General features: G+C 45.8%; 88 protein-coding genes and 7 tRNA genes (1 of these 95 running past the window's edge). 47 read left to right on the forward strand and 48 right to left on the reverse strand.

The features are described 5' to 3' along the window. Positions 1 to 299: 299 nt before the first annotated feature. Positions 300 to 797: an HU family DNA-binding protein gene (locus tag NG821_RS01700; RefSeq protein WP_252759935.1), complete on the reverse strand. Its 498-nt coding sequence runs from the start codon at positions 795 to 797 to the stop codon at positions 300 to 302. A 434-nt stretch (positions 798 to 1231) separates the two neighbouring features. On the opposite strand from NG821_RS01700, the gene NG821_RS01705 reads away from it, so the two are divergent. Both NG821_RS01705 and NG821_RS01710 read left to right on the forward strand, forming a co-directional pair. Further along, positions 1232 to 1672 (forward strand): hypothetical protein, encoded by a 441-nt coding sequence (locus tag NG821_RS01705; protein ID WP_252759936.1) that lies wholly within the window; start codon positions 1232 to 1234, stop codon positions 1670 to 1672. 12 nt (positions 1673 to 1684) lie between these two features. After that, a complete protein-coding gene (locus NG821_RS01710; RefSeq protein WP_252759937.1) occupies positions 1685 to 6730 on the forward strand; it encodes an ATP-binding protein in 5046 nt (1681 codons plus the stop codon). Between the two features lie 1236 nt (positions 6731 to 7966). Here NG821_RS01710 and NG821_RS01715 read toward each other — a convergent pair. Beyond that, positions 7967 to 8317, reverse strand: a complete 351-nt coding sequence (locus NG821_RS01715; protein ID WP_252759938.1) for a winged helix-turn-helix transcriptional regulator — start codon at positions 8315 to 8317, stop codon at positions 7967 to 7969. Between the two features lie 130 nt (positions 8318 to 8447). Here NG821_RS01715 and NG821_RS01720 point away from each other — a divergent pair, with 130 nt between their 5' ends. Both NG821_RS01720 and NG821_RS01725 read left to right on the forward strand, forming a co-directional pair. Then, the gene (locus NG821_RS01720) at positions 8448 to 8978 is read left to right on the forward strand and encodes an NAD(P)H-dependent oxidoreductase (RefSeq protein WP_252759939.1); all 531 of its coding nucleotides are present in this window, start codon (positions 8448 to 8450) and stop codon (positions 8976 to 8978) included. Between the two features lie 301 nt (positions 8979 to 9279). Then, positions 9280 to 9810: an NAD(P)H-dependent oxidoreductase gene (locus tag NG821_RS01725; RefSeq protein WP_252759940.1), complete on the forward strand. Its 531-nt coding sequence runs from the start codon at positions 9280 to 9282 to the stop codon at positions 9808 to 9810. 861 nt (positions 9811 to 10671) lie between these two features. Here NG821_RS01725 and NG821_RS01730 read toward each other — a convergent pair. Continuing rightward, complete coding sequence (locus tag NG821_RS01730) at positions 10672 to 10884, reverse strand: hypothetical protein (protein ID WP_252759941.1); 213 nt, start codon at positions 10882 to 10884, stop codon at positions 10672 to 10674. Between the two features lie 281 nt (positions 10885 to 11165). On the opposite strand from NG821_RS01730, the gene NG821_RS01735 reads away from it, so the two are divergent. Then, positions 11166 to 11879 (forward strand): hypothetical protein, encoded by a 714-nt coding sequence (locus tag NG821_RS01735; protein ID WP_252759942.1) that lies wholly within the window; start codon positions 11166 to 11168, stop codon positions 11877 to 11879. A 95-nt stretch (positions 11880 to 11974) separates the two neighbouring features. On the opposite strand, the gene NG821_RS01740 is transcribed toward NG821_RS01735, so the two are convergent. The 3 genes from NG821_RS01740 to NG821_RS01750 all read right to left on the reverse strand — a co-directional run bounded on the left by NG821_RS01740 (position 11975) and on the right by NG821_RS01750 (position 13923). Then, positions 11975 to 12047, reverse strand: a tRNA-Lys gene (locus NG821_RS01740). Between the two features lie 24 nt (positions 12048 to 12071). Next, positions 12072 to 12144: transfer RNA gene (locus NG821_RS01745), tRNA-Lys, on the reverse strand. Between the two features lie 156 nt (positions 12145 to 12300). Beyond that, positions 12301 to 13923, reverse strand: coding sequence for a glycoside hydrolase family 10 protein (locus NG821_RS01750; RefSeq protein WP_252759943.1), 1623 nt, complete (start codon positions 13921 to 13923; stop codon positions 12301 to 12303). Between the two features lie 297 nt (positions 13924 to 14220). Between NG821_RS01750 and recR the strand changes: the two genes are divergently transcribed. Next, a complete protein-coding gene (gene recR / locus NG821_RS01755; RefSeq protein ID WP_252759944.1) occupies positions 14221 to 14832 on the forward strand; it encodes a recombination mediator RecR in 612 nt (203 codons plus the stop codon). A 1-nt stretch (position 14833) separates the two neighbouring features. Beyond that, a complete protein-coding gene (locus NG821_RS01760) occupies positions 14834 to 15265 on the forward strand; it encodes a hypothetical protein (RefSeq protein ID WP_252759945.1) in 432 nt (143 codons plus the stop codon). Between the two features lie 97 nt (positions 15266 to 15362). Here the strand turns inward: NG821_RS01760 and NG821_RS01765 are convergent. From NG821_RS01765 to lon, 7 genes are all read right to left on the reverse strand, one after another. Continuing rightward, positions 15363 to 15436: transfer RNA gene (locus NG821_RS01765), tRNA-Asp, on the reverse strand. Between the two features lie 23 nt (positions 15437 to 15459). Further along, positions 15460 to 15536 (reverse strand) — tRNA-Asp (locus NG821_RS01770). 182 nt (positions 15537 to 15718) lie between these two features. Continuing rightward, complete coding sequence (locus NG821_RS01775; RefSeq protein ID WP_252760019.1) at positions 15719 to 17050, reverse strand: NADP-specific glutamate dehydrogenase; 1332 nt, start codon at positions 17048 to 17050, stop codon at positions 15719 to 15721. A gap of 380 nt (positions 17051 to 17430) precedes the next feature. Beyond that, the gene (locus tag NG821_RS01780; protein WP_252759946.1) at positions 17431 to 19104 is read right to left on the reverse strand and encodes a DEAD/DEAH box helicase; all 1674 of its coding nucleotides are present in this window, start codon (positions 19102 to 19104) and stop codon (positions 17431 to 17433) included. A gap of 72 nt (positions 19105 to 19176) precedes the next feature. Further along, positions 19177 to 20400, reverse strand: a complete 1224-nt coding sequence (locus tag NG821_RS01785) for an LptF/LptG family permease (RefSeq protein WP_252759947.1) — start codon at positions 20398 to 20400, stop codon at positions 19177 to 19179. A 59-nt stretch (positions 20401 to 20459) separates the two neighbouring features. Beyond that, entirely contained in the window at positions 20460 to 21587 is a 1128-nt protein-coding gene (gene tgt / locus NG821_RS01790) for a tRNA guanosine(34) transglycosylase Tgt (protein ID WP_252759948.1), read from the reverse strand. Continuing rightward, positions 21577 to 24102, reverse strand: coding sequence for an endopeptidase La (gene lon / locus NG821_RS01795; RefSeq protein ID WP_252759949.1), 2526 nt, complete (start codon positions 24100 to 24102; stop codon positions 21577 to 21579). The genes tgt and lon overlap by 11 nt, the downstream gene beginning before the upstream one ends. Before the next feature lie 150 nt (positions 24103 to 24252). On the opposite strand from lon, the gene NG821_RS01800 reads away from it, so the two are divergent. Then, entirely contained in the window at positions 24253 to 25005 is a 753-nt protein-coding gene (locus tag NG821_RS01800) for a tRNA1(Val) (adenine(37)-N6)-methyltransferase (RefSeq protein WP_252759950.1), read from the forward strand. Between the two features lie 81 nt (positions 25006 to 25086). On the opposite strand, the gene NG821_RS01805 is transcribed toward NG821_RS01800, so the two are convergent. Further along, positions 25087 to 25986: a diacylglycerol/lipid kinase family protein gene (locus NG821_RS01805; protein ID WP_252759951.1), complete on the reverse strand. Its 900-nt coding sequence runs from the start codon at positions 25984 to 25986 to the stop codon at positions 25087 to 25089. Between the two features lie 287 nt (positions 25987 to 26273). Between NG821_RS01805 and spt the strand changes: the two genes are divergently transcribed. Then, positions 26274 to 27461 (forward strand): serine palmitoyltransferase, encoded by a 1188-nt coding sequence (gene spt / locus NG821_RS01810; protein ID WP_252759952.1) that lies wholly within the window; start codon positions 26274 to 26276, stop codon positions 27459 to 27461. Between the two features lie 158 nt (positions 27462 to 27619). Here spt and cdd read toward each other — a convergent pair whose 3' ends face one another. The 4 genes from cdd to NG821_RS01830 all read right to left on the reverse strand — a co-directional run bounded on the left by cdd (position 27620) and on the right by NG821_RS01830 (position 30773). Continuing rightward, on the reverse strand, positions 27620 to 28099 hold the full coding sequence (gene cdd, locus NG821_RS01815; RefSeq protein ID WP_252759953.1) for a cytidine deaminase: 480 nt from the start codon (positions 28097 to 28099) through the stop codon (positions 27620 to 27622). 215 nt (positions 28100 to 28314) lie between these two features. Next, positions 28315 to 28388, reverse strand: a tRNA-Pro gene (locus NG821_RS01820). 183 nt (positions 28389 to 28571) lie between these two features. Continuing rightward, positions 28572 to 29813, reverse strand: a complete 1242-nt coding sequence (locus tag NG821_RS01825; RefSeq protein ID WP_252759954.1) for a M64 family metallopeptidase — start codon at positions 29811 to 29813, stop codon at positions 28572 to 28574. A gap of 42 nt (positions 29814 to 29855) precedes the next feature. Next, complete coding sequence (locus tag NG821_RS01830) at positions 29856 to 30773, reverse strand: glucosaminidase domain-containing protein (RefSeq protein WP_252759955.1); 918 nt, start codon at positions 30771 to 30773, stop codon at positions 29856 to 29858. Between the two features lie 112 nt (positions 30774 to 30885). On the opposite strand from NG821_RS01830, the gene NG821_RS01835 reads away from it, so the two are divergent. Beyond that, entirely contained in the window at positions 30886 to 31272 is a 387-nt protein-coding gene (locus NG821_RS01835; RefSeq protein WP_252759956.1) for a 2-amino-4-hydroxy-6-hydroxymethyldihydropteridine diphosphokinase, read from the forward strand. A gap of 42 nt (positions 31273 to 31314) precedes the next feature. On the opposite strand, the gene radA is transcribed toward NG821_RS01835, so the two are convergent. Further along, positions 31315 to 32745 carry a DNA repair protein RadA gene (gene radA / locus NG821_RS01840; RefSeq protein ID WP_252759957.1) on the reverse strand — a complete coding sequence of 477 codons (1431 nt, stop codon included), beginning with the start codon at positions 32743 to 32745 and terminating at the stop codon, positions 31315 to 31317. Positions 32746 to 33056: 311 nt separating this feature from the next. Between radA and NG821_RS01845 the strand changes: the two genes are divergently transcribed. Together NG821_RS01845 and NG821_RS01850 are read left to right on the forward strand one after the other, a co-directional pair. Next, a complete protein-coding gene (locus NG821_RS01845) occupies positions 33057 to 33953 on the forward strand; it encodes an ABC transporter substrate-binding protein (protein WP_252759958.1) in 897 nt (298 codons plus the stop codon). Continuing rightward, on the forward strand, positions 33953 to 36160 hold the full coding sequence (locus NG821_RS01850) for a tetratricopeptide repeat protein (RefSeq protein ID WP_252759959.1): 2208 nt from the start codon (positions 33953 to 33955) through the stop codon (positions 36158 to 36160). Before NG821_RS01845 ends, NG821_RS01850 begins: the two co-directional genes overlap by 1 nt. 66 nt (positions 36161 to 36226) lie before the next feature. On the opposite strand, the gene rho is transcribed toward NG821_RS01850, so the two are convergent. Next, entirely contained in the window at positions 36227 to 38284 is a 2058-nt protein-coding gene (rho, locus tag NG821_RS01855; RefSeq protein WP_252759960.1) for a transcription termination factor Rho, read from the reverse strand. A gap of 173 nt (positions 38285 to 38457) precedes the next feature. Here rho and NG821_RS01860 point away from each other — a divergent pair, with 173 nt between their 5' ends. Continuing rightward, positions 38458 to 40239 carry an ABC-F family ATP-binding cassette domain-containing protein gene (locus NG821_RS01860; protein WP_252759961.1) on the forward strand — a complete coding sequence of 594 codons (1782 nt, stop codon included), beginning with the start codon at positions 38458 to 38460 and terminating at the stop codon, positions 40237 to 40239. Between the two features lie 4 nt (positions 40240 to 40243). Here the strand turns inward: NG821_RS01860 and NG821_RS01865 are convergent, their stop codons facing one another. From NG821_RS01865 to NG821_RS01880, 4 genes are all read right to left on the reverse strand, one after another. Continuing rightward, complete coding sequence (locus tag NG821_RS01865; protein WP_252759962.1) at positions 40244 to 44473, reverse strand: translocation/assembly module TamB domain-containing protein; 4230 nt, start codon at positions 44471 to 44473, stop codon at positions 40244 to 40246. Between the two features lie 264 nt (positions 44474 to 44737). Next, the gene (uvrA, locus tag NG821_RS01870) at positions 44738 to 47611 is read right to left on the reverse strand and encodes an excinuclease ABC subunit UvrA (RefSeq protein ID WP_252759963.1); all 2874 of its coding nucleotides are present in this window, start codon (positions 47609 to 47611) and stop codon (positions 44738 to 44740) included. 67 nt (positions 47612 to 47678) lie between these two features. Continuing rightward, positions 47679 to 48149: a 23S rRNA (pseudouridine(1915)-N(3))-methyltransferase RlmH gene (gene rlmH, locus NG821_RS01875; RefSeq protein WP_252759964.1), complete on the reverse strand. Its 471-nt coding sequence runs from the start codon at positions 48147 to 48149 to the stop codon at positions 47679 to 47681. A 16-nt stretch (positions 48150 to 48165) separates the two neighbouring features. Beyond that, complete coding sequence (locus tag NG821_RS01880) at positions 48166 to 48501, reverse strand: DUF4491 family protein (RefSeq protein ID WP_252759965.1); 336 nt, start codon at positions 48499 to 48501, stop codon at positions 48166 to 48168. Between the two features lie 68 nt (positions 48502 to 48569). Between NG821_RS01880 and NG821_RS01885 the strand changes: the two genes are divergently transcribed. From NG821_RS01885 to NG821_RS01910, 6 genes are all read left to right on the forward strand, one after another. Beyond that, on the forward strand, positions 48570 to 48809 hold the full coding sequence (locus NG821_RS01885; protein ID WP_252759966.1) for a hypothetical protein: 240 nt from the start codon (positions 48570 to 48572) through the stop codon (positions 48807 to 48809). A gap of 181 nt (positions 48810 to 48990) precedes the next feature. Beyond that, the gene (locus NG821_RS01890) at positions 48991 to 50739 is read left to right on the forward strand and encodes a phospho-sugar mutase (RefSeq protein ID WP_252759967.1); all 1749 of its coding nucleotides are present in this window, start codon (positions 48991 to 48993) and stop codon (positions 50737 to 50739) included. A gap of 297 nt (positions 50740 to 51036) precedes the next feature. Then, positions 51037 to 51124: transfer RNA gene (locus NG821_RS01895), tRNA-Ser, on the forward strand. A 35-nt stretch (positions 51125 to 51159) separates the two neighbouring features. Then, positions 51160 to 51231: transfer RNA gene (locus NG821_RS01900), tRNA-Glu, on the forward strand. A gap of 141 nt (positions 51232 to 51372) precedes the next feature. After that, positions 51373 to 52011, forward strand: a complete 639-nt coding sequence (locus NG821_RS01905; RefSeq protein WP_252759968.1) for a lactate utilization protein — start codon at positions 51373 to 51375, stop codon at positions 52009 to 52011. Positions 52012 to 52052: 41 nt separating this feature from the next. Beyond that, a complete protein-coding gene (locus tag NG821_RS01910) occupies positions 52053 to 52463 on the forward strand; it encodes a secondary thiamine-phosphate synthase enzyme YjbQ (protein WP_252759969.1) in 411 nt (136 codons plus the stop codon). Positions 52464 to 53730: 1267 nt separating this feature from the next. Here NG821_RS01910 and NG821_RS01915 read toward each other — a convergent pair. After that, positions 53731 to 56019 carry an NADP-dependent malic enzyme gene (locus NG821_RS01915; RefSeq protein WP_252759970.1) on the reverse strand — a complete coding sequence of 763 codons (2289 nt, stop codon included), beginning with the start codon at positions 56017 to 56019 and terminating at the stop codon, positions 53731 to 53733. 171 nt (positions 56020 to 56190) lie between these two features. Here NG821_RS01915 and NG821_RS01920 point away from each other — a divergent pair, with 171 nt between their 5' ends. Continuing rightward, positions 56191 to 56826, forward strand: coding sequence for a TetR/AcrR family transcriptional regulator (locus NG821_RS01920; RefSeq protein ID WP_252759971.1), 636 nt, complete (start codon positions 56191 to 56193; stop codon positions 56824 to 56826). Beyond that, on the forward strand, positions 56804 to 57877 hold the full coding sequence (locus tag NG821_RS01925; RefSeq protein WP_252759972.1) for a glycerate kinase family protein: 1074 nt from the start codon (positions 56804 to 56806) through the stop codon (positions 57875 to 57877). Before NG821_RS01920 ends, NG821_RS01925 begins: the two co-directional genes overlap by 23 nt. A gap of 205 nt (positions 57878 to 58082) precedes the next feature. Here the strand turns inward: NG821_RS01925 and NG821_RS01930 are convergent, their stop codons facing one another. Then, positions 58083 to 59063, reverse strand: a complete 981-nt coding sequence (locus NG821_RS01930; protein WP_252759973.1) for a GNAT family N-acetyltransferase — start codon at positions 59061 to 59063, stop codon at positions 58083 to 58085. A gap of 196 nt (positions 59064 to 59259) precedes the next feature. Here NG821_RS01930 and NG821_RS01935 point away from each other — a divergent pair, with 196 nt between their 5' ends. From NG821_RS01935 to NG821_RS01945, 3 genes are read left to right on the forward strand one after another with little or no spacing between them, the layout of a single operon-like run. Further along, the gene (locus NG821_RS01935) at positions 59260 to 60042 is read left to right on the forward strand and encodes a Rossmann-like and DUF2520 domain-containing protein (RefSeq protein ID WP_252759974.1); all 783 of its coding nucleotides are present in this window, start codon (positions 59260 to 59262) and stop codon (positions 60040 to 60042) included. Continuing rightward, the gene (locus NG821_RS01940; RefSeq protein ID WP_252759975.1) at positions 60042 to 60560 is read left to right on the forward strand and encodes a KdsC family phosphatase; all 519 of its coding nucleotides are present in this window, start codon (positions 60042 to 60044) and stop codon (positions 60558 to 60560) included. The genes NG821_RS01935 and NG821_RS01940 overlap by 1 nt, the downstream gene beginning before the upstream one ends. Before the next feature lie 28 nt (positions 60561 to 60588). Further along, positions 60589 to 61173 carry a Maf-like protein gene (locus tag NG821_RS01945; protein ID WP_252759976.1) on the forward strand — a complete coding sequence of 195 codons (585 nt, stop codon included), beginning with the start codon at positions 60589 to 60591 and terminating at the stop codon, positions 61171 to 61173. Positions 61174 to 61199: 26 nt separating this feature from the next. On the opposite strand, the gene NG821_RS01950 is transcribed toward NG821_RS01945, so the two are convergent. The 3 genes from NG821_RS01950 to NG821_RS01960 form a co-directional block, all read right to left on the reverse strand. Beyond that, positions 61200 to 62747, reverse strand: coding sequence for a DUF5687 family protein (locus NG821_RS01950; RefSeq protein WP_252759977.1), 1548 nt, complete (start codon positions 62745 to 62747; stop codon positions 61200 to 61202). A 65-nt stretch (positions 62748 to 62812) separates the two neighbouring features. Continuing rightward, positions 62813 to 63412: a LolA-like putative outer membrane lipoprotein chaperone gene (locus tag NG821_RS01955; protein ID WP_252759978.1), complete on the reverse strand. Its 600-nt coding sequence runs from the start codon at positions 63410 to 63412 to the stop codon at positions 62813 to 62815. Positions 63413 to 63459: 47 nt separating this feature from the next. Continuing rightward, positions 63460 to 66003: an FtsK/SpoIIIE family DNA translocase gene (locus NG821_RS01960; protein WP_252759979.1), complete on the reverse strand. Its 2544-nt coding sequence runs from the start codon at positions 66001 to 66003 to the stop codon at positions 63460 to 63462. Positions 66004 to 66106: 103 nt separating this feature from the next. On the opposite strand from NG821_RS01960, the gene NG821_RS01965 reads away from it, so the two are divergent. The 7 genes from NG821_RS01965 (at position 66107) to NG821_RS01995 (ending at position 74850) form a co-directional block, all read left to right on the forward strand. Then, complete coding sequence (locus NG821_RS01965; RefSeq protein ID WP_252759980.1) at positions 66107 to 66808, forward strand: 3'-5' exonuclease; 702 nt, start codon at positions 66107 to 66109, stop codon at positions 66806 to 66808. A 1-nt stretch (position 66809) separates the two neighbouring features. Further along, complete coding sequence (locus NG821_RS01970) at positions 66810 to 67997, forward strand: class I SAM-dependent rRNA methyltransferase (protein WP_252759981.1); 1188 nt, start codon at positions 66810 to 66812, stop codon at positions 67995 to 67997. Positions 67998 to 68091: 94 nt separating this feature from the next. Beyond that, complete coding sequence (kdsB, locus tag NG821_RS01975; protein ID WP_252760020.1) at positions 68092 to 68841, forward strand: 3-deoxy-manno-octulosonate cytidylyltransferase; 750 nt, start codon at positions 68092 to 68094, stop codon at positions 68839 to 68841. Position 68842: 1 nt separating this feature from the next. Next, on the forward strand, positions 68843 to 70234 hold the full coding sequence (tilS, locus tag NG821_RS01980; protein ID WP_252759982.1) for a tRNA lysidine(34) synthetase TilS: 1392 nt from the start codon (positions 68843 to 68845) through the stop codon (positions 70232 to 70234). 156 nt (positions 70235 to 70390) lie between these two features. Then, positions 70391 to 71506, forward strand: coding sequence for an MORN repeat-containing protein (locus tag NG821_RS01985; protein WP_252759983.1), 1116 nt, complete (start codon positions 70391 to 70393; stop codon positions 71504 to 71506). Positions 71507 to 71660: 154 nt separating this feature from the next. Continuing rightward, complete coding sequence (locus tag NG821_RS01990) at positions 71661 to 73685, forward strand: alpha amylase C-terminal domain-containing protein (protein ID WP_252759984.1); 2025 nt, start codon at positions 71661 to 71663, stop codon at positions 73683 to 73685. Between the two features lie 19 nt (positions 73686 to 73704). Then, positions 73705 to 74850, forward strand: a complete 1146-nt coding sequence (locus tag NG821_RS01995) for a DUF6057 family protein (RefSeq protein WP_252759985.1) — start codon at positions 73705 to 73707, stop codon at positions 74848 to 74850. Between the two features lie 553 nt (positions 74851 to 75403). On the opposite strand, the gene hisC is transcribed toward NG821_RS01995, so the two are convergent. The 3 genes from hisC to hisG are packed head-to-tail and all read right to left on the reverse strand — an operon-like array spanning position 75404 to position 78618. Then, positions 75404 to 76465 carry a histidinol-phosphate transaminase gene (gene hisC, locus NG821_RS02000; RefSeq protein ID WP_252759986.1) on the reverse strand — a complete coding sequence of 354 codons (1062 nt, stop codon included), beginning with the start codon at positions 76463 to 76465 and terminating at the stop codon, positions 75404 to 75406. 6 nt (positions 76466 to 76471) lie between these two features. After that, positions 76472 to 77761, reverse strand: a complete 1290-nt coding sequence (gene hisD / locus NG821_RS02005) for a histidinol dehydrogenase (RefSeq protein ID WP_252759987.1) — start codon at positions 77759 to 77761, stop codon at positions 76472 to 76474. Positions 77762 to 77766: 5 nt separating this feature from the next. Next, positions 77767 to 78618 carry an ATP phosphoribosyltransferase gene (gene hisG, locus NG821_RS02010; RefSeq protein ID WP_252759988.1) on the reverse strand — a complete coding sequence of 284 codons (852 nt, stop codon included), beginning with the start codon at positions 78616 to 78618 and terminating at the stop codon, positions 77767 to 77769. Positions 78619 to 78706: 88 nt separating this feature from the next. Here hisG and NG821_RS02015 point away from each other — a divergent pair, with 88 nt between their 5' ends. Then, positions 78707 to 79906: an MltF family protein gene (locus NG821_RS02015; protein ID WP_252759989.1), complete on the forward strand. Its 1200-nt coding sequence runs from the start codon at positions 78707 to 78709 to the stop codon at positions 79904 to 79906. A gap of 156 nt (positions 79907 to 80062) precedes the next feature. Here NG821_RS02015 and NG821_RS02020 read toward each other — a convergent pair whose 3' ends face one another. The 6 genes from NG821_RS02020 to NG821_RS02045 are packed head-to-tail and all read right to left on the reverse strand — an operon-like array spanning position 80063 to position 86877. Continuing rightward, entirely contained in the window at positions 80063 to 80845 is a 783-nt protein-coding gene (locus tag NG821_RS02020; RefSeq protein WP_252759990.1) for a hypothetical protein, read from the reverse strand. Then, positions 80751 to 82943 carry a YgiQ family radical SAM protein gene (locus NG821_RS02025; RefSeq protein ID WP_252759991.1) on the reverse strand — a complete coding sequence of 731 codons (2193 nt, stop codon included), beginning with the start codon at positions 82941 to 82943 and terminating at the stop codon, positions 80751 to 80753. Before NG821_RS02025 ends, NG821_RS02020 begins: the two co-directional genes overlap by 95 nt. Positions 82944 to 82960: 17 nt before the next feature. Further along, entirely contained in the window at positions 82961 to 83293 is a 333-nt protein-coding gene (locus tag NG821_RS02030; RefSeq protein WP_252759992.1) for a hypothetical protein, read from the reverse strand. Between the two features lie 23 nt (positions 83294 to 83316). Beyond that, positions 83317 to 85974 carry a golvesin C-terminal-like domain-containing protein gene (locus NG821_RS02035; protein WP_252759993.1) on the reverse strand — a complete coding sequence of 886 codons (2658 nt, stop codon included), beginning with the start codon at positions 85972 to 85974 and terminating at the stop codon, positions 83317 to 83319. A 59-nt stretch (positions 85975 to 86033) separates the two neighbouring features. After that, the gene (locus NG821_RS02040) at positions 86034 to 86588 is read right to left on the reverse strand and encodes a 1-acyl-sn-glycerol-3-phosphate acyltransferase (RefSeq protein WP_252759994.1); all 555 of its coding nucleotides are present in this window, start codon (positions 86586 to 86588) and stop codon (positions 86034 to 86036) included. Between the two features lie 10 nt (positions 86589 to 86598). After that, positions 86599 to 86877 (reverse strand): hypothetical protein, encoded by a 279-nt coding sequence (locus tag NG821_RS02045; protein ID WP_252759995.1) that lies wholly within the window; start codon positions 86875 to 86877, stop codon positions 86599 to 86601. A gap of 195 nt (positions 86878 to 87072) precedes the next feature. Here NG821_RS02045 and NG821_RS02050 point away from each other — a divergent pair, with 195 nt between their 5' ends. Both NG821_RS02050 and NG821_RS02055 read left to right on the forward strand, forming a co-directional pair. Further along, positions 87073 to 88713, forward strand: coding sequence for a diphosphate--fructose-6-phosphate 1-phosphotransferase (locus NG821_RS02050; RefSeq protein ID WP_252759996.1), 1641 nt, complete (start codon positions 87073 to 87075; stop codon positions 88711 to 88713). Positions 88714 to 88835: 122 nt separating this feature from the next. Next, positions 88836 to 89792, forward strand: a complete 957-nt coding sequence (locus tag NG821_RS02055; protein WP_252759997.1) for a glycoside hydrolase family 25 protein — start codon at positions 88836 to 88838, stop codon at positions 89790 to 89792. Between the two features lie 213 nt (positions 89793 to 90005). Here the strand turns inward: NG821_RS02055 and prmA are convergent, their stop codons facing one another. Then, positions 90006 to 90881 (reverse strand): 50S ribosomal protein L11 methyltransferase, encoded by an 876-nt coding sequence (gene prmA / locus NG821_RS02060; protein WP_252759998.1) that lies wholly within the window; start codon positions 90879 to 90881, stop codon positions 90006 to 90008. 142 nt (positions 90882 to 91023) lie between these two features. On the opposite strand from prmA, the gene NG821_RS02065 reads away from it, so the two are divergent. From NG821_RS02065 to NG821_RS02075, 3 genes are all read left to right on the forward strand, one after another. Continuing rightward, on the forward strand, positions 91024 to 91986 hold the full coding sequence (locus tag NG821_RS02065; protein ID WP_252759999.1) for a hypothetical protein: 963 nt from the start codon (positions 91024 to 91026) through the stop codon (positions 91984 to 91986). 31 nt (positions 91987 to 92017) lie between these two features. Then, positions 92018 to 93598, forward strand: coding sequence for an OmpP1/FadL family transporter (locus NG821_RS02070; RefSeq protein ID WP_252760000.1), 1581 nt, complete (start codon positions 92018 to 92020; stop codon positions 93596 to 93598). 322 nt (positions 93599 to 93920) lie between these two features. After that, a complete protein-coding gene (locus tag NG821_RS02075; RefSeq protein ID WP_252760001.1) occupies positions 93921 to 95405 on the forward strand; it encodes a glycoside hydrolase family 10 protein in 1485 nt (494 codons plus the stop codon). A 73-nt stretch (positions 95406 to 95478) separates the two neighbouring features. Here NG821_RS02075 and NG821_RS02080 read toward each other — a convergent pair whose 3' ends face one another. Further along, the gene (locus NG821_RS02080) at positions 95479 to 95919 is read right to left on the reverse strand and encodes a hypothetical protein (RefSeq protein ID WP_252760002.1); all 441 of its coding nucleotides are present in this window, start codon (positions 95917 to 95919) and stop codon (positions 95479 to 95481) included. A 257-nt stretch (positions 95920 to 96176) separates the two neighbouring features. On the opposite strand from NG821_RS02080, the gene NG821_RS02085 reads away from it, so the two are divergent. Beyond that, a complete protein-coding gene (locus tag NG821_RS02085) occupies positions 96177 to 96959 on the forward strand; it encodes a 4Fe-4S binding protein (protein WP_252760003.1) in 783 nt (260 codons plus the stop codon). 103 nt (positions 96960 to 97062) lie between these two features. After that, complete coding sequence (gene galE / locus NG821_RS02090) at positions 97063 to 98100, forward strand: UDP-glucose 4-epimerase GalE (RefSeq protein ID WP_252760004.1); 1038 nt, start codon at positions 97063 to 97065, stop codon at positions 98098 to 98100. Positions 98101 to 98239: 139 nt separating this feature from the next. Here galE and NG821_RS02095 read toward each other — a convergent pair whose 3' ends face one another. From NG821_RS02095 to NG821_RS02115, 5 genes are all read right to left on the reverse strand, one after another. Next, positions 98240 to 98746, reverse strand: coding sequence for a hypothetical protein (locus tag NG821_RS02095; RefSeq protein WP_252760005.1), 507 nt, complete (start codon positions 98744 to 98746; stop codon positions 98240 to 98242). 117 nt (positions 98747 to 98863) lie between these two features. Further along, complete coding sequence (gene ruvC / locus NG821_RS02100; RefSeq protein WP_252760006.1) at positions 98864 to 99472, reverse strand: crossover junction endodeoxyribonuclease RuvC; 609 nt, start codon at positions 99470 to 99472, stop codon at positions 98864 to 98866. Continuing rightward, complete coding sequence (locus NG821_RS02105) at positions 99469 to 100113, reverse strand: MBL fold metallo-hydrolase (RefSeq protein WP_252760007.1); 645 nt, start codon at positions 100111 to 100113, stop codon at positions 99469 to 99471. Before NG821_RS02105 ends, ruvC begins: the two co-directional genes overlap by 4 nt. 62 nt (positions 100114 to 100175) lie before the next feature. Then, positions 100176 to 100814: a 16S rRNA (guanine(527)-N(7))-methyltransferase RsmG gene (rsmG, locus tag NG821_RS02110; RefSeq protein ID WP_252760008.1), complete on the reverse strand. Its 639-nt coding sequence runs from the start codon at positions 100812 to 100814 to the stop codon at positions 100176 to 100178. After that, entirely contained in the window at positions 100811 to 101614 is an 804-nt protein-coding gene (locus NG821_RS02115; protein ID WP_252760009.1) for an RsiV family protein, read from the reverse strand. Before NG821_RS02115 ends, rsmG begins: the two co-directional genes overlap by 4 nt. Before the next feature lie 62 nt (positions 101615 to 101676). On the opposite strand from NG821_RS02115, the gene NG821_RS02120 reads away from it, so the two are divergent. The 5 genes from NG821_RS02120 to NG821_RS02140 all read left to right on the forward strand — a co-directional run bounded on the left by NG821_RS02120 (position 101677) and on the right by NG821_RS02140 (position 108003). Beyond that, the gene (locus tag NG821_RS02120) at positions 101677 to 102327 is read left to right on the forward strand and encodes an HAD family hydrolase (RefSeq protein WP_252760021.1); all 651 of its coding nucleotides are present in this window, start codon (positions 101677 to 101679) and stop codon (positions 102325 to 102327) included. Positions 102328 to 102378: 51 nt separating this feature from the next. Next, positions 102379 to 103197 carry a 3-methyl-2-oxobutanoate hydroxymethyltransferase gene (gene panB, locus NG821_RS02125; RefSeq protein ID WP_252760010.1) on the forward strand — a complete coding sequence of 273 codons (819 nt, stop codon included), beginning with the start codon at positions 102379 to 102381 and terminating at the stop codon, positions 103195 to 103197. Positions 103198 to 103375: 178 nt separating this feature from the next. Continuing rightward, the gene (locus tag NG821_RS02130; RefSeq protein WP_262921846.1) at positions 103376 to 104293 is read left to right on the forward strand and encodes a YitT family protein; all 918 of its coding nucleotides are present in this window, start codon (positions 103376 to 103378) and stop codon (positions 104291 to 104293) included. 9 nt (positions 104294 to 104302) lie between these two features. After that, complete coding sequence (locus NG821_RS02135) at positions 104303 to 104926, forward strand: DUF2238 domain-containing protein (protein WP_252760011.1); 624 nt, start codon at positions 104303 to 104305, stop codon at positions 104924 to 104926. 737 nt (positions 104927 to 105663) lie between these two features. Continuing rightward, on the forward strand, positions 105664 to 108003 hold the full coding sequence (locus NG821_RS02140; protein WP_252760012.1) for an outer membrane beta-barrel family protein: 2340 nt from the start codon (positions 105664 to 105666) through the stop codon (positions 108001 to 108003). A gap of 97 nt (positions 108004 to 108100) precedes the next feature. On the opposite strand, the gene uvrB is transcribed toward NG821_RS02140, so the two are convergent. Beyond that, on the reverse strand, positions 108101 to 110128 hold the full coding sequence (gene uvrB / locus NG821_RS02145) for an excinuclease ABC subunit UvrB (RefSeq protein ID WP_252760013.1): 2028 nt from the start codon (positions 110126 to 110128) through the stop codon (positions 108101 to 108103). A 153-nt stretch (positions 110129 to 110281) separates the two neighbouring features. Between uvrB and NG821_RS02150 the strand changes: the two genes are divergently transcribed. The 3 genes from NG821_RS02150 (at position 110282) to NG821_RS02160 (ending at position 112006) form a co-directional block, all read left to right on the forward strand. Next, a complete protein-coding gene (locus NG821_RS02150; protein ID WP_252760014.1) occupies positions 110282 to 111142 on the forward strand; it encodes an outer membrane protein assembly factor BamD in 861 nt (286 codons plus the stop codon). Positions 111143 to 111204: 62 nt separating this feature from the next. Continuing rightward, the gene (locus NG821_RS02155) at positions 111205 to 111564 is read left to right on the forward strand and encodes a DNA-directed RNA polymerase subunit omega (protein ID WP_252760015.1); all 360 of its coding nucleotides are present in this window, start codon (positions 111205 to 111207) and stop codon (positions 111562 to 111564) included. Continuing rightward, complete coding sequence (locus NG821_RS02160; protein ID WP_252760016.1) at positions 111551 to 112006, forward strand: DUF4293 domain-containing protein; 456 nt, start codon at positions 111551 to 111553, stop codon at positions 112004 to 112006. The genes NG821_RS02155 and NG821_RS02160 overlap by 14 nt, the downstream gene beginning before the upstream one ends. A gap of 114 nt (positions 112007 to 112120) precedes the next feature. Here NG821_RS02160 and NG821_RS02165 read toward each other — a convergent pair whose 3' ends face one another. After that, positions 112121 to 112804 carry a hypothetical protein gene (locus tag NG821_RS02165; RefSeq protein WP_252760017.1) on the reverse strand — a complete coding sequence of 228 codons (684 nt, stop codon included), beginning with the start codon at positions 112802 to 112804 and terminating at the stop codon, positions 112121 to 112123. A gap of 251 nt (positions 112805 to 113055) precedes the next feature. Further along, positions 113056 to 115343: the 3' portion of a pyruvate:ferredoxin (flavodoxin) oxidoreductase gene (gene nifJ, locus NG821_RS02170; RefSeq protein ID WP_252760018.1), read on the reverse strand. 1303 nt of this gene lie beyond the right edge of the window; 2288 of the gene's 3591 nt are visible here — the last part of the coding sequence; its start codon lies off the right edge, out of view; its stop codon occupies positions 113056 to 113058.

Below are 115343 nucleotides of genomic sequence, written 5' to 3' on the forward strand. Positions count from 1 at the left end.
GCCTAAGCCAATAGCCGCAGACAGCATACCGCAGCCTGCTTATTCTTTTATTGTGTCAAAACAAATAAGTTAAACCTGAATAGCCGATTTACTGGCTGTTCGCAATAAAAACATTTTCGAATGAAAAACAACAGATTCACAAACTTGTGGTTAAACAAAGGTGGCCCTATATAAAAAAACAGGGACACTTAGGAGGGTGTCCCTGTTAATAGTAGGATAGTAATGGTTCACAAACGAGCTTTCATGCACCGGTCCCGTCATATTTACGGGTACCGGTAAGATGCGTGTCAGTTCCCGGATCAACCGGCCGTTGTGGTTCCCCCACCGGTGGTCGTTCCTCCATCGGAAGGAGGAGTAGCAGTACCGTTGTCCGTAGTCTCTTCCTCGCCGTATTTGACGAGAGAGATCTTCTCGGGGATCAGGTCATAGAGCCTATTGCCATTGCCTGTGATCGTGAAAGAGGGTCTGAACCCCGGCATCAGCGACTTGACGAGTGAGGCGTCTGCCTTTTTCTTCTCGTTGACCGCCTTGCCGGTGATGAAGCGGAGATACAGATTACCGAAACCGAGCAGTTCGATGCTGTAACCCTTTTTAAGGTTCTCCTTGACGTAATAGGCATAGCGGTCAAGTACGGCCTTGACGTCACCAGGGGTGGCGGTCGATTCTGCCGAGATTTGACGGGCGACGTCTTCAGTACTCAATGTTCCATAACTTACGGGTCTTACCGTGTAAACAGTTTCTCCTTTTTGGTCGCCCATGGTCAACTTCTTGGCGACAATTTTATACGCTTTAGACATAATATAAAAAATTAAAAATTAAACATTCTGCTGAAAGTCGTAGTGTACCGCCACTTGCCGGCAAAGTACCCGATAATCACCACCAGCTCCTCAGTAGTTCGGTTGCAAAGATAGATCAGGAACAAGTCGAAAACAAATCCGTTCCCTGCCGTTCCCTCCTCGTTCCCTTCTCGTTCCCTTCTCGTTCCCTCACCGTTCCCTATTGCGGTTTTTGGTTGACAAACCAAACCGGATGGGGCAATCTGCTGATGCGGCTTAACAGGGCGTGTAGGAGCGTTTTATCAGAACCTCAAAAAACGCATAATCTCATAAAGCGGTGAAAAGAACGTATAGTCGTGCAGCAAAAAATGAATGGATAAGTTTCGAAGTAATGAATGGACGTGCATTTTCAGATGCGAAGACTTGTACCGACAGAAACGAAAAAATATAAAACTATGTCAGACAAAAGTAAAATCATTTTCAACATCAGTGGCGGAACTAACCAAATCCTTCCTAACGCCACGAAAGCCGAACAGAATTTCTATGGTAATCAGTATATGGAAGAGGCCGTTAAGAAGAAACAGCAGTCGGAGATGCCTGCGGAAGTCGCAGCGTTGGTCCCTTATATTAATAATGTGGAAAAACTGTCCGGATATGTGGGTCAACTGGCTGCCTGTGAGCAAGCCACTACCTTGGCAAAGATTGTCGTGAAGATGGTGGAGGATCCTGATGTCAAGGTAGACGAGGTGGAAATGGTAAAGGAACGATTCATCTGTATCCTCCAGTCTCTGGCCCCGAAAGTGAAAACGGGGGTCAGCAACATCCGCAAGCGTATCAATGATGAATGGGAAAAATGGAAAAATCAGAAAAGAACAAGGAAACTTATGAACTACTAATCACTATTGACTATGGACACGACTAACAATATGAGTGGCGGCTGCAACCAAATTCTGCCGAACGCGACTAAGGCCATCCAGAATGTATTCTTACAGAACGGACCTTCGAAAATCCCGATGTTTACCCCGGACACCCCGGAAGATGACAATCAGGTGCTGAACATGTATTATTACAGTTACAGCAAACCTGATCAGCCGGACCATGAGATCTTGCGCCAGAACTACCTAGACTTGTATGATGAACGGTTGCGTGAGTATAGACTCATGTTTATATGTGGTGAAGAGGGAGTTGGCTTGACGACTTCCCTACGACAGTTTGCGCAGCAACACCCGGAAAATTGCGTCAGTTATTTCTATAATGGTCTTGACTTGACCAGCATTGATCCTGAAATTATCGAGTGCAGTCTGGTGAAGCAGTTGACGTGGTATGTCAGTGAGGGCAGCAATCGAGAGAGCTGGACTGTAGCTCCAAAGGTGAAGAACCTTTATCAACTTGTTTTGAGGAAAATCAATCGTACGAAGAAGCCGCTATTCTTCGTATTCGACGGATTTGACAAGATTCCCCCTTCAAAAACAGAAGGGGTAAAGAGGTTGTTGGAAGATGTCCTGTGGGCAAAAGGCAAATATTTGTTTTCTGGCAGTCCCGAAGCCGTAAAGAATATCTTCCCTGATGGCATCTCCTGGCCATATACACAAGGCGATTTGCTCAGGTTCAGCGAAGCTGAGGTGAATCAATATTTCCGTGGAATGGATCCCTCTTTAGCGGATGGAGATTTGAAACAACTGTATGATATTACAAGGGGAAATGCCCATCGCATGGAAATCGTGAGCAGCCGATATATTGAGAAAAACCGCCTGACGGACCTGCTTAACTCCTCGGCAACATCAGATAGCGATTTGTATGCGGAAGATTGTCAGACTCTGTTCGCAAATGCCTCCCAGACCATTATCGACTTCTTTTCCCTTCTCGCCTATGCTGAATTTCCTGTCCGCCGAGAGATGATCCCTTCCTTTATCGGTGTCAATTCTGATGAGGCGGATAAACTGATCCGGAAGAACACTGACTTTGTGAGACTAACCAATGACGGGATCGTCTGTTTCCGGTCCGAGGGATTCCACAGGTACTTACGCCGGAAACTGGAGAGTCATCAACGCGACATCGAATTGAAAATTATCGGTGTCCTGAGCGGTAAGGAATATAATATGGAGTACAGTAGTGTCATACCGTCTATTTATAAATCTCTGAATCAGACAGAGAACCTCATCAACTACCTGAACCCGGACAATCTGAGAGAAATTTTCCTGCACAAACAGTCTCAGGCTTCACTGAATGAGCAATGTGATTTTGGTTATGAAGCATGTGAGGAGCAACTGAAAGACCATTTACCTACGGCTTTCCGGTTTGCGCTCAACAAAACATTTTCCCGTGAGATAGAGAAAAACGAGTTGTGGGATTATGAGGTTGAGGCCCTGCTTTCGGTCGGTAAATATGATCAGGCGATGTTGTTTGCTGATAATGTTTACCTGAAAGAAGAACGCTTGAAATACTACCTGCTCATTGCGGGCAAGAAAGAAGAACTCAAAATGAAATCTTCAGATTTTGATGCGCTTAAAGAGAGCATTGACCAGTTGGTCAATGAGATAGACTTTGAAAATATCCCGGAAAAGGCACTAGAATTAGCGAAATTATTGTTAGGTGTCGACTATGAGGCTGCCATAAATATTGTCGACAAGGTCGCCTTAAAGCACAAGAAAGAGGTCAATACCGACCGCCTGTATTCCATATTTTCTCTGATCCAGCAAGTGGATGATCCCGAAGAGAACATAGCCAGACGTGATCTTGTTACAAAGAAAATTACAGATGAAAATTTGCGTAAATTTACACGTGCAGCTCAAGGACTTCTTGCTGACGCTGACGTAGAAACATTCTTGTCAAGTCTGGATAACCTCAACAGCAACTCGCAGAAGTTGCAACTGCTGCGTTATTGGCTGCCGCAAAATGAGAATAAACAGGGCATCGGAAAGGCCGTACTCACAGCAATCAAGTTGATGGTGAATACTTCTGACAGGGATATGCCCAGGGCTAAAATCCTCAACGAGATCTGTTCGTCCATGCATTGTATGAGTGAGGAGGAAATGAAAGAGGCACTGCCCTATATAGATGGGATGGGGGAAAGCATTAAATTTCCTACATTTGATTATGTCGATGTAGAGTTGACGATCATAGAAGCCTTGCAGGCCAAGCTGCCGGAAAAGGCCATAGACCGTTTGGGCAACCTTTATTTCTATATTGACGAGCTTCAGGATCAGGGTATCCGTCTGACATGCTTCGCAAAAATGTTGGGTAAGTATGATCAGTTAGGTGACAGAAATAAAATAGAAAAGGAAGTCATCTCAACCGTTGATTTGCAACAAATGATCATTGATGGGATCAAGGCTCTGCTTTCTGAAACAGCCTATCACCTTATGGTTGTTGAAGGACCGTTGACGGCGTTGGTCGTCAATTATCCGACCATGGTAGATGAGATGATTTCCTGTATGAATACCCGGGAGCGGCAGAGTCGGGCTTATTCCTTTGCCGCTACTCAGTATCTGCTCCAGGTAGAGGATGAGCATATCGATCCGGACTATTTCTTCGAACTCTTGGGAAAGGCTGACGAGAGCGGCATCGATAACGTGAGACCTCTGCTGTTGTTGACGGACATCCTTGCACATTCTCGGAAACTGAACAATGAGAAATTACGGCCCTCTCTCAAGAAGAATTTTCCGTATATTGAGAAGGTGGAATATTCGGAGGTGCGGTGCCAGATGCTCATGCGGGTTTATATCTGGGCCAAGAAATCACAGGACGATGAGGAGTTCCTGAACCGCGTCAAAACCAAGATCCTGCAAGCGTGGAAATCAATAGATGTTGACTGGCATAAACTTACTATCGGCTATTATCTTGCCAAGAGTTTTGCGCCTCTGTCCAAAGAGGATGCCAACAAGATGATTGACCGCTGCTCTTCTATCAAAAAAGACTGCTTCTTGAGTACCTCTTCCTGCGAGGATACTTTCTATCAAAGCCTTGACTTATACCTGCACTCATTGTGTCAGTTGGTGGAGCTCAAACTTGATGACGATGCCTTATTAAACCAGTTCAGCTCAGACATCGACCATCTGTTGTCGAATTGTGAGAAGATCAGGCTTTGGGGGATCATCGCGATGCAATATTCACTGGTGGGCAACGACCGGATGTTTCAGGAGATTACGGAAAAATACATTCCTGGTGATTTGGAAAGCTTGCCCATTGATGAACGTAAATTTACGGTCTTTACGATCGCTCCTGTCTTGTATAGACAAAATTCTGAGAGGTTGTTCACTCTGCTCGATCGTTTTGATGCGTATTTCCGCAATAAATGCCTTGCCCGCCTAGCTGCCTTTATTGTGAGAAAACAGGTGTTTGACGAAGGCTACGACTTGAAGCCGGCAGCCTACGAACTGTCAAAAGCAGACTATTCTAATTTGCTCTCCATTCTCTCTCACAGCACTGATGATGATACTTATTATCAAATCATCAATATCATCTGTCAGAGTCTGCATAAGACTTACCAGAAGAGGCCCTTGAGCACTGATATCAAGAGGTCGGTACTCAGGCGTGCACGGGATATCGTAAATGAGAAACTGCCTACTCGCAATGGCATACAGCATAATGGCTACAAGATCGTATGTTTGGCAGCACTTCAGCATGCCGAGAAATCCTTCTCCTCGAGAGACCGGAAGGGTTGGGAGACCCAAATACAAACAGTCGGTAATACTGCAGACCAGGCTTTCCTCTATTTTGATATCGCCCCATTTTTCGCCAACCATAAAGATGTTCGCGATGTCATTGATCTGGGAATCAAGAAAACGGAAGAACTTCATTTCTCTTTTGACCGGATTGCACGCCTGGATATGGCCATAGATGAATGCCGGGAAAACAATCTGGGAGCGCTTGGTCGTGATGTAGCTAAAAAGGCACTGTCAAGTTTGACCCTAGAAAGTGATTTTGATGAGCAGAGACATCTGATCGACACGATTTATCAATATAAACCGGAACTTGCTACCGAACTCGTTGAGGGCATGGATCAGGATCCTGCAAGGTCTCTTTATAAGAACAAACTCCTGCGCCACATCAGTTCGAAGAAAAGAATTGACTCAGCCAAGAAAGACACAAAATTGATCAATACTTTGAATCCCAAGGAACAAAAGCGATTCTTTGAAAGTTTGCTGGAAAGTCTCACGGATGGAACGGGGCAGATTATCAGTATCGAACAAGCCTTTTTCATAACCTTGCCATTTATTTTTACTGGCAATATCTCGGATACAAATGATGCTGTCCTTTATCTGTTGAAAATCATTGGCGAGAAAGAGCGCCAGTCGCGGAATCAGAAGGGAATGCTTCTCAACCTGCACGAGATCATCCGCAACAATCTGAGGTTGGTACTCTCTTTGGCAGCCGGAACGAAGGAACGTATCGCCAGTATCGATGGGATGATGTGTGTCCGGCATAATGAGCCCGAGGGTTATATACCTATAGGAGAATACGAGAAGGCAGAGCAATATCTGCTGGAGTGGTACCGTAAGTCGGGTGGAATGGAATTGACCATCATTGACCCGTATTTCAACCCTTCCGGATTAGTGCTGATCAAGAAACTCACGGATGAGAATACGAACCTGCGGATCCGGATCCTCACTCATTTGGGCAAGAATAAGAAAGAGGACTACGACTTTGAGTGGCATCATGTTTCAGGAGGAATACAGACTCCGGTCCATATAGATTTCGTGTCTTATGAGGACAAGCCTGAAGACTGTCCGCTCCATGACCGCTATTGGATTTGCTCGGATGAGGAGAAGGACCGGCGTTGCGGCATCACACTGCCATCCATTGGCACATTGGGCAGGAAAGAGTCTTCGATTACTCCCATTCAGGAATCTCTGATCAGTGAAATCCTCCTCCGACAAACCCGATATTCCTTTGAAGTAGAGAAAACTGAAGGTGGGAGATGTTTGGCGTTCGACCACCTTGAATTGGAATAGTTGAGGGGTATCGTGCTATTGGTGGGGGAGATGTGTAGGCTGTTTTGCGACCTTTCTGGAATTGGCACCATTCAGTAGGTGCTGAAGGAGATATACGGCGAGGGGCGGCAATGCTTGTCATCTCATGGGATAGGGTCTGCGGTCTCGGACTTTTCTCCTTTTTCCTAAAAATATCTTAAAAACCTTTGGACTTTAAATGGATTTTCCTTAACTTTGTAAGAGTAATAATGAGAAATGTCGGGTTTATGGCTTTGACGACCGGAACCCTGAATTTTAAACCTTCTTTTCGACATCCATGATTCACTTTCTGGAGAGCCGCTATGAAAAAACGAATTCATCAAAATATAAAATTGTTATAATACCATGGGTGAACCTGTAATGAAAATATTCTGAATGATTCAAAAGTAAAACCATCTTTGTGCTCGTTGGGTATCGGGACGCGGTAGTTCTGAGAGCAACAACTTAGATCTCGGGTTTCGGTATCCGCTTTCAGACATCATAAATGATGTGCAGGGAAATCCACGGTAAGACCACATAAAGAAATAATATAACTTAATCTAGGAACCTAAGGACGAAAGATTTCATTTTATTCCGTTGATGCGCAATGATGGCATCAATGTATGAAGGTGTCAGTGCAAGTTTGGCATCTTGGGAATTGGGGAATGTCTGAGGACATCTTCTCTATCTCTACTCCGGATGAAGGACCAACCTGAATCTGAAATCCGAAAAATGATCCCATTGTCAATAATTCGGCAATGGGGATATGACTTTAACCGAAGAACGATTGGAACACTTTATCAGATATGAATTTCACCTTATTATATATGGTCCAAAATGATAAGGATATGAAAAGTGATTGAATGAAAAGCCATCCCTGTATTTATGGAGATTGTCAAAATACGTTGGTTTTATATACGCTCCAATTTTCCGAAGGGAAACTGTCGGCAGAAGATTTCAAGTTCAACTTGAGAGGACTGAAAAACTTTTGTGAGACAGCAGCTTTGCCGGAGCGTAGCATTACTCAGAACAAGATGGATGAGCTTAGAAAATAAGATAATTCTCTCTGTTACTAAATCTTTAGTATTTAGTAAAATCTAAGATTGCGAGTTATTCAACTGTAAACATGTTGAGGTCCATCAGAGGATGGAATTGAGAATTTGAAGATGCAGGCTTGTGAAAGTCTGCATTTCTCTATTTGTCGCTATATGCTTGGTGGCATCAACTATTTGCAATCGTTTATACCTTGTCTGAAATCTTGATGCCCCATTCCTCCAGTTGCAGGATCACAGGCAAGACAGATTTGCCTAAATCCGTCAGATCGTATTCCACTTTTGGAGGGACGGTAGGGTATACCTTCCTGAAGATGATGCCTTCATGCTCCAACTCACGTGCCGTCTGTGTAAACATCTTGTTAGAGATCTCATGCATAGACCGTTGTAAATCGGAAGAGCGCTTGGCGGAATCTCTCAACTGGTAGATCATCTTTGCCTTCCATTTTCCGCCAATAAGGTCTATCGCAAGCGAAAAAGCACAGTCATATCTTTTTTTATGAAAAAAATATTGCTTTTTTTCTTCCCTGTTTCCCATATATTACTCCTTTTAGTAACTAGCTTACCTGTTGGTAAGCTCTTGCAAAGATAAATAAAATTGTGTATCTTTACAGTCAAGATAGAAATAAAGTATTTTAGTTTTTTCAAAGTATTAACAATAAATTATTATGGGACAAAAGAAATTAATCATAGTCGCTCATCCTAACATCAGGCAGTCTGCAATCAACAAGAGATGGGTTGAAGAAGTCAGTAAATATCCTCAGGACTACACCGTGCATAACATCTACGATGCATATCCTGACTGGAAGATAGACGTAGAGAAAGAACAGCATCTCCTGGAACAGTACGATACGATCGTTTTCCAGTATCCGATGTTCTGGTTCAACTGTCCTCCTTTGGTGAAGAAGTACTTGGATGATGTTTTTGCATACGGCTGGGCTTTCGGCTCCAAAGGCATCAAGTTGAGAGGAAAGAAATTTGCCATAGCAGTATCTACCGGCAACAGTGCCTCAGACTACCAGGTGGACGGCAGATGCCACATTACGGTCGGCAGCCTTTTACAGCCTTTCAAGACAACGGCTGAGTTCTGCGGTATGACCTACGAGGGCTTTCATACATTGAATGGCCGTCCGCATGTGACTCCAGAAATACTTGAAGAAGATGCGAAAGCATATCTCTCATTTCTAAGAAGTCTGTAAGTTTCCAGCGTAAAAGTTTCTGCCCATAGTCTGATATTCTCTATGGGAGGAAACTTGCGTTCAATAAAAAATAGGAGGGCAGAATTCTTCTATTTCGGATGGAAACCGTCATTGGAAAATGATAACGTCACATTTTTTCTGAAAAATATTATTTCTTCATCTCCTTTATTTTATACGAAGTACCCCTTTTAGTAACTATGTTACCTAGAGGTAGGTTCTTGCGTGGATGGATAAAAAGAAGTAATTTTGCAATCAATATCAAAACAAAGTGTTTTGAATTCTCAAGTTATAAAAAATCATTATGGGACAAAAAAAATTAGTCATTTTAGCCCATCCTGACATGCAGGACTCGGTTATCAACAAGAGATGGGTGGAGGAAATCTCCAAGTATCCTCAGGAATTTACCCTTCATAATATCTATGAACTGTATCCTGACTGGAAGATAGACGTGGAGAAAGAGCAGCATCTCCTGGAGCAATACGATACGATTGTGTTCCAGTATCCCATGTTCTGGTTCAACTGCACCCCTCTTTTGAAGAAATATCTGGACGACGTGTTCCTCCATGGTTGGGCATTCGGTTCCAACGGTACAAAACTGAGAGGGAAGAAACTTGCGATTGCTGTGTCTACGGGGAGTAGTGCCTCTGATTATCAGTTGGACGGCAAAAACCAGGTCACTATTGAAGGTCTCCTGCAGCCTTTCAAGACGACGGCACTGTTCTGTGGCATGACTTATGAGGGTTTTCACACGCTGAACGACAGCCATAACGTGACTGCGGATGAACTGGAAGCAAATACAAAAGCATATATCTCCTTTTTGAGGAAAGTCTGATCTGACTCCTTCCGGTTGGGATTCCTCCCTATAAGCGTGTAGACAAACTCTTATGGGGAGGAGTTCTTGTTCTATAGCCTAGTGCCGCTCTGTCTGTCCTTTGAAGATGCGTCAATAGGTCATCCGCATTTTCTGATTCATGTCACCAAATAAAGTAAACAGGAGTAGTGGAGGTCTGAATACGGGCAAAACGAATGTTCTGTTTTACTTTAAAATTGATTATTTGTAAAATGCGATACTAAATCATGTTAATATTGGATGATTTAGTGTATTCGTTAACATATTTCCTTTGATTTTTACAAAATATTTAATAACTTTGCTTTTATATATAAAAAATCAAGGTATTTTTACACTATAGGATAAGCATGAAGGTTCGTATTCAGGGTTAGGGAGCAGATACAATTCGTGTTTGTGTAGTAAATATACTTAAAAATGCTTATTCGATAGTTTTTTATTTGAGCACTTATAGGTGCTAATGTCAAGTGTCAATAAATTCTTTAGAAATCAGAAGCAGAAGTTGACTGCGAATAATTTTGAAAGTCTTCTGATGGATAAAGAGTTTGTCGAGAAGGGCAGAAAGAGTGTCTGTCTCTGGCAAGGGAATCTGCAGAACTATAGTTCTGTGCAGATTTCAATTGCTGGTTTTTGATCAAAGTCAGAGAAGCGGACATGGTTTTTCTGAATATCCCAAGGTGCTTTGTGAACGGTGATATAGGGCAGTAGAGTGGTCCTGTCTTGTCGTGTTATAAACGAGTCGTTTCAATGAGGAAGACTACTTGTTTATCGTCATTTTCAAGTTGGCAAGAAGCTGTCAGTTCAGACAAAAATACCACCAAGGACCATCACAGTCTGTGATCCACCTTATTTGAATAAAGCTTTGAGGATATCGCCCAACCCGAAGGTCGTACGGCGATAGACTCTGTTGTAAATGGACTTTTTGGGATGAAACAACAATCCCATCCCTTTCCGTCCATAACCTGGGATAATGGCACGTTTAATCGCTCTTTTTGCCCGTCCTGTCGTCCTGGCACTGATACTCCTCTTCAATGAAGGACTTCTGAATCCGTATTTCATACGTAAAATATTTTATACACTTGCAAAATTACAAAATACATTTGAATATCAGTTGTCAATCGTCCGGGAAAAACTGGAAATTTTTTATCATCACTTCTTTTTCACAGAGGACTTCGTTCCTATCACAATCCACACATAAATGCTTTATATGTATGAAAAATCAATATTCGTCATGTATATTGGCATCTGATTTCATCCATTTTGGGTATTGCCCATGTTGCGATTAAACCTTAACTTTGAAACCAATCTTTTAAAACAATAATAAAATGAGAGATCATAATATGAAAAGAAGAGTTCTTGGGATTGCAGCATTGCTATTTGCTGTATGTATGACCGTTACGGCAGGTAACAATGCAGGTTCATCTCAACCGACACCCTTGCAAATCAAGCAGAAGGGTACCTATATCGTCTTGTTTTCCCAGCGGGGAATCAATGCCTCAAAGTGGGACAAACTGTGGTTGTCGGAAGTAGCAAAGTATGTGGGGCAGGACAAGGCACAGGAGACCGTCGACTATCTGAAAAGTACCGTTGGCGGATCTGTCATCGGAAGCGAGGCTACCGCAAAGTATGGTGATTATACCAATGACAACACTGACTTCAGCGGGAAGTTTCAGTTTGATTGCCATTTCAGAAACGGACTGGTGAAACTCATTTTCAATGGCAAGAACATCACAGGCCTGGATGCCAACGGCAGGAAGGTATTCTCGCACAATTATTCAGAAGTTGGTTATAATAAGGTCTTTGACGGTCATGAATACAAGAGTGACGATGGCAACAAGGATGAATTCACCTATTTTGTCTCGTTGTCCGATAATCCCATCGACACTTATCACATCGAGTTCCGTTATGGCAGTGACCTGACCCAGTTGACAGAGTACAGGACAGGCAAGTATGCTTATTGGATGTGTGCCGGTGTGCGTGAAGGCAATGATGCCGATTGTGAAGGCGCCATCAAATTGTTTGTTAAGGAAAACTTGTCCAAAAAGAGTAAGTAATTGATTGACCATCTCTTCCTTGACGAAGAAAATTGCAATAAAAAAGCCAGGTAATTGAAGAACAATTATCTGGCTTTCTGTATGTTTTCATCACGTGCGCCCTTAGGGATTCGAACCCTAGACCCACTGATTAAGAGTCAGTTGCTCTACCAACTGAGCTAAGGGCGCTGAAAAAGCAATCCATGTCGTTTGTGCGCCCTTAGGGATTCGAACCCTAGACCCACTGATTAAGAGTCAGTTGCTCTACCAACTGAGCTAAGGGCGCAAGTGCTTCCTTCGATGTCATCAAAGGCTTCCAGCCTGAATTGCGAGTGCAAAGGTAGTGAGTTTTTTAGAGACTACCAAACTTTTGTCTTGCTTTTTTCTTTGTCCAAACGTTTTTCTGCGTGAGGTGAATCGTCGGACAGAAAAGGCTGTTGCCTCAATATTGGCTATGATTCAGGGCAAAAGTGCCTATCCTGTGGGTGACACCTTTCCGGTTCAAAGAATGAAGTGTATACATCCCATTGGGGATGCGCCGGACATCCAGCGTGCGACCTGACCATTTCTCAGAAGTGACGATCTGCCCCTCCAAGGTCTTGATGACCAGGACATCAGCGTCATACATTTTCTGGTCAGGCAACAGGAGTCGGCTTCCGTCACATCTCAAGAGGGGTATGCTGAGGAAAGGACCTGCGTCCTGCTTTTCAGGAGTCCTGATCTCTCTTCCAAAGCGGTCCATCGCAACAACCTTGTAATAATGATTCCCGAGTTTTTTACAGTAGTCTTCCATTTGTGGCTTCGGCAGACGGGCTGCAATCAGATTGCGGGCGTCGTCGATGTCGACTTGCGTTTCAGGACTGACGTAAATATTATAGGTCGTATCGGTGGGCACCGTCTTCTCCCATGTCATCGGAGGTACGAGAGAAGGGTAGCGGTTGAACGTCTTGGAACTGAAGTCATAGATGCCCTGTACATTATCTGTCAGGAACTTGCTTCTGAAAAAAGCCTGGCCGATATGGTAAAGTCGGCTTTGATACATTTCGCGTGTAATATCCCCTAATCTCCAGTTGCCTTCTTTCGGATCCAGAAAATAAATGCCCAGACCGGGGGCAATGATCTTCTTGTCACTCTGTTCTGCCCAGTCGAGGGCAAAGGGGTAGAACTGTTCATCCTTGAAGTACATCATCGGGAAGAGTTCATCCATGAGGCCTTCCTTGAGCCAAGCCTGGGCATCCTGACACACTCTCGAATAGGCATTCCACCCGTGGCTCCAATAGCGGGGGAGGTCACTGAACTTCCCGATGGGAGAGCAACTCATTTTCACCCACGGTTTTTCAGACTTTACCGCATCATGGATCTTTCTGACAATAGAAGTGATGTAGTCCCTGCCTTGGGCTTCGCTGACACGGCGTTTCCAAGTTTCCGGATATCTGATATAGTCCAGATTAATCCCGTCAATATCATAGTTGTGTGTGATCTCCCGGCAGATCTTGGCAAGATAATCACCCGTCCGGGCATCTTCCGGATTCATATAACCTTCATCCCCGATGCGTCTGATGAGACCGGGAAAGCGCTTGCGGAGCGTCCGGCATCCGAGTTTGTTCCATTTCCCCACGGGCATGGTGACGACCCACGCATGGACTTCCATGCCCCTCTTGTGACATTCATCGATAGCGAAGGCAAGGGCATCGTATCCTGGACTTCTGCCCGGGAATCCGGAGAGGCATCCGTCCCAAGGCTCATATTCAGAAGGGTAGATCATGGTGCCGCGGATACGCGTTTGGAGGATCACGGTATTGATGTTCGCTTTTGCCAACTGATCCAGGATATCCCTCAGTTCCTGTTGCTGTCTGGCCATAGATCGGGGCGACTGGGAATAAGAATGTGGCCAGTCCAGGCCACCTATTGTCGTGAGCCAGACGGCCCTAGCTTCGTATTTGGGTGTCCCGAAAGAGAGCAGGGCATCCCAAGAAGACGTTGCTTTTGCGTTGCCTGCTGCAGGCTGCGCATAAGTTATTGCGATAAAAGGTAAAAGTAAGAGGAAGATATAGAATCGGCGCATTTCATTTAATTTGCTCACAAAGGTACTGATAATTTTCCTTTTTCCAAATTAAATTCTTAATTTTGCAAAGATAAACTGACGGGTCTGCCAGACCTTTGACACTATTTCCGGTGTGAGGTGAGCCGGTTAAACTGCGGTCCTTTCTTTCGGAAAATTCCAATGCAGACGCATGCGACCGGTGTCAGAGATCTTCCAGTTGTCGATTCTCCTAAGCGGATTTCTCGTTGGTGACAGTGGAATGATGAGTGTGGGAGAACAGAGGTCAGGGTAATCTTATGATAGCGGCATCAAATCAATATGGAACAACAATATCCTTCAAAACTTTTAGAGCGGGCGGTATCCGAATTTTCCAAATTACCGGGGATAGGCAGGAAGACGGCTTTGCGTCTGGTCCTGAACTTGTTGCGTCAGAGCGATGCTGCTGTGGAGCAGTTTGCTGATGCCATCTCTGACTTGAAAAAGAATGTCAAGTATTGCAAGATATGTCACAATATCAGTGATACGGACATCTGTTCCATCTGTTCCGATCCCCATCGTGATGCCTCAACCGTTTGTATCGTCGAGAACATCCAGGATGTGATGGCGATAGAGAACACGATGCAGTATCATGGCCTCTACCATGTTCTGGGCGGGTTGATCTCGCCGGTCGACGGGATAGGTCCGAATGATATAGAGATCGATTCTCTGGTCAAGCGAGTCGCCTCGGGAGATGTCAAAGAAGTGATATTCGCGTTGAGCAGTACCATGGAAGGAGACACGACAAATTTCTATATTTCCAGGAAACTGTCGCCCTATCCTGTCAGGATGAGCGTGATTGCCAGAGGCATATCTGTGGGGAATGAAATCGAATATACCGATGAGGTCACTTTAGGCCGTTCAATCTTAAGTCGTACACCTTTTGAAAAATAATATGCGAAGAGTTCAGAGACGATTGATGACGAGTTTTCTCGGTTTGATGGCACTGAGTGTGCTTTTGGTAGTGGCAGGAGAATGGGGGTTGTTGCCTTTGTCTTTTCAGGTCTTCGGACCGGAGAGTGCCGGAGAAATCCAGTTTCTCTGCCAGACACTCCTGGAGATTGCCACGATAGGCGTCATTCCACTTGCCTTGAGACTCTTCAAATTCAAAAAAGTGCACCAGGAGTTGGTCACGGATAAAGAAAAGGCCCTTTCCAAATGGGGGCTGTTGCGGATATTGATCCTCTTTGTGCCTCTTCTTTTCAATGTTCTTTTCTATTATGCTTCCATGACGCCCGGATTCGGGTATATGGGGATCATCCTGTTCCTTTGCTCCTTTTTCATCACTCCGACTAAGAGCAGATGCATGGATGACGTGGAAAACTGAGTCGTGTCCTCTATTCGTGGAGGATGGACGTGAATGGGGGATAATCACCGGATTTTCGGGAAATAAAAAACCTTCAAGATCATATCTTGAAGGTAAGCGGTACGTATGAGACTCGGACTCATGACCTCCTGCGTGACAGGCAGGCATTCTAACCAACTGAACTAACGTACCAGTTGCAATGACTTGAGTTTGGCTGGCGGTACGTATGAGACTCGGACTCATGACCTCCTGCGTGACAGGCAGGCATTCTAACCAACTGAACTAACGTACCTTTTGTTAACACTCATTTGTCAATTGCGAGTGCAAAGGTAGGGATTTTATTCTATATTTGCAAATATATCGCTGATTTTTTCTGCAAATAATGTGAAAAGTCTTCCAACAGATCAGGAGATGCCATCCTAGAATGACACCTCCCAGTATGTGAACGTCCGATACCTCAGATTTTTCAAACCGTTAAATGCCTTGCGCCATCATCGCATGTGCGACTTTCAAAAAACCTGCAATGTTGGCACCTTTGACATAGTTGATGTATCCGTCAGACTCGGTACCATATTTGACACAATTCTTATGGATACTGTTCATGATCTCCCTGAGTTTGTCATCAACTTGTACTCTGGTCCATTTCAATCGTTCAGAGTTCTGGGTCATCTCGAGTCCTGACGTCGCAACACCGCCTGCATTGCTCGCCTTTCCAGGGGAATAGAGGATATGGGCATCTTGAAAAATGCGGATAGCTTCAGGTGTCGTCGGCATATTCGCCCCTTCGCTGACGGCAATGATCCCGTTCTTGACCAACGTTCCGGCAGACTGTTCATCTATCTCGTTCTGCGTTGCGCAGGGTGTGGCAATGTCAGCTTTCTCACACCAGGGTTTCCCGCCCTTGACATATTTCACACTGTATTTTTCCGCATATTCGCGTATACGTTTATGGCCGTTGTTTTTCAAGTCCATGATAAACTTGAGTTTTTTTTCATCGATACCCTCAGGGTCGTAGATATATCCGTCTGAATCAGAGCAAGTCAAAGGTTTGGCTCCTTTGGCGATCAATTTCTCTAGAGTATACTGAGCCACATTTCCTGAACCTGAGACGAGGACTGTTTTGCCTTCCAGTGTTTCTCCACGTGTCTTGAGCATGTCTTCCAGAAAATAGACATTTCCGTATCCTGTGGCTTCAGGTCTGATGAGCGAACCGCCGTATTCCAATCCTTTACCTGTCAGAATACCTGCATATTGATGGGTCAGTTTTTTGTATTGTCCGAACAGATAACCTATTTCCCGACCGCCGACACCTATATCGCCTGCCGGGACATCTTCGTCAGGTCCGATATAATGATAGAGTTCAGTCATGAAAGCCTGGCAGAAGCGCATGATCTCTGCATCGCTTTTCCCCCGTGAAGAGAAATCCGATCCCCCTTTTGCTCCGCCCATAGGCAGGGTAGTGAGCGAATTTTTGAAAGTCTGTTCGAAGGCCAGAAATTTCAGGATACTCACGTTGACGGAGGGATGAAACCTCAGTCCGCCTTTATAGGGCCCTATCGCATTGTTGTGCTGCACCCGATAGCCCATATTGGTCTGGACCCGACCCTTGTCATCTACCCAATTGACTCGGAACTGGATGATCCTGTCTGGGATACAGAGGCGTTCGATCAGGTTCGCTTTCTCAAACTCCGGATGCTTGTTGTACTCGTCCTGAATCGTTTCCAGAACTTGACTGACAGCTTGGATATACTCCGGTTGGTCGGGGAATTTCGATCTCAAACTCTCTGTGACTTCTTTTGCATTCATCATTTCTAATTGTTTAGATTGTTATTAAATATAGGTTTGCTTATACAAAGATAAATATTTTATTTTGAAAAAATGATAAAAAAGAAGATAAAAGGTCATATTAACTCTAATTAGGAATTTTGAGGTGGCTCAGTTAAAACAAAAGGACTTCAAATGAGACAATAATCGGTGTCATGAGTTGGTTAAGTGATCGAGGAATCCTTCAGGTCCATTTCTCTGGTATAAAAGGTGTCCATTGAAATAGTAAACTGTACTAAAAAAATATTCCCGCCTTGATCAGAAGGTGGGAATGATTGAATATTTGGAGAGGAATAACTTGGCTTTCAGGTATTCAAACCGTTTTGTAAGGACTGTATTGATAAATCGACCTAAAGGCCCTATCAATCTTTACCAAAGAGTTTCTTGAAAAACTTCTTGATTCCGCCGGTTTTCTTTTCCGGTTCTTGAGCGACCGGACGCTGTTGAGGCCTATTGCTATTTGAAGAATTCGGATAATTGCGGCGAGGTTTATAACCGGGTCTGTTGTTTCCGTGAGCTCTCGGCGTATAAGTTTTCTTTCCTGTATTCTCCGAATTATTCGGTGCTTTGGCCTTGGCGTGATACTCATCCGTCTGTGCAGACCTGTGGTGCGGCGCGTTATACTGAGGGTTCCGCCGATGTGGTTTGGGACTGTTTTGACTGTTTTGTCCGTTTTCTTTCGGAATGTAAGGTCTCCGGCTGTTCTTCTTCTCAGTAGCAGCAGTTTTAGTTTGTCCCGGTTCTTTTTCTTCTTGTCTCTCACCTTTGCGAGAGGCACCTTCTCTATAGGCAGTACGCTTGTGGTCTCTGGGGGCGGTAGAATCCCCTTCTCTTCTTCGATGTGGCTTCGGTCTGTTGTTGCCGCCTCTTGGGGGACGACCGGAGACCTTGTATTCCGGTCCCTTCAGATCATCAGGCAACGGGTTTTTCTCGATTTCCTTACCGAGGAATTTCTCGATCTGAGAGAAATAGAACATATCCTCTTGGCTGACCAATGTGACGGCTATACCGTCTTTCTTAGCTCTAGCCGTACGTCCGATACGGTGGACGTAATCTTCAGCGTCATGAGGAACATCGTAGTTGATCACCATAGCAATATCATCAATGTCGATCCCTCTCGAGAGGATATCGGTAGCGACGAGCACGTCATATTGTCCGCTCTTGAATTTGAACATCATGTCGTCCCGTTCAGACTGATCCAAGTCAGAGTGCATCTCCCCACAGTTGATATGCTTTCTCTGGAGCGCGCCGGAAACCTGTTTGACCTTTAACTTACTGCCACAGAAGATGAGGACTCGCTTCAGGTCGTCAGCCTTGAAGATATCCTTGATGATTTCGATCTTTTGGGTCTCATAACAGATATAGGCACTCTGACGGATCTTCTCAGCAGGTTTGCTGACTCCTAATTTGAATACTACAGGGTCCTTCAACAGCGTCTTGGTGAGACCTTCGATCTTGTCCGGCATCGTGGCAGAGAACATGATCGTCTGGCAGTTTTTAGGCAAGTATTTGTAAATCTTCTCAATGTCTTCAGAAAATCCCATGTCCAGCATCCGGTCTGCCTCATCCAGAACGAAGAAACTGACCTTGCTCAGATCGACATTGCCGAGAGAGATATGAGACAGCAGTCGTCCCGGTGTAGCGATAATGATGTCCACACCCATCTTCAGGCTCTTGACTTCCTGATCGTAACGGTTGCCGTCGTTTCCACCATAGATGGCGACACTGCTGACGTCACTCAGATAATAGCCGAAGCCCTGCATTGCCTGGTCGATCTGTTGTGCCAGTTCACGGGTAGGACTCATGATGAGACAGTTGTTCGCTTTGGCAGGGTATCCGCCGTCATCGAGTTTACTGAGTATCGGCAGAAGGTAGGCGGCAGTCTTGCCTGTTCCGGTCTGAGCTATTCCTAAAACATCTTTTCCCTTTAAGATTTCCGGAATGCATTTCTCCTGAATCGGGGTACAATTATCGAAATGCATGTCATACAGTGCATCGAGCACATGATCATTGAGATTTAATTCTTCAAACTTCATAAATTTCCTATTCAATATTTAAAAACTCACACAGGCTCCGGGCATTCTTGTTATTCCGTCCGGATGCCAAATTTAATTAGGCGCTTTCCTGTAGCAAAAATAAGCTACGAGGCCGAACAGTATATTGGGCACCCACGCTGCCAGAACCGGTGGTGCCCCTGCATTGATGGCGAATGTCGAGGAGATCGTCTCAAGCATGATATAGATAAAACTCAGTCCCAGTCCTATCCCCAGATACAAGCCCATGCCACCCTTCCTTTTCTTGGCAGACAGTGAAGCGCCGATGATTGTCAAGATGAAGGAAGCGAACGAGGAGGCGATGCGCTTATGGTATTCCACTTCGTATTGGACGACATTCTGCGAGCCGCGGTTGACCTGTTTGGAGATATAATCTTTCAACTGCGGACTCGTCAGGGTCTCCTGCTGCCCTTTCGAATAGACCAGATCCGTCGGCTCGATCTGGATCGTCGTATCCTTCTCGGCCCCGCTGGTGATATGCTCTCTCAAACCCTGCAGCCTTCTGATCTTCCAATTGCTGATCTTCCAATGATACTTGGTATCGGAAACCGTATCGTATTGGATCTCCATGGCTGTCAAGTGACTGATCAGTTTCTTGTTCTCGAATTTGTCCAGACAGAATCCATAGCCCTTCTTGAGATTATCGTCGTAATGCTGCATATAGGCGATCACCCCTCTGTCCACCTGCAACTGGACATTGTCGGCAGATGTGTTCTTCTCCTTGTTCTTATACATTGCCTCAAAGTTCTGGCGGATGATGGTCCCGTGGGGAATGACATAAGCAGACAGATAGAAAGACACGACAGTGATCAGCGCGCAGGTGATCATATACGGGCGCAGAAGCCGTTTGAAAGAAATCCCCGAAGCCAGGATGGCTATGATCTCGCTGTTGCCCGCCATCTTGGAGGTAAAGAAGATCACGGCGATGAAAACGAAGAGCGCGCTGAAAAGATTGGTAAAATAAGGGATGAAATTGGCGTAATAATCGAAAATAATGGCTCTGAGCGGTGCGTGGTATTGCGTGAATTTCGCCAGGTTCTCATTGATATCGAAAACGATAGCAATAGAGATGATCAGGATGATGGAGAAAATATAAGTTCCGATGAACTTCTTGATGATATACCAGTCTATTCTCCTGACATACCGTTTGGGATGTAGAAACTGCAACAGGTGGGCGATCCCTTTCCAGACCTTAACCAGCCAGGAGGCATGCCTTTGCACAGCTCTGCCAAGACTGTAAAAACAGTGATATCTTCTGATGTTACGAAATTTACTCATTACATTATGAATTCATCCAAGGAACAACGGGAAGAGGGGATCCGAGTGAACCATTGGATTTATATTCTTTTTTGCATCTGTCCTATGACAGAGGATTTCCACTGAACGAAATCACCTTGTTCGATGTGCTGCCGTGCATCTGTGACCAACCTGAGGTAAAAGGCGAGATTGTGGATACTTCCGATTTGCATCGCCAGGATCTCCTTCGCCTTGAAAAGGTGATGGAGATAAGCTTTGCTGGTGATCCGATCTGTCTCACAGCCTTCGGAATCAATCGGCGAGAAATCCATTTCCCATTTCTTGTTCCTCATGTTTATTGTCCCGTTGTAAGTAAACAATAGGGCATTACGGCCGTCACGTGAGGGCATGACAGAGTCGAACATATCCACGCCTCTTTCAATGGCTTCGAGAATGTTCCAGGGAGTTCCTACACCCATCAGATAGCGGGGACGGTTTTGGGGAAGGATGGCATTGACGATTTCAATCATCTCATACATCACCTCTGCAGGTTCTCCTACAGCCAGTCCCCCAATGGCATATCCGTCAGCACCTTTGTCAGCACAGTACTGCGCAGCCTCCTGTCTCAGGTCTTTGTAAGTGCAACCTTGGACGATGGGGAAGAGGCTCTGCCGGAAACCGTATAGGGGCTGTGTCTCCTGAAAATGCCGGATACCGCGGTCCAACCAGCGCTGGGTCAATCCCAGACTCTCCTTGGCATAGGTGTAATCGCTCAGTCCCGGGGGACATTCATCCAGTGCCATTATGATGTCCGCACCGAGAATGCGCTCCTTGTCGATGACATTTTCCGGTGTGAAGAAGTGCCTCGAACCATCGATGTTCGACTGAAACTGGCAACCTTCTTCCGTCAGTTTCCTGATACCTGACAAGGAGAATACCTGAAACCCGCCACTGTCAGTCAGCATAGGTCTGTCCCAACCGATAAAACGATGGAGGCCTCCTGCAGCCTTGAGAATTTCGAGACCCGGGCGGAGGTACAGGTGATAGGTGTTCCCCAGGATGATCTGGGCTTTTATCTGTTCTTTGAGTTCTCTAAAATGAACGGCCTTGACACTGCCGTCAGTGCCCACAGGCATATATATAGGTGTTCTGATGTCTCCGTGATCCGTGTGAATGAGACCGGTCCGGGCCTCAGACGCTTGATCCGTGTGCTGCAGTTCAAAGATCATTGCTGATTGATTTTCGTGAAATGGAAATTTGTTTTTTGTCTTTTTGCTCGCTACTGTTCCCTTCACTATCCTCATCAGGAATATCATAGTTTACCGGATGAGCGACGATCTCGTCTGTCAATGCGAAATCCCATACTTCCTGAATGTTCTCGACATAATGGAAGGTGACACCCGCTCTGTATTTCTCTGGGATCTCTTCAATGTCTTTCTTGTTCTCCTTGCACATGACGATGTCTGTGATGCCGGCTCTTTTGGCAGCCAGTATTTTCTCTTTGATGCCGCCTACAGGCAGGACTTTCCCGCGGAGAGTGATCTCTCCGGTCATGGCGGTATTCTTGCGTACCTTTCGCTGAGTAATAGCCGAAGCGATGGACGTCGCTATCGTGATGCCTGCAGAAGGACCGTCTTTAGGCGTGGCCCCCTCCGGCACATGGATATGGATATTCCAATAGTCGAAGATCCGGTAGTCAACTCCCAGTTGGTCGATATGCGCTTTGACATATTCGAGGGCGATGACAGCAGATTCCTTCATGACGTCCCCCAGATTGCCCGTAAGTGTGAGTTTGCTGCCTTTGCCTCTGTAGAGTGAGGTCTCGATGAAGAGTATCTCGCCCCCTACACTGGTCCAAGCCAGTCCGGTCACGACGCCTGCATAGTCATTACCCTGATAGATGTCACGGTAGAAAGGCGCGTTGCCGAGGAGTTTTGTGATGTCTTTCGGAGTAAGGTTCGGTCTATTGATCGTCCCCTCTTCAGCATCTTCGAATGCGAGTTTTCTGAGAACCTTGTTGATCTGTTTCTCCAACTGCCGTACACCGCTTTCGCGCGTGTAGGATTCGATGATTTTTTCCAGAGCCGGCTTGGAGAATTTAATCGCCGGTTTGTAAGTTTTCAGTCCCGTGTTCTCCAGTTCTTTGGGAATCAGGTGTCTTTTGGCAATCTCTATCTTTTCTTCAGTGATATAACCACTCAGTTCGATGACCTCCATTCTGTCGAGCAATGGGCGGGGGATCGTATCCAGGTCATTGGCCGTAGCGATGAACAGGACCTTGGACAGGTCATAGTCCACATCCAGGTAATTGTCATGGAACGCATTGTTCTGTTCCGGGTCCAGCACTTCCAACAGGGCAGAAGCCGGATCACCGTTGACGGAGTCCTGAGTGACCTTGTCGATTTCATCGAGGATGAATACCGGGTTGCTTGAACCGGCTTTCTGAATACCCTTGATGATTCTTCCTGGCATGGCACCGATATAGGTCCTGCGGTGACCTCTGATTTCAGCCTCGTCATGGACACCACCCAAACTGATCCTGACGTATTTGCGTTTCATCGCTTCAGCGATGCTCTTGCCTAAAGAGGTCTTGCCGACTCCCGGTGGTCCATAGAGACAGAGGATAGGGCTCTTCAGATCCCCACGGAGTTTGAGGACAGCAATATATTCCAGGATGCGCTGCTTGACTTTTTCCATTCCGTAATGGTCTCTGTCGAGGACTTTCCTTGCCCTTTCCAAGTCGAGGTCATCGGGTGTATATTCTCCCCAAGGAAGGTTGACGAGTGTCTGGAGATAAGTCAACTGCACATTATATTCCGGATTCTGAGGATTCATGGATTCAAGTTTGTCAACCTCCTTGTCGAAGGTCGCCTTCATCTCCTCAGACCATTTCTTGGTCTTGGATTTCTTGATGAGGTCTTCCCATTCAGAATTTCCGTCGTTTCCCAGTTCATCCTTGATGTTCTTGAGTTGTTGCTGCAGGAAGTACTCTTTCTGCTGCTCATCGATGTCCTGGTGGGTTTTCTGGTTGATCTTGGACTTGATGTTCATCAGTTGCCTGTCGCGGTCTTCAATCTTGAGAACCGAATAGATCCGCTCTTCGAGAGAGGTAACAGAGAGCATATCGATCTTGTCCTTGATGCTGAAAGGCATGTTGACGCAGATGAAATTGACCAGCATCACCGGATTACTGATGTTGCCTAAGGCTATTTCCCCTTCCCGGGGGATGTCGTCATCAGCTTCAATATACCGTTTGGTCGAGTTGCGCAGAGTGTCCACCAGCGTCTTGAACTGTTTGTCATTGGCATCAGGGATCTTTTCATCCAAAGGCTCCACCTCGCCCGTACAATAAGGCTTCTTCCGCTTGATGGACTTCAACTGGCATTTGCCTAAAGCCTGTACGATGACAGTGATATTATGGTCTTGGCCGGGCATTTCCATGACCCGTATGATTTTGGCGAATACACCGGTATGATAGAGATCATTCAGGGAAGGGTCGTCAATATCCTGATTCTTCTGGCAGAAGATGCAGATGACCTCCTTCTCATGCTTTTGCATGTGCTTGACGACATTGACGCTCTGTTCCCGTCCGACGAGTATCGGCGTGACAACGGTGGGGAACAGTACCAGGTTACGGGTGCAAAGGATAGGGTAGACCCCAGCCTTGTGCTCTCCGAACAGGCACGAGACATCCCCGTCAAAGTCAGCAACCATTTGGAATTGTGTATTTGAAATTTTACTCATAAGTTCTCTCATTCATTTTAATTTGCAAATTTACTAAAAAGATTGGAGATAGGAGAAGGGTATTTGCAGATTTTTGCTATTAAAGGTAGAGAGTTTGTCATTTTTTCAGATTCAAAGAATAAATGTGGATTTTAGACGTTAAATATTCATATGAAAGAAAAATTTACGTTTCAGCATTTCGTGATTCGTCAGGATCGCTGTGCCATGAAAGTCGGAACGGATGGGGTGCTCCTTGGGAGTTGGGCAGGTTGGTCAGAGACTGTTCCTGACAGACCCTCAATACCTTTCCGCAGGGTCCTGGACATCGGAACGGGAACGGGGGTCATCGCCCTGATGCTTGCCCAGCGCTTTCCGGAAGTGCAGGTGAATGCTCTGGAAATCGATCGGGACGCTTGCCTTCAGGCAGCTGAAAATGCCAAGGAAAGTCCTTTCGCTGACAGACTCAGGGTGATTGGAAAGAGTCTTCAGGACTTCTGCCGGTCAGAGCCTTCTCCACACTATGACCTGATCGTCAGCAATCCGCCGTTTTATAGTTCAAATCAATTTCTGGAGAGTCCTGACGCCAAGCGTGACAGGGCACGCCGGACGGGTACTTTGACCTATCCGGAACTGTTCAAGGGGGTCAAACAACTTCTGGGGGCCAACGGCGTTTTCTGTACGATCATCCCTGCTGAGTTATCAGAGTCTTTTTCTGCAGAAGGTTATTTGGCAGGATTGGTCCTGACACGCAGATGTTTTGTGAAAACCGTTGAGAGGAAAGCGGCAAAGCGTTGTCTGCTTGCCTTCGCGAGACAAAGAACGTTTCCGTTGGAAGATGAGACGAGAGTCCTTATGACTCCAGACGGCAAACTCACGGATTGGTGGGCACGCCTGAGTCGGGACTTTTATCTCACTGCCAGATAAAAAACAAGGGGTAATTCTTTTGTCCAGTCTGCCTTCATCTATGGCTGTTGACAAAAGAAAAGCAACCGCTGGAAACGCACACTAAATTTTGTGTTTGCAAAGGTCTTTTGAATTCACGATTACCTTGATGCCTTTCTCGTGGATGGCGATGTCTATATCCTCACCAGCCATGATCGGATCGCCGTCATAGTGGATGTAGCCCGGTTGAGAGCGGCGGATATGGATATGTTTGCAAGAATAGGTCTCTACGTTCGGATTGGAATCTATCGTTTTCTTGAACAACTGGAAAGTCATCTCCGGGGCAGCTGAGAATTTGAAGGGTCTGATGATCGTGACGTTCAGCAGTCCGTCGCAGATAGAAGCCTTCGGACAAATGTAAGCCATATTCCCATACTCGGAAGCATTTCCGATAGTGATCAGGAAAGCTTTCATGCAGCGGGAGCCCTTCTCGTCAGTTATCTCATACATGTCGGGCTTGTAATTGAGCCAGTCCGTCATGATCTTCTTGACGTAGGTGAAAGGGCCGCGTTTGCCTGCCTGCGCAAATTCTTCGGCGATATAAGCATCGAAACCCATACCGCAGGTACAAAAAAAAGGATAGTTGTTGATCGTGCCATAATCTATTTCATGGATATCGCACGCATTGAGGATATTGATACTTTCCTTGATATTCACAGGCAAGGCAAGGTGTCTCGCAAGTCCGTTACCGGACCCACAGGGGATAATGCCCATGACCGTATCGGAATGGATGAGTCCCCGTGCAACCTCATTGACAGTTCCGTCTCCGCCGGCAGCCACGACAATATCGTAGTGATCTTGCGCTGCCTTTGCTATTCCAGTTGCCTGGCCGGCATATTCCGTCCACCGGATCTGATACTCAAACTTGGAGTGGTCTAGATCAGACTCGATGATTTCAGGAAGTTTGTCTTTGCTCGATGTCCCTGAAACAGGATTGACAACAAATAGTATCTTCTTTTTCATAATTTCGGCAAAAGTAAGCATTTTCAGTGGATTGGGATTTTTCTTCTAGGTTAAAATTTTAAAAATAGGAGTAATCAAACTATTTACCCTCCTCAAAGACCTTATTTTTGAGGAGAAAAAATGCTTTGGGGACGATCGCAGAGATTGAAAAGAGAGGTGTTAAATAGGTGATTCAGATGATAAAAGTTCGCTAAAAGCCACATTTTTAGTGAAAAATATATTTTATAACTTCTTTTTTTGTATCTTTGCAGCGTTTAAAATGAAACCAAATTAGTTCACCTATTATAATGGGACAATTACAGGAAAGATATAAAAATTATCGTGAACCGCAAAGGTACATGCAAGAAGGTGTATATCCTTATTTTCGCGTCATAACGAGTAAACAGGGTACAGAAGTAGAAATGGGCGGACACAAAGTCTTGATGTTCGGCTCTAATGCTTATGCCGGTTTAACTGGTGACCAAAGAGTAATCGATGCTGCTAAAAGGGCATTGGATAAATATGGGTCCGGATGTGCGGGAAGCCGTTTCCTGAATGGAACATTGGATATTCATGTTCAGTTGGAGAAAGAACTTGCCGAATATGAGCATAAGGATGCTGCACTGAGCTTCTCTACGGGATTTTCAGTCAACCAAGGTGTCTTGGCCGTAGTCGTCGGGAAGGGTGATTATCTCATTTGTGATGAGCGTGATCATGCGAGTATTGTCGACGGACGTCGACTCTCCTTCGCCAAGCAACTTCATTATAAGCACAATGACATGGAGGATTTGGAGCGTGTGCTCAAAGCTCTCCCTCACGATGCCGTGAAGTTGATTGTCGTAGATGGCGTGTTTTCGATGGAGGGTGATCTGGCCAATCTGCCGGAGATCGTGAAGTTGAAGAAGAAATACAATTGTTCAATCATGGTCGATGAGGCACATGGTATCGGCGTCTTCGGAAAAGAAGGCCGTGGTGTCTGCGACTATTTCGGGGTGACAGATGATGTGGACCTGATCATGGGAACTTTTTCCAAGAGTCTGGCTTCCATCGGTGGTTTCATTGCTTCGGACAAGGATACGATCAACTTCCTCCGCCATAACGTGCGTACTTATATTTTCAGTGCCAGCAATACTCCTGCTGCAACGGCTGCAGCTATTGAGGCGCTTCACATCATCAGGACCGAACCTGAAAGACAGGAACGTCTCTGGGATGTGACCAAGTACGCTGTGAAACGTTTCCGCGAAGAAGGTTTCGAAATCGGGGATACCAACAGTCCTATTATCCCGCTGTATGTAAGGGATGACTATAAGACTTTCCTGGTTACAAAACTGGCTTTCGATAACGGTGTGTTCATCAACCCGGTCGTTCCGCCTGCTTGTGCACGACAGGATACGCTGGTGCGGTTCGCACTGATGGCTACGCATACCAAAGAACAGGTAGAGCGGGGCGTGCAGGTTTTGAAGAAGATCTTTGTAGAACAGGGCCTGATCAAATAATCAGGGTTCTTGTTAGATGATAAAAGACCGCCGGAATAATTGTTATTTCGGCGGTCTTTGCGTTAATGCCGTGAGTCTGTATTTTTAAGAGGATACCGTCAATCACTTGAGCTTTATCCGAGTGCTTCCGCGTTGATGTTGTGGTATCCCTTCACTTTTCATTTCATATTGCCATCTTCAAAAGAGAAGGGGAGCAGATCTTTCACGCTGTGAAATACCAGCACGCCTTCCGTGCCATAGAGCAGGATACGGACGGGATTCCCATAGCGTTCTTCCACTTCCAGAATGACTTGTCGGCATTGCCCGCATGGAGGGACAGGTTGTGCTAAAAGCCCTCGTGTGTTCTTGGCAGCGATGGCCAGTGCCACAATGCGATGCTGCGGGCATTGAGCCTGGGCGGCGAAAATGGCCGTACGCTCAGCACAGAGGCCAGAAGGGAAAGCCGCATTTTCCTGATTGGCACCGATGATCTCTTTGCCGTCATCCAGTCTTATGGCAGCTCCTACATGAAAGTGACTGTAGTGTGCATAACTGTTGGCCGTCGCCTCAATGGCAGAATGGATCAGATGTTGATCCTCGGGTGCCAATTCCGAGAGTTGTGCCAGTTGGTATGAAATAGAAAGACTTAAGTTTTTCATAAATAATCATTTTTATTCTATTTGTTGATATGGATATCCGGTATTTTGACCGCTTTAAAAGGCAATTACCGGAAAAGGTATGAATGTTGTCGATCAGGTCTGTAGCCTTTTATCACACATAGCGCCATGCCAGTGAAAGAAGGGCAGATCAGTTTTGCCTTAAGATGACGAAAGAGAGATAACTTAATCCTAAGTTATCTCTCTTCCCTCAACCGTCGGGGCGACAGGATTCGAACCTGCGACCACCTGGTCCCAAACCAGGAGCGCTACCGGGCTGCGCTACACCCCGAAACTTATGCTTGAGGACTCTTTCTCAAGCCGAGTGCAAAGGTAATACAATTATTTTGTCCGACCAAATTTTCAATGGATTTTTTATAGTCAGGTACGCCACAATACCTTTTTTACCTTCGAGTTGGAGCATACTCCAAGCCCGTTATCTGGAGACCTGAAAGACTGTCGCCCGACACTCGGACTATTTCGTATAGAAATCGATGAGACGGGTGATGGCCTGACGACAAACCGGACAGAACTCAGGGAAGGTATTCGTCCGCATCCTGCAATCCGGATATCCTCTGTAAACGCCTTTCAAGGAATAGCCTGCACCTTCATAAAAGCCGACCTTCTTGTCCTTCTTCCCGATGAGGTTTTCCCATTTGCCATGGAAATTGACTTTCGTGGTGATGTTCGGTTCCCAAGGCTCTACATCGTGAGGATACATGGGAATCTGTTCCTCTTCGTAGGCATACTCATCAGCAAGGCCCGCAAAAGAATGCCCGAATTCATGTACGACAACTGGTTTGAACCATTTGTTATGCGTTGTACTCAGATTGTAGGAATTGAGGATTCCGCCGCCACCGTATCTGTCGGTGTTGACCAATACGATGATATGCTCGTAAGGTGTCCCTGCGAGCCAGTTGTGGAGGTCTTCCAAGTGCAGTGTCGTCAGATACCGTTCACTGTAGAACGTGTCGAAATTGGAGTGCAGGGCTGTATTCTTCCAGATGCCTTTAGCCGGTTCACTGGTCCCGCTGTCTACTGACGGAGCTTCGACTGCAATGATGTTGAACCGGTCACGCAGGCTCTTGAAAGGTTCATGTGCGAAGAGTGCTTCCATTGCCGTTTTCACGTCGGCTATAAAGGTGGACATTTCCGATGGTTTGTAACCTTCAGAGATATACGCAATATGAATGCAACGTTCCGGGTGGGCAGCCTTTTGCAGAGTGACGTAAGGCGTCACATTCTGTTCTCCGGCATGTCTGATCAGAATGTCTTTCGGGTTGATTGTCGAGGTCAGCGATGCTGTGACTGCCCTGCGGTTGTCCATCAATTGGAGGGTGACATCTACCGTGTCTTTCGGAAAAGGCATCAGAAAGACATTTTCAAAACTCCTGGTTTCTGTTTTGGACATATCGTATGACAGCCATTCCTGAAACAGGGTAGAGAATGAATTGCGGTAGATGACCTGCCCGTTCTTGTGTGAGCGGACGATCAACTGTCCGTTACCTTCTACCGGTACTTCGGACAAGCGTTGGGTCTTACCGTACCATCCCGGTTCAGACAAGAGTTCGTCGACTGCGATGTCCTGGTGCTTCTGGTTGCCGGACAAGATATAGTCGATCCTTAATGTGCGATTTTCGAAATAGTCTTCGAACTTCTGTGCCTTTATGGAAAGGACAACTAGAAATGCCATGAAAAATACAACTGATCTTTTCATCCTTTAATCCCTCGTTCCTGTTTATTTAGTTGGTATCATATTTTATCTTACTTTCAGTTTGGCTCCCGGATAAATCTGGTACGTCGGAGAAAGAGAATTCAACTTATACAAGTTCTCCAACCGCATGCCGTAAGCCTGTGCAATGCTGTACATGCTCTCGCCCGGTTTGACGATGTGCGGGCGGTTCTTAAACTGTTTCGGCGCCTTTTTCTCTTTCTTCTTCAAGAATACAATATCGCCCTTGTGCAAGATATCATTCTTGTCACGCTCGTTGTACTTAGCCAATTTCTTCCACGATATGTCCACTTCCTTGCCTATGGACTTGAAGGTATCTCCTTCACGGGCAAACAAGTAGTAGTTGTTGTTGAAGCGGTGAATCGGATGCAGTTGCAACTCAGACTGTACGAGTTGGTCTTTTCCGCTATGCTGTGCCATGAAATGGTCATAGTGGCGGTCCTTGTCATACTGGTTGAGGCTATAGAGTTCGATGATCTGGATGAGCAGGTTGGCATAGTTGGGGTTAGTGGCATAGCCGCAATCCCTCAGGCCCTTAGCCCATCCGCGGTAATCCGTAATGTCGAGTCTGAAAAGGCTGGCATAGCGGGGTTGGTCATGAAGGAACTTGGAATGGTCTTCATAACTCTCCCTTGCATTGGAGTATACACGGAAACATTCTCCTTTGGCATCATCATCATGATATTGGGTGGGACCAGTCCAGTTATGGCATTTGATCCCGAAATGGTTGTTGCCTTCAGTAACTAATGAACTGAGTCCCCCACGGCTTTCCAAAACGCCTTGGGCGAGAGTGATACTGGCAGGTATATGGTAACGCAGCATCTGTTCAATGGCCAGATCCTTATATTGATTAATATAATTCTGAAATTGGGAATTCCATCTCAGTTGTGCCCCCGTTGGAATGACGAGGACCATCATGAGCAATAATGAAAATATTTTCTTCATGTAGTCACAGCTGATATCTTGATGCAAATTTAATAAAAAATATCACATATCCCGTACTCCGTCTGAAAATTTCACTATATTTGCACCGCCTTATGAGAAATTCAGAAGAAAAATGGAAGTTCTAACTCCGGTTATCCTTGCGTTGGGTTCCAATATGGAAACTGATGACATGTTCCTTCAAGCCCAGTCACGGCTCACACTGTTATTCGACCACAAAATCTTTTTTACTCGGGTTCTGATGACAGAGCCGATAGATTTCGGGAAGCGAAAGTTCAGGAATGCCTTGGCAGCAGCTTCAACACCCCTGTCTCTCCCTGAATTGCAACGCTCGTTGAAAGTGATAGAACGTTCCTGTGGCCGTACGCCCGAAGGAAAAGCACGGGGTGAGATCACGATAGATATTGATCTGCTCCTCTTCGGTCCGCAAAAGTTCCATTTCTCTGATTGGGACCGGCCGTATGTCAGGGAACTTATGAAGGAATTGCCGGTAGGTAAATAGAGGTGTTACATTTTTGACCATTTACCGCTCGTCTCCTTTATTTCAACCGAAGAGAGCTTTCAAGGCTTCCTCCACCTTTCTGACAGGAACAATCGTTATCTGATATTTCCCCGTTTGCAGTCCCTTCATATTATATTTAGGGATGATGATATGACTGAATCCGAGTTTTTCAGCTTCAGCCACGCGTTGGTCGATGCGGCTGACCGGTCTGACCTCTCCACTGAGTCCCACTTCTCCCGCCATGCACCATCCTGATTCGATGGCAATATCCAAGTTGCTTGAGAGGACTGCAGCGATGACACTCAGGTCGATAGCGAGGTCAGTGACCCGAAGTCCTCCGGCAATATTCAGGAAAACATCTTTCAGCATGAGTTTGAATCCGACCCTCTTTTCCAGGACCGCCAGCAGCATGTTCAGACGCCTTTGGTCAAAACCTGTGGCACTGCGCTGCGGTGTTCCGTAGGCAGCACTGGAGACCAGTGCCTGTGTTTCCACGAGAAAAGGTCTCACACCTTCTATTGCCGCAGTTATAGCCACACCGGAAAGACCGTCATGGTCTTCGGAAAGGAGGAGTTCGGAAGGGTTGCTGACCGGTTTCAGTCCATTCTGCTCCATTTCGTAGATTCCTAATTCAGACGTACTTCCGAATCGGTTTTTCGTGCTCCTCAGAATCCGGTACATATAGTGTGCGTCACCTTCAAACTGGATGACGGTATCGACGATATGCTCCAGAATCTTAGGTCCTGCCAGCGTACCTTCTTTATTGATATGTCCGATGAGGATGACTGGAATGCCACTGACCTTTGCCAGACGGAAAAACAGGGAAGCCGATTCCCTGACTTGGGAAATGCTTCCGGGACTGCTCTCGGTCCGCTCCGTAGACATGGTCTGTATGGAATCGATGATGATCAGGTCAGGTTTGTCCGTCTTGACATATTCCAGAATCTTTTCCACAGACGTCTCACAAAGGATCGAGATATTCGATCCTGCAGCTTCTCTTTCTGCGCTTTTCATGCTGGATGCCAGTCGGTCAGCTCTGAGTTTGATCTGATGGGTGCTTTCCTCTCCGCTGACATAGAGGACGTGGTGTTCAGGCATATTCAGGATAGTCTGAAGAGTAAGCGTACTTTTCCCTATGCCGGGTTCGCCTCCCAGAAGAACGATGCTTCCGGGGACGAGTCCGCCACCCAGTACACGGTTGAATTCGGCGTCGTGCATATCCATTCGTGGATCATCCTGAGCCGAAATGTCCCGGAGTTTGACAGGTTTCCCTACGCCTGAAGGAAGGCCGTCAAAAAGAGCCGAGACCTGATCGGCCCCGGAAAGTGAGTTTTGTGAACTGCTTCCCCCGTCAGCGGGGATCCGTATCTGTTTGAAGGTATTCCATTCTCCGCAATTGGGGCATCTGCCCATCCATTTAGAGGACTCTTGCCCGCAATTGCTGCATACGTAAGCGATCTTGTCTTTTGCCATACCGATGCTTTTTCAAGTTTACAAAGTTACAAAGTTTTTCCGGATTTGCAGTACTGTTTGATTGGAATTCCCCGATTTATCATCAGGATCAGCGTTGCGGGCAAATTGAGAAAGTCGGATTTCAACAAAAGGTCCGTGTGTATTGATGACCATTCCATGCTTCCCGCGAAAGGACATTCTTGAATTGTGAGCAGAGGTATGGAAAAACTTTTCCGGTTCGGAATCAGCCTCCGGGATGCGGTCTGTTTATGCTTCCTAAATTTTACGGATATATTTGACAGAACCAAAATAAATACGTAATTTTGCAAGTAATGAAAAAGATCATATCAGTGTTAGCTGTCGGGATATTCTTCATTTTAGTCTCATGCGGTAATTCGTATAATGAGAACCGGCGGCTTTCAAGGGCTGAAAAGGCAAGGCTGGACAGTATTGACCAGGCTGCTTTCAAGGTGGGAGTCATGCCTACCTTGGACTGTCTGCCGGTGTATGTCGCTTATGAGGATAGTCTCTTCAAGACTTGTGGTGTTCGGGTCCATTTGAAATATTTCACAGCTCAGATGGACTGTGATACGGCTTTGATTAACAGGCGAGTGCAGATCTCTATCTCTGACCTGATCAGGGCCGAGCGTCTGCGCAAGCGGGGAGTGGCACTCAGTTATCCGATAGCCACAAATACCTATTGGCAACTCGTCACCAATCGTTTGGCCCGTATTCGGGAACTTCATCAGTTGAGTGACAAGATGATAGCCTGTACCCGTTTTTCGGCCACTGATCTGTTGGCAGACATTGCGATCAAGCGAGGACACCCGCGGTACAATGTCTACAAGATCCAGATCAATGACGTGAAAATCCGACTGGAGATGCTCATCAACAATGAGATGGATGCGATGCTCCTCACAGAGCCGCAAGCTACAAAAGCCCGCCTTTTGGGCAGTCCTGTCCTTTTGGACAGTAGGGACATGGGATTCCATCTGGGGGTATTCGCCTTCAGGGAAGCCGATCTGCCCGAACGGAGCCAACAGTTGTCGGCTTTTCTGAAAGCCTATGACCAGGCTGTGGACAGCATTAACAAGCATGGCCTTCAATTTTACGGTTCTCTCATTACCAAATATTGCGGCAGTGATCCTCAGACCATCAAAGCTTTACCTTCACTGGTATTCACACATGCACAATCCCCTCGAAGACGGGATATAGAAAGGGCTAGATAATGAATGATTCAATACTGAATGAATTATTGAATAACGAGATCGGACATGAACAGAATTTAGGCAAGTCAATCAGGAAATTTGAGCAGTATCTGTCTGAAAATCCTGACGCGCTGATCGGCAGCCGGCTTGAAGAAATCAAAAATGATTACTCTTTGATGCTGGACTATCTGCACCGGGGCTTTCATGATCCGCAACAAGACAAGATATACAGGGAACTTCTGGATCGCCTTTTCGTACTGGTCCAGGATGTGGAACTCCATGAGAAAATCGACCATGTGGTCAGTTACCGGGAGGCGTATCATCGAGTCAGCCGGATCCATTTCTCCCAGGATTCTGTCAGGGAAACCTTGGAAGGCTATGTCACGGAGATGGCCATGGTGAGTTTGGAACCCGAGGAAACCAGGCACGATAAGATGCTGGCGATCCAAAACAAGCACTATCACCAGATGAGCCTTCTCTTTGATGCCATCCTGGTCAGCGAACAATGGCATGAAGGAGATATGACGTTCTACGCCCAACTGATCCTCTCTCCGACGATTGACATCATCGATGCCCAGTTTTTGGTGAGTGCCATCATCCTGGCATGCATCAATATCTTTGATGTCCGCAAACTGGAGACCCTTGCACGGGTACTGAAAGGCGCACAAGACGAGCATCTGCGGCAGAAAGCATTGGTAGGGTGGGTGTTTGCCATGAATGGCACATCTGACCTCTTCCCCCGTCAACAGGAGTTGGCCGATGAACTCACCCGAGATGAGAGTTTGTGCCGTGAATTGCTGGAGTTGCAGGAGCAATATTTCTATTGCATCAGTACGGACAGGGATGTCCAGAAGATACAGGATGATATCATGCCGAACCTCATGAAAGGAAACCACTTCAATATCACCCGATTCGGCATGACGGAAACGGAGGACGATCCCATGAACGATGTCCTTCATCCCGAGGATGAAGACAAGACCGCTGAAGACGTGGAAAAGGGGATCCAGCAGATTTCCGATATGGAAAAGCAAGGGTCTGATATCTATTTCGGCGGGTTTTCACAAATGAAGCGTTTCCCCTTTTTCTATACCCTCAGCAACTGGTTCGTACCGTTCTATCTGGGGCATCCTGCACTGGAATCCGTTCGGAAGAAACTGGGGGAGAACAAGTTCCTGCAGATTCTTTTCAACAGCGGTCCTTTCTGTGACAGCGACAAATACAGTTTTGCCCTGGCCATGGGATCAATCATTGACAAGATCCCGGATAGTGTGAAAGAGATGTTGAACTCCGGGGAGGCTGTCTTGGGACCTGTGGCATCAAATATAGACAAAGAGAGCACGACTTTCCTCCGGAGGAGTTATCTTCAGGACCTTTACCGTTTTTTCAGACTCTATCCCTATCGCCAGGATTTCAGGAATCCCTTTGAGAATTTCAGTCCTGTGAGTGGCGGACCGGGGTTCTTTTTCACCAGTTCACTGTTTCTGAAAACACCTTTGAAGAAATATGTGTTGAGTCTGGCGCGCTTCCTCTCCAAACAGGGGTATCCGCAATTGGAATACCGGTTGCTCAATGCCTATGCCTCCAGCAGTGAAGGGACAACAGAACCTTTTGTCTTTCTCCGTGGATGCAATGCCTTGCACATGGGACGTTACACTCAGGCCCACGACTATTTCTCCGAAGCTCTCCGCATGAACCCGGATGACCTGGCTGCCTTAAAGGGTTTGGCAAAGTCTTGTCTGATGGCTAACCTGATGGATGAGGCCGAGAAAGCTTATCAGCGGTTGGTCGTCGCTTTCCCCAGCAAACAGATTTACCAGATCAATCTCTGCATCGCCCGGATCAGCAATGGGAAATATGAGGAAGCCATCAATGAATTGTACAAACTCGATCTGGATAATCCGGGGAGCCGTGATATTCATCGGGTGTTGGCATGGGCTCTCCTCTGTCAGGGGAAAGTGGAGCAGGCTGATAAAGAATACCGGAAACTTCTGGAGATGAAATCACCAGATCCTGATGATTACCTTAATGCCGGATATTGCAAATGGATGCAACTCAAGGTTGAGGATGCCGTAAAACTTTTCAAGACTTTCATGACCATCGCTGATTTCAATCCTTCAGTGGATCGGGTGACGGAACTGGAAAGGCAGATGAAAGTAGATCAGAAATTTCTGAATGACCACGGTTTTACAGATACAGATATTAAATTGATGTGTGATTTGTGCGCATAAAATCTTAAAAAAGATTTTATGCCACTCACACGAGTTCATTTGCCAAAAGGCAAATGAACTCAGATACTAAGAATTCATCGACAACAAGAACTCCTCATTGTCACGCGTATGGATCATGCGGTCACGGATTGTATTCATGGCCTCTATCGGATTCATGTCACTGATATATTTGCGGAGGATCCACATGCGATCAAGCGTTGTCTTGTCGAGCAGCAGGTCGTCTCTACGCGTACTTGAAGCAACCAGATTGACAGCAGGGAAGATACGTTTGTTGGACAGAGAACGGTCGAGTTGCAGTTCCATATTTCCCGTACCTTTGAATTCCTCAAAGATGACCTCGTCCATTTTACTTCCGGTATCTATCAAGGCTGTGGCGATGATGGTCAGGGAGCCTCCTCCTTCTATATTCCGGGCTGCACCGAAGAACCGTTTCGGTTTTTGCAGGGCATTGGCATCGACACCACCCGTGAGGACTTTTCCGGATGCAGGTGCCACAGTATTATAGGCCCGTGCGAGACGGGTAATGGAATCGAGGAAGATGACAACATCGTGTCCACATTCCACCATTCTCTTGGCTTTCTCGAGGACGATACCAGCTATCTTGACGTGCCGTTCTGCCGGTTCATCAAATGTAGAGGCGATGACTTCAGCATTGACAGTACGTGCCATATCCGTCACTTCCTCAGGCCGCTCGTCGATGAGCAGCATCATCAGGTAGGCTTCAGGGTGATTGGCTGCGATGGCGTTGGCGATATTTTTCATCAGGATCGTCTTACCGGTCTTCGGTTGTGCCACGATGAGTGCACGCTGTCCTTTGCCTATAGGTGAGAAGAGGTCGACAACCCGTGTACTCAGATCAGTCGTGGCCTTGTCTCCGCAAAGATTGAATTTCTCGTCAGGGAACAGAGGGGTGAGGTGCTCGAAGGGAATCCTGTCACGGATCTCACTCGGCTGGCGGCCATTGATCTCGTCAATGGATGTGAGGGGGAAGTATTTCTCACCGTCATGTGGCGGCCGTACATGGCAGTTGATGACATCACCGGTCTTCAAGCCATAGCGTCTGATGAAGTTCTGAGCGACATAGATGTCGTCCGGTGAAGAAAGGTAATTATAATCACTGGAACGCAGGAATCCATAACTGTCAGGCATCACTTCCAGCACACCTGTAGAGGTGATCAAGTCAGTAAAGTCATAGTTGGCTGCCGGTTCTGCCGGTTTAGCGACGACAGGTTGATAGGTCCTGGGCTGAGGTGTTGTGGGGCGGTCAAACATATCAAAAGAAGGTACCGCACCCTGATCTTCTATCGGGAGGTCTACAACGGTGATAAAGTCAGTTCCGTCTCCGGGATCTCCTTCCCAGACACCTTCAGCTTCAGTATTGTGTTGTTCCATTTTTTCTTCTACTTTCTCGTTGTGAGCATTCATCTTTGCCTGTAATTGGGCAATGAGTTGACTGTCTTTATGATCATCTTCTTTGTTATTGTGTACTTCAGATGAGAAAGCAGCTTCAGGGATCACATTTTCCGGACGGACATCCGGTGTCTCTTCCTGTTTTAAAACATCTGTAGCTTTATTCAGTGCGTTTTCTATCTTGGATTCAGGTAAAAGGGCTTGAGCTTTAGGAGTTTCGGCCGTGTCTTCCGTTTTTTCGGGAACTTCGGGAACCTCCTGAACCGGTTTGTCTTCTTTTTGACTCATGACCGCTTTTGCTGCAGCGATGGCTTCCAACTCCGCCTTGCTTTTACGTCCCCGATGCTTGGGGAGGCTGGCTAGGAAATCAGCGGCTGCCTTTATGTTGTCAGGGGATTGGGAAGTTTCCTGATCCTGAATATCCTGGAAGAGTTTTTGGTCTTCCGGTCCTTTTATTTTATTTTTCATCACATCAAAATTCTCCCCTTCTTTTCCTTTTACTGAATAGACCCGATCATCATGCTTGGTGATGCGGATGCGCCTGCGCCTTATTCCAAGGGGATTTTTCTCTCCCTCTTCGGCTGCCTGCTGATCGAGGATGGCATAGACTATCTGTTCCGCGCTATCGCCGGAAGTGTAATCCGCGCCAATTTTTTGGGCAATATCCTCAAGTTCTGAGATATTTTTCGATAATAACTCGTCTTTGCTATACATTATACATTTATGTATAAAAGTTCTGTTGAAAAAGCGTTTCAACGAATGGAAACGCTGTGTTCTTTTGAAATCGAATGCAAAGGTAGCTAAAAATATCTTTTCAGCCAAATTTTAAATCTGTTTTTTTGTATTCTCCTTTATTTCCAGTACCTTTGTCTGTAAATAAGAAAAATATGGCAAAAGAAAGACCTTATCTTGATGTACAGAATTTGACAAAACGTTTTGGAGCACGGCTGCTTTTCAAGGATATTTCCTTTTCCATAGCTGAGGGACAGAAGGTGGGATTGATCGCCAGGAACGGTACCGGCAAGTCGACGCTGATGTCTATGATTTGCGGAAAAGAAGGTATAGACAGCGGGGATGTGATTTTCAGAAATGACTTGAGGGTTGGTTATCTGGAACAGTCGCCTCAATTTGATCCTGAAGATACGGTTTTGGACAGTTGTTTTAACCATCATGGCGACCCGGCTAAGGTCCTCAAGGCTAAACAGATTCTGACACAGTTGAGAATAGGGGATATGCAGCAACCTATGGGACAGTTGAGCGGTGGCCAGCAAAAGCGGGTAGCGCTTGCCAATGTGCTGATCATGGAACCGGATCTCTTCCTTCTCGATGAACCGACGAACCATTTGGACCTGGATATGATCGTGTGGCTGGAGAAGTTTTTTGAGAGGGGCAACAAGACGCTTTTGATGGTTACGCATGACCGTTATTTTCTGGATCGTGTGTGCAATTCCATCATCGAACTGGATGACCAGCAGCTCTATACTTATCGCGGCAATTATAGTTACTATCTGGAGAAGCGGCAGGAACGGATGGACCAGACCCAAGCTGAAATACAGCATGCCAGGAATTTATACCGAAAGGAATTAGACTGGATGCGGCGGATGCCTCAGGCCCGTGGCCATAAGGCCCGTTATCGGGAAGAGGCTTTCTACGACCTGCAGAAAGTCGCTCAGAAAAAGATGGAAGACCGTCAGATGCGACTGATGGCTTCTCATGTCTATATCGGCAGTAAGATATTCGAGAGTCAGTATGTCTCGAAAAAATGGGGCGACAAGGTCATCCTCAATGATTTCTATTACAATTTCTCCCGATTTGAGAAAATGGGCATCGTGGGGAATAACGGGACGGGAAAATCCACATTCATCAAAATGCTACTCGGACTTGTTCCCCCTGACAAGGGCCGTTTTGATATCGGGGAGACCGTGCGGTTCGGCTATTTTGCCCAGGAAGGGATGAAATTTGACCGGCAACAACGGGTCATCGATGTCATTTCCGGTATTTCAGATGACATCGACTTAGGTGGGGGACGGCATATGAGCGCTACCCAGTTCCTGCAGTATTTCCTTTTCACACCTCAGGAACAATATGATTATGTTTACAAACTTTCCGGTGGACAGAGGCGTAAACTGTATCTCTGTTCTGTCCTGATGAAGAACCCTAACTTCCTGGTTCTGGACGAACCTACAAATGATTTGGATATCCAGACGCTTCAGGTTTTGGAGGAGTATCTTCAGGATTTCCCCGGTTGTGTGATCATTGTCAGCCACGACAGGTATTTCATGGATAAGGTGGTGGACCATCTGCTGGTTTTCAAAGGCAATGGCGTGATCGAGGACTTCCCTGGAAACTATACCCAATACAGGGAATGGAGCGAACTCCAGTCGGAGAAGGATGAGAAACCTAAAACGGAAGCACGGCCCCATGAAAAGAGCGAGCATCATCACCAGGATACCCGCAAGATGACCTTTAAGGAGCAACGGGAATTTGAAAACCTTTCTAAGGAAATCAAGGCTTTGGAAACTGAACAGAAACAATTGGAAACCGATCTTTGCAGTGGCAAACTGTCGGTGGCGGATTTGACGGAAAAGAGCAAGCGACTCCCTCAACTGAAGGATGAGTTAGATACTAAAAGCATGCGCTGGCTGGAACTGAGCGAACTCAAATCCTGAGGATTCAACGGTCATCAGTTGTCTTCCGGATTGTGGAAGGCACTGAGTCTGTGGCCTTTGGAGATTCCTTCTTTTTCTTTTTCTTGATGCCCAGAAGATCTCTGATTCCATTAAAGTCTTTCTTGAGGATAAACCCGATACCCTGAGTGTTCAGGCTGTTTTTGGTAAAATACCGGTCATTTGCCTGGTTGTAGATCCTCAGGGCGATATTCCCGCTGGGAATGAGTAGATAACGGATATCAAAATCTCCTATAAAACTAGTATTTGTGTTGGCTTTGTCCCGATAGCCGAATTGACCGTTGAACTGGAGTCGGTTATTGAACATTCGGCCGCTGAGCAGACCTTCATACTCTGCGTTGTAGAACCCTTCATTACCCGTAGAAATGTTTGCCCCGAAATTCCAATTGGAATTGTTGATGACTGTGGAAAGCACCTGATTCAACTGTTGGCTGATGGTACCGCTGAGCAAACTCTGCATGGCGAGGGACGTCTGTTTCTGTTGTTCCGGATTCTCGACGTCAGCGTTGTTGTTGCCTTCATTATAGAAACGGCCGACAGCCAGGAGGTAGAGCACTTGTTGGTTCATGTTCTCTTCGCTGTTCAGAAGGGAATAGACCATCTGCCGGGCTTCACTGTTCAACGTCGGCATATTCAGGGAGAAACTGGCTTTCGGTTCTTCTGGTGTACCGGTAATGTCCATCACACAATCGACCCTGATATTATTTGAGGAAAAACTCTTGCCGATGTTCAGATCTGAGAGACTGACGCCATTGACTACATATATAGCCTGCAAGTTGAGTGCCGAGCGATAGGGGTCACCGTTAAAAGCTATCGTTCCTCCTTGTTGGAAGAGGAAGTCTTTCTTGATGATATTTTGGATGGTCAGCGTGTAAATGCCGTGGTCTACAACATAGTTGCCGAACATCTGAAGGTTGCCTTTGTTGAAATAACTCGCACGTATCAGACCGTCTCCATTGAGTGTGATATAGTCATCGGACTGGTTGTCCAGCAGGAGTTTGAGCGTCAGGTTCTGGTTCGTATTGACTACAAAATTGAAATGCAGGTCTGTGGGGATGTCTTCTCTGGGATTGTCCTTTCCATCCCGGTGCTGGGCTATGGCGTTTAACTTCAGGGTGTCTTTGGAAGCATCGTGCCAGTGGATAAAGGATTCGTTGTTCACGGCATCAGGACTGGCAGCGTTATAGACGATTTGTGAACCTTGCTCCGGGGTCACGTTGATATCGAAGGAGACGTCCCCGCTTTTTCCATGGATGCCACAGTTGCCAGTCACGTATACCGTCCCGTAGAAAGAGTTGTCTGCAAATTCGTGCGTATCATAGGCGAGGAGTTTTCGGCCTTCGATGCCAAAGTCAAAACTCAGATTGGTCAGGTGCTTGTGATGGATGGCACCCGAGAGAATGCCCAGATTGCCTTTACGGTCACGCAGGGAATCACCGGGAAACTGGATCTCATTGGGGATGGCATGCAGGACAAGCTGCTTGAAGGAGTAGTCCACATTGGTGGGGATGATATGCACCTTGCCGTGGCCGATGAGATCTCCTGTCAAATTGAGGTTGTTGAGCGGGCCGCCCACGTGCAATGTCCCATTGCCCCAAGCCTCTATGTTATTCATGAAAGAGCCGCAGAAACTCTTGAGAAACTGCAGTTTCGTATCCTGCGCCTGTATATCCAGATCCAGGCGATTATGCTTGGGAGAGACATAGCCGTTGATGAGGGTGTTGATGCCCGGTCCGTCTTTGGCAATAGAGCGGATGTCAATCTGTTCCTTGGTCTGATTGTAGTTGACGTGGGCGAAGAGCGTCCCCATTTCCCCTTGCTGGAACTTGAAGTTGGCGATGCTCAGATTTGAAGAAAAATCCGGTTGCTTGCTGAAGAGCGCTGCCAGGCGGACTCTGCCTGAAGCCTTGCCCGTAAATTCGACAGCGTGGAAATTGACCAGGTTCAGAAGGTAACTGATGTCAATGTCCTTCAGATCGACCATCAGAGAATCGTTCGAGGAGGGGGTTGCGGTACCGTTGATGATCGCATGTTGATTCTGGTGCCCGAAAGAGAAATGATCGACATCGAGATGGTTCTTCCGATAATAAATATCTCCGGACTGAACCTTCCAGATAGAGTCTCCGATGACAAATTCACTCGGCATCACTTCTATATGTGCCGTATTCTGACCGGCAAGATTCTTGAAGAACTGTGTCCGCGAGAGGATATTGCCCCGGATATGGAGTTTGGGAGAGTGGTTGTCGAAGAGGAGGGCAGTAGAAAGGCGGTTGTGTGCAGCAGAGGCACGGACATCGAAGCAATTCCCGTTCTCGGCACACAAGTTGGCATCCACTTTCATCGTATCATTGGGTGTCGAAAGGCGGATGGCCCCTTGGCGGTATTTGACGCCGTCATACGTGAATCCGGGTATGTTGACGTCTATATCAGCCGTCTTGCTAAAGTCACTGATTCTGCCTCTGATGTCTGTCGTCGTATTCAGGTCCAGTGGTATCCCGAACAATTTCTTGATCATGTCTGTACCCTTGACGGCAACATCAAAGGAAAAACTGTTGTTCCTCTTTCCTGAGACACTTTTCAAACCCGGTAATGTGGGGAGTTTGTCGGCAAGCAACTGTTGTGCGCTTTGCAGAAGTGTGGAATAGTTGTAGATTCCGTTCAGATGTGCCTGGATCTCAGGAGTAGTGATGTTCAGATTGGAATTCCTGCCCTGTTTTTCTGCCTCTATATGAATATCCCTGAACGTGTAGTTTTTAGTGATCCCTGTCCATTTCTTCAATATGAGTGGTGAGATCTTGGCAATGTCAGCCTTGATATTATATTTGCCTTGGTCTATACCGAAGTTGCCGTTTACGTTCAAACTGATACTTTGGTCGTTGATCTTTCCTGTTCCAGAAATGGTGTGATGGTGGATGTTGCCGTCTATGATGATATTCCGGTAAGAATACCCTTTGTAGTCAAATCTGTCGATTGTACCTTTGGCGACGAGTTCAGGAATACCCTTGGCAGGAATATTGCCGGATGCATTGATGTATCCCGTCACTATCCCGAATTGATTGTCTGCAAGGATACGCCTTAAGTTGACTTCCTGCGCCTTGATCCTGGCGGTGAAGTCCCTCCCGTCTTTCCTGACTGCCAGTACGGCATGACCGACCTCACTGCTGATGGTGCCATTGACAAACGCTCTCCGGGCGTTGCCCCCTAAGAAACCTCTGAAACTGATAGTCCCCAATCTGTTGACTGATCTCGGAATATGCAATTTCGCGCCCATGTTGTCCAACAGCAGTTGCATGCCGTCTCTTCTCAGATACAAGTGATCGATACGTGCCTGCCAGCGTAACTGTTTGCCTTTTCCCTTGAAGGCAGCGTCGGCTTTCAGATTGAGGCTGCCTGTTGCTGCCCGGAGATCCAATCCTCTGATTCTCAAACTTGAGGTTGTTCCCCTAAAAGTGGTACTAAGGAAAATCGGATTGACGAATTTCCGTAACGGGAGCGCAAGGAAAGAAAAGTCTGAAAGAGTGACCTTCGACGGAAGTATATGACCTTGATACCTCAGGGATGAGGGATTCAACTTTTTGGCAGTTGTGGTATAGGTCAGACGCAGTGGCCCCAGTGCCAGTTCGGTACCGGGAAGTGCCATTTTGAAGTTTTCTAAGCGAGCGTGTCTTTGATCTGCCACCAATCTGAACTGGAGTTGTTTCAGGTTGAGTCCGCTGCCTTCGTGAAGAAACAGTTTCTTGATATTGAGATCAATGCTATGATCGGTCAGGCGATTGAGGATGATATGGCTGCTGAAGTCCGTGATGTGGAGATGGTGGACATTGAATGTCTCGGAAGGGGCGATGTCCCTTTGGTCGTACTTGATCTCTCCATGGCGGATGATCAAACTGTTCAATTGAAGGTCAAGGGAGGTTTTCTTTTTACTGGGATGGGCTGCCAAAGAGTCCAGGACAAACTGGTAATTGGGTTTGGACTTTGCCGTCTGTTGGTATAGACAGGCTTTTAGACCGAAGACTTGGGCAGAGGAAATGATGATCCGCCCCTTTGTGAGAGCCAACAGATCGACCTTTGCTGCCAAGCGGGAGGCAGAGAGCATCGAGTCGCCTTTTTGGTCCCATAAAGAAACATCATCCAGAATCAGACGGTTGAAAAATCCCAGGTCGACTCTGCCTACCTGGGCCTTCGTTCCGAATTTCTCCCCTAGGGCATCAGCCACCCTTGTTCCTAAGAAATTCTGAACAGGAGGGAGATGGAGCAGAATAATCAGGAGGACGAAGAGTCCGATAATGGTCCAGATGACTGTATTTATAATATGTTTGAATTGCTTCAGTTTCTAATATCTTAATAAGATGACGTCGCAAAATTATCAAAAAAAAGTCTTTTCTGAAAATAAATATCAGGAAAAATGACCTTAGCCTCGAATTTGGCTATCGTCTGTGCGGACGATCCGATGGCTTATTCAGGCATCTTGAGAGCGGGGTTATCCCTTCTGCATGGATTTATGATCAGATTCGAATTTCTTTTTCAGGAAGGTGCCTGTAATACTGTCTTTACTCTTCTCTATTTCTTCCGGAGTACCGGTAGCGACGAGATTGCCGCCCTTGTTTCCGCCTTCAGGCCCCAGGTCAATGATATAATCGGCACATTTGATGACGTCCAGATTATGCTCAATGACGAGGACGGTGTGGCCCCTGTCAATGAGGGCGTCAAAGGCAGCCAGCAAACGCTTGATATCATGAAAATGCAGTCCGGTAGTCGGTTCATCGAATATGAACAGCGTCGGTTCAGCTTGTTCTTGTCCTATGAAATAAGCGAGTTTGACACGTTGATTTTCACCTCCAGAAAGGGTAGAAGAGTTCTGGCCGAGTTTGATATATCCCAATCCGACATCCTGAAGCGGTTTCAATCTGTCCGTGATCGTTTTCTCCTTGTATTTCCCGAAGAAGTCGATTGCTTCACTTACGGTCATGTTGAGGACATCATTGATGTTCTTCTCGTGGTATCTGACCTCCAGAATATCATGTTTGAATCTCTGGCCGTGACAGGCCTCACACTCAAGGGTCAGGTCAGCCATGAACTGCATCTCAACAGTGATGACACCGGCACCCTTACACACTTCACACCGGCCTCCATCAGTGTTGAAACTGAAATATTGGGGTGAGAATCCCATCTGTTTGGCCAAAGGCTGCTCCGCGAACAACTCCCTGATGGCATCGTATGCCTTGACGTAGGTTGCCGGGTTACTTCTCGTACTTTTCCCTATGGGGTTCTGATCGACAAACTCCACATGCTTGATTTGCTGCCAGTCACCTTCCATGGCAAGATACTCGCCGGGGGCATCGCAGACTTCATCAAGATGGCGCTTCATGGCCGGGTAGAGGATCCCCTTCACGAGAGAACTCTTGCCGGAGCCTGACACACCTGTAATGACAGTCAGTACATTCAGCGGAAATCTGACGTCTATGCCTTTCAGATTGTTCATCCTGCAGCCTTTCAGGAGGATGGATCTGTTCCATTGCCGTCTCGAAGTGGGGATGGGAATGCTCTCTGCACCTGTGAGGAATTTGATGGTATAACTTCTCGGGAATTTTTCCAGGAGTTTTTGACTCAGTTGCCGGTTGCCTTGGGCTGCGTTGATTTCATTCATCGGACCTTGGAAAACCAACTCTCCACCAAGTCTTCCTGCGTCAGGTCCAATGTCAATCAGTTCGTCGGCAGCACGTATGATCTCTTCGTCATGTTCGACGACAATAACCGTGTTGCCCAAACTCTGGAGTTCTTTCAAGACCTTGATCAGGCGGTCTGTATCTCGCGGATGGAGTCCGATGCTGGGTTCGTCCAGGATATACAGACTCCCGACGAGCGAACTGCCCAAGGATGTTGTTAGATTGATACGTTGGCTCTCACCTCCGGACAGCGTGTTCGAACGACGGTTGAGGGTCAGGTAGCCCAATCCCACTTCTATCAGAAATTCGAGGCGGTTGTTGATTTCCACGAGCAGGCGCTTGGCGATTTTGCCATCATGCTCATCAAGTTGGAGACGGTCAAACCAGGTCTTCAGATCCCATATCGGCATTTCGACCAGATCAGTGATGCTCCTGCCGTTGATCTTGACGTAAGTCGCCTCTTTCTTCAATCTCGTGCCATGACAGGTCGGACAGACCGTCTTGCCACGATACCTGCTCATCATGACGCGGTACTGGATCTTGTATTGGTTCTCCTTGACCATCTGGAAAAAGGAATCAATGCTGACCTGGTCATGGATGTCCAGATTTTTCTCTGAGGGCAGACCGTGCCAAAGCATATCCTTTTCTTTCCTCGATAATTGGTAATAAGGTTTTAATATAGGGAAATTGTCCTTGGCCGACCTGCGGACAAATTCTTTCTGCCAGATACTCATCTTGTCACCGTGCCAGCATTGTACGCAGCCGTCATAGACACTTAGAGTGGAATTGGGAATGACCAGCCGCTCGTCAATTCCCAATATGCTGCCGAACCCTTCACAGGTAGGGCAGGCGCCCAAAGGGGAATTGAAGGAGAACAGGTTTTCTGTCGGTTCTTCAAACTGCATGCCGTCAGCTTCAAAACGGGTGGAAAACTTGAATACTTGTTTGGAAGGGAGGATCATGATCTGCATATATCCGTCACCTTCGTAGAAAGCTGTTTCGCAAGAGTCCGTCAGTCTGCTGACCGCATCTTTTTCCTGAGAGACAGACATCCTGTCAATGACAAGATAGATGTCCTCAGGTTTTAAATTCTCATTAGGGTATTTCTCGAGGAAGTCTTCGATGCGCATGAAGGCATCTTTCGTGAATATACGAGAATAGCCTTCCTGCACATACATCTCAAGTTGTTTCTGGATCGTCCGTCCTTCGACAACATGCAAAGGAGACATGACAACAAATTTGGTGCCCTCACTGAACTTCTTCATCTGTTCGATGACATCTTCCGCCGTATGCTTCTTGACTTCCTGTCCGCTGACAGGAGAGTAGGTCTTGCCGATGCGGGCAAAGAGAAGGCGGAGATATTCGTAGATCTCGGTAGATGTGCCGACAGTACTTCTCGGGTTCCTCGCGATGACTTTCTGTTCTATGGCTATGGCAGGAGGCAGGCCCTTGATGAAATCACATTCCGGTTTTTTCATCCTGCCTAAAAACTGGCGGGCATAACTGGAAAGGCTTTCCACATACCGCCGCTGCCCTTCAGCGTAGAGCGTATCAAAAGCCAAGGATGATTTCCCTGAACCGGAAACGCCTGCAATGACGATGAATTGGTTGCGGGGTATTTTCAGACTGATGTTCTTTAAGTTATTGACCCTTGCACCTTTTATGGTGATATATTTTTCTTCTGACATAATGTTTCTATTGAACAGCTTATATATAAGTTTGATACTGGATATTCACAGATTTCAAGACTTGGAATTACTCATGATGATAAGGTTCACCCTTGATGATCGTGCAGGCCCTGTAGAGTTGTTCTACGAAAATGAGTCGGACCATCTGATGGGAGAACGTCATCTTGGAAAGGGATATGAGTTCGTTGGCCCTCTGATACACAGGTTGAGAGAAGCCGTAAGCTCCACCGATAATAAAGACGAGGCGCTTGACGGTATTCATCTTCTTTTGGAGCCATTTGGCATATTCGACACTTCTGTATTCTGCCCCGTGCTCGTCCAAGAGCACCACAGTGTCAGAGACCTGCAAGTGCTTCAGAATGAGTTCGCCTTCCTGCACCTTTTGCTGGTCTTCCGAAAGATTTCGGGTGTCTTTGATTTCAGAAATGATCACGAATTGAAAGGGCAGATAATGCTTTATCCGTCCTATATAGTCCTCAATTCCCGCGATGAAATGTTTGTCAGTGGTTTTACCCATGACAATCAGTAAGGTTTTCATTTCCCGATCTCCACGCTTATCGATCTGAATGGTCAGAGGGTTGCTTGGGATTCTCTATATTGTATTTGTCCTTTCTCTTGGGGTTCATCGGAAACCAGCCCTTTTCAACTCTTTTCTTTTGGCTGAAGAGTTCTCCTATGGACCACAGCAAACTAGCCCCGAGTATTCCGAGGATGGAAGAGGCGATGACAGCCTTTACAAGTAGGGATGCAATGATGCAGATGATCCCGCAAATCATGAAAATGATCCAAGGGCGTGTCCCAAGATAATATTCTGTTTTGATCACTATAGGGTGGAAGATGCCGATGATGAAAAATGTCAATAGGGCAATGACGATACCTGTGAAATACATCCTTAAATTCCTTTCTTTTGTTTTCTTGTCCTGCAAATTTAAGAAAAATAATCTGATAAAATGATTTTATGATAAAATTTCATCTCATAAAAAGTTCTCATTATAATAATGTGGTCATCCGTGGTCTTGGACGGTATTCTTTGATAGGATTGAACTGCCTGATGTTGCCGTGGTGGGCGTCCGGCTCCTCGGGACAATGCCGGTTGGGGGCAAAGACTTTCGACCTGCCCGGTTCGGGTCCACTATTGAAAGACTGTTGTCTTGGGAAAGACACGCCTATCAATCTCATCTTAAGCTCGTTTGTTTGAGTCGTACTCCGTTTATAGGACAATTGAAGATCATGGCGAGGTTTGTGAAGCCACAAGCAAAAGATAAGTTTACAACTAAAAAAAGTGGTTATTGCAATAAAATTTAATCTTATAAAAGTCTCCTAAGACAAATTTTATTACTATCTTTGCCTAGTAGTAATATATTATAAAATTTAATATTATGGTTAATAACGCAGAATTAGTCGCTCAATGTGAAGCAAAGGCTAAAAAGTGGTTGTCTCCTGATTTTGATGAGAAAACCCGTAAAGAGGTTCAAGCCAAACTTGATGCAAAGGATAAGACTGAACTCGTGGAGAGTTTCTACAAAGATTTGGAATTCGGTACGGGTGGTCTTCGCGGCATTATGGGCGCCGGCACGAATCGGATGAATATCTATACGGTGGGAATGGCTACTCAAGGTTTTGCCAATTACTTGAAGAAATGCTTCACGGACAAAAAGCAGATTTCTGTAGTTGTTTGTTATGACTGTCGTAACAACAGTGATCTATTCTCCAAAACGGTTGCCGATATCTTTTCTGCAAATGGCATTAAAGTCTATCTGTTTGAAGAGATGCGGCCGACTCCTGAATGTTCTTATGCCATCAGATACTTCAAGGCTCAGGCCGGTGTGAACATTACCGCCAGCCACAATCCCAAGGAATATAATGGCTACAAGGCTTATTGGGAAGATGGCGCTCAGGTGCTGACCCCTCATGATACGGGTATCATTGATGAAGTTGGCAAGGTCAGTGTGGAGGATGTGAAGTTCAAGGGCAACAAAGCGCTGATCCAGATGATCGGAGACGATGTCGACCGTCCTTATCTCGATGAGATCAAACGCCTTTCCATTGACCCTGAGGTAATCAAGAAGCAGCATGATCTGAAGATCGTCTATACGCCTCTTCACGGAACGGGTATGACGATGATCCCCCGCTCTTTGAAATTCTGGGGATTCGATAATGTTCATTGTGTCAAGGAACAGATGGTCAAAGACGGCAATTTCCCGACTGTCGTCCGTCCTAACCCTGAGTTTGCCGAGGCTCTGACCCTGGGACTGCGGGATGCCAAAGCTTTGGATGCAGATATCCTGATGGCAAGTGATCCTGATGCCGATCGTGTCGGTATGGCTTGCAAGAACGACAAGGGAGAGTGGGTGCTTATCAACGGTAATCAGACCACCCTGATCTTCCTCTGGTACATCATCACCAACCGCAAGGCCAAGGGTCTGTTGAAACCGACAGATTTCATCGTCAAGACGATTGTCACAACTGAAGTGATCCGGAAGATCGCAGAGAAGAATCACATCGAGATGAGGGATGTCTATACCGGTTTCAAGTGGATTGCACGTGAGATCAGAAATTCTGAAGGCATGCAGCATTACATCGGTGGCGGTGAAGAGAGTTATGGCTTCTTGGCTGAAGATTTCGTCCGCGACAAGGATGCCGTGAGTGCTTGCTCTTTGCTTGCAGAGATCTGCGCCTACGCCAAAGACAAGGGAGAGTCTCTCTATGACATCCTGATGGATATCTATATGGAGTATGGCTTCTCAAAGGAGTTTACGGTCAACGTGGAACGTCCCGGAAAGGCCGGAGCAGATGAGATCAAACAGATGATGACGGATTTCCGCAATAATCCTCCTAAAGAACTCGGCGGCTCTAAGGTCGTACTGGTCAAGGACTATAATTCCTTGTTGGCTAAAGGAGTTGACGGGAGCGTCTCGCATATCAATATGCCTGCTACCAGCAATGTGCTGCAGTGGTTCTGCGATGATGAGACCCGTGTCAGCGTCCGCCCTTCAGGTACTGAGCCCAAGATAAAATTCTATATTGAGGTGAAAGGTGTCATGCACTCGCCTAAAGACTATGAAGCATTGAGCGAGGAAGGTATGCGAAAGATCGAAGCCATCAAGAAAAGTCTGAATCTGAAATAACGGAAAGTTGATTTGTAACTTTCGGTAGTTTTATCATTGAGGAGCGGAAGCTCTCTTGATAATGATGATTTACCCCGGAAAGCGTGTGGCCTTCCGGGGTATTTCTATATCGTCAAGTCTTGGGTACATCGTAATCCTTGTAAGTTTTTCGCTTGTCCTTTCTACACCTTGTATATATTAGAAGAATGATGAGGGCAACAGAAAATTTTTAATAAAAGTTTGGAGGGTTAAAAACTTTATTGTACCTTTGCAGACGCATTTAAGAAACGAGTCTGGCAAATCGGAAACGAGCCTTCTGGAAGGATGGGTGAGTGGCTGAAACCAGCAGTTTGCTAAACTGCCGTGCGAGTTTTTCGTACCGGGGGTTCGAATCCCCCTCCTTCCGCATAGAAGCGAGGCGAGTTTCAAGAATGCTACCAAGGTCGGTTCATCTAATGGTTAGGATACAAGATTCTCAATCTTGGCATATGAGTTCAATTCTCGTACCGACTACTTCCAGCCCTTTGTGACAGGTATCTGTTACAAGGGTTTTTTGTTTTCTGGCAGGTCTTTCCTCCTTATCGGGAACTGATGATGTCGGAAAACAGGGAAGGTGAAATTTCAGGAAAAGCAAGGTTTTAAACATTTTTCTATATGGATGAGGCGATGACCATACGCAATGAGCGGTTGGCAAATAAATTGATCAATGCGCTCAAGAGAAGGCATTATGAGGCTTACTATTGTGAAAATCAATCGGCTTTATTGCAACAGGCAGGGAAATTGATTCCTGAAGGGAGCAGTATCACGTGGGGCGGATCACTGACGATCCGGTCGACAGGATTGACGGAGATGCTGAAAAGGGGCAATTATCTGGTCTATGACCGTGATGCCGTCACTGATCCTCAGGAAAAACTCAAGATCTACCGCAAGGCTTTTGAATGTGATTATTATTTGTCGAGTGTCAATGCAATGACAGAAGACGGGATCATCGTGAATATTGATGGTAATGGGAATCGTGTGGCTGCTTTGTGCTGGGGACCGACACATGTGCTTCTCGTCGTGGGACTCAATAAGATCTGTTCTGACCTCGACTCAGCTGTCAAGCGCGCCCGCCATACTGCCGCGCCTATCAATATGTCACGATTCAACTATAAGACGCCTTGCCAGATGGATGGTATTTGTCATGACTGTCTCTCGAAAGACAGTATTTGCAATTACATGGCTATACAGCGGCTGTCCCATCCTGCAGGGCGACATATTGTGTTATTGGTCGGTGAGAGCCTTGGCTATTAATATCCGGACCTGGCTGAAGATTTTATGGAGGCAATCGAACGATGATAAGACAGAAGGAAATGATTTTAAAGGAGTATGACCGTGGATTCCATTTGATCACTGATGAAGTTGTCAGTCAACTCCCTGCTCTTCCTGAGACCGGACTCTTGAACTTGTTTGTCAAGCATACAAGTTGTGCTCTTTCTGTATGTGAGAATTGGGATCCTAGCGTCAGGGCTGATCTGGAACAGATCTATGATCGTCTGGTCAGGGAACGTCAACCCTATTATCTGCATACGCTGGAAGGTGATGATGATATGCCTGCCCATGCAAAAACAGTATTAACCGGTGTCAGCCTGAATATACCGATTACTGAGGGCAGATTGAATCTTGGGACCTGGCAGGGCATCTATCTTTGCGAATTCAGGAATGAGGGTGGCCGCAGACATATTGTCGCTACAGTCATAGGCTAAAGAGATGTTAAAGGAGTTTCGTAAGAAATGAACTTGAATGGATTCTATTTTTCATGACATCTAGAGACACAAAAAGCGATGACCTTCACAGGTGACCGCTCCAAATATTCAATAGGTATTAGTTTTTTTAAGGTAAAAAGATTGTTTTCAGGATAACTGTAGCAAAGATAATAGTTTTTTTGATAACCTCCAAATTTTTACTTTATATTTTTAAAAAAATATGAATTTCTTCTTCTAAAGCTTAATAATCGTAACAAATTGTTATTCTGAAACGGGCATTATTGTAATTCTTATACTCTTCTTCTCTTTTATCGATTTTATTGGTGTCGGAAAATGTTGAGATAGAGGAAAGAAGATTGTAGGATAGAGGAATCGAAGATTAAAAAGGATCGGTCATGAAATCGTGACATTTTGCCTTCCCTCCATATTTATCATGAACACTCCATTGGAAATCCATTTATTTCTTTCAAACCTGTTCTGACCTGAGGCGGCTTTGCAGGAAATGCGGGATATACTTCTTTTTCATATTCTGTCAAACGTGTGATGGTGTTCTCCGTCTCTCGAAAGTGAGATATGAATTTATGAAAAGAAAAATTTGGTCTTATCTTTCTTTTTTTCTTTTTCCAACTTATTTGATCGGTGTATGCTTTGAGAAAGAGCAATGGCTGTTTGTGTTGATTGAAATGGTATGCCTTTAAAAAGGAAACCCGAATGTACGGGCATAAAAAAAGCGATGACCTTCACAGGTGACCGCTCCAAATCTTCAATAGGTATTAGTTTTTTTTAAGGTAAAAAGATTGTTTTCAGGATAACGTAACAAAGATAAGGTATTTTTGATTTATATCAAAATATTTAAACCATTATTTTCTACTAAAGCGTGAAATAACTCTCTTTTTTAACTTTTATTTAATGTTTAGAGAAACCATTCCGGAAAGAAGATATCTGTAGATTGCAAAAAGGGCTTCTATTTATAAAAAGTACGTCTTGCTGGTCAGAAACACAAGCATAGTGAGAAGAAATAGGTATCTCGATGTTTCAAAGGACTCCCTTCTGTCAAACCCAAAGTTTGTCAAACTTCTTTGCATTGTCAGATTATAGAACCATTATAAACCAATAATGTGCTTCCCAATGAATGAACAAACTTCCTCTGATTTTGGCTTTATCATCGTTTTATCCAAAAGATGTATGGGATCATAAAAAACAAAAGGTCTCCCGAAATCAATCGGGAGACCTTTTTAGAATGATAAAAAGTGAAGTATGTCCTTCGTTACTTTTTGTCTTTTATCTTTTCAACGTAAGCATCAATGACAGCTACTGCCGTAATGTTCACGACATCGCTGACGGATGCTTCAAAATCCGTGAAATGGATAGGCTTGTTCAGTCCCATTTGGATAGGCCCGATGATTTCGGTGTCAGGATCAAGTCCCTGGAGCAGTTTGTAACTGCAGTTGGCACTGCTCAGATCAGGGAATACAAGCGTATTGACAGTCTTGCCCTTTAATTTGGAGAAAGGAAATTTCTCATCCCTCAATTTGTTGTTGAGAGCGAAGTTGAGTTGCATTTCCCCGTCAATGGCGAGATCAGGATATTCTGTCTGCATCTCTTCCACAGCATTATGTACTTTGACCGGAGAGCCGATGTCATCGGTTCCAAAGTTGGAGTAACTCAGCATTGCTATCACAGGCTTTTCATTGAAAAATTGGACCGTATGTGCACTCAGTCTGGCAATATCTGCCAAAACTTGCTCATCGGGATGACGGTTGATCAATGTATCTGCAATATAGTACTTTCCCTTCTTGGTGCTCAGGATGTGCATGGTCCCGAAAGTCTTGTAAGGTTTCCGGACACCGATCACTTCTTTTGCCACCTTGATAGTGTTGCTGTACTTCGTATACAATCCAGTGATGAAAGCATCAGCATCGCCCTGCTCGACCATAGACATACCGAAATAGTTACGTTCGTACATCTTGTCATAAGCTTCCTCGAAAGTATAGCCTTGACGCGCACGCTTTTCAGCCAGATGCTTAGCGTAAGTAGCACGGCGTCCCTGTTCTTTGTCAGCACGCATGTCGACAATATCAATACCGGTCAGATCAAGTTTCAGGCGACTTGCCACACGTTTCAGTCTGTCAGGATTACCTAAGAGGATAGGTTGGCAGAATCCTTCCTGTTTGGCCTGAACGGCTGCCTTCATTGTGGTCGGATGTCCTCCCTCGGCGAATACGACACGTTGTGGATGCAGGCGAGCTGTGGCATGCAGCGTCTGTGTGAGTTTGGTTTCCTGGCCTACCAACTGTTTGAGTTTTTCCTTGTAGGCATCCCAGTCTGTGATCTTCTTACGAGCCACGCCACTGTCCATAGCGGCCTTGGCAACAGCTGCGCTGACCTCAGTGATCAGTCTCGGATCGATCGGTTTCGGAATGAAGTACTTAGGACCGAAAGTCAGGTCCAGAACATGGTAGACATCGTTGACAATATCAGGAACAGGTTTTTTAGCCAGTTCAGCTATGGCATTGACGGCAGCCAGTTTCATTTCTTCATTGATTGCTCTTGCGTGAACATCCAAGGCGCCACGGAAAATATAAGGGAATCCGATGACGTTGTTGATCTGGTTCGGATAGTCACTGCGACCTGTGGAGATCAATACATCAGGGCGGGCAGCGGCAGCATCCTCATAGGAGATCTCGGGAACAGGATTGGCAAGTGCGAAGACGATAGGTTTCGGAGCCATCGAGCGGACCATGTCCTGTGAGAGTACATTACCCTTGCTCAGTCCTACGAAGACATCAGCGCCTTTGACAGCCTCTTCCAAAGTATGGACATCGCGGCGGTCAGTAGCAAAGAGTTTCTTTTGTGGTGTCAGGTTGTCCCGATCTGAGGTGATCACACCTTTGGAATCGAGCATGACAATATTTTCTTTCTTGGCACCTAAGGCGACATAGAGTTTGGTACAACTAATTGCGGCAGCACCGGCACCATTGACAACGATCTTGACCTGATCGATCTTCTTGCCGGCAACTTCCAAAGCATTTTTCAATCCTGCCGCAGAGATGATGGCCGTACCATGCTGGTCGTCGTGCATGACAGGAATATCCAGAGTCTTTCTCAGGCGCTCTTCAATGTAGAAACATTGAGGCGCTTTAATATCTTCCAGGTTGATACCCCCGAAAGTAGGAGCTATACGTTCAACCGTATCACAGAATTTCTCCGGATCTTTTTCATTGATTTCAATATCGAAAACGTCAATTCCGCCGTAGATTTTGAACAACAGACCCTTGCCTTCCATTACCGGTTTGCCACTCATGGCTCCGATATCGCCGAGTCCTAAAACGGCAGTGCCGTTTGTGATGACAGCAACAAGGTTACCTTTATCCGTATATTTGTAGACGTCTTCAGGATTCTTTTGAATCTCGAGACACGGATAAGCAACCCCAGGAGAATAAGCTAAGCTCAAGTCGTTTTGGGTACGATAGGGTTTAGTTGGCTTTACTTCTATTTTTCCAGGACGACCTTCTGAATGATAATTCAAGGCAGCCTCTTTAGAAATTTTTACCATATTAATACGTTGGTTGATTAGTGATTTACTATATCTATTCTTTTTTACCTTAATCACCGGTTGGGAAACCGACAATCTTTATTGCAAAGATAATGAAAAACCTGATAATGGGTATAGGTTTTTGATTTTTTTTTGTATCTTTGTCACGAAAAAGTTAAACATGCTTCTAAAATGATTGCGGCATCCTCTTATAGGCTTGATTTAAAGGACAAGATCCTGAAAGTGGCTATGCAGGCATTTTTCTCGAAAGGCATCCGTGCTGTAAAGATGGATGATATTGCCAGAATGATGTCCATATCCAAGCGCACTCTTTATGAGATTTTTGCTGATAAGGAGAGCCTTCTCTATGCCGGTGTCAAAGAGAAGGAGGATGAGTTCTCTGATCATATGACCCAATTCTCCGAATCCGAAGAACATAGTGTCATAGATATCCTCGTGGAATTTACGCATTGCCTTTTGGAATATTCGGGGAATATCAATCCGATATTCTATGACGATCTCCACAAATATGAGAAGGTCTTGCTGTATACCAAGGAGAAGCATCAGAAGAGTCAGTCAGAAGCTTATGGCTTTTTCCAAAAAGGTATTAAGGAAGGCTATTTCAGGTCAGATATCGATTATAATCTTTTGATTCAGATATCTAATATTACCGGTCAGAAAATCGGCGAAGAACAGCTTTTTGAAAGATTCGGTATGAAGGAAATCCTCCGCAGTTGCGTGTTTGTCTTCATACGTGGTGTCTGTACACCTTTGGGACAGTCCGTCTTGGAAAAAGCTTTGGGAAATGAAGTATTTATTAGCCATTGATTCTTTTAAAGGTTGCCTGACTTCCGCTGAGGCTGAAGAGGCTGCAGCTGAAGGCATCAAACGGGTGAACTCTGAAGCAGACATCAAGTGTATCCCCGTCAGTGATGGTGGAGAAGGGATGCTCGATGCTTTCCTTTCGGCATTAGGAGGCACGAAGGTGAGGATCCGGGTGTTCAATGCCATGTTGCAGAGAATAGAGGTGGAATATGGGCGGATAGGAAATACCGCCATTATTGAGACTGCCCGTATCATCGGACTGTCATCCATTCCTCCGGATTTGCGCAATCCTCTTCTTGCGACCAGTTATGGTGTGGGCCAGGTCTTGGCTCATGCGATAGACAAAGGCTGCGATACTTTTATCATCGGTCTGGGTGGAAGTGTGACGAGCGATTGCGGTATAGGAATGCTCAAAGCTCTGGTGGATCATTTTGCATCGGGGAAAGGCTTTGATGCCGTTCCTCTGAAGAACTTGAAGTTCACTCTCGCCTGCGATGTCGACAATCCGCTATATGGAGACCAAGGGGCAGCCATTGTTTTCAGTCCTCAAAAGGGAGCTACTGATAAAATGATCCCGTTACTGGAAAGACGCGCAAAGACCTTTGCGGCATTGTCGGCACGCCATTATGGGCATGATGATTCTTCCCGTCCCGGAGCAGGAGCTGCAGGGGGATTGGGATATGCCTTTATGCAGTATCTTGGAGCAGAGAAAAAGAATGGCATTGACTTATTGCTCCATCTCCTCCATTTCGACAGTCTTTTGGCAGACAGGGATGTCGTCGTTACTGGTGAGGGAAAGTCAGATAACCAGACCTTGATGGGGAAGTTACCTGTAGGGGTTCTCAATCAGGCCCGGAAACAGAAGATTCCCGTCATTTTGATTGCCGGACAAATAAAGGATGAAGCAGATCTACAACTTGCCGGTTTTTCCCGCATCGTATGTATAAATCCTCCCGGTCTTAGATTGGAAGAAGCAGTACAACCGGAAACGGCAAGAAAAAATATTACTGAAACTCTTTCTCGGATTTGCAAAGACGGGCTGGGCATCAAGTGATACCCTTATTGTATCGGTATCTTTTCTCGTTAGTTATATCAGTCCGTGTTGGTTTACTCGTATCTTCTAGATCACTTTATCAAACCTATTTTTCTGTTTGATAAAGTTGATTTAAGTTCTTTTATTTCCTTCGTGAGACGACCAATGCTATTTTCCCCTAGATAAAGGCTATTCTCCTCTTGGTTAAAGGCGGAGTGAGCCGGAGCTATTCCTTGAACAACCACCCAAGGAATCGGTTCAATAAAGGAAAGTAAAAATGGAACCAGCGGTAACGGGCTACAGGTTTTCCCCCAAATCTGAGGATGAAGTCCCGGAATGGATTCTTCTTGAAAGGCAGGCCGACATCCATAAAATAAACGTGGGCATAGTGGTGTTCATAGGCATACTGAATGGCATACCATATCGTCATCGTGTTCGGATGGAGGGTGGGGTATGATTTCCGCTTGGAAGCTAAATACCATAGATAAGCATTCCCCTGAGAATACACGCAAACGCTGCCACCGATGAGTTTGCCATGATAGAGCGTCACCAGAATTTGAGCCTTGTCATTGCGGCTGAGTTCTGAGAATTGTTTCTCCGGTGGAATCAGTCTCCTGAACTTTATTCTATAGAAACCCTTGAGGAGTTTATAAAATTTGTGGACTTCTTCAGGAGAATAGGCTGCACGGGTTTCAACCCCTTGGGCATAAGCCTTCTCGATACGAAGGTGGATTTTTCTCGTAAGTCGCTCTTGAGGATCCTTGCTATGCAGCGAGTTGTGTATTTCCTGCCAGTGGATAGGGAAATAGTGGCATAAGCGGAACATGCGGTATCCGAACATCTTCGGGTGTATTTCCGAGACCTCAACGTAGAAACACAGGTGGCGCTTGAATTTTTGAGTGATGGCTTCAAGCATCATCCTGAACAGTTCTTCTGGGTGCTGGATAGAACTGTCGTATTCTCCTTGACCGTAAATGCGGCCGTTGGCATATAAAAAAGGTGGTATCAATGTCCCCCGCCTGCGGATCGTCGCCAGCAAATGGGCTATGCACTGACCTTGGGCGTTTTCAGCAACAACCATATAAGGGGTAGTGCCTGGTGTTTGTTCTGTGATACGGAACAATTCCGGACTGTGAAAGAAGTTATCTGCTTTCATTTCCGGCAGATCACGACCCTTCTGAATAATTCTGATATGGATTCCTTCCATTTGTGTACCTCTTGTTGCAAAGATATAAAAAAAAAGAGAATTAGAATAAGATTACCTTAAAAATATAAGACAAATGAATGTCAGTCTGATGACAATCGATATTCGTTTGGAATGACCTCTACATATTAGCTAAAATTTGATAAAAAAGTGTTTTCAACTCAATTTCTTTAGAGCTAAATGAGTATCTTTGCAGTATATGAAGATTATATTTATAGGTGCGGGAAATCTCGCTACTCAATTAGCCAAGGCCTTGCTGAATGCAGGTCATGATATCGTACAGGTCTATAGTCGTACAATGGAGTCAGCCTCAGAACTGGCTACCAGAGCCGGGGGAGCACCGACGACTGATCTCGGGGCAGTAAGAACAGATGCCGATCTTTATATTGTCGCAGTCAAGGACAGTGTGTTGGCGGAGATTATACCCCAGTTGTGTAAAGGACGGGAAAAGAAGGTCTTTGCCCATACGGCAGGTTCCATGCCAATGAATGTATTCAAGGGCATGGCTTTGCATTATGGCGTGTTTTACCCGATGCAGACGTTCTCGAAAAACAGGGATGTCGACTTTTCCGAAATCCCTATTTTTATAGAAGGTAACGATGAATTGACCATCCATACCTTGCACATCTTAGGGAAGACCATCTCGACAAGGGTGAACGAACTCTCTTCAGAGGATCGGAAATACCTGCATCTGGCTGCCGTCTTTGCCTGCAATTTTGCCAATCACTGTTATACCTTGGCTTCGGGCCTGTTGTCTGCCCATCATATTCCGTTTGAAGTGATGTTGCCGTTGATTGACGAGACAGCTCACAAAGTCCATCATCTCACACCTTTGGAGGCCCAGACAGGTCCGGCAGTCCGCTTCGATGAGAATGTCATCCGTTCTCAAGCTGCATTGTTGAAGGACAATCCTCTCGTAAAAGACATCTATGAGAGAATGTCCATGAGCATCCATCTCGCCGACAAGAAAAACAAACGCTGATGATAGATTACGATTTGAAGAAAATAAAGTTGGTGATCTTTGATGTTGACGGTGTGCTGTCGAAGCAGACCATTGTCCTGTCAAGCGAAGGGGAACCTTTGAGGACTGTGAACATCAAGGATGGCTATGCTATTCAGTTGGCTGTCAAGATGGGTTTGCAGGAGGCGATATTGACAGGAGGCCATACAAAGGCTGTCCGCATCCGTTATGAGAACCTCGGTGTTCAGGATGTGGTGATGGACGCTGCCGTAAAACTGAAATATTATGATGCTCTATTGGAAAAATATCATCTCAAGGATGAAGAAGTCCTCTATATGGGCGACGATATTCCCGACTACGAAGTGATGCAGCGCTGCGGTTGTGCCTGTTGCCCCCGCGATGCAGCCGCAGAGATCAAAGCCGTGTCCTGCTATATCTGTTCTCGCGATGGCGGTGACGGTTGTGGCAGAGAGGTCCTCGAACAGGTGCTGAGGGCCCAGGGCAAATGGCTTTCAGACAAAAAGGCATTTGGTTGGTAATACGCCTACAATAAATCTTATCGAATACATGCAATCTTTTAAATATCATCTTGTTTTAGCCAGTGGCTCTCCTCGGAGAAAAGAACTCCTCGCAGGTCTGGATATCCCTTTTGAAGTTAGGGTGATTCCAAATGTTCAGGAGAACTATCCCAGTCAGTTGCCTGCCGTCGAAGTACCTGAATATATCGCTGTAGAAAAAGCCGAGGCCTATCGGAACGCAATCGGCGACAAGGAACTGGTGCTCACTGCTGATACAGTAGTCGTGTGTGAAGGACAGGTCCTGGGAAAACCCAAGAGTGCAGAACAGGCTGCCGATATGCTGAGGCTATTGAGTGGTAAAACGCACTTGGTCGTAACGGGAGTTTGCCTGACAACGAAAAACAGACAGCGGCATTATTCTGTGAAAACAGAGGTGACTTTCAAATCTTTGACCGAAGAGGAAATCTCTTATTACATCACCCATTACCATCCTTTCGATAAAGCAGGAGCCTATGGTATTCAGGAATGGATCGGCTATATCGGTTGTACCGGATTGAAAGGGAGTTATTATAATGTGATGGGATTGCCGGTGCAGAGTATTTATAAAGAACTCCAGAATTTTCAGAAGGAATAATTCCACTGTTCTTCTGAAAGTGTCTGTTATCTTGAAGCTCTGAAATTTTCCAGATGCTCATATTTCCTTTTCATCATCTTTTGATAGATCTGACTGATCCACCATCTGTGGCTCAGAAGGAAGGGAATGCTAAGGATGATGAGCATCAGATAGGCAGTGGAAGAGTTGAAGAGGACCTTGAATAATGCAATGAGCATTGCCGGCAGTAGGAAAGTACAGAACCGGATGACCATGGCCAGATAGTTGTAATCCTTTGAAGTACGACTGGTGAGTCGTGTATCCAACGGTGTTGTCTGGTCGTTGATGATGGCCGTGTGCATGACTGTGATCAGTTGTGGTCCTGCGGCATAGAGCGCGTATGCAGAAATCATCAGCGGTCTCCATCTGCCGAGTATTACAGCTGCAATCGAAACGATAAGCGGTATGATGAGCAAACCGACAAAGCAATAATATTTGGTGAGAAGCAAAGGGTATAGATTGTTTTTCCTTACCATGAAGAAATCAATATAGTTGCCTTCATAACTCATCAGTCGTGAAGAGAGCATACTGCCCGGGAGTATAAAACAGATAAAGCACCAGAAATCGGACTCCCAAGAAAACGATCCGTTGTTTGCCGTCTCTGTAGCATCCGCCGTGCAGAGGAATATGGCAAAATAGAAGAAGATACTCAGAACTGTAAAGAGTAGGGTCTTGCGGGGATTCACGTTTCTGAAAATCAACTTGAATTCCAATTGGAGGTATTCTCCTATTTCCCCCCAACGGTCAAGAAACCTGTATTTGCTGATATTGTGTACGGAGGTCTCAGTGACCTTAGAGAGTTCCTTCCAGATATGTTTTTCCTGTTCTTTCCTGTTGAGAAAAAACAAGAGGACAAGCATGCCCGTGAGCACTGTCCAATAGAGGACGTTCAGATGGGACAGATGATTGCCTATTAAGGTGTAGACCTTATAATACTGATCCCACCCTGCTGACTCTCCCGCATAGACCGGCAGGAAAAGGACGGCAAATAAAACCAGAGGCAGAATGAACCAGGAGACGGAATCATTGATCCGAGTTCTGGTCAACAGAAAGAACTGACTGGATAGCCAGATCATCCACTGGCAGGCGAGGATAGAACAGAAGGCTGCCAGTAGACCCTTTTCCGGCAGTATGGTCATGACCGTGTAAGGGACAATCAGTACCAGCCAGATGAAATTGCCGATGCTGAGAAGATTGGAGATCAGAAAACTCTCGATGCAGACATGTTTGGGCAAGGGGAGCAGACTGTAGGGGCGGACCATCTGAGAAGGGGTCTGTTGAACGATAAAGCGTAGGAGAAAGTCAACGGCAACGAGAAAGGGCATGAGGCTGAACAGAACACCTATTGGAGACATCCCGTGGTCCTCTGATACCATTAAAGCCAATGAGATGGATACGATGAACAGATAGACCAGGATGACTGCCCCTGCAATGCTGAGAGCAACTTTCGCGGCTTGGTTTCTCCCGTGGAACAGACTCCTTTTCTCCGCCAAGCGGCGGTGATGGAGTAGTGCTCTGTATATTGAAAACCTTTTGTGAAATGTCGTTTCTTGCATTCAGGACAGGAATGGTTTATAGGCTCATGGTCTTTTGAAACTCGAAGTGTTGAAAGGGGGATGGCTCAGCGTAAATCGATCACTTCTGCTTTGGGATAATCTTTCGCATTGAAAGAAAACAGAGAATTCGGCAGACTCTTGGCTCTGAAATTGCTGATCGTAATCGTGCTCCAGGTACTTCCCTGTCTCATGCGTACTTTACTTGGAACATAACTGTTCTTGTTGATGGTCAGGTAAAGTTCCTGCACTGTCCGTTTTTGATTGACCGCTGTCAGGTGGACGATGTAGTTGGAACCTGAACGCTGGAGAGAAGAACGGTAACCTGTCTTGTAGATATGAATAAAGGTGTAGGGATTCATCGACATCTGCTGTGCCTGAGTCGGAGTACTGATGTTGACTTCACCCGTCTTTTTCATATAACTCCATTGGGTCTTGCCGTTGTACCATACAATGGCTTGTGGGGTCGTCGCACGGAAACGGTTGCCTTTTATGGCAATCGTCCCACTTGCAGAACCGTATTTGGCTGATGACAACCTGAAAGATGCACTTGCGCCGCTTTTATGACCGATGACAAAGGCACATCGATTCAATACTTGTGCAGCTGTCTGGGCTTGCATCGTACAAGCTAAAATTAAAAATAGAAATAGAAAAGTGTACTTTTTCATATTCTTGTTTTGATCTATATCGATTGATACATTGAGTCTTATGTGGATTATCCCCTAAGTTGGGTGAGGATAACGTTCAGTTGGTTCTCGTCTTGCACGAGCACTTCACGCGGCTTGCTGCCTTGGGCACTCCCTACAATCCCTGCGGCTTCCAACTGGTCCATCAGTCGTCCTGCACGGTTATAACCTATGGAGAAACGGCGTTGGATCATACTCGTACTGCCGGTTTGGGAGAGGACGATGGCATGAGCGGCCTCTTCGAAATAGGGATCCAGAGAGCGGGGTTTGAGACTGTTGTCATCCGTATCGTTTTTGTTGTCCGGTTCGGGGAGTTCCATAGGTGACACAGGTCCAGGTTGAGAGGCTATATAGTCATTGATGCGTTCTATTTCAGGCGTATCGACAAATGCGCACTGCACCCTGACCGGTTCGTTTCCATTGACATAGAGCATATCGCCTCGACCGATCAACTGGTTGGCGCCACTCCTGTCCAAAATAGTCTTGGAATCGACGGCAGCGGCAACTTTGAAAGCTATTCTGCCAGGGAAATTGGCCTTGATGTTACCGGTAATGATATTCGTCGTCGGTCTCTGTGTTGCGATAACCATGTGAATCCCCACAGCTCTGGCTAATTGGGCAATGCGGGCAATAGGAAGTTCTATCTCCTTGCCGGCAGTCATGATCAGGTCGCCAAACTCATCGATGACAACGATGATGTAAGGCATGAACTGGTGACCTTTCGTCAGATCCAGTCTGTGATTGACATATTTAGCATTGTATTCCTTGATGTTCCTTGCACCGGCCAGTTTCAGCATGTCGTATCTGTGATCCATCAGTTTGCAGAGTGAGTTCAGTGTGCGGACAACCTTCGTGACATCTGTGATGATCGGTTCTTCGTCTTCGTCGACAACAGCCATGAAGTGTTTGGCTATTTTGGAATAGATGGAAAATTCAACTTTCTTTGGGTCGATGAGGACAAACTTCAATTCGTTGGGATGCTTCTTGTAAAGGAGGGAGGTGATCATCGCGTTCAGGCCGACTGACTTACCCTGACCTGTGGCACCGGCAACAAGGAGATGCGGGATCTTTGCCAGATCGACCATGAAGACATCATTGGTAATGGTCTTCCCCAAAGCCAGAGGCAGTTCCATCTTCGTCTCTTGGAATTTTCTGGAATTCAGGATACTTTCCATTGAGACAATGTTCGGTTTGGCATTTGGTACTTCTATTCCGATCGTGCCTTTTCCCGGTATCGGGGCAATGATACGGATGCCGAGAGCAGAGAGGCTCAGCGCTATATCGTCTTCCAGATTCTTGATCTTGGAGATGCGGACACCCTCTGCGGGTTGAATCTCATAAAGGGTAATGGTTGGTCCGACCGTTGCTCTGATCGAACGGATCTCAACACCGAAATTATGGAGAACTTCTGAAATCCGATTCTTGTTAGCTATCTGCTCCTGTTCGTCAATGTAGGGTTGACCGTCATTGGCATATTTCTTCAGTAGGTCGAGTGTCGGAAATTGATAATTCACAAAAGGCTCTCTCGGATTGATAGGCGTCTTGAGGACGTTATCGTTGTTCACTGTCCGTTTGGTTGCACGGTCTCCTTCTTCAGCAATCTGGATCTCCATTCCGATATTCTTGCTCGCCTCTTCTTCTGTCTTCAGGCGGGCCGTCCGCTGTGCTTCCAGAAGAGGTGAAGGGACAATTTCAGGTGTAGTGAGTGGCGTATTGTCGGCTGCATCGCTCTCTTTATCTTCAGGGGCTTCCGAAGGTTCGTTCTCGTGGTCTTGCTCGTTTAAGTCAATGACGCCATTGTTCAGTGTGGCATCTTCAGGTTGGACCTCTTCAGAAGGTTCTGATGCACTTTCTTCAGTTTCCGTGTCGTTGGAGACATTGTCCTCAGGTTGTTCTTCGGGCTGTTCCGACTTGGAAGCATTGGTAATGGAAAAAGGAACTTTGATGTATTTTGTAGGGTGGAGCATCTTGACGATGACAGTAATGGTTTCCGTCGTCAGGTAGGTCAGAAATGCAATCCCCGTAATGACAAGGATGGCAATGAGTCCTGGAGGACCTACCATCCCTTCGAGTTTCTGGACACAGAAAAGACCATGTTCACCCCCGGGGTTGAAGAACAGGTTTCCCATGATCGGAGTGAGGAATTTGGAGAAGGCGATCGAGCACCAGATCATGACGAATGCCATACCGAAAAACCATTGCCACAGATGAAGGTGATAAGCCCTGATGAGTTGGAATCCTCCAAGGATCATGAACAGGGGGATGAGAAAAGCGGGGAATCCGAAATTCTCGGTAATGAAAAAATAGGAGAGAATAGCTCCCAGAGAGCCACAATAGTTGATGAATTCGTGATTGGGATTCAACCATTCACCCGGTCGCATATTTTCCAGGATGCTCTGGTCTTCTGTCCCAGTGATAAGATAGGATACCATTGCTATAATCACATATACAGCAAAGGCAAAAAGAATGAGACCCAGGAAAAAGTCTACTTTGTAATGCTCTGTATACTTGCTTTGTCTTCTGGTCTTTTTACCAGTCTTCCCTGATTTAGGCTCAGTTTTTTTTTTCACCATCTTAAAATGCTTCTCTTTTTAGGTGCAAAAATAAAGAAAAACTTCTAAAGGCGGTTACAATTTCATAACTTTTTTCTAAATTTGCAAACAGTAAAATTTGGAAATGAAAAAAGTCATATATAATAAGTTCGATAAACATCTCATAGAAACTTTGCCAAGAGTCAGTTTTCCGGGAAGGATTATCACTATATTTACCAAGGATGATGTGAGCACTGCTGTTGATTATCTACTCAACTGCGATATATTGGGAGTCGACACAGAGACCAAGCCGGTTTTCAAAGCCGGACTAAGTTATAAGGTCTCTCTCCTGCAGGTTTCAACTCATGATACCTGTTTCCTTATCCGCCTGAACAAGACGGGCATGACGCCGGATATTATCAGATTCCTGGAAGATACCAAAGTTCCGAAAGTCGGACTTTCGTGGCACGATGATATTCTGGGATTGGAACGGAGAGAAAAATTCAAACCGGGATATTTCATAGATTTGCAGAATATTGCTCCCAAACTTGGGATTGAAGATAAGAGTCTTCAGAAACTTTATGCGAACATCTTCCACATGAAGATCAGCAAGTCCCAGAGGTTGACCAATTGGGCAGCTGATCAGTTGAGAGAGAATCAGAAAATGTATGCTGCGACAGATGCGTGGACCTGCATCAAATTGTATGAGGAGATGCAGAGATTGTTGAAGACGCACGATTATCAATTGGTAAAGGTACCTGAGCCAGTCGCTCCGGTACAAGCAGTTCAGGATAGTTCCGAGGCCGACAAGACCTCTCTTTCAAAAGAAAGGATCAAGGGAGTTTAAGATGGAAAAATATAAGCAGGTTTATTTAAAAAAAGGTAAAGAAGAGAGTCTTAAACGGTTTCATCCTTGGATCTTCTCCGGAGCAATCAGTCATATGGACGACGGCATCGCAGAAGGCGACTTGGTCAGAGTGATCTTGAAGGACGGTTCTTTTATCGCCTTGGGGCATTATCAGACCGGCAGCATTGCCGTTAGGGTGTTGAGTTTTGAGGAACGTCCCATAGATGACGCTTTTTGGAAAGCGAGACTGGAGTCGGCTTTGAAGATGCGCATCGCTATCGGAATAGCTGATAGTCCCTCCGGCAATACATATCGACTTGTTCACGGTGAAGGTGACAATTTGCCGGGGCTGGTGATTGATTGCTATGGCAAGACGGCTGTGATGCAGGCGCACTCTATGGGTATGCACCGTTGTCGGAAAGAGATCTGCAAGGTCTTGCTTGAGGTGATGAAGGGTCGTATAGAGAATGTGTTTTATAAAAGTGAATCGACATTGCCTTTGGGTGATGACCTCGAGGATGAGACTGGGTTTATCTATGGTGGAAACGTCGATAATATCGCAATAGAAAACGGATTGAAGTTTCATATTGATTGGTTGAAAGGACAGAAGACAGGTTTCTTCATAGACCAACGCGATAACCGTGCCCTTCTCGAGAAATATTCTCGGGGCCGTTCGGTCCTGAACATGTTCTGTTATACAGGCGGTTTTTCGGTCTATGCCATGCGGGGCGGAGCAAAATCGGTACATTCCGTTGACAGTTCCGCGAAGGCGATCGAACTGGCAAAGGCTAATGTAGAAATGAATTTCCCCGGTGACAACCGGCATGAAGCTTTTAGCGAAGATGCTTTCAAATTCTTGGATGAGCACGAAGGAAAGTATGATCTGATCATTCTCGATCCTCCTGCCTTCGCCAAGCACCGCTCTGCTTTGCACAATGCGTTGAAGGGATATATCAGATTGAATCTCAAAGGACTCCAACGTATTGAAAGCGGGGGTATCCTCTTCACCTTCAGTTGTTCTCAAGCGGTCAATAAGGATCAGTTCAGAGCTGCAGTCTTCACGGCAGCAGCGCAAGCGCACCGTCGGGTGCGTATCCTGCATCAGTTGCATCAGCCTGCCGACCATCCGATCAATATCTATCATCCTGAAGGGGAATATCTGAAAGGTCTCGTCCTCTATGTGGAATAGGGCGTCCGAGTCCCCTGCAATCAGAAAGATCGACAGTTCTCATGTTGGATCTGAATAAGAGTTGTTTGGCATTTAAAGTTGAATTGCTATGTCTATGAAATTTTTAGGGATTATCCCTGCCCGATATGCTTCTTCACGCTTCCCCGGTAAGCCGCTTGCGGTGTTAGGTGGAAAACCTGTCATAGAGTGGGTTTATGAGCGAGTCTCAGGCACGTTGCCTCTCGTCTATGTCGCTACTGATGACCGTCGGATTTTTGATGCAGTCACCGGTTTCGGGGGAAAGGCAGTGATGACACGTTCCGATCATAAGACCGGTACAGATCGTATCGAAGAGGCGATGGAGAAGATCGGGAGTGATTGTGATGTGGTGGTCAATATTCAGGGTGATGAACCTTTTATCCGGAAAGACCAGATAGAAGCTGTTTGCCGGTGTTTTGACGATCCTGATACAGAGATCGCAACTTTGGGGAAGCGCTTTACTTCGATGGAGGCAGTTGAGAATGTCAATTCCCCCAAAATCGTCCTTGACCGAAAAGGTTTTGCCTTGTACTTTTCCCGCAGTATTATTCCTTTTGTCAGAGGACAAGAGAAAAAGGACTGGTTGGGCGCTTATCCATTCCTGAAGCATCTGGGAATCTACGCCTACCGCCGCCAGGTACTGAAGGAAATTACACGTCTGCCTCAAGGACAACTCGAAAAGGCGGAGAACCTCGAACAACTGAGATGGCTTGAGAACGGATACCGTATCAAGGTCGGCATCACCAGCGAGGAGACTGTAGGCATAGATACCGCGGCAGATCTGAAACGCGCTGAGGCTTTTTTGAAGGAAATAAATAAAGGATAACATGCAGAATTTCAAGGCGTTTGAAAACCGCGTTGAGCATTTTATCGAAGTCCGTCATTTGATGGACAGAAAAGACCGCTATCTCGTAGCTTTGTCGGGAGGTCCTGACAGCGTCTCTCTATTGAGGGTCTTGCAGAATTTGAATTATCAGATCGAAGCAGTTCATTGTAATTTTCATCTTCGGGGCGAGGAGTCGGACAGAGACGAAAAGTTCTGCAGTGACCTTTGTGACCGGCTGGGTATACCTCTGCATTTGGTCCATTTTGATACCCGCAGTTATGCAGAACTGCATCAGGTGAGCATCGAGATGGCAGCCCGTGACCTCCGCTACCGGTATTTTGAAAAATTGCGGCAATCGCTCGGGGCAGAAGGAATATGCGTGGCTCATCATGAGGACGATTCAGTGGAAACGGTTTTCATGAATCTCGTGAGAGGGACAGGTATCAAAGGACTCGAAGGAATTCTTCCCCTACAAGGGCGAATCATCCGTCCACTGCTTTGTGTAAGTCGGTCAGATATAGAGGATTACCTGCATCAGTTGAATCAGAATGATGTCATCGACAGTACCAATCTCATAGATGATGTGACCCGAAACAAGATACGACTGGATGTGATTCCATTATTGGAAAAGATCAATCCGGCAGTCAAGACGAATGTGACGAAGACGGCGAGATATGTCGGGATGGCTGTACATGCTTTGGAGCATTATATCAACAATTACATTTCCATGAAATCGGGCATAACCCTCTATTTGCCTCAGGAAGCAGGGGACTCGACCGTTAAGGAGACCGGTGCATCTGTCACCGTCCAAAGTATCAGGGCTTTTCCTTCTCCGGAATTACTGCTCTTTACCATCATCAACTTGTATGGCTTCAGTGGTTCCCAGGCAGAGGAAATCTATGAATCTTTGGATAAGTCCGGCAAGGTGTGGCAATCAAAGACCCATGAACTTCTCATAGACAGGGGAAAGATTCTCATCCAACCTGTATGCGAGCATGGCGTCAAAAAAATGCAGATACCGGAAACGGGTACTTACGTCTTTGCAGATGATCTCAAACTTCAGGTCAAATATGCTCAGACTGTTGTCATCTCCAAGGAGGAAGGGACAGCGACCTTGGATGCAGGGAAGGTAAAATTTCCCCTCACCCTCCGCTATTGTCAAGAAGGTGATCGTTTTGTGCCTTTTGGGATGCATGGCACAAAGTTGGTCAGTGATTTTCTGACGGATTTGAAGTGCAATCTCTTTCAGAAAAGGCGCCAATTGGTGCTTGCTGATACCACTGGAAATGTGGTTTGGCTGGTAGGAAAGAGGACGGATAACCGCTTCTGCATAGATGCCCATACGGATAAAACTTTGATATTGAAGATATTGGATTCTTCTGCCGGAATATGATTCAGTAGGATCGGTTTTACATTCATGACAAGTTGAAACTCAACCCTTGAAAAATTGTCTGGAAATCGGGGATGAGTTACAGTTTTAATTTTTCCAAATAATTTGGTAGTTAGATGGGAATTGCCTATCTTTGTGGATGTAATCAAAGTTTTTTCCATGATTTTAAAAACTCTTATACTGACATTATTATTCGTATTTCCTTCTGCAGCCGCAACTGCCCAGAAAATAACTTTAGGTTCGTGCACCACTCGTGACGGCGGACTGTATAAGGGTGAAATGTCCGGTGGCAAACCCTATGGGAAAGGCAATACGCTCTATAAGAACGGGGATGCCTATGAGGGGGAATATGTGAAAGGCAGACGCGAGGGCTATGGCGTCTATACTTACAGTAACGGCGAGAAATATGAAGGTCAGTGGTTTCAGGATCAGCAGCATGGAAAAGGCACCTACTATTTCGCCAATAACAACAAGTATGTAGGACTATGGTTTCGGAATGTCCAACAGGGGCATGGCGTGATGTATTATTATAATGGAGACCGCTATGACGGTTATTGGTTTCAGAACAAGCGTCAGGGAAGAGGCACTTATACGTTTTCCAACGGAGCCTATTATCGTGGACAATGGAAGGATGACCAGAAAGAAGGCAAAGGCTTTTTCAGTTGGGGAGACGGCTCGACCTATGACGGGATGTGGGCTGATAATATGCGCAATGGAAAAGGTACCTATAAATATTCTGACGGTGACGTTTATATAGGCGACTGGCAGAATGATATCCAAAACGGGAAAGGTGTCTATAAATTCCAGAACGGGGACCTTTATGATGGAGACTACGTTCAGGGCGAGCGGACCGGTCAGGGTACTTTCACGTATGCCAACGGTGACAAGTATACCGGTGCCTTCAATGAAGGTGCGAAAGAAGGACTGGGGACCATGGTTTGGGATAACGGAGATACTTATACCGGACAATGGAAGAATGACGTGCAGAATGGAACGGGGAAACTCGTCAAGAAGAATAATGATATTTTCGAAGGACAGTTCAAAAACGGGAAAGTCGATGGAGAAGTTGTCATCCATTATGCCAACGGCAATGTCTTCCAAGGTACTTATAAAGAAGGGCGTCCTGACGGCCCGGCTATAGAGATATCCAAAGACGGAACACGCTTTGAAGGCAATTATGCCAACGGTGTGAAAGATGGCAAATTTATAGAGAAGAATCCGAGTGGACAGATAACGGACCAGGGAACTTATCATCAGGGAAACAAGGATCATTGACAGAAATTCAGATTTGAGCATCCTGACAGTATATCTTAAAGCGTAATATTCATATGATGAGAGTTCATTGGTTCGACAATTCTAAGAAATGTCTTCTATCCGTATATGGGATGAGAAGATACGGGAACTTTCATATCTTAATAAATCAGTAATCATGACAAATAAAATAGATAAACCTGCAATTGGAATCGTAGAAAATGATCCGTATCTGGCACCTTATGCCGATGCTATTCGCGGGAGACATGAGCATGCCGTATGGAAAATGAACCAGTTGACTCAAAACGGCAAGGTATCACTTCGGGATTTTGCTTCCGGCTACCTTTACTATGGTCTTCATCGGACGAATGACGGGTGGGTGTTCCGTGAGTGGGCACCTCATGCGACGGCTATCTATCTGGTAGGTGATTTCAATGGCTGGAAGGAAACGGATGACTATCGTTGTACGAGTCTGGAAGGTACGGGCAACTGGGAACTCCGGTTACCGGAAAGTTCTATCTGTCATGGTCAGTTATACAAGATGCATGTACACTGGGATGGTGGCGAAGGTGAGCGTATCCCTGCTTGGGCACAACGTGTGGTCCAGGATGAACAAACTAAAATATTCTCCGCGCAGGTATGGCAACCGGTGCCATATACCTGGAAAAAGAAATCGTTTGTCCCTACCACTTCTCCTCTGTTGATCTACGAATGTCATATAGGTATGGCCCAGGATGCCGAAAAGGTGGGCACTTATACTGAATTCAAGGATAATATCCTTCCTAGGATTATCAAGGACGGTTATAACTGTCTACAACTCATGGCTGTTCAGGAGCATCCTTATTATGGGAGTTTCGGCTATCATGTGAGCAGTTTCTTTGCACCCAGTTCCCGTTTCGGTACACCTGAGGAGTTGAAGTCTCTGATTGACGCTGCCCATCAGGCAGGACTGGCAGTCGTTATGGACATCATCCATTCACATGCTGTCAAGAATGAAGTGGAAGGTCTGGGGAATCTTGCAGGCGATCCGAATCAGTACTTCTATCCCGGAGAGCGTCACGAGCATCCCGCATGGGGGAGTCTGTGCTTTGATTACGGGAAAGATGATGTGGTCCATTTCCTGTTGAGCAACTGCCGGTATTGGCTGGAGGAATTCCATTTTGACGGGTTCCGCTTTGACGGCGTGACATCGATGCTCTATTACAGTCATGGGCTTGGGGAAGCCTTTACCACTTATGCCGATTATTTCAACGGCCACGAAGACGATAATGCAATTTGCTATCTGATGATGGCTAACCAGTTGATCCATGAAGTGAATCCTCATGCCATCTCGATAGCAGAGGAGGTCAGTGGAATGCCCGGGCTTGCAGCTGGATTCAAGGCTGGCGGCTACGGCTTTGACTATCGTCTGGCCATGAATATCCCCGATTTCTGGATTAAGACGATCAAAGAGCAGAAGGATGAAAACTGGAAACCCAGTAGTATTTTCTGGGAAGTGAAGAACCGCCGGGCTGACGAGAAGACCATCTCGTATTGCGAGTCTCATGACCAGGCTCTCGTCGGGGACAAGACCATCATCTTCCGCCTGATCGATGCCGATATGTACTGGCATTTCCGCATAGGAGATGAGAATGATACCGTCCGTCGCGGAATAGCGCTTCACAAGATGATACGCCTGGTCACGCTCTCAACGATGAACGGCGGATACCTGAATTTCATGGGCAATGAATTCGGCCATCCTGAGTGGATCGATTTCCCTCGGGAAGGGAATGGCTGGAGTTATAAATATGCACGTCGGCAATGGCATCTTGTGGATGACCAGCAATTGTGCTATCATTATTTAGGTGACTTTGACAAGGAAATGCTGCGGACCGTCAAGAGTGAAAAAGATTTTATCCGCACACCTGTGAAAGAGATATGGCATCAGGATAAAGACCAGATACTGGCATTCATGCGAGGAGGACTCCTCTTCGTCTTCAATTTCTCTCCGACGCAGTCGTTTGCTGATTATGGTTTTCTGGTTTCCAAAGGGGCCTATCAGATTGTCTTGGATTCGGATAACCGTGGATTTGGAGGAAACGGAAGGAATGACGATTCGATGATGCATCAGACGATTTTTGACCCACTCTATGCCGAGCAGGGAAAGGAATGGCTGAAGTTGTATATTCCGTCACGTTCAGCATTGGTTCTTAGAAAAATGTAATCGATTACAATAAATAGTAATGATGAGGAGAAATAAAAATAGCACGATTACCATGAGGGTAATCTGCACTATTGTCTTTTTGCTTTTTACTTTCTGTTATTTATATTTTTATCAGAACGATATTCTGGCAGTTGAGCAGCACGTCCTTTCCTGCGGGAAAACGCATTATAACCGTATTCTGGGGGCGATCCTCATCACGGTTATCCTCTATTTCCTGCAGTTAGGTGTTTTTGCTCTTACCGGGTTGAGGAAGCGGACGCATGCGATGACCTATCTGCCGTCGTTTGTCTTATTGCTGTTTATCACGGCTGTCAGTCCACGCATAGATGAAGGTTTTTCCTTCGGTGCCTGGTTGTGGTTGTTTCCTCTGATCCTCATCCTCTACATTCTGGGGGTGATGTTTGCAAGGGGATTCCAGACGATAGAACCGGAAATGAACTCTACCGGCATTTTCTCACAATTGACTTGGACTAATCTTCTGGAGATGGTCATCATGATGATCTGCGTGGGACTATTCAGTACGAACAACGAGATCTTCCATCATCGGATGCGAGCCGAATCCTGTTTGATTCAGGGTGACTGGAATGGGGCTGTGAAAGCGACGGCCGGCTTGGATACGGCGGACAGCAGTCTGACTTTTCTGAGAGCGATAGCCTTGTCCCACGAAGGCAAATTGGGGGAGAAGTTGTTTGAAGTGCCCGTGACAGGCGGGAGTACGGCGATGCTGCCGAACGGAAAGAGCGTGAAGTGCATGATGTATCCGTTAGACTCTGTCTATTTGTGGTTGGGCAAACGTTACACCGAATATATGTCGCCTTTGCATTATCTGCATTTTTCTTACAAGCACCATACTGCCAAGAAGGCTGCAGCAGATTATCTGTTGACTTCCTATCTGATGGATAAGAATCTGGATGCTTTCGTCGCCACTGTCGGAAAGTTCTATAATCTGGACAGCGTGATGCCGAAACATTATAGGGAGGCTTTGATCCTGTACACACACCATCGGGCAAAACCCAAGATCATTTACCATTCCAGTGTGATGGATGCTGATTTCCAGGATTACCAAACTCTTGAAAAGATCCCTAATCCGATGCAGCGTCAGACGGCCATACGGGATACTTATGGGAATACGTATTGGTATTACTGGCAATATGGTGGCAGATAAGTTGGATTTGAGACTCGTCGGTTCACGGTTCTTTTTATATGTTAAGTGTCAGGTCATGGACGGAATAACGACAAACCGTTTCATCGGTCTATGAAACTTGTTCCTATGGCTTGGGAACGAGTTTCATATAGGTATATGAACCCCATTCCCATAGGCATGAGAACGAAATTCCCATTACTTTGTGAATTGACCGTATAGTGGGACAGACCTCTCCGGTCTTTGAGAAAGGTCTCTTTTAGTTTGTCCGGTAAGGGAGACAAATAAAATCAGATTTTTGTGTCCTTCAGATAACTTTTCCTTGATTCGCTTCCATTTCTCTTCTGGGTGGTATGGACCTTTAAAGCAAAGGTCATACTTTGAACTCATTTGTTTGCCGGGAGAAAATCATTAAGAGAAAGCGAGAGGCAAACAAGTCAACTTTCATGTCGCTCAAGGAAGCGGATTTTACGGCAGCATCATATCATCATCTAACCGTTTTCCTGTTACCGTTTCCTGAGTTTTAAGACAACTTCACCGCCTAGCGACGGGTAAAGCCAATGGAAGAATCCATCCGTTATGATTGGTGTGGCTTTACCCCTTCCGAATATTTGCGCAGTGCAGCCAGAAGTTCCTGATTTTCAGTTTTGCTCCCGATAGTTATTCTCAGGCAATTGCCACAGAGACGTACATGGGTACGGTTCCTGACGATAATCCCCTTGTCGGTCAGATAGTCATAGACAGACTGGGCATCTGTCATCCTGACCAAGAAGAAATTGGCATCAGAAGGATAGACGTGTTTGCTGATCGGCAGTTCTTTGACTGCCACCATCATCCTAGCACGTTCCAGGAGGATGATTTTCACCCATTTATCAACTCTGAATGGATCTTTCAGAGCCTCCAAAGCTTGTTTCTGTGTCAATTGATTGACATTATACGGGTATTTGACCTTATTATAAAGTCCTATGATTTCCTTGGAAGCGAAAGCCATGCCCAATCTGATTGCGGCACATCCCCACGCCTTACTCATGGTATTGAGAACGACAAGATTGGGATGTTGACCGATCTCTTTCCTCATTGGAGTGACTCCTGAGAAGTCACTATAGGCTTCGTCAACGATGACGATGCCCTGAAATTTCTCCAGCACTTCTTCAATCGTATTTCGGGGAATCAGGTTTCCCGTCGGATTGTTCGGGGAACAGATCCAAATCAGTTTTGTGTTCTCATCACACGCATCCAAAAGTTTGGCGGACGTGATCTGGAAATCCTCATCGAGTAAGACAGGCCGGTATTCCACATCGTTGATATCCGCACAAACTTTATACATTCCGTAAGTCGGTTCGATAGCCACGGCATTATCCTTGCCCGGTCTGCAGAAAATACGGTAGGGGAGGTCGATGGCCTCGTCGCTGCCGTTTCCCAGAAATATATTCTCTGCCGGCACGCCTTTTACCTTGCTCAAAGCCTCTTTGACCGTTTCCTGCAAAGGATCAGGGTAACGGTTGAGAGGTGAATTGTAGGGGTTCTCATTAGCGTCCAAGAAGACGTGTGCCTGATGTCCTGCATATTCGTTCCGTGCACTGGAATAAGGGGCAAGGTCCCAGATATTCTTCCGGCAAAGCGCTTTCAGTTCCTTCATGATCTATTATTTACGTTTAATGGACTTGAGTCTCAGTCTCATCGCGTTGGCATGGGCTTCGAGTTGTTCATTTTCTGCCATGCACACCACTGCGTTGCCAATATTTTCAATACCCTGTTGATCCAAGTATTGGAAAGTGATCTTGCGGTTATAACTGTCCAAATTGACGCCGTTGTAAGCTAAGGCGTAGCGATGGGTAGGGAGGGTATGATTGGTTCCGCTGGCATAATCTCCCGCACTTTCGCAGGCGTAGGAGCCCAGGAATACCGAACCGGCATTGACTACCTTTTGTGCGAGACTTTCGTAGTCCTTTACGGCTAATATGAGGTGCTCCGGTGCATAGTAATTACTGAGGTCAATTGCCTCGTCAAGGTCTTTGACCAGAATGAAATTGGAATTGTCAAGCGCCTGGGCAGCGATGGCTTTTCTGGGAAGACGGTCCAACTGTACCACAATCTCTTTACGGATATCTTCCAACATCCTTTCAGAGTTTGTGATGAGCATGACCTGTGAATCGATGCCATGTTCGGCTTGTGACAGGAGGTCGGCAGCGACAAAGATAGGATTGCTGTATTGGTCTGCAATGACACAAACTTCACTGGGACCTGCAGGCATATCGATGGCTACATCATGAAGGCTGACCTGTTGCTTGGCGGCCATGACATATTGGTTGCCTGGCCCGAAAAGTTTATAGATCTTAGGGATGCTTTCGGTACCGTAGGCCATTGCACCGATGGCCTGAACACCACCCGCTTTGAATACGCGGCTTACACCTGCAATCTGTGCAGCAGCCAGGATGGCTGGATTGACTTTTCCCGTTTTATCAGGCGGGGTGCAGAGAATGATTTCCTTACAACCGGCTATCACGGCTGGTGTAGCCAGCATGAGGACAGTCGAAAAAAGGGGCGCCGTACCCCCTGGAATATAAAGTCCTACCTTTTCGATCGGAACACTCTTCTGCCAACAAGTGACCCCTTTGGCGGTTTCTATTTTCTTGCCTGTGAATTTCTGGGCTTCGTGGAATTTCGCAATGTTATGATGTGCCAGTTGCAGGGATTCGAGCAAAGTCTTGGAGCAGGCATTCCATGCCTCTTTCTTCTCGGCTTCCGTCACCTCCAATTGGTCGAGGTCGGCATGGTCGAATTTCTTCTCGTAGTTCTTGACGGCCTCGTCACCATTTTCCCGGATATCCTTCAAGATACACTCTACCGTAGCGTTCAATTTAGAGACATCCAAATGCGGGCGTTTGACGATTTCATCCCACGTGTTACGAACTGGAAACTTAATTATTTTCATTGTGCTTAAAGTATCATTTTTTCAATAGGAGTAACCAATATACCCTGTGCACCCAACTCTTTCAGTTTGCCGATGATTTCCCAAAACCTTTCTTCATCGAGCACTGTGTGTACAGAGCACCAACCCTCGTCGGCCAAAGGAATGATCGTCGGACTCTTGATTCCGGGCAGGACCTTGGTGATGGCGCTGACCTTTTCCTTCGGGCAATTCATCATCACATACTTTTTCCCTTGGGCAGACCTGACAGCCTCAAAGCGGAAGAGCATCTCATTCAGGATCTTGTGCTTTGACTCGTCCATATTCCAGTTGCCTATCAGGACAGCTTCACTCTTCATGACCTTTTCCACCTCTTTGAGATTGTTGCTCAACAGGGTAGAACCGGAACTGACAATGTCGAAGATGGCGTCGGTCAATCCGATACCCGGACTGATCTCCACAGAACCTGTGATCACGTGGATATCTGCGTTGATATTGTTTTTCTTCAGGAAGGAGCGGAGAATATTCGGATAGGATGTGGCGATTTTCTTGCCATTGAACCAATCCAGTCCCGAGTAAGGAATATCTTTGGGAATCGCCAGACTCAACCGGCATTTACTGAATCCCAATCGGGATATGATCTGGGCATTCTCGTTTCTTTCTACAAATTCATTTTCGCCAACTATACCGATATCAGCTACGCCATCAGCTACACTTTCAGGAATGTCATCATCCCTGAGATACAGTACTTCTAAAGGAAAATTGTTTGCTTGTACAAGAAGAATTCGCTTTGAGGCGGGAATTTTGATATCTGCTTCTTTGAGCAGGTTCATCGTGTCGTCATACAGACGGCCTTTTGATTGAACAGCTATTCGTAACATCTCTTATTTTCTGATAAAGTTCATGCAAAAGTACTTTTTTTTGTCCATATTTGCAACATTATTTGTACTTTTGTACTGAATTAGCGTAATGAAACCATATTTATTGATCATAATTCCATTATTGTTATTGGCTGCTTGCTCTTCCAGGCAGGCTCCGGAGGTCACGCCTTGGGGGACTGTTGTCGGGGATAACAAAACGGCTGCGGATTCTGTTCAGAGGAGATTCTCTCTGGATGATATCATGAATAATGGCGAGTTGATCATGCTGACTCTCACGGGTCCGGAAACATATTATGATTACCGCGGTAACGGCATGGGACTTCAATATCTGTTGTGTGATAAATTTGCCCAAAACATAGGGGTCTCTCTGCGGGTGGAAGTTTGCAAGGATACAATGGATCTGGTCAACCAACTCCAGAAAGGCAACGGAGATCTGATTGCCTTTCCATTATCCAAGAGTTTGTCTAAGAAAATCAAAGATAATCTGCTTTATTGCGGGGTCAGCATGGACTCTTCCAAACTGCAATGGGCGGTCAATAAAGACAACAAGGAATTGGCAGACTCTCTGAATCACTGGTTTCGTCCTCAAATGATTGCAGAGACGAGGCGCGAGGAGGACTTCCTGCTCAGTACGCGGAGTGTCGTCCGCCATGTCTATTCGCCTATGCTCAATCCTTCAGCCGGCATTATATCCAGATATGACAATCTCTTCCAGATGTTTGCGCCTATGGCAAGGATGGATTGGCGCCTGATGGCTGCACAATGTTATCAGGAAAGTTGCTTTGATCCGAACGCCCATTCCTGGGCAGGGGCAGAGGGACTGATGCAGATCATGCCTTCGACGGCTTCTCATTTGGGACTGGATCTGGGCGAATTGCATAACCCTGAATCGAATGTGGCAGCCGCCGCCAAATATATGGCAGAACTTGGAGGGCGGTTCAGTGATATACCTGATCCCGGTCAGCGGTGCTATTATGTCCTCGCAAGTTATAATGGGGGGTATCAACATATCAGGGATGCGATGAGCTTGGCTTCGAAGTTTGGCCGTAATCCCTATAATTGGGGAGATGTGTCAGAATTTGTTCTGAATCTGAGCACGCCTCAATTCTATAATGATCCCGTAGTCAAATATGGTTATATGCGAGGGGCTGAAACGGTAGATTATGTGAACAGAATCCGAAGCCGTTGGTCAGAATACCGGGGCGTTGCTCATGGCGGTGGATTTAGCCCGGGGCATTTTGAAAATAATACGCCTCATCGCTCCAGGCACCGGAACCGTTTCCGCTAAAAAGCTGGAAGCGGAGACCTTTCACTTATGTCTTGTGAGTTGAATGTGGCTTATTAGAATAGGTAGGTTGAGAGGTTTCAGTGGTTATTCTGAAACGGCTACTTACTTGATGATAACGATATGGATTGCTTTTGAACTCTCGGTCTTGATGTCCTTTCACACTTGAAAACGGATATAAGAACGATCATCAAAACTTTTATATCCGGTTTTCAATCCTTTGGTTGCGAGGAATGAGGAGATATTCTGAGGGTCTTTCTCTAATTGTGTTGCCAAGAGATGCTCACTTTCCTGAAAAGTATCCCTGAGAAACGGGTATCCGTCACTGGCCAGGACAATCTCCGAACCTGCTGCTCGAGGGCAGGGAATCACTTTTATGCCTTTCTGAAAAATCGGAAAACCGTCAATGACGGCATAGGTCTTGTTCTGTCCCTCTTTCATGGCTTGAATCAGATCAGGGATGATCGCTTTCCTTGCATCGTCGGGTGATACCCCTTGTTGTATCAGTGTCTTGCGCTTCAAAGCGATTCTCTCTTCGTAGGGCTTTCCATTCTCCCAGAGTTTTCCGTTGACGATCCCCTGGCAGTCTCCGACCATCCATATCTCATTCCGATAGTGGCTGTAGACAATGGCGCTGGCAGTCATCCGGTCTTCAGGGTGAGAGGCCAGATGGGTGAGGAGTTGTGCCGGGTAATGCTGACGTACACATTCGGTTACGCCCTGACAGAATTCTGTCAGGGTCGTTTCGGGTTTGAGTTGACGGATGAATCCCGAGATGATGAGCATGCAGTATCTGCCGTTCTTCATCTCCCGGGAAATCCTCATGGGCGTCTTACTGGTACTGCCGTCAACGATGCTTATAAATTGGTCTGTGACGACTATCCCGTCTTCGCATGTCTCCTGGCTTTCCTTGCCGATTATCTTGCTTTCTATAATGGTCATTGTTTTCCTTTGTCCTATTTGAAGTTTGGTATGAAGATTCTCTTTCTTCTGTTCCTGTTGCCGGGGAAGCGTATTTGAACGGCACGCGTCGTGGGTTTTTGCCTTTTTTCCACGTCTCCTCTTGAACCCCATATTTCGGGTTTTGTCTGAAGGAATCATGGGACCGCTCTTTATTTTTCGGCCGTTCTTTCTTCCACTCAAATCCACCCCCTATCGGGCGATCGTCGAATTTGACATGGGGATTTGGCTTGGATCTGTTTCTCGAGAACCGTTCTCCACGGGGATAGAGCCTGTCGATGAGATCGGGGCGTCCGATACGTCTCAGTTCGTGTTCAATATTCCGCCGCTCTTCAGGTAAGTACCAAAAGAAAAACTGCCTTTGGGCTTTTTTCTCATTAGCCGTTTTAGCCGAATATACCGGTTCGAGGGTATAGGGATCATAACCTGTGTACCACATCTCTGTCGCTATGGTCATAGGGGTCGGCGTAAAGTCCTGGACCTGTTCCAAATGGAAATTGAGGTCCTTGGTGATAACGGCCAACTCTGCCATGTCTGCCTCGTGGCAACCGGGATGGGAACTGATGAAATAGGGGATGAGTTGCTCTTTGAGTCCTTCTTCCTTGTTGATCTGGTCAAAGATGCGCTTGAAATCATAGAACTCGTCGAAAGGGGGCTTGCGCATCAGCTTCAAGACTTGTGGAGAGGTGTGCTCCGGAGCAATCTTCAGTCTGCCACTGACATGTTTGGTGATCAACTCACGCGTATATTGTCGAGTTGACTCATTGATTTTTTCTTCCTTGCTCTGGTGGAGCAACAGGTCGTATCGTATACCGCTGCTGATGAAACTCTTTTTGACTTCCGGCAAGGCATCGACGGTATGGTAGATATCCAGGAGTTGGGTATGATCCGTGTTCAGGTTGGGACAGACCTCAGGGTTGATGCATGAAGGACGCTTGCAATGCTCGCAGGCTTTTTCGTTTTTTCCATGCATGCCGTACATGTTGGCTGAAGGACCGCCCAGGTCTGAGATATAACCTTTGAACCCCGGCATGTGTACGACTTGCCGGACTTCATTCATGATGCTTTTCTTGCTTCTGCAAACGACAAATTTGCCCTGATGCGCAGAGATCGTGCAAAAGGCACAACCTCCGAAACAACCTTGATGGATATTGACGGAAAACTTGATCATCTCGTATGCAGGAATGACTTTTCCCCGATATTTGGGATGAGGCTGCCGAGTATAGGGCAGGTCAAAATTCTCGTCGAGTTCTGCTGTCGTCAGTGTGGGATAGGGTGGGTTGACGACGACAAAAAGTCCGTCAACACCCTGAAGCAACCTGTGAGCATGTTTCATATTGGCTGCTTCCTCTATATACTTGTAATTCTCGGCTTCTGCCTTTTTGGAGTGCAGACATTCCTCATGAGAATGGAGGACGATGTCCTCATCTGTAATCCCCCCTTCAATATTTTCTTTTTGGGCCAGATAAACCGTCTGTGGGATATCGTGTATGGTGCTTATCGGTTTTCCGTCATCCAGTTGATGGCAGAGTTCTATGATCGATTTCGTGCCCATACCATAGAGAATGAGGTCTGCCCCGGAGTCACAGAGAATGCATTTTCTCAGTCTGTCCTGCCAGTAGTCATAGTGCGTCAGTCGACGCATGCTCGCCTCGATGCCGCCCAGTACGACAGGTACATCGGGGAAGAGTTGCTTGAGGATCTTGGTATAGACGACAGTGGGGTATTCGGGTCTGCAGTCGTGTCGGCCGTCAGGACTGTATTCATCTTGTGAGCGTAATCGTTTCCCCGCTGTATACTTGTTTACCATGGAATCCATGACCCCCGGTGATATGGCAAAGCACAGTCTCGGCCGTCCCAGTTTTTTGAAGTCCCGATAGTCTCCGTGCCAGTCTGGCTGTGGAACGATAGCCACTTTATAACCGGCAGCTTCCAGACTACGGCCTATTACAGCCTGTCCGAATGAAGGATGGTCGACGTAGGCATCCCCTGAGAAGATGATGACATCCAATTCGTCCCATCCTCTTAATTCACATTCCTTCTTTGTTGTGGGAAGGAAATCAGTCAATTGATAACTCAACTTTCTTTCCTTTTCCTTTAATCTGTTACGTCCAGAGGATCTTCGCTGGTATTCTGCTGTTTGGCAGACCAGTCTCTGTACAAATCGACAAGTTTCTGAAGTCCGAAAGCCTTCATATTACTGTTGTAGATGAGATCCAGGCAAAGGTCCAGGAGATTCTTGTCCTTGCCGGCTTCTGATTCGAGCAGGGAGCGAAGGTTGTATTTCAACTTGTCCAATACGTCTTCATTGACGATGCCGTTACTGTCTACAAGGTTCTGTAGAAGTTGATATTTCTTAATGGTCCTCAGATGAACGTCGCTTACTTCAATACTGCGTGTTCCTGAAGGATTAGCTTGAATTTTATACATAGTGATATACTTAAAAATTAGTGTTATTTCGATTGTTTTGCCGGCATATTCTCAGTTACGCTAGCTTTTATTACCGGTTTCAGATAGTTCAGGATACCCTGCATGATCTGGTTGCGGTCTTTGGCATTTTTGATGCACTCAAAAGGAAAGCCCATGGTGAAACACCGGTAGTCATTTCCATGGTAGGCGACAGCGGCAGAGTTTCCGTCACTGTATTGCATGGCGCAGATGGCGCCGCCTGCAGGGGATATGATATCCGGGTGTGTAGCGGCATAATGTTTTGGGTTCAGCAGATGCCAGAAGGCAAAGTTCATGCCCAGTCCCGTCACTGTTTCCTGAATGTCCGCTGCGCTGTCCGGTTGATAAGTCAGTTTCAGATTGTCCTGCAACCAAGTTTTTTCATCCTCTCCTGTCATGTCTGAACCGACATAGGATCCGCTGACCAGAAGGCTTCCGCCGTGTTGGAGGTAACTGTGCAGGATCGGCCTGAGCGAATAGGGGAAGGTCTTGTAAAACTCAGGGGTATAACCGTCAAATTTCTCAAGTCCCAGGATGAGGTCGACGATGGGATAGTTTCCGATATTTACTTTCCCACTGGTGACTGCCTGTTCCGAACAACTCTCCACTTGATAGTTGCCGGCTGCGGCAATGGCTTCAGTATGGCTGGCAGGATAATCGAAATCGTTGCCGGCTACGAAATGACCGACCATTTCATCTCCTCCATAGCCGAGTCCTCCGGGACCTTCTTTGCCGATTTGGTTACGGTCAAAGCAGGTCTGTAGTCCATTCCATCCTGCCGTCATCCCATAGCTGACTCCCGGATCTGCCGTCATGTCAAAACCTTGGAGGGAATCGTTGTCGACAACTTGTGGGGAGGCCAATCTATGGAATCCGTTGACGATGAGGATCGTGCCCTCTGAATTCGGACGATAGAGGGCAGAGAGGGTTTCTGAAGGGAAACTTTCTCCTCCGGCATTGCAGGCTGTGACTTTAAAGCGATAAGGGGTATTGGGGAGTAACTGGATCTCGCAGGCGTTGGTCTGAATGATCGTCCCGTTGTCGAATCCTTCTTCCCCTTTGGCGACATAGATGATGTAAGAAGTTGGTGCAGCCGACGGTTCTTGTGGGTCTGTCTGACCGTCCCATGAGAGTCTGGCTTTGCCTTTCTGTTCTAAGGTTACTGAAAAGTTATCCGGTTGTAATGGTTCTACGACATAGTCTTGACCGTGATTGCTGCTGATGAAACGGAGGATCGTCTTATAGATCGACCGTGCAAGGGTGAATTTGAACATCGGGTCCTGTGCAAGTTTGACATCAGGGAAATTCTGATGGGAGAGAGTTTCCAAGATAGCTGAAGGGATTTCAGGCAGTCTGGTCTCGGAATAGTTGCGGTCCCACAGATAGCGTTTACTCCATTTTCCGTATTTTTTAGTGATGTCTGTGGTCACATTCTCGAGCAACGCTCTCGCAAGATCTTTGGAAGTTTGTCGCGAAATGCCTGAACTCAGCACTCCGTCATTGAAATCGGTCGTGCAGACAGCCAAACTCCCCACCAGATCTTTCCCATTGGGTGCGAAGCCTGCGTCACTGTGGACGGCAAGCGACAACTCCAGCGGTACGTTCTTCCCTTCAAGAGTCGGCATATAGACACTTCCGCCACCCAGCCAATTCGTCATCATTGACCTGGTGTTGATATCGTCAGCATAATCATCAGTTCCTTTCCGGGAACTGTAAACCGAGTAAGGCGCACCGCTCCATTGTGCTGAATAGCGTGCTCCTTCGAGACAGCGTGGGATGCCGGAGACCTTTCCTCCCCGTGCAATGTTGCCCATGCCTCCCCCGAATCGGACTGCATCTGCCGTCACGATTCCTTTCTGGGAAGACTGGTTCGTGACGACGACACGATTGGCGAGTGAGCAGCCTTGGGAGAAATCGAAACTTCCCAAATAGACCCATGTTCCTCCGCCCATCTTCTGATTGACTGTGAATTCAGTTGCCTGTCCTTGATGGTAAACGGTATAATGGGCGTCTTTTACACTTTTAGGGAGAGTTTGGTAACTGACATAGACTGCATATTTGCCAGTTTCAGGGATCTCCGGCTGATAGTCTATCTCACTGATACGTTTTTTCTTGGTTGCTTTGATCTGGCGCAGCGTACCTTTCTTGAAAGGGTTGTCACCATCCTGAAGCGTTTCACCGTGATAGGCGAAACCGACGGAGTCGCATCTTTTCCAATCCTTCCCGGTGTTGACTTCCTTATAATAGGGGAGTTTGATGGAATCATCATTGTCTACGATGACTTCGTGGATCTGCCAGTCCCTCTCCCGAGGCGAGAACACTGTAGCTCCCGCATTTTCCAACATAGGGATGAGAAAAGGAATGACGATCGTCTGTGTGAACATGTCCTCCGTCGTACAGAAGAGGTTAGGACGTTGCCACACCCATCTGCTTCTGTTGTTGTCGAAGTATCTTCCGTGTGATGCCCAGATGGAAATATGGCGGTCAAGGAGTCCCTTAGTGACGAGGTTGGGACGTGAAGCGTTGAACACCCATGGATCATCGTCATAGTTGATCTTTCCCCATGCACGGGTATTTCCGTCTTGGTATTGCCCGAAGGTAGTGAGGGTCATGGCCAATAGGCCGAGTGTAAGAATAGCCTTTCTCAAAGATACTTTTTTCACTGTTTATGATAATAAAAAAGACCCGTTCGGTGAATGAGATGATTCAGGGACGCATCTAGTTATAATTTTCCTATCGTGAACTTCTCAGGTTTCTTGCCTTTGAAGTCCCGGAAATAGAGTTTGATGCGTCTCATGTCGGCATCAATGTCTCCGGAAGGATATACTGTTTCCGTACATTGTATGAGTTTGTGCTGGTAGTCACAGCCATACAACAAGATAGGGAGGTGGGCTTCCGAGGCAATATAATAGAACCCCTTCTTCCAGTCGGGGTTCAGACTCCTTGTGCCCTCGGGGGTAATACAGAGGACAAAATGCGGCTCATTCAAAGCCAACTTTGCCAGAGAATCTGTCATATGTGTATGCTTTTCGCGGTGCACCGGGATTCCGCCCAAACTTCGGAAGAGGATACCTAAAGGCCAGAAGAACCATTCCTTTTTCATCAGGAAATGTGCTTTGATGCCTTCTGCATGGGCATATAATTGGCCGATTATCAGATCCCAGTTGCTGGTGTGCGGTGCCAGACAAAGTATATATTTTTCAGGATGAGTTTGATCAACGTTCTTCTTCCATCCAAGACGTTGATAGAGAAGCCATCTACAGACTTTTTGCAACATGATAAGATTGTTAATTTCCCAAGTTGGAAATCTGGTCAATGATCTCTGAGCTTTGCTTGTTGAAATCTTCAGTTAAATCCTGAAAATATTTTTTCGGTTTCATTCCCGGTTCCGGGTGAGAGATACGGCTGATAAAATTAGAATGTAGTGTCAGAATGGAGGTGAGCAAAGCTTCGACATCTTCCTTTTCCGTTTTCCGTCCGCCATAGAGATCTGCCGCGATACACTCGGCAAAAAGATCACTACAAATATAATTGATCTTGCGCTTTAAAAGACGTTTATTTTTCATTTCACGTTTTATATTAAATGATTGGTTTCTTCAATATGTCAGTTCAAAGATAAATAAATTTCGGCAAATGAGAAAACTTCTTTGTGAAAAAACTCATAAAACTCAGAAATTAATAATCATTCTTTCGTTTTATCAGAGAAAAGTCCTAAATTTGCATAAGATTTGAGATTTCAACGATTACTAAATTAATAAACGATGGAAAAAAGTGTATTACAGGTAGAAAGAGCTGCTTACCAGCCCAAACTGCCCAAAGCTCTTCAAGGTGACGTCACCGTCAAGGAAGGTGCTCCTACTCAGAGTGTTGCTGATAGGGAAGAGATCAAGAAATTGTTTCCGAATACTTATGGAATGCCCCTGGTAGAGTTTGTACCGGGTAAAGAGACCGGTGCATCCAGAAAAATGAATGTTGGCGTGATCCTTTCCGGCGGTCAGGCTCCTGGTGGGCATAATGTAATTTGTGGAATTTTCGATGAACTTAAAAAACTCGATCCTTCAAACCGCCTTTACGGTTTTCTGATGGGACCCGGTGGCTTGGTAGACCACAAATATATTGAGATTACAGAAGACCTGCTCAAGGACTATAGAAATACCGGTGGATTCGACATGATCGGATCAGGACGTACAAAACTCGAGAAGGTGGACCAGTTTGAGAAGGGTCTTCAGATTATCCATAAACTGGATATCAGTGCCGTCGTCATTATCGGCGGTGATGACTCGAATACCAATGCTGCTGTCCTCGCTGAGTATTACAAGGCTAAAGGTTATGGCGTGCAGGTGATCGGATGCCCGAAGACCATCGACGGGGATTTGAAAAATGACCAGATCGAAACCTCTTTCGGTTTTGACACTGCCACAAAGACCTATAGTGAAGTGATCGGCAATATCGAAAGGGATTGCAACTCCGCACGTAAATACTGGCATTTCATTAAACTGATGGGCCGTTCTGCCTCTCACATCGCTTTGGAATGTGCCTTGCAGACCCAACCGAATATCTGTCTGATCTCTGAGGAGATCCAGAAGAACGACCTGACTTTGAATCAGATCGTAGAGAATATTGCCAAGGTCGTTGCTAAGCGTGCCGAACAAGGAAACAATTTCGGTGTAGTCCTCATTCCTGAAGGCTTGATCGAATTTATCCCCGCTATCGGACGATTGATCAGTGAATTGAATGATCTGTTGGCTGCTCATGGTGCCGATTATAAAGATCTGGATAAGAAAGCACAAAGAGATTATGTTCTGGCTCATCTCTCCAAAGAGAATGCCGAGACTTTCTCTACCCTTCCTGAAGGTGTAGCCCGCCAGTTGTCACTGGATCGCGATCCTCATGGAAACGTTCAGGTTTCCCTGATTGAAACTGAAAAATTGCTGTCTGAAATGGTTGGTGACCTGCTTGCAAAATGGAAGAAAGAGGGCAAGTATAACGGTAAGTTTGCCGCTCAGCATCATTTCTTCGGATACGAAGGCCGCTGTGCCGCTCCTTCCAATTTTGACGCTGATTACTGCTATTCTCTGGGAACCAGTGCCGCACAATTGATTGCCAATGGAAAGACAGGATATATGGCCATTGTGAAGAACCTGACAGCCGGTCCTGAAAATTGGAAAGCAGGAGGTGTGCCTATCACGATGATGATGAATATGGAGAAACGTAACGGTGAGATGAAGCCTGTCATTCGCAAGGCTTTGGTCGACCTGAATGACAAACCGTTCAAGACTTTCGCTGCTCATCGTGACGAGTGGGCTAAGGAAACGGCATACGTTTATCCCGGTCCTATCCAGTATTGGGGACCTGCATCAGTCTGCGATCGCACAACCAAGACATTGGAACTCGAACATTAATAAGTTAGATATTTCCAGAGCCACAGAGTAAACGGCTTCCGCAAGTTTTTTTGACGGAAGACGAGAGAAGAAGACGTTGACACCTTTGATCTCTCCGTTTCTTCTGTGGCTTTTTTATGATAATGGTGAAAGGAAATCCTATACAGCACAAGAAAGTTTCTTCTCATTCTGTCAACCGGAGTGGGACAAAGACCAGGAAGAAGAGAACGACGACGGGAAGCCGCCGGAAGTATACTCGTCATATCCATCATGCCTCATTCTTTTCTCCTTATAATTTCCTGCATATCCCTTTCATCAGGAAGAACAAGATTGCTTGGCTGATAGGAGCAATAGGCATTATGATCCTCTATATCTGGGCTTTCTATCATTTTTTTGTGGGCCCTACCGGCTTTCGATGGAGGGCACTTTACAGCGATGCCGACTATCCTCAGGGATATGAGATAGAAGGGATAGACATCTCCCATTATCAAGGGGATATCGATTGGGAAGAGTTGCGCAACGCAATGATCAACGGTTGTCCTGTGCGTTTTATCATTGTCAAGTCTACCGAGGGCTCTTCACAAATAGACAGTAAGTTTTACAGCAATTTCCATAATGCGCGCGAATACGGTTTTATTCGTGGAGCCTATCATTATTGGAGCATCAAGAGCAGTGCCCGGCAACAGGCTTACTATTTTCTGGAAAAGGTCAAACTCACGGAGGGTGATCTCCCGCCTGTCCTGGACGTGGAGCATAAACCGTCCCAACAGTCTACGGAGGATTTTCAGAGAGATGTCCTGACCTGGCTGCACATCGTAGAAGACCGGTATCATGTGAAACCGATCATCTATACCTATTATAAATTCAAGGACCGTTATCTCAATGCGCCGGTATTCGACGACTACCCTTATTGGATAGCCCATTACTATGTGAAAAAAGTGGAATACAAAGGCAATTGGAAGTTCTGGCAGCATACGGATGCCGGCAAACTCTCCGGAATTAAAGGATACATTGATTTCAATATCTACAACGGCTCATACTATGATCTTCGAAAACTGACGATCGGTTCGCAGCAGGATGTGTTCGATGATAATGATTGAAAGTGAGTTCTCCTGAAGAGAACTCTTTGTTGCTGAATATCTTACTGGTGTGTCGGTTAGAATTTGTCAGGTTCTTCAGAATATTCCACAGTTGGCTTGACAAATCCCACACCTGTGTTGACAATCCCCTGGTTGTCTTGACAAGAATTTCGTTGAGGTGACGTTGATACTTTCTCAAATGAAGAACTGTGTAGAAGAACCTGCATGGTTCGATCATTCAAGATAGCGGAACGTCTGACAAGCCCATTCCCCGTCATTCTTTGTCTTTTCAGGTTTTAAGCCTAATTGCTCTGCCTTTTCAGTGAGGGCAGAGAGATCACTGAGATAAAAACCACTTATAATCAGATAACCTTGAGGCTTCAAGACTGTTTTGAATACGGGCATATCTTCCAAGATGATATTACGGTGGATATTAGCGAGAATGACATCGAATTTGACATTGATATTTTGAAGGACACCGGCATCTCCATGTAATACGTGCAAGTTCTTAATACCGTTGAGTTCTGCATTGTGTCTGGCATTCCTGACACTCCAGTCGTCAATGTCATAGCCTACAACTTCTTCAGCGCCCATCTTGAGAGCGGCAATGCCCAGAATACCTGTCCCGCAGCCGCAATCCAAAATCCGCTTCCCTTTGAGGTCCATTTGCAATAATGTTGAAAGCATCATTCGAGTAGTGGCATGCGTTCCTGTTCCGAAAGCCTGGACCGCATCTATTCCTATTTCGATATGATCGGATGATTGTCCCGGGTGAAGGGTCTCTCGATGCTTGGCGTCGTAGATGAGCAAAGTGTCGTCGACAGTTATGGGAGCGAAACCTTTTTCTTCCCAGTTTTTGTTCCAGTCTTTATCTTCCACGGTGTCCGTTTGATAACTGATATTCATGCCTTTGACAGGCAGACTTCGGATTGCCTGGATCATCTCAGTTTCATCGAAATTCCGGTCCTGGATATATCCGTCAATTCCCTCAGGCGTATTGATGAAAGATTCGAACCCGGTACGGGCGACACTGTCGGCGAGAAGGTCCCTAGTCATCTGGAAAAGGGCTTTTTCCCCCTTGACATAAAAGTGAGTTACTAAATATTTCATATCAATGTTAAATTCTTCTTGCAAATATATAAAAAATAGGGAAAAGCCTACTTCTGTTTAGGGTTTTTCTGTACTTTTGTAGCAGATGAAAATCTATCTTTGCGTTGAGAAAAAAGAAATAATTCATAAAATAGGAGTAAATATGAAAAGGATAGTTCTTATAGCTCTTCTCGCAGGCTTGATGCCTATGTCCATGATGGCTCAGGACGACCTTTACTTTTCTCCTTCACAGGAGAAGAAGGCTGAAAAAGCTGCTCGTCCTCAGAACTCTAATCCCAATGCCAATAACTATTGGATAGGGTCCAAAAGAAGTTCAGACGAATATAATCACTATGGACATTATGGGAGTAGTTACCAGAATTTGGGTAGAGACTCCCTGGGAAATGATGTTGTGATGTTTGACAAGGGTATGCACCCGGATACAACCTATATCGATACTGCTTTTGCCAATGAATATGGCATGAATGATGAGGATTACCGTTACGCACGCTCCATGAGTCGTTGGGACGGTTATTATGATCCTTGGCTGTACGATGAATATGGCTGGGGACCTTATTTTTGGCGTGCTCCATATTGGGCTTGGGATGACCCTTGGTACGGTGGTTACTATTGGGGTGATCCTTGGTTCTATGGAAGTTACTGGGGTAATCCCTGGTTCTATGGCTATGGCTGGGGAGGTTATAATCCTTGGTACTATGGCTATTGGGGTGGTCCCTGGTATGGCTATGGCTGGGGCTGGGGAGGCCCGGCTTATGTCTATGACAATCGGGACTACGGTCATATGGGCGGTTTAACAGGTAATCGTAACTGGAGTCGTGCAGACGATAGAAACAACTATCGCGGTAGCAATGACCGTTCAGGAAACAATTCGAATTACCGGACTTATACGACCGGACGTACGAATAATTTCGGAGGACGGACTTATAACTACAACAACAATACTTCTAACCGGAGCTTCGGCACGAGCAGGAGTACGTCTTCTCCAAGTTTTGGTAATAATAGCTTTGGAGGTCGTTCAGGCGGCAGTTTCAGTGGCGGAGGCTTTGGCGGAGGCCACTCAGGCGGCAGCTTTGGCGGAGGCCATTTCGGTAGTGGTAGAAGATAAATGAATATCTTATTTTTGTAAATCATCAGAAATGAAAACAAAATACATTTTAGCAGCATTGGTACTGGGAGCGGTACCTGCTGCTGCTCAAGAGACTTATCAGGATGCTAAATTGATGGAGACCGATCTCAATGGGACTGCCCGCTATATTGGTATGGGTGGTGCTATGGAAGCTTTGGGAGCAGATCTTTCCACAATGTCTTCCAACCCTGCAGGTATCGGTTTGTTTCGGAAAAGTGCTGTGAATATCACAGGCGGTCTGGGCATCCAATCTGATGCCAAGACCAGTTTCAGTGCCAATGGCATTGACGATTTCCACTTCAAAGGGCATTCGACGATTCCAAGTTTTGATCAGGCTGGCTTTGTCTGGTCATCGAGGGCAGGAAGAAATTCATATTTGAATTTTGGTTTTAACTACCATAAGAGTCGTAATTTTGATCAGATCCTCAGTGCAACGAATACGTTGTCTAATGCGTCTCAGAATAAACTGACCGCCATGAAGAATCGTGCTCTGCCCAAAGATGCAGAATGGGCTTGGAATGGTGTGGATAATAATTATAGTCAGGTGATGAATTCGACTACTGATGCTAATGGCAACAAAGATTATGACTATTTGAATGGTACCGCCTATGCTTTCGGGCAGTATAGCCACGGCTATATCGGCGAGTATGATTTCAATATCAGTGGCAATATCAATGACCGTGTATTCCTGGGATTTACTTTCGGAATCCATGATGTCCACTATAACAGTCAGAGTTATTATACAGAGAATCTGGAGCAGAATTCTTTCTCAGAGAATTGGGAGCATCTGCGGATTACCGGTACAGGCTATGATGCTAAGTTCGGTGCAATCTTCCGTCCTGTCGAGAGTTCTCCATTCCGTATCGGTGTATATGTCAATACCCCGGTTTTCTATGACCTGACTCTCAATGGTTCGAATGACCTGACGATGACTGGTCCTGATGACAAGGGAAAGATGGTGAGCGCAAGCCCGTCAGATCCTTCTTATGCCGATTATGATTTCAAGATCTATACCCCTTGGAAGTTCGGTGTTTCTCTGGGAGAGACTGTAGGCAACTATTTAGCCTTGGGTGCCACTTATGAGTATGCTGATTACGGCAGTATCGACAACCGTGTCAATGACGGTAGTTATACTGACTGGTATGGTGACTACTATGATGATTCTCACAGTGACGGCAAGATGAATGACAATACGGAAGATGTATTGAAAGGTGTCAGCACCATCAAACTTGGTCTTGAGTACAAACCTATTCAGGAGGTAGCTTTCCGTATCGGTTATAACTATCTGTCTCCGATGTTCGATAAGGATGGTATACGTGACGGTTCTTTGGAATCTCCGGGTGTAGCAACTGCTATGTCCACTGATTATACCAACTGGAAGAGTACGAACAGATTTACCTTTGGTGTCGGTTATGAGTTGAAACAATTTACATTGGACTTAGCTTACCAGTACAGTCAGACGAACGGTGATTTCTATCCGTTCATGAGTTATACTGATGATACGGACAAAGCCAATGATAACATTGCTACAGGTACTAAAGTGAGCAACAAGCGTCATCAACTGGCACTTACAATAGGTTACCGGTTCTGAAAAGATTGATTATTAAGTAAAAGAAACCTGAAGTGTCAGAAAGAATCTTTTACAATTGATTATATTGTTTCCCGATGTTGACGATTATGCCAACATCGGGATTTTGTTTGTCCGCCTCTCTTTTCCAGCAGCACACATTTGCTTATCCGATGGTTGGGAATCGATGACTTTTGCATGCTCTTTTCCTAATCCGAAAAGGCTATTCTTTTCTTTGGGGAAGGTGGCATTTTGAGAGAAAGTCCCAGAGGTCTTACATATATCTTTGGTTTAAATTGTATGGGCGGAGATTTTTTCCTACCTTTGTGTCAATAAAATGAACAACATGAAAAAAGTAGTCTTTTTATTTTTATTATGTCTTGCCAGTTTGTCGCTGTTCTCTCAAAACAAAAGAGAATTCAGAGGGGCATGGATACAGTGCGTGAATGGTCAGTTTATCGGGATGTCCACCTCAGAGATGCAGCGGACGCTCGCTTCTCAGTTGGATTCCCTGAAACGGGATGGGGTCAATGCCATATTCTTTCAGGTTCGACCGGAATGCGATGCCCTCTACAATTCGAAGATAGAGCCTTGGAGCAAGTTTTTGACCGGAAGACAGGGACAGGCACCGTCTCCTTACTGGGACCCGTTACAATGGATGATCGAACAATGCCATCAGAGAGGGATGGAACTCCATGCCTGGATCAACCCCTTCAGGGCAAAGATCAAGACAACAAATGAGTTGTCCAATAACCATATTGTCATCAAGCGTCCGGACCTGGTCTTCAGTTATGACGGTCAATTTATTTTGAATCCGGGTTTACCGGAAGTGCGGACTTACATTTGCAAGGTCGTCGATGACATCATCAGCCGTTATGATGTTGACGGTATACATATCGATGATTATTTCTATCCCTATCCGGCAGCAGGTCAGACCATTCCAGACCAAGACCTTTTCAGGAGCAATCCGCATGGCTTTACCAATATCGGAGACTGGCGTAGGGATAATGTCAATCTGTTCATCAAACAACTCTCTGCCACCATTCATCAGCGGAAACCATGGCTGAAGTTTGGCGTCAGTCCTTTTGGAATCTACCGGAACCAGAAAACCAGCGCTAACGGTTCTGCCACTAACGGTCTGCAGGACTATGATGATCTCTATGCCGATGTGCTGCTCTGGATCAACAACGGTTGGGTAGATTACAGTGTCCCCCAACTCTATTGGGCGATCGGAAATCCTGTGGCAGACTATTCCACACTGATCAAATGGTGGAATAGGAATGCAGGTAATCGTCCGCTTTATATAGGAGAGAATGTACTTGGGACTGTTCAGGCAGCAGATCCTCAGAATCCGGCTTCTCATCAGATGCCAGCCAAGTTCAGGTTGCATGCGCAGAATCAGAATGTAAAGGGGACAGTTCTATGGTATGCCAAAGCAGTTGTAGACAATCCCGGAAATTACGGTCATGCGCTTCGGGATTATTATTGGAAATATCCTGCATTACCGCCAAGTATGCCTTTCTTGGATGACAAAGCACCTAAGCACCCTAAGAAAGTCAAGATGACCTGGACGGATAAAGGACCTTTCCTGACTTGGAAAACGCCTAAAGGGAAAAAGTGGGGAGATGTGGTCACCCGATATGTCATTTATCGATTTGAGAAAGGAGAGAAGGTCGACCTGACAGACCCTTCAAAGATCAAGGCAATCACATACGCCACGACTTATCCTTTGCCTTACGTTGACGGCAAATCCAAAGTGACCTATGTCGTGACAGGTTTGGATCGCGTGGGTAATGAGAGTAAAGGTGCCAAGAAGAAAATCAAATTGTAAGGCAGCCTTAACAGCGCAAGCGGCGTATCAAATCACATTGATACGCCGCTTGCAGTCAGGGGATGATCCGGATTTATTCTTTCATCAGATCCTTGAAGAAATGGTCAAGGTCTTTGTCGAGGCCCGGCATGAGATCACCTCCTATGATGACCGTATCATCATCCGCTACATATAATTCCGCCACATTCTCCTTGTCCTCATTCTCCAGCACAAAACTGTAGGGCTTCAAGATTCCGAGTTTGTCAATGACCGGAGTGCATTTCTTTAATTCGCCCCGGAACAGACCGGCGATTTCAGCATAGAAATTTTCATCGTTGTTGTCTATCCATTGCTCGACAACACAACGCGTAATCTCGTTTTCATCATCATCAAAAGCCCGAAGATCACCACTCTCCTGACAAACTCTTATATGGATATCCGTCATGAGAGAAGTTTCATCAGAAACCGGAAACTTCTGGACAATTTTATTAATAAAACGTTGTATTTGCTGAATCGTTTGTTCCGTTGCTTTCATCTTATATAAATTGGTAAATCTATACAAAGATAACGGATTTTCATGGAAGAAACAATGATTGACTAACTTTTTTTCTAAAAAACAGTTTTTAGTTGTCCTTTCGTGAATTTTGAGTTATCTTTGTATGACGAACTAATGACTGGGAATGATTTCATTCCTGATGAATGCTCTTTGTGAAGAGTTTTGGAGGTGCGGCTATCGCTTTGCCGGACTCGTTCATCAGAATTTTCATTTCCATAAAATCTTTCGTTGAGAAGATGGATAATCGAATAAAGAAAGTCAGGGAATTACTACCGGGAGCCAATTGCGGCAGTTGCGGACATACGAACTGTTTGATTATGGCCGAGGCGTTGGTCAGTAGTGCAAAGAAGGGGACAATCAAAGGTTTGTACTGTCCTATAGGTGGCGATCAGGTCATGAACAGGATCACGGCATTTCTGGGATTGCCCGTTGCAAAGAGAGAGCCACCCCTTGCCATTGTCCGTTGCAATGGAACCTGTGAGCATCGTCCTCGTGTGCCGGTGTTTGAGGATCTGCCGACTTGCAAGGCAATGGATGGGTCAGGTAGGGGAGATATAGGTTGCAGTTACGGTTGTCTGGGCAAGGGCGACTGTGAGTCTGCCTGCCGTTTCAATGCCATCCATGTCAATCCCGAGACAGGATTGTCGGAAGTCAATGAATCTCTTTGCGTCGGATGCGGAGCCTGCGTTAGAGTTTGTCCGAGACATATTATTGTCCTCAGAAAGAGAGGACCGGGTGGAAAGCGTATCTATGTCAGATGTGTCAACAAGGATCCCGACAATCTTGCCTTAGCAGTATGTGCAGTTGCTTGTACAGGTTGCGGCAGTTGTCAGGAGGCCTGCCGCTTTGACGCGATTACGATAGAGGATCATCTGAGTGTCATTGATCCTGATAAATGCCGGTTATGTACGCAGTGCGTGTCGCAATGCCCTACAAGCGCAATTGCAATGGTCAACTTCTCGGGCCTTCAGGACAGGACGGAAAAGAGAGAAGAGGCACAGACTGAAGGAAAACGGTGAGAGTCAAAGAACAACTTTTATTTTTTAATGTTTTTATTGACAAAATGATTGGGGCTGAAATAAATTGTGTATCTTTGTATATTCAACTAATGCTATCAAAGAGATGAAACAGACAATTTTGGTCACTGGCGGTACGGGTTTTATAGGTTCCCATACTACCGTAGAGTTGCAGGAAGCTGGCTATAAGGTGGTTATCATAGACAACCTCTCCAATTCTAAAATGGAAGTACTTGACGGGATAGAAAAGATCACGGGCGTTCGCCCTGCTTTTGAACAGGTGGATCTCCGGGATAAGGAGGCAACAGAAGGTGTTTTCAAGAAATATCCTGATATTTCCGGTATTATTCACTTTGCCGCTTCAAAGGCTGTAGGCGAGAGTGTACAGAAACCGTTGCTGTACTATCGCAATAATATCGTGTCTCTTATCAACATCCTGGAACTGATGCCCAAATACCATGTCCATGGTATCATCTTCTCTTCCAGTTGTACCGTCTACGGACAACCCAAGCCAGAGAACCTGCCCGTGACCGAAGACGCTCCTCATCAAAAGGCGACGTCTCCTTATGGGAATACAAAGGAGATCAATGAACAGATTATCTATGACTACATCCATAGCGGTGCCCCGATCAAGAGTATTATCTTAAGGTACTTCAATCCGATCGGCGCCCATCCTTCAGCTCTGATAGGGGAACTCCCTAATGGCGTGCCGGCCAACTTGATTCCTTATGTGACTCAGACAGCCATGGGTATCCGGAAAGAACTGACGATCTTCGGAAAAGACTATGATACGCCTGACGGTACTTGCATCCGTGACTACATCTATGTGGTCGATCTGGCAAAGGCACATGTCGCTGCAATGGCCCGTGTTCTGGACAAGGAAACTGAGCCGATCGAATATTTCAATATCGGTACAGGGAAAGGTGTCTCTACCTTGACTATTTTGAAAACATTTGAGAAGGCTACCGGTATCAAACTGAATTGGAAGTTCGGACCTCGTCGTGAAGGTGATATCGAGGCAATTTGGGGAGATTGTACGAAAGCCAATAAGGTCTTGGGCTGGAAGGCTGATACTCCTCTGGAGGATGTGATGGCAAGTGCCTGGAAATGGCAGAAAAAATTGAGGGCAGACGGTGTCATGTGATACGTCTCCCTGACGAAGGACAAAACGCTCTGCAACAGATGATCCGTTGCAGAGTGTTTAAATAAAAAGAGGAGTACATTTGTGCTCCCCTTTATTCGTTTTCAGATATCTTGTCCTGTCTATTTCTCGGACCGGATCTTTAATATTTTGACCAGTCTACTTGTCTGACCTGTTCCAGCGCTTTGGTCCAGTCGCAGTTGAGGACAAACTGTAGAGGATAGTCATCACGGTTATAGTACGAATTATTCAGATCCTCATCTTCCTCGTCGAACAGCGGGTTGGCTTTCGTAGCATCTTTGAAGATCTTTTTCACCTCATCCTTGTTCTTGCTCTTGCATTCAGCCTCACGCTTCAAGTATAAGTCACAGAACATCTTCATAGCCAGACTTTGGTCGTTGAGCATCTTTATCTTCTTGTTGAAAAAAGCCATGTCTTTCGAGTTCGCCAGAATATCAGGTGTGACTTTACTTTTCATGTAGTTGAGTTCGTCAACTTTGAAAATGGCGATTTTCCGGTCATTGATATTCTGTGTCGTATCCTTTGCGATGGCAGAAGAGGTTTTCAGGATATCTTTCAGAACATCTTGGGCACTCGCCGGGACTGCTAATAGGAGCATAAGAGCTATGGCTAAAATTGGTCTTTTCATAAAATTCATTTTGTTAATATTGATTTAATACGTTTTGTAAGTTTTTTCCTTCTGTCTGCTGTCGTATCTCCATCTTTTTCATAAGACAGGAGTTGCAAACAAATATATATAAAACTCTTATTTTGCCAATCGATCTTGGTGTTTAGTGAGATATTCTTTCCAATTACTATAATGGCGTGCGCCCGTTTCAGGGGTGCTCATCTGCAGGAAATGGCAATACGCTGCCCCTAAGGCATCTGTGGCATCCATGAATTTCGGCATCTCCTCATCTTTGATATTCAGCAGATGCTGCAGCATACCTGCGACCTGCTCCTTGCTGGCGCGTCCCTGACCGGTAATCGCCATCTTGATTTTCAGCGGAGCATATTCCTGAATGGGGATACCGTAATGGATAGCCGCCGCAATAGCGACACCTTGCGCCCTTCCGAGTTTGAGCATGGACTGGACATTCTTTCCGAAGAAAGGTGCCTCAATAGCCATGACATCTGGGTGATATTCGTTGAGGACACCCGTGACCCTCTCCAAAATTTTACCCAATCGGGTATAAGGATTTCTCTCTTTTTTCATATTGATCACCCCCATGACGATGAGGTGTGCATGATTGCCGGAGATCGATATGACGCCATATCCCATGACATTGGTTCCCGGGTCGATACCTAAGATGGTTTTCTCCCCCGATCGAGTCGCAGTGAGTTTGAAGGGGTCCTTGTTCTGTTCAGCGTTCATCGATCCATGTAGGGATTTACGGCAACTTCATCGCCGATAGTCGTCTGGTCACCATGTCCAGGGAGGACAATCGTATCGTCCGGTAACTGGGCCAGTTTCCTCAGACTCTGGATGATGAGGAACATTGAACCGCCGGCAAAATCAGTCCTTCCAATAGAGTGCTTGAAGAGAGTATCCCCCGTAAAGGCGACATGCTCAGAAGCACAATAGAAAGTGACGGACCCCTTGGAATGACCGGGCGTCTCGATGATTGAAAACTCATGATTCCCGAATTTGATGATTTCGTCTTGCTCGAAGAAATGATCGATAGGGGGGAAGTCATAGTCCAGATTGAGTTGATAGAACTTGCTCGCCTGTTTCTTCAGGGTCTGCATCAGATGTGCATCTCCTTCAGCCACTTCCGGTTTGAGACCGAAAAACTTGAAGATGGTATTGTTCCCGAAATTATGGTCCAGATGACCATGAGTGACGATGAGGTGCTTGGGCTCTAATTTGTTGTCCTTGATATATTTTACAACTGCCTGACGCTCTTCTTCATAGTAGGCGCCACAGTCGACAATGATACACTCCTTGGTCTCATCGCTTACGACGTAGCAGTTCTCTTGGAGCATATTGCATTGAAATCTTTGTATATTCATCATAGTTGTCTTTCCTTACATCCCCGCCCAGAATTTTTCCTCTCGCAGACGGTCTTGTCCGCGATTCATTTCAGCGGGAGATAGATGAGTTTCTTTTCCTCTTTGAACCAGTCTTCTTTGAAATAGTCGCTCAAGTCAGTGACCTTCGCCTTACCTTTAAAGGGACTTATTTCTTCAGTCAGATCCCCGCCTTTCAGGCAGAGCCACCCATTGTGGAGTGTGTTGTTTTCCTGATGTGAAATGTTCTTTCTGGTCATTTGTACCAGTTCGGGGAAAGGCATGACTGCACGGCTGACGACAAAGGCATATTTTCCTTTTTCATCTTCCCCCCGAAGGTGCTCCGTCCAGACGTTCTTCAGTCCGATAGCCTGGGCGACAGCTGCAACGACCTTCAGTTTCTTTCCAGTTCCATCAATCAGTTTGAACAAACAGTCAGGAAAGAGAATAGCCAGCGGAATGCCGGGAAACCCTCCCCCCGTACCGATATCCAGAATCCTTGTACCGGGTTTGAATGTGATGGCACGGGCGATGCCCAAAGAATGGAGGACGTGATGCTCGTAAAGGTTGTCGATATCTTTCCTCGAGATCACATTGATCTTCGCATTCCAGTCTGTATAGAGCGCTTCCAACTGTTGGAACTGGAGTTTCTGAGTATCGTTGAGTCCCGTGAAATACCGGAATATAAGATCCGCGTTGTCGTTCATTTCAACCAGTGTTTTAGGGCCTTCTTACTGATGGTCAGTCGTATCTCACCCTCTGCGTGAGGTGCAATTTCATCTTCGCAATAGATGAATGTGATATCATCGTCCCCCAGTATGAAATTATCCGGGGCATATACTTTTCCGCCGGCAAAGAAGTAGCGTTTGGCGAGTTGTTGCCAGTTGTCGACTTTGTATTTCTTCATTAAAGCCTTTTGGATCAGATCGGCTATCCCTTCCTCGTATCCGGGAGCGAAGATGTCATCCAAGGTAATGAGTTTGCCCGTCCGTGTATTGAAATTTCTGACCAAGTTTTGATTGATGGCATGTATGCCACCGCCATAATAATGGATATTTGCAAAATAATTCAGGATATGGTCGGCATGGCTTTCTATATGAGTACGCACCTCATAACTGTTATTGAGAGATGCGGCATGTTCAGGGTCTTGTTTTAAAATGGCAGAGTAGTCTTGGATATAACTGCGTGAATAGACGTTGACGAATGAATCCACGGCTGCCTTGACGCCCAGTTTTTCATCGGACAAAGAGAGATAGTCCGGTGAGAGGATGCCGGAACGTAGGAGTACAGCGTTGATTTGGTCTGCATTCTTACCTTTAATATAGGTGAGTCCGATATGGAGTTTCAGTTCAGGCGACTTCTCTTTTGTCGTGAGAGGGACTACAGTATCCACAGACAGACTGTCAAAGTGCAGTCCGTCCAATTGTGTGATTTTTTTATAATGTCTAGTGCCACAGGAAGCCATTGTCAATATGGCCAAAGCCACTATCAAAAATTTTTTTTCCATAGGGGCAAAGGTACTAATAAAATTTTGTAACTTTGCAAAACTAAAACATAAATAAGGTGAAAATGATAAAAGCTGCCTTTTTCGATTTGGATGGTGTCGTACTTGATACAGAATCTCAATACAGTGTCTTCTGGGGGAAAGAACTCCGACATTATTTTCCGGATCGACAGGGCTTTGAAAAGGTGATCAAAGGTCAGACTCTTGTGCAGATTTTTTCGAATCTCTTTCCCGGTCAACTGGAACGGCAGCAAGAGATCACCAGTCATCTCAATGCATTTGAGAACCAGATGTCTTATGCTTATATCCCCGGTTTCCAGGATTTTATCACGGACTTGCGGAAGCATCACGTCAAGACGGCATTGGTGACCAGCAGCAACAGGAAGAAGATGGCGAATGTCTATTCCCAGAAACCGGAGTTCTCCGGTTATTTTGACCGCATCCTCACCGCTGATGACTTTTCCAAAAGCAAACCTGATCCTGACTGCTATTTGACGGGTGCCCGACTGTTCGGTCAGAATCCCATTGACTGCATCGGATTCGAAGACAGTTTCAATGGTTTGAAGGCATTGCGTGCCTCAGGTGAATTTGTGGTAGGACTTGCCACGACAAATTCCGAAGAAGCGATCAGGCCTTATGCAGACTATGTCATCAAGGATTTTATGAATCTTACTTTTGAAAAGATGAGCAAGGTCTGCCAGTCTTTTCATAAATAGAGGTGTTTGTATAGACAACTAATTTATGGTGCGCTGAACAATTAAAAACTTATGGGACTAACAACAGACAAGAAAAAGATTACCGCTAAGTCTTTTATCGAAATGAAGCGGCGGGGTGAGAAAATCACAATGTTGACTTCTTATGATTTTACGACAGCGGGCATTCTCGATGAGGCTGGCATTGACGGGATTCTGATCGGTGATTCAGCTTCCAATGTGATGGGTGGAAATCCCAATACGCTCCCGATAACAGTAGACGAAATGATCTATCATGCGCGGTCAGTAGCCCGTGCATGCCGGCATTGTCTGGTGGTGTGTGACATGCCTTTCGGGAGTTATCAGACCAGCCGTGAAGATGGTATCCGCAATGCGATCCGTATCGTGAAATCGACGGGTGTTGATGCCGTCAAGATGGAAGGTGGAGTAGAGATAGCTGATACGGTTAAAGGAATAGTTGAAGCGGGAGTACCTGTCATGGGACACCTGGGACTGACGCCCCAGCACATCAATGCCTTCGGCGGATATGGCCTGAGGGCCAAACAGGAACAGGAGGCAGAGCGGTTGATTACTGATGCCAAGGCGCTGGAAAAAGCCGGCGTATTCGGGATCACTTTAGAGAAGATACCTGCACCGCTGGCTTCGAGAGTGACGAAGGAACTGCAGGTGGTCACCATAGGAATAGGTGCAGGGAATGGCACTGACGGTCAGATACTGGTTTATGCTGATGCCTTGGGAATGACTCAAGGTTTTAAACCGAAATTTCTGCGCCATTTCGCCGATGTCCGTGCGTGTATGCAAGCTGGAGTCAAGGAATATATCACAGACGTCAAGGATTCTTCTTTTCCCAATGCTGAGGAAAGTTACGATTAGAAGAGGTGGCCGTTGGGATGAGAGGGAGAAACAGCCTAACTTGTTGAGCGGTTTGCAAGGGTCCTTCCTGTCACAATGAAAGTCAAACGGTTATTTCGGGACTGTTTGAGCGGATGATATTTGTTAAAAAGGTTGTCGAAACAGTATTGATTGCCGTATTAGAGATGAGTTTAAGGAAATGAGTCCAACAGTGGTTTCACAGATAAAGCCCGGTGTCCGACCGGCACGTCGTGGGGGATGGAAAGACATTCTTTTTATTACCATCGCCATGATCATGGGAAGTGTGGGATTAGGAGTCTTTCTCCTCCCGCATCACATCACAATGGGTGGAATAGGGGGAATCTCCTCCATTCTGTATTGGGGGCTCGGACTCTCTCCCAGTATCAGTTATCTACTCCTCAATATTTGTCTTCTGACTGTCGCTTTGAAAGTTTTAGGTTGGCATTTCTGTCTAAAGACAATCTATGCGGTGGCAGTTTTCAGTGTGAGTCTGTTTTGTGTACAGCATTTCATGCACGGTTATGTGCTGCTTCAGAATCAGCCTTTCATGGATACAGTCGTAGGCGCCTTTTTCATGGGCAGCAGTTCGGGACTGAGTTTGTCATGCAATGCCAGTACGGGCGGCTCCGATACGATTGCGGCAATGATCAACAAATATTACGACATCTCACTCGGTCACATCATCTTCTGTTGTGATATCGTGATCGTCACATCGAGTTATTTGGTGCTGCGTGACTGGAACCAAGTGATCTATGGTTACGTCTTCCTCTTCATCACGTCCATGTTCGTTGATCAGGTAGTCAATACCCGCAGGCGTTCAGTACAGTTCGTCATCATCACAGATCAGTTTGAGGAATTGGGAGAGGCTATCAACAATGAAGTTCCAAGGGGCTGCACGCTGATTGACGGCAAAGGTTTTTACTCAGGGAAAAAGGTGAAAATGCTCTTTGTCATTGCCCGCCAGGGGGAGTCTTCCAAGATATTCAGATTGATAGACGAGATTGACCCGCATGCTTTTGTCTCACAGAGTGCTGTCGTCGGCGTCTATGGATTGGGGTTCGAGCCATTTAAGGCCCGGATCAAATCTAAAAAGTAAAGGAAGCCTATGAAATTGAGGTTATGTATCATTATTCTTCTCATTGTTATCGCATTGGTATCTCTGATTCATCCGCCTTATCTGCAGGATCAGTTGCTACAGCATTTGGGGACGGTCGTTCTATTGGTGCCATTGGTTCTGGATGTGAGGAGACAGAAACTTCCGGTATCGGCATTCATAGGGATAGCCCTTTTCATCCTATTGCATATCATCGGGGCGAGGTACATCTATTCCAACGTACCTTATGAAAGTTGTTTCAAATCCTGGTTTCATATTGACGTCAATGGCATCCTTCACACTACGCGCAATGATTATGACCGTTTTGTCCATCTCGGATTCGGGATTTTCTTTTACCCCTTCTTCTATTTCATGTCTTTGAAGTACGTGACCCGAAAATATCTCCCGGCCCTTTTTACGGCATGGCTGATGATCCAAACCGGCAGTATGCTCTATGAACTTTTTGAGGGTTTGATCACTTGTGTGATGTCTCCGCAGGCAGCTGATGACTATAACGGGCAACAGGGAGATATGTGGGATTCTCAGAAAGATATGGCTATGGCGCTTTTGGGTTCTACCGTGATGTATGTAGCTTACCTTCTCCGCCGGTTTTACGGGAAAGTTCAGTCACGATAACTCCATGGTCTCTCGTCAGGTACTCACAAAATTAAGGTTCATATTTCTTCTGTTCTGACTATAGTATGACATGATGACCAATATGCACCATTTTGGTGCACCATTATGTACCATTTTGGTATACCATTATGCACCATTTTGGTGCCTTTGATTGACTAATAGGAATAGGGTGGAATTCGCCCCTCATTTAATCTATTGTTAAAAAAGAGCGATTTAATTTTGTATACAAATGAAATATGTTATTTTTGTATATGGAAACTTTAAGTTTGTCTCTTAAACCTTAGAATGTCAGTTTCAGAATTCTGGTTGGCGCGGTCAGATCGAGACTTACTTTTCATAAAATTATTTCCATTTGTTAGAGTCAATTTTGCTCTCTAATAAGAGAGCATTATAGTTTACAGTTTTATTTAAACAGCATTCAAGTCTATTAGGAATAGGATTTTTCGCATCCTTTGAGCAAAATATTGAAGTCAAACGGATGGAATGGGACAGGTAAAGGTCTGCATGGTCTGTTTAAGGGCATGTGTCGTAGTCAAGTCGGCCAACATTTGATGACTCCCAAAGGAATCCGAAGGCAATTTTCTGGTGGCAGACCATTTTTCCTTAACAGAAATGGGAAGTACGGGAATTAGAATAAACAGAGCGTACTGAATAAATTGGTTCAAAATAATACTTGAGAATACCACATGCCGACTGACATATAGGTCTTTCGGATAAAATCAATAATATAAAATATAATGAAAGAAAGGCTCTCAACTGGTATACTACTTTTCATCTTTGCATTGAATGCTATTGCACAGTCTGTCAAGGTCGTGGGAAAGGTGTCTAATGCAAAAGGAATCCCTGTGGAATTTGCCACTATCTCTTTAAAAGATGATTTCGGAAAATTCGTATGTGGTTGTATGACGGATTCCTTGGGCCTGTTTAAACTGACAACTGGAGAACAAAAGTTTGTCCTGCACATTTCCTGTATTGGTTATCGCGATTACCAGCGGACAGTCAATCTTTCCCACACGGATTCTATAGTCAATGTAGATGTTATATTGGAGGATAGTACCAAGTCATTGGGTGAGGTGACGGTCAAAGGAAAGAAACCGCTCATAAAAAGAGAGATCGATAAAATCGTTTTTGATGCGGAACGTTTGAATGCCGTCTCTCAGACCTTCTTGGATGTTCTGAAATATACACCTGGGGTCATCGTTACGGATGACGGTGTCAGTATGGTTGGAAAGGGGAATGTCATTTTCCTTGTTAACAGCAGAGAACTCAAAATGGATGACAAGGAAATCCTGATCTATCTGAACTCCCTATCTTCTTCTGAGTTGAAGTCTATAGAAGTTATGACAACGCCACCGGCAAAGTATACGGCTGAAGGCAACGCAGGGATCATCAATGTCGTCACACGGACAAGGACGAATGACTATCTTGGCGGGACTCTTTCTGATCAGGTGTCCATAAAAAAATATTTATATAATGACGCAAGTGCCAATCTGCAATACAAAAAGGGGAAAGTGCAAGCCTTTCTGGATTTGGGATTGGGGAATGGCAAGACCGATTACAAAGACAATGAGCGGGTGGCCTATGATTCTGAATCATGGAACACAGATGCGAAGAGGACAAAATCGAATGATTATATCAGTTCTACCTCCGGTGTAGATTTGGCATTGGGTAAAAATACGTCTATAGGGGCAATCGCTTCTTTTTTTTCTTTGAGCCCTGATGCCTACAGAGATGCAAAGACGCAAGTTTTCAGTAAAGATTCCGGGCAGTTGGTGAAAGATTTTGTAACGATAACCAAAAATAAAAGGAATTCCAAGCGTTACAGTGCTAATTTACACTTTGAACAGAACAATATCGGCAAGGGAGGAAACCTCAAAATCGATTTCGATGACCTGAAATATAGACTTAATGACCATGACAACTTGCAGACCTTGAATGATGAGGATCTTTCTTATGTAGATCATCCGCATTATTCCATTGATATCTATTCTGCAAAAGCAGATGCGGAGTTGCCTTTTTCCAAAGGTCTGTTTTCCTATGGGATGGCCTATACTCACACCAAAAACGATAGCCATACTGAGTATGAAAAACAGAATTTCACAGAAAACTTGAATGACCATTTCATCTATAAAGAGAATGTCTTTGCCGTCTATACGGATGCTACCTATGATTTTTCCAAACGCTTGAAAAGCAAATTCGGCGTGCGTGGAGAATACAGCCATATCAAGGGTCTGTCGAAAGTGACTGACAGCAAGAATACCTATTGTCATTTTGACGTCTTCCCGACAGCCTATATCAGTTACAGTTGGAGTGATGAGAATGTCTTGAGTTGGAGCGCAACCGGACGTATCAACCGCCCTGATTACAGTGATATCAATCCATTTGTGCTATACATAGATGCCCATACGATTTTTAAGGGAAATGCCGGTTTGCTGCCTGAAAAATCGTATTCTACAGAGGTTAATTACAATTATAAGAATTTCACCGTATCGGGAAGTTTCTTGTTCCGCAACCATATCATTGGGGAGTTGACTGAATTTGACAATGCCCAAAGACGCACGACAATTACGATGGACAATATCATGAAAACGCAAATGTATGAATTGTTCTTGTCTTATTATTTTGATCAGTTCCCATGGATGGACAACTATTTTGAGGGAGATCTGTACACACTATCTTCCAGTCCCTTGAAAAACTCGGATATGGGAAAGACGCATCAGGTCTCGGTCTTCCTGTATATGAACCATAATATATATTTGAACAAAGCCAAGACCCTGATAGTACATTTGAGTGGCAATTTCAACAGTAGACAGAAAGATTCTGAGAGTGAACAGCGAAGTCGTTTTAGAATGGACATGGGAGGTAAATACCTGTTTTTCCATAAGAGCCTGGCCTTAGATTTTAAATTCGAAAACTTCTTGAGTTCTCACATCAAAAGTATCATTGTCTCTAATGGGACAAGGAAAACTACTGACAGCGAACCTTATCGCGCGTTTGTTTTGTCCCTGTCTTATAACTTTGGAGAAAAGATACAAAGGAAGCATAGGAGTGAGAATATTGATACGGATCGGTTATAATTGTCCGAGAAACATGACCCCTCAAACTGAAACATCAGGCAGGAATGGAAAACGCTCCTTCCTGCCTGGTGTCAAATAGAGAACGATCTACTGAATTTTATTTCAACTCCAATTGCTTTTGCAGTCGCATGATTTCATCCCTATATTGAGCAGCTTGGATAAAGTTGAGGTCTTTTGCTGCCTGTTGCATCATGGCAGTTGTATCGGAAATGCTCTTTTGCAATTGCTGTCGGGTCATCCGCTTGACAATAGGATCTGCAACAAATGCCACTTCAGAAGGTTCGACATAGGGCTGGGGATGATTCTGCATGTCTTTTCCTTCTTCCGAATGTCCGATAGGCAGGTCGGTGTTGATCGCCTTGACAATCTGTGTCGGAACGATATGGTGATCCTTGTTGTATTTCATTTGGATCGCTCTCCTGCGGTTGGTTTCATCTATTGTCTTCTGCATGCTTTCCGTTATGGTGTCAGCATACATGATGACCTTTCCATTGACATTCCTGGCTGCACGCCCTGCAGTCTGTGTCAAACTCCTATGGCTGCGGAGGAATCCTTCCTTATCGGCATCCAGTATGGCCACAAGGGAAACTTCCGGCAGATCGAGTCCCTCCCTGAGCAAGTTGACGCCTACCAGAACATCATAGACTCCTGCCCGCAGATCGTTCATGATCTTGACCCTGTCCAATGTGGCTACATCACTGTGAATGTAAGCTGCCTTGATGTCGTGGTCCAAGAGATATTCGGTAAGTTCTTCAGCCATTCGCTTGGTCAGTGTGGTGACGAGAACGCGCTCATTGTGATGGCTTCGTGTGAGGATTTCATCCATCAGATCATCTATCTGATTCTCCGAAGGGCGAACTTCTATTTCGGGATCCAGTAGTCCTGTAGGACGGATAAGTTGTTCTACCACGACACCTTCTGCCTCTTTCAGTTCATAGTCGGCCGGAGTGGCGCTCACATAGATGACCTGATTGATCAGGGAATGGAATTCGTCGAATTTCAGAGGTCTGTTGTCGAAGGCAGCAGGTAACCGGAACCCGAACTCGACCAGGTTTTTCTTCCGGGCTCTATCCCCACCGTACATCGCATTGATTTGAGGTATGCTGACGTGGCTCTCATCGATGACCATCAAGTAATCTTTCGGGAAGAAGTCCAGCAGGCAGTAGGGGCGCTGTCCGGCTTGACGGCCGTCAAAATACCTGCTGTAGTTCTCAATTCCGGAGCAGTGGCCGAGTTCTTTGATCATCTCCATGTCATACTCTACCCGTTCCTTAATCCGTTGTGCCTTAATGTCGTCCCCGATTTCCTTAAAGTAATCGACCTGTTTTACAAGGTCATCCTGAATCTCCTTTATAGCCGTGACGGTCTGGTCTTTGGTCGTGACGAAAAGATTGGCCGGGTAGATCTCATAGTTTTCAAAGGATTCTATGCGATGGAAGGACACAGGGTCTACCTCTTCAATGGAATCGATCTCGTCATCCCACCAAGTGACACGCAGGATATTGTCTGAATACGCCATGGAGATGTCTACCGTATCTCCCTTCACGCGGAAGTTGCCGCGTTTCAATTCGATGTCGTTTCTGATGTACAGAGCATCCACGAGTTTGCGCAGGAATTCGTTCCTGTCTATCTTTTCCCCACGTTTGAGTTTGACAATACTCTGTTGCATAGCGACAGGACCGCCCATACCGTAAATACAGGAGACGGAAGAGACGACGATAACATCTTTTCTTCCGGAGAGCAGGGCAGAGAGCGCACTCAGGCGCAGTTTATCGATATCATCGTTGATAGCCAGATCTTTTTCGATATAAGTATCTGTTGAGGGAATGTAAGCTTCAGGTTGATAATAGTCATAATAGGACACGTAGTATTCCACCGCATTGTCGGGGAAGAAGCCTTTCATCTCCTGGTAGAGTTGTGCAGCGAGGGTCTTGTTATGGCTCAGAACGAGTGTGGGCTTGTTGATCTTGGCAATGACGTTGGCCACGGTAAATGTCTTGCCTGAACCTGTCACGCCCAAGAGCACTTGTGCCGGATCACCTTCCTCTATACCTTTCGTGAGTTGTTCTATGGCTTGGGGCTGATCACCTGTGGGTTTATATTTAGCTGTAAGCTTGAAATTCATTACAATAACTCCTTTATTCTTTATGCATTCTTGCAAATTTACTAAAAAGATTGCTTCATGAGTTATTGATTCCTAATAAATTGCTAAAAATTGGAGTATTTGCTTTGTAAATCACAGAAAAGTGAGTAACTTTGCACATCAAAAAGCATAATAATGAAGAAATCAATCTTTGTCATCTTGTCCTTTATGATGATGGTGGTCATGCTGACGAGTTGTGGGCATGAATTCAATCAGGTATATAAGACCAGTGACTATGCCTACAAGTATGAATACGCTAAAGAGTGTTTTGCCAATGGCAAGTACTCTCGGGCTGTGACGCTCTTGCAGGAGTTGGTGACTATAGAAAAAGGTACCGACAATGCGCAGGAGAGTCTTTACATGCTGGCTATGGCCGAGTATTGCATGAGGGATTACGAGACGGCTTCCGATTATTTCAAGAAATACTACCAGTCCTATCCCAAAGGTGTCTATGCTGAGATGGCTGAATATTATGCTGGGGAGAGCCTCTATCAGAGCACGCCTGAACCTCGTCTGGACCAAAGTAAGACGGTGATGGCAATTGCTGCTTTTCAGGAATACCTCGATCTGTTCCCGGATGCCAAATTGAAAAAGCAGGCTCAGAACAGATTGTTCCAATTGCAGGACAAACTTGTAACCAAGGAGTATGACTCTGCCAAACTGTATTATGACCTGGGTTCCTATTTCGGCAACTGCACGAGTGGTGGGAATAATTATGAAGCTTGCATCGTCACTGCACAAAATGCATTGAATGATTATCCTTACAGTAATAAGCGCGAGGATTTCTCCATTCTGATCATGAAGAGTAAGTTTGAGTTGGCGAAGATGAGTATTCCTTCAAAGCAATATCAGCGTTTTGAGGATGCTGAGGACGAATGCTATGGCTTCCTCAATGAATATCCTGACAGTAAACTGAGGGTTGAAGCCCAAGATTATATCTCAAAATGCAAGGATTTCCTTTCTACACACAAAGAATCCAATCCGCTGCAAGATTAATAGCCTGAATTTAAAGAATATCAATTAGAATGGCATGAACCATTCACTCAATTTCAATAGATATGGATTATAAAAAGTCAAAAGCTCCGGTAACAACCGTAACACGAAACGTTGAAGAATTGTGGAAGGATACCGGTAACATCTATGAGAGTGTAGTCATCATCTCTAAGCGCAGCAATCAGATAGCCCAGGAAATCAAGCAGGACCTTGATAAGAAACTGGCTGAGTTTGCTTCTTATAATGACTCTCTGGAAGAGGTGTTCGAAAATCGTGAGCAGATAGAAATCTCCCGTTATTATGAGAAGTTGCCGAAGTCTACGTTGCTGGCTACTCAGGAATTTATCGAGGGGAAAGTTTATTGGCGTGATCCTTCTAAAGATAAGGATGAACCTATAAAGAAGGGACCTGATGCTACAGCGTAAGCAATCTCTTTATCTCCTTCTGGCTCTTGTCGTCACTGTCTTGTGCATGAGTCTCTCTCTCGGGGTGATAGAACCTAAAGGGATGGGGATGAATTCGATCGTTTATAATATAGGTATTTGTCACGGTTCTTTTAAGGGTACCTATCCTGAATGGCCTTTGTTTGGACTTCTACTGATGACCTGCCCTCTGAATATTGCCGCGATTTTCTTGTTCCATAAACGGGACGTACAGATTAAATTGTGTTGGGTGTGCATCGTACTTTGTGTACTATGGTATGCTTATTTCCTGCATATTGTGTTCCATGAGTTCAATGCAGTGGGTACTTTCCATTTCAACTGGACCGTCTGCCTGCCTGTCGTGGCGATTATCTTGTATCTCCTGGCACGGGGCGGAATCAGACACGATGAGAAATTGCTGAAGGCTGCGGATCGCATCCGGTAAGGATGATCTTCGTGAGTATGCCTGTCAGGTGAAATATTAAACAATACCCCCTGAAACTTCAATAGTTTCAGGGGGTATTTGTTTTTATACTTTTGATACGATCGGTCGGATTGATTATAGTCCTAATCCTTTCAAAGCCTTCTGAGCGCCCTGATTTACAGCATCACTAGCCTTTTGACTGGTTTTATTCACAGCGTCTGCAGCTTTTTGCTTTGCTTGGTCGACCTGACCTTTGACTTGGTTCTCACCATTAGTTTTCGCATTGTCAACGGCATTCTTTACCGTTTTTTCTGCAGCCTCTTTGGTACCTGCCGGAAGGTTCTTCACGCCGTTGGCTATTGCCTGGGCATCTGTACTGACTGCTGCAGCTGCCTGTTGTGCAGTGGTGCTGGTGGAAGTCGGCAGATTCTTTACACCATTGATCAGGTTGGCAATGGTCGTATTACCGGATGCTACTTGATTGACGGCTGCCTGGTTCTTCTGGATGAATTGCTGAACTTGTGAGACATAGGCTTTGGCTTCCTGCAATTTGCCTTCCTTGACGAGTTGCTGATAGGTGGTTTGTACGGTAGCCATTGTTTTTGCCAAACCTGCAGCATCCTTACCCTGGAGTTGCTGACTGATGGTTTGGGTGACTTGACTGACTTGCTTACTTACTGCCTGAGGGATTTTTGCATTGCCGGTCTGAGCGGCAATGGAGTCAGAGTCCGTCGTCTGGGCTGACTTCTGGGTTTTGTTCTGGCAAGCAGTAAAAGTCAATGCCATGAAAGCAGCTGCTAAAATAAATATTTTCTTCATTTCGTGTGTTTGAAAGTGTTTATAAAAAGAATTTATAATTATTACGGTTCAAAGATAATGGAAAAAACTCATACCCGTGTTGGTTTTTCAGTTTTTTTATAAAAAGACCCGGGTTGGGAGTTTGGTTTGGCATGATGATACCTCAAGTCGGTCACTTTCTGATTGATACGGCTTTTCTAGTCTGAGTGGGGGGAAATAAAAAGAGCTCACAAAATTAATTGTGAGCTCTTAAAAATATAGGAGAAGTAATTTTACTTATCTTCTTGTTCAAGACTGTCACTCCAGTCTTCCTTGCTCTTGCGTACATAACTCTGATAGCGGATCTTAGCCATGCGCTCGCAGGCAGAATAGAGTTCTTCAGCTTCGTTAGGATAAGCTTTCTTTACTGACAAGTAACGAACCTCACCTAACAAGAAGTCACGGAACTTCGTCCAATCAGGCTCTTTAGAGTCAAGTTGGAATGGGTTCTTGCCTTGCTTAGACAACTCCGGATTGAAACGCCAGAGATGCCAGTAGCCACACTCTACGGCGAGGGCTTCCTCACGTTGGCTCTTACCCATACCACCCTTACGTTTCAGACCATGGTTGATACATGGAGAGTAAGCGATGATCAGAGATGGACCATGATAAGCTTCTGCTTCGCGGATAGCCTTCAAAGTCTGGTTGTTGTTGGCACCCATAGCGATCTGGGCAACATAGATATAACCGTAAGTGGTTTCCATCAGGCCCAGGTCCTTCTTGCGGACACGTTTGCCTTGAGCAGCAAACTGAGCAATGGCACCCAGAGGAGTAGCTTTAGAACTTTGACCACCGGTATTGGAATATACCTCAGTATCCATGACGAGGATGTTGACATCTTCACCTGTTGAGAGGACGTGGTCGAGACCACCGTAGTCAATATCGTAAGATGCACCGTCACCACCAATGATCCACTGACTGCGTTTCACAAGATAGTGATCCAAAGTCTTCAGTTCCTTGCAAGTCGGGCAACCTGCTGCAGCACCCTTCTCGATCAGTGGCTTCAACTCATCAGCTGCAGCTCTAGAACCGTCTGCATCTTCTTTGTTCTCAATCCACTTCTGAGCAGCTGCCTTGAAATCAGCCGGTGTATCATCTTTGGCAATCAATTCGTTGAGAAGAATGGTAATACGTTCCTTCATCTTCTTGTTTGCCAGGACCATACCGAGACCAAATTCACTGAAGTCCTCAAAGAGGGAGTTGTTGAAGGCAGGACCTTCACCCTTGGCATTCGTTGTATACGGTGTAGCAGGGATTGATGCAGAGTAAATGGAAGAGCAACCCGTTGCATTGGCAATCATTTCACGGTCACCAAAGAGTTGGCTCACCAATTTGACATAAGGTGTTTCACCGCAACCTGCACAAGCGCCGGAGAATTCAAACAAAGGCGTAGCGAACTGGCTGTTTCTCGGATTAGACTTGATGTCAATGAGGTTCTGCTTACTGGTAACATTCTTTACCAGCCAATCCCAGTTCTTAGCTTCCTTGATCATCTCAGGGTCGTCAGTTCTGAATGGAACCATTGACAAAGCCTTATTGCCTCTCTTACCCGGGCAGATATCAACACAGTTACCGCAGCCGAGGCAGTCCATCACTGAGATCTCCTGACGGAAATGCATTCCCTTGATGGTTTGTGGAGCCAAGATTGGAATGGTATCGCCCTGACATCCCTTCACTTCTTCATCGGTCATGACGAACGGACGAATAGCAGCATGAGGACAAGCAAATGCACACTTGTTGCACTGGATACAGTTCTCTGAGTTCCAAACAGGAACGAAAGCTTCAACACCACGTTTTTCGTATGCGGAAGTGCCGTTCTGCCAAGTACCGTCAGTCGTACCGTTCTTGTAGAAGTCGGATACTTTCAACAGATCACCTGCTTGAGCATTGATAGGACGAACCAGTTCTTTGACAAATGCAGGTGCATCGTCTTGCTTCTGTTCCTCATCCTTCAGGTTAGCCCAAGCCTGATCAACAGGAAGTTCCTTGTATTCGTTACCACGGTCAACAGCCTGGAAGTTCTTGTCAACGATGTCCTGACCCTTGCGGGAGTAAGACTTGACGATGAAGGCTTTCATCTGCTCTACGGCAAGATCCAAAGGAATGACCTTCGTGATCCGGAAGAATGCACTCTGCAGAATCGTGTTGGTACGATTACCCAATCCGATCTCATGAGCAATCTTGGTAGCGTTGATGAAGTAAACTTTGATATTGTTCTTAGCAAAGTAACGTTTTACCTTGTTAGGAATGAAATTGACCAGTTCATCGCCTTCGAAGATGGTATTCAACAGGAAGGTACCGTTCTTACGAAGTCCGCGTGTGACATCGTACATATACAGATAAGCCTGTACATGGCAAGCCACAAAGTTAGGCGTGTTGACCTGATAAGAAGAGTGAATCGGTTCGTCACCGAAACGCAGGTGAGAACAAGTGAAACCTCCTGATTTCTTGGAATCATAAGAGAAGTAGGCCTGACAGTATTTATTGGTATTGTTACCGATAATCTGAACAGAGTTCTTGT

It is taken from the genome of Segatella cerevisiae, assembly GCF_024054555.1.
Taxonomy (GTDB): domain Bacteria; phylum Bacteroidota; class Bacteroidia; order Bacteroidales; family Bacteroidaceae; genus Prevotella; species Prevotella cerevisiae.

Coding starts and splice junctions, on each gene's coding strand:
- tilS (WP_252759982.1), top strand. CDS start 68,843: ATGCAGAATTTCAAGGCGTTTGAAAACCGCGTTGAGCATTTTATCGAA.
- NG821_RS01890 (WP_252759967.1), top strand. CDS start 48,991: ATGGTTAATAACGCAGAATTAGTCGCTCAATGTGAAGCAAAGGCTAAA.
- NG821_RS01700 (WP_252759935.1), bottom strand. CDS start 797: ATGTCTAAAGCGTATAAAATTGTCGCCAAGAAGTTGACCATGGGCGAC.
- NG821_RS02165 (WP_252760017.1), bottom strand. CDS start 112,804: ATGAAGAAAATATTTATTTTAGCAGCTGCTTTCATGGCATTGACTTTT.
- recR (WP_252759944.1), top strand. CDS start 14,221: ATGGAACAACAATATCCTTCAAAACTTTTAGAGCGGGCGGTATCCGAA.
- NG821_RS01850 (WP_252759959.1), top strand. CDS start 33,953: ATGAATGATTCAATACTGAATGAATTATTGAATAACGAGATCGGACAT.
- NG821_RS01930 (WP_252759973.1), bottom strand. CDS start 59,063: ATGGAAGGAATCCATATCAGAATTATTCAGAAGGGTCGTGATCTGCCG.
- cdd (WP_252759953.1), bottom strand. CDS start 28,099: ATGAAAAACTTAAGTCTTTCTATTTCATACCAACTGGCACAACTCTCG.
- hisC (WP_252759986.1), bottom strand. CDS start 76,465: ATGAAGGAACTGAAAGCGCTTTGCCGGAAGAATATCTGGGACCTTGCC.
- tgt (WP_252759948.1), bottom strand. CDS start 21,587: ATGATCTTTGAACTGCAGCACACGGATCAAGCGTCTGAGGCCCGGACC.
- NG821_RS02075 (WP_252760001.1), top strand. CDS start 93,921: ATGAAAAAAGTAGTCTTTTTATTTTTATTATGTCTTGCCAGTTTGTCG.
- NG821_RS01760 (WP_252759945.1), top strand. CDS start 14,834: ATGCGAAGAGTTCAGAGACGATTGATGACGAGTTTTCTCGGTTTGATG.
- NG821_RS01800 (WP_252759950.1), top strand. CDS start 24,253: ATGAAAGAAAAATTTACGTTTCAGCATTTCGTGATTCGTCAGGATCGC.
- NG821_RS02140 (WP_252760012.1), top strand. CDS start 105,664: ATGAAAGAAAGGCTCTCAACTGGTATACTACTTTTCATCTTTGCATTG.
- NG821_RS02155 (WP_252760015.1), top strand. CDS start 111,205: ATGGATTATAAAAAGTCAAAAGCTCCGGTAACAACCGTAACACGAAAC.
- rho (WP_252759960.1), bottom strand. CDS start 38,284: ATGTATAGCAAAGACGAGTTATTATCGAAAAATATCTCAGAACTTGAG.
- NG821_RS01955 (WP_252759978.1), bottom strand. CDS start 63,412: ATGAAAAAGTACACTTTTCTATTTCTATTTTTAATTTTAGCTTGTACG.
- NG821_RS01825 (WP_252759954.1), bottom strand. CDS start 29,813: ATGAAAAGATCAGTTGTATTTTTCATGGCATTTCTAGTTGTCCTTTCC.
- NG821_RS01915 (WP_252759970.1), bottom strand. CDS start 56,019: ATGGTAAAAATTTCTAAAGAGGCTGCCTTGAATTATCATTCAGAAGGT.
- NG821_RS01965 (WP_252759980.1), top strand. CDS start 66,107: ATGAAAAAAGTCATATATAATAAGTTCGATAAACATCTCATAGAAACT.
- NG821_RS01835 (WP_252759956.1), top strand. CDS start 30,886: ATGGAAGTTCTAACTCCGGTTATCCTTGCGTTGGGTTCCAATATGGAA.
- spt (WP_252759952.1), top strand. CDS start 26,274: ATGGGACAATTACAGGAAAGATATAAAAATTATCGTGAACCGCAAAGG.
- NG821_RS01985 (WP_252759983.1), top strand. CDS start 70,391: ATGATTTTAAAAACTCTTATACTGACATTATTATTCGTATTTCCTTCT.
- NG821_RS02085 (WP_252760003.1), top strand. CDS start 96,177: ATGGATAATCGAATAAAGAAAGTCAGGGAATTACTACCGGGAGCCAAT.
- NG821_RS02050 (WP_252759996.1), top strand. CDS start 87,073: ATGGAAAAAAGTGTATTACAGGTAGAAAGAGCTGCTTACCAGCCCAAA.
- NG821_RS01805 (WP_252759951.1), bottom strand. CDS start 25,986: ATGAAAAAGAAGATACTATTTGTTGTCAATCCTGTTTCAGGGACATCG.
- NG821_RS01725 (WP_252759940.1), top strand. CDS start 9,280: ATGGGACAAAAAAAATTAGTCATTTTAGCCCATCCTGACATGCAGGAC.
- NG821_RS01860 (WP_252759961.1), top strand. CDS start 38,458: ATGGCAAAAGAAAGACCTTATCTTGATGTACAGAATTTGACAAAACGT.
- rlmH (WP_252759964.1), bottom strand. CDS start 48,149: ATGAAAACCTTACTGATTGTCATGGGTAAAACCACTGACAAACATTTC.
- NG821_RS02015 (WP_252759989.1), top strand. CDS start 78,707: ATGAAACCATATTTATTGATCATAATTCCATTATTGTTATTGGCTGCT.
- NG821_RS01935 (WP_252759974.1), top strand. CDS start 59,260: ATGAAGATTATATTTATAGGTGCGGGAAATCTCGCTACTCAATTAGCC.
- hisD (WP_252759987.1), bottom strand. CDS start 77,761: ATGAAAATAATTAAGTTTCCAGTTCGTAACACGTGGGATGAAATCGTC.
- NG821_RS02115 (WP_252760009.1), bottom strand. CDS start 101,614: ATGGAAAAAAAATTTTTGATAGTGGCTTTGGCCATATTGACAATGGCT.
- NG821_RS01715 (WP_252759938.1), bottom strand. CDS start 8,317: ATGGGAAACAGGGAAGAAAAAAAGCAATATTTTTTTCATAAAAAAAGA.
- NG821_RS02030 (WP_252759992.1), bottom strand. CDS start 83,293: ATGTATAAAATTCAAGCTAATCCTTCAGGAACACGCAGTATTGAAGTA.
- NG821_RS01950 (WP_252759977.1), bottom strand. CDS start 62,747: ATGCAAGAAACGACATTTCACAAAAGGTTTTCAATATACAGAGCACTA.
- NG821_RS01845 (WP_252759958.1), top strand. CDS start 33,057: ATGAAAAAGATCATATCAGTGTTAGCTGTCGGGATATTCTTCATTTTA.
- NG821_RS01775 (WP_252760019.1), bottom strand. CDS start 17,050: ATGAATGCAAAAGAAGTCACAGAGAGTTTGAGATCGAAATTCCCCGAC.
- NG821_RS01785 (WP_252759947.1), bottom strand. CDS start 20,400: ATGAGTAAATTTCGTAACATCAGAAGATATCACTGTTTTTACAGTCTT.
- NG821_RS02070 (WP_252760000.1), top strand. CDS start 92,018: ATGAAAACAAAATACATTTTAGCAGCATTGGTACTGGGAGCGGTACCT.
- NG821_RS01970 (WP_252759981.1), top strand. CDS start 66,810: ATGGAAAAATATAAGCAGGTTTATTTAAAAAAAGGTAAAGAAGAGAGT.
- rsmG (WP_252760008.1), bottom strand. CDS start 100,814: ATGAACGACAACGCGGATCTTATATTCCGGTATTTCACGGGACTCAAC.
- NG821_RS02135 (WP_252760011.1), top strand. CDS start 104,303: ATGAAATTGAGGTTATGTATCATTATTCTTCTCATTGTTATCGCATTG.
- NG821_RS01885 (WP_252759966.1), top strand. CDS start 48,570: ATGATAAAATTTCATCTCATAAAAAGTTCTCATTATAATAATGTGGTC.
- prmA (WP_252759998.1), bottom strand. CDS start 90,881: ATGAAATATTTAGTAACTCACTTTTATGTCAAGGGGGAAAAAGCCCTT.
- NG821_RS01990 (WP_252759984.1), top strand. CDS start 71,661: ATGACAAATAAAATAGATAAACCTGCAATTGGAATCGTAGAAAATGAT.
- NG821_RS01905 (WP_252759968.1), top strand. CDS start 51,373: ATGGATGAGGCGATGACCATACGCAATGAGCGGTTGGCAAATAAATTG.
- NG821_RS01730 (WP_252759941.1), bottom strand. CDS start 10,884: ATGAAATACGGATTCAGAAGTCCTTCATTGAAGAGGAGTATCAGTGCC.
- NG821_RS01750 (WP_252759943.1), bottom strand. CDS start 13,923: ATGCGCCGATTCTATATCTTCCTCTTACTTTTACCTTTTATCGCAATA.
- NG821_RS02130 (WP_262921846.1), top strand. CDS start 103,376: ATGAGTCCAACAGTGGTTTCACAGATAAAGCCCGGTGTCCGACCGGCA.
- NG821_RS01705 (WP_252759936.1), top strand. CDS start 1,232: ATGTCAGACAAAAGTAAAATCATTTTCAACATCAGTGGCGGAACTAAC.
- NG821_RS02040 (WP_252759994.1), bottom strand. CDS start 86,588: ATGTTGCAAAAAGTCTGTAGATGGCTTCTCTATCAACGTCTTGGATGG.
- NG821_RS02105 (WP_252760007.1), bottom strand. CDS start 100,113: ATGATGAATATACAAAGATTTCAATGCAATATGCTCCAAGAGAACTGC.
- NG821_RS01735 (WP_252759942.1), top strand. CDS start 11,166: ATGAAAAGAAGAGTTCTTGGGATTGCAGCATTGCTATTTGCTGTATGT.
- NG821_RS01880 (WP_252759965.1), bottom strand. CDS start 48,501: ATGTATTTCACAGGTATCGTCATTGCCCTATTGACATTTTTCATCATC.
- NG821_RS01720 (WP_252759939.1), top strand. CDS start 8,448: ATGGGACAAAAGAAATTAATCATAGTCGCTCATCCTAACATCAGGCAG.
- kdsB (WP_252760020.1), top strand. CDS start 68,092: ATGAAATTTTTAGGGATTATCCCTGCCCGATATGCTTCTTCACGCTTC.
- NG821_RS02150 (WP_252760014.1), top strand. CDS start 110,282: ATGAAGAAATCAATCTTTGTCATCTTGTCCTTTATGATGATGGTGGTC.
- NG821_RS01830 (WP_252759955.1), bottom strand. CDS start 30,773: ATGAAGAAAATATTTTCATTATTGCTCATGATGGTCCTCGTCATTCCA.
- lon (WP_252759949.1), bottom strand. CDS start 24,102: ATGAGTAAAATTTCAAATACACAATTCCAAATGGTTGCTGACTTTGAC.
- NG821_RS01995 (WP_252759985.1), top strand. CDS start 73,705: ATGATGAGGAGAAATAAAAATAGCACGATTACCATGAGGGTAATCTGC.
- NG821_RS02080 (WP_252760002.1), bottom strand. CDS start 95,919: ATGAAAGCAACGGAACAAACGATTCAGCAAATACAACGTTTTATTAAT.
- uvrA (WP_252759963.1), bottom strand. CDS start 47,611: ATGTCAGAAGAAAAATATATCACCATAAAAGGTGCAAGGGTCAATAAC.
- NG821_RS02095 (WP_252760005.1), bottom strand. CDS start 98,746: ATGAAAAGACCAATTTTAGCCATAGCTCTTATGCTCCTATTAGCAGTC.
- NG821_RS01710 (WP_252759937.1), top strand. CDS start 1,685: ATGGACACGACTAACAATATGAGTGGCGGCTGCAACCAAATTCTGCCG.
- NG821_RS01780 (WP_252759946.1), bottom strand. CDS start 19,104: ATGAAGTTTGAAGAATTAAATCTCAATGATCATGTGCTCGATGCACTG.
- NG821_RS01925 (WP_252759972.1), top strand. CDS start 56,804: ATGAAGTATTTATTAGCCATTGATTCTTTTAAAGGTTGCCTGACTTCC.
- NG821_RS01910 (WP_252759969.1), top strand. CDS start 52,053: ATGATAAGACAGAAGGAAATGATTTTAAAGGAGTATGACCGTGGATTC.
- NG821_RS02020 (WP_252759990.1), bottom strand. CDS start 80,845: ATGACCATTATAGAAAGCAAGATAATCGGCAAGGAAAGCCAGGAGACA.
- NG821_RS01960 (WP_252759979.1), bottom strand. CDS start 66,003: ATGGTGAAAAAAAAAACTGAGCCTAAATCAGGGAAGACTGGTAAAAAG.
- hisG (WP_252759988.1), bottom strand. CDS start 78,618: ATGTTACGAATAGCTGTTCAATCAAAAGGCCGTCTGTATGACGACACG.
- NG821_RS01945 (WP_252759976.1), top strand. CDS start 60,589: ATGCAATCTTTTAAATATCATCTTGTTTTAGCCAGTGGCTCTCCTCGG.
- NG821_RS02065 (WP_252759999.1), top strand. CDS start 91,024: ATGAAAAGGATAGTTCTTATAGCTCTTCTCGCAGGCTTGATGCCTATG.
- panB (WP_252760010.1), top strand. CDS start 102,379: ATGGGACTAACAACAGACAAGAAAAAGATTACCGCTAAGTCTTTTATC.
- radA (WP_252759957.1), bottom strand. CDS start 32,745: ATGGCAAAAGACAAGATCGCTTACGTATGCAGCAATTGCGGGCAAGAG.
- ruvC (WP_252760006.1), bottom strand. CDS start 99,472: ATGAACGCTGAACAGAACAAGGACCCCTTCAAACTCACTGCGACTCGA.
- NG821_RS02160 (WP_252760016.1), top strand. CDS start 111,551: ATGCTACAGCGTAAGCAATCTCTTTATCTCCTTCTGGCTCTTGTCGTC.
- NG821_RS02045 (WP_252759995.1), bottom strand. CDS start 86,877: ATGAAAAATAAACGTCTTTTAAAGCGCAAGATCAATTATATTTGTAGT.
- NG821_RS01940 (WP_252759975.1), top strand. CDS start 60,042: ATGATAGATTACGATTTGAAGAAAATAAAGTTGGTGATCTTTGATGTT.
- NG821_RS02120 (WP_252760021.1), top strand. CDS start 101,677: ATGATAAAAGCTGCCTTTTTCGATTTGGATGGTGTCGTACTTGATACA.
- galE (WP_252760004.1), top strand. CDS start 97,063: ATGAAACAGACAATTTTGGTCACTGGCGGTACGGGTTTTATAGGTTCC.
- NG821_RS01920 (WP_252759971.1), top strand. CDS start 56,191: ATGATTGCGGCATCCTCTTATAGGCTTGATTTAAAGGACAAGATCCTG.
- uvrB (WP_252760013.1), bottom strand. CDS start 110,128: ATGAATTTCAAGCTTACAGCTAAATATAAACCCACAGGTGATCAGCCC.
- NG821_RS02055 (WP_252759997.1), top strand. CDS start 88,836: ATGGTGAAAGGAAATCCTATACAGCACAAGAAAGTTTCTTCTCATTCT.